We start from the raw sequence: 115,343 nt of genomic DNA, 5'->3' as shown, positions 1-115,343 counted from the left end.
CTCTGGAGTCGCAAAAAAAAGCACTTCGCTCCTTTGAGCTTTATCTCAGCATTCAGCGAGTCACACTGCCCATGACAGACGCCCTTTGACCCACCTTTAGCCGGTTTGCAAGCCTCCACCGGCACCCATAGCCGGTGCGCTTTGCCCACGGTTTGCGAACGAGCTTGACCTCGAACATCAGAAATTGACCGCCCCATCTTAGCAGGCGGTAATAGCTGTGGTCTGGTACTTGCCCCTTGCTCTTCCGTCAGGCGTACTCGGCGCATGGGGATATGGTAGCTCACCTCGTGTGGAGTGCAGAAGTTAACGACTCCATAATAAATAAAGATAATCGCTGGTGCTTATCCACGCAAGCTCGCCACAGCACAAAAGTCCCGGAACCGCTCTTGCTGTAGCCCCAGATTGCAAAATCTCGCACTGGGTTGCTGAATCTTAAATTAATCCTAAGGAAAGTCTTAAATTCCTTTTTCTCTATATAGAAATATTAAACTTTTATTGAAGCGATTGATAAGCGAGTTTTCTAAAAAGTATTTACGCTTATGCCAGTAGATTCGGTAAGCGAGCCAGACTCCAAAACTGGCACAAGCTTAGTCAAAATTGCCACCTACTAGACATAAAAAATCCTTAAATGCAATTAAACTCATTGTCAGAAAAAAGACATATTCTGCGCGTTTCTGTCTTGTTAATGATAATGGCGACCGGCTCTAGAAGAATGCCTGTGTGAGCTGGCTTGCCGGCAACCCCAAAAACAGACATTTGATGAATTGCCCTCGCGGCTGCAAATCAAAAGCAATCGAATAATTCAGATGCGCCAATGGACAAACCCGATCCCAGTAAAAATATTATGAACGAACTAGCCTTGACAGAATCGGAATTAAAAGCCTTTTTTAACCTGTCATCAGATGTATTTTGTACGATTGGGGCGGACGGGTATTTCCAGACAGTCAACTGGGCGTGGGAAAGAATTTTAGGGTGGACAGGGGCAGACTGGCGCGAACAGCCTTGGATCGAGTTCGTACATCCGGATGATATAGCAGCGACCTTAAGTGCGTTAGAAACCTGTAGCACCGGCAGCATTTGCCACTTTGAAAATCGCTATCGCAACAAAACCGGCCTGTATTTGTGGTTGTCTTGGAGCGTCATAAGAGATGAAAATCAAATTCTTTACGCCAACGCCAGCGACATCACCGGCAACAAACGATTAAAGCGGCAATTATCCGGAGTCCAAGAACGCCTCAACGCATTTTTTGCCGCTGCCCCTGTCGGCTTAGCGATTTTAGACAAACAGCTGCGCTTCGTTCAAATTAATCAAACCTTGGCACAGCTTAATGGGATGCCGGTGGGCAAACATCTGGGCAAAACCTACCGGCAAGTCACCCCCCAACTCGCGCCGGCTGTTGAGCCACTGCTGAACAAAATACTCACCAGCAATACCAACCTGATCAAAAGTGAACTCACCAGTGAATCCCTCAGTGATCTCCAGCAAAAGCGTCACTGGCAAACCTCTATCTTTTCCATCGAAGACGGCGAAGGCGAACTCAGTGGCATTGGCACCATTGTCATGGAAATTACGGAAGTCAAGCAGGTCGAAGAACAACTGCGCCATCGGCTTGCCATTGAAGAAATGATCGCCCGGATTTCCAAATTGTTCGTCTCGCCTCAAGTTGAACTCAATCAAGTTCTCCAGCTGCTGGGAGAAGTCATCTGCGCCTCCCGCGCTCACATCTATCAAATTTCCGAAGACGGCAGCAGAATGGACAGAACCTTTGACTGGCGTGCTGCCACAGCTCAACGGCAAATTGAGCCGCTTCGCACGCTCAACACTGCCGAGTTTCCTTGGTGGATGCGGCAACTTAAGAGCCGGCAAATCATCATCATTCCAGATACCCTCACCATGCCGGCAGAAGCGGCTGCCGAACAAGAAATGTTGCGAACGCAACATATCCGCTCCCTGTTAGCAGTTCCCATCTATTCCACCACCGGCACACTCATCGGCTTCATGGGATTTGATGACACCCAAAAAAGTCGCACATGGTTAGCCGAAGATGTGCGAGCGCTACAAATTGCAAGTGAGATGATAGCCTGCGACTGGGCGCGAAAGCAGGCAGAAACAGAACTGCACCAAGTTAACCGCACACTGAGAGTCTTAAGCGCCTGCAACCAGGCAGTCGTTCGCGCCACCGAGGAAACCGAGTTACTGGACGATATCTGCCGGCTGATCGTAGAAGTGGGCGGTTATACTTCGGCTTGGGTAAGTGAGAAAGAAAAACTCTCGCCGGCTTCAGACAAGCCAAGCAGTTCGGCCATCTCCACCGGCCAACCTGTGATTGTCAAAAATAACCCAAACAGCCTTGATGACACTGCCTGGAACTGGGAAGGGCATGATCGCAACGATAGCGCACTCATTTCGCTGCCATTGATTGCCGGTGAGCGCACGTTGGGATCACTCAACATTTACGCAGATCGAGCCGATGCCTTCGATGATGAAGAGTTACAACTGCTAACAGAACTTGCCAGAGACTTAGCCTATGGCATCGTGTCGCTGCGAACGCAAATTGAACACCGGCAAACCGAGGAAGCGCTTCGCAAAAGTGAAGCAGTGAATCGAGCCATTCTCACCGCCATCCCGGATGCCATGTTCCGCACGACCAAAGATGGCACTTATATCGACTTCATCCCAGCGCAAGACTTCGAGATGTTAGCCCCTCCCCAGGCGTTTTTGGGCAAAAAACTATCGCAAGTGTTGCCGGCTCAACTCGCAGAACAAATTACCCATAGCATCGAGCGAGTTCTGCAAACCGGCGAGACAGATATCTTGGAATACCAGCTCATGCAAAATGGCCTGATGCGGCATTACGAAGCACGAAGTGTCGTGAGCGGATATGATGAAATTCTGTCAATGGTGCGCGACATTACCGAGAGCAAGCATACCCAAGCAGCGCTGCAAGAGTCAGAAGAACTTCATCGCATCACACTTAGCAACATTTCCGATGCCATCTTCATCACCGATGACGCCGGCACGTTGATCTATGTGGGTTCCAGTATTGCTCACACATTCAACTATTCTGTGTCCGAAGCTTATGCGTTAGGCAACGTTGCTAAGCTGTTGGGCAAGAATTTGTTCGATATCAATCAGCTTGATAGCTTAGGAGAAATCCGCAATATCGAGCGCAAGATTAAAGATAAGTTCGGCAATTCCCATTTTATGCTTGTCAGTGTCAAGCGCGTTTCCATTAAACAAGGAACCGTACTCTACACCTGCCGTGACATCACCGAGCGCAAACAGACAAAGCAAGCGCTTTTGCGCGTCAGAGCAGCCGTGGAAAGTGCCGGCGATGCGATTGCAATCTTTGATATTGCCGACACGCCGGTTTACCTTAATCCAGCCTTTGCCGAGCTGTTTGAATACAGTTGCGAACAGCTAAAAGCAGCAGGAGGGCCGGCAGTCGCTTTTGCTGAACCCTCCCTGGCAATTCAAGTATTTGATAGCGTCAGAAAAGGTAATTCTTGGCGGGGTGAGGTGCAGATGCACAGCCGCACCGGCACTCGTCATCCGGTTTTGCTTCGCGCTGACGCCATTAAGGATGAAACCGGCCAAATCGCCGGACTGTTAGGGATTTTTAGCGATATTTCTCACCGAGTGCGAGCAGAAGCAGCCTTGCGGCAAAGTGAGCGGCGCTTGAGTGCGGTGCTGGAAAATATGCCGGTGATGATGGATGCCTTTGACACAGCAGGGAATATTACCGTTTGGAACCGCGAATGCGAACGAGTCACCGGCTACCCAGCTTCTGAGATCGTTGGCAACCCGCAATGGCTAGAAATCTTGTGTCCAGATCCCGCCTATCGCGCCGTCATGATGGCCCAATGGCAACAGCGAGGCAACAATTATCGAGACTGGGAGTGGAAATTTACCTGTAAAGATGGCAGTGTAAAGACGGTAACGTGGTCAAACGTCTCTGAACACGTCCCCCTTCCGGGATGGGCAGCTTGGGCCATTGGAGTGGACGTTACGGAGCGTCAACAAGCGGAAGCAGAAATTCGCCGGCTCAATGATGAACTCGAACATCGGGTCATTGAACGCACGCGAGCACTGCAAGCCACCAACCAAGAGTTAGAAGCCTTTAGCTACTCAGTCTCTCACGATTTGCGAGCACCTCTGCGGAGTATTAACGGCTTCAGTCAGGCGCTTTTAGAAGACTATGGCGAAACCCTAGACGCCACCGGCAAAGATTACCTCAGTCGCGTCTGTGCTGCCACTGCACGAATGGGCCAGCTAATCGATGATTTACTAAGCTTGTCCCGTGTGACGCGTCGGGAAGTTCATTTTTCACCTGTAAATTTAACAACGATTGCCCAGAATGTGGCAGCAGAACTACAGAGAACGCAACCAAAACGTTTAGTCAAGTTTAAAATCGCAGAAGATTTAGTGACCAGTGGGGATACGCAACTGCTGCGGCTGATGTTAGAAAACTTGCTGGGCAATGCTTGGAAGTTTACCAGCAAGCACCCCCGCGCTCGCATCGAATTTGGGGTTTGTCCGCTTTCTTGCGTTCCGCTTCCCGCCTCCATTGCCAATGAAAACGAAGAAATGAACCACTGCCAATCGGTGTATTTTGTGCGCGACGATGGTGCCGGTTTTGATATGGCTTATGCAGATAAACTTTTTGGCCCTTTCCAGCGGCTTCATGCAATGGCTGATTTTGAAGGCACCGGCATTGGACTAGCAACGGTTCAGCGCGTTATTCATCTCCACGGTGGTTTTGTCTGGGCTGAATCTGTTGTGGAGCAAGGCACGACGTTTTATTTTACCCTGCAATGTAAGGTGTAAAGTCTGTGGAGATTACCGCGATTGAAGGGAGATAAAATTTTCTGCCGGCAATCAATGAGTTGCTCTTACTACAGCAAAGACACGCTAAGGAGTGAAGTTATCATCCGTCAAGCAAAGCAGTTTTTTGATTATGCCTGACGCTCAACTCCACTCGCTAACAGCCTTTATTTGTGTGGAGTTTCTATTCAATGTTGACGCCCTCAGGCAGACGCGCACTTTCTAAATTGGCAGTTTCCAGTGTTTGACTGGCAACATCAGCTTGTCGTAAATCGGCACTGAGCAAGTTGGCGTTATCGAGATTGGCATTGATCAGGTTCGCACCGATCAGGTTAGCAAATGACAGGTTGGCTTTCGAGAAGTCAACTTGTCTGAGATTTGCTTGATTCAATGACGCACTATTTAAATAGCTCTTGCTGAAATTCGCGCCTTCTAAATTTGCGTTGGTTAAATCCGCACCTTCTAAATTAGCCGATTCGAGCGTTGCACCCTTAAGATTTGCCCCTCTTAAATCTGCGCCAATTAAGTGAGCACCTTTTAAATTAGCCCCGCTCAGATCGCACTGCTGACACAAATTTGTTTCCCGCAACTGTTTGACATGGGCAGGATTTTCCGCTTGCGCCGGCATTGCTACACATAGTGTGAATAAAAATGCTGTGGCATTTAAAATTTTAGATTTCATTTGCCGAACCTCTCAGTGTTTGATAAATTTACTATGAGGCAATGCTAGTAAGTACAATGTAATCGAAGTCTCAGGTAACTTGTGATAAAACTGGGCGGGCTGAGTGAGCGAAGTCAGGAAGGGCTAGTGATTTAAATCAACTTTCTTAGTGATCGCGCTCTTTTTATATTCAGATGGTTTAGTTTCACCCAATCTTTTAGCCGCAAACCAAGCTTTCTTCACTTCGGATTCTGAGTTTTTCCGGCGCTTGCAAGAAGTTGTCTCTACAGTAGCCGGTGGCGTATTCTCGACTCCACCGTCTGCACCCTTTTTAAAGAATTACCTCAAATCCATTCGTTAAGCATCAAGAGCGCTCTAGGCCGTAAAAACTGCGAGGAGTGCTTGTATGCCTTGCGTTTGGATTACTTCTACTATATTCAATTTGTTAAGTGTTCAGCCTTGACCCTTAGGTAGATTTAAGACTGAACTAAAGTTAAAGTTGATAACGTTTCGATCCCCGACTCTGTTTTAATCCCTGATCCCTGCGATATCCGCCACAGAAGCCAGCCCCAAACAAGGAAAATTAGTAAAGATCAGTAAAAAATAGGAAGGATTGAAACCTTTTTACGGTAAAATGATCTTGAGTAACCGTGCGATTTGTGAAAGAAGTTAAGGACTTAATTGCTTAACAAAAAATGCGCTAACTCACAAAAACCCTCGGCTTCTACGCCGGCAGTAATATAAGCCGGCAGATAGGTGAGCTGCGAGACATACTCCAATACATTCGCTACACCCACAGAATGGGGAAACGTCGCGCAATCGAATAAACTCGCATCATTCGGACTGTCGCCCACCGTCACCACTTGCGCCGGCAGATATTGGGGAAAGTCATTTTGCAACACTTGCAGCACAGCCGCCGCCTTATCTTGTTCCAGGGGCTTAATGTGGCACTGCACAGAACTATAGGTAAAACCCCAACCCATCTGCCGGCATAACCCCGCAATCTGCTGTAAATCTGCCGGCGTTAATCCTGCCACATCAAACGTCCAATCGGTAATCCGGAAGCGATTGTCAACTGACTCCTGAATTCTGGGAAACCTAAGCTTAAGTGAGTTAAACACCTGAGCCAACCTGTGCCGGTGTTCGGCAAGATCGGGAATCAGGGTTAAAGCCACCGGCACATCACAGCCGGCGCGATAAAATAACCCACCATTTTCCGCAATCGCACCGGCAACCGGCATCAAGCTACTCAACCCACTCACCCAACCCGCAGAACGTCCCGTAACAATTAATACAGGAATGCCGGCAGCCGCTAAATTCTCTAACGCTTGTAGCAACTTTGGGGTAAACTTACCCCGCCAAGTCAGCGTGCCATCCATATCAGTTGCAACAAAACGAATATTTTTAAACAAACCAGCAGCTACAGCCTGAGATAAAGTGACAAAAGGCATGGCTATCCTCGCTCATCGCACGCTTGTTTATGGCTCAACTTTCACCAGATCAGCGCAATTATCTGTATCTCCAAGAAGCTGCAAGGGCCGGCATCCACAAGCCGATCTTGGCAGCACTTTACGCAGCGCACAACCAACCCACCCTGGCGGATGACGAAACCGGCTTAGGTGTCTCGCCGGCTAATCGGATTGCGCTGGAACAAGTCAGAACCCTAGGTGAACAAATTTACTATGCCGCCAATACGATCCGCAGTCTGAGTGAAAGTTTAGTTACCCAGGGGTGGGCAGCCTCAGACTTGTGGCACGCTGAAAAAGGTCGCTACACAGATCGCTTTATTCAAACCCTTGCCGCCGGCTACGCAGCCCCCGCCACCGATTCTACCGCTGCGCGGTTAGAAGCCTGTGACAAACAAAAATTGTTGCAAGCTTATCTGGAAGATTTCAAAATAGATTGTGAGACTGAAGACTTCCCGGAAAATCAAGCTTATTTAGATCAAGCGCTGCTGACGTTGGTGAGTGAACTTTCCCGATATTACAACGGCTTGCCGGCTCAGCGCGATGCTTTGCTGGAAACAGCCCGGATCTGGAGCCGGTTGGACACGCGCGAAGCCGTTATTGCCAAGCTTCCTGAAGTGATTGCCTCTCTTAATCTCCCAAACCCGACTGATACCTACGCTGAAAACTCCGATGAGTCCTATTTAGACCGGCCATTGCTACAATTTGTCGAACAACTCTCTCCCAATTACACCGGCTACCCCCATCAGCGAGAAGCACTGCTGCGACTGGTTCAAGTGTGGCGTCAACTCGATTCCCGCGAAGAAGCCATTGTTTCCCTGAAAAAAAATACCTCCCCCGAACCTTTCCTCAAAATCCTCGATCCCGCCTTAATTGCCTTTGCCGGGCGTATTCCCCAGTATTATCGAGGTCAAGCCCATCAACGCAACGCCGTTACCGAAGCCGTCCGTATTTGGCGACAACTCGATTCGCGCACCGCAGCACTGGTGAGTTTGGGAATTAAGGCGGAAAATTTAGAAGCCGGTAAAAGTGATCCGGCAGTTTTGGTGAAAGCCGCCGCCCAACTGGATCGAGAATTGCTGGCATTTGCCCGCCGGCTGCCGATTGAGTATAAGGAAGCCGATCACCAGCGAGAAGCCTTGATTGTCCTCGTTCAACGCTGGCGGCAGACGAGTACCAAAACTGGAGCGATTACATCATTATTTGATGACTTAAAACAAATGAATTTGGCACGTCGCGGCAGCCTGGAAGCCGCACCCACGCCCTTAGTCATTGTGCCTAAGCCTCCTGAACGGTGGACGCCCAAAAACATTCAAATGTATGCCCCGATTATCCCAGATGGTTACTTTACCTGGGCAGAAGCCACCCACGGCGGCACGCGAATGCCTCCCGACCAAGCTACAGTAGATGCCATGATCCGCATCGCCAAACTCGCTCAGCGGGCGCGGGATCGCATTGGCCGGCCTTTGCGGATTACCAGCTGGTATCGTCCTGCGGAAATTAATCGCCGTGTGGGTGGGGTTTCTAACAGCCGGCATATCGTTGGCGATGCCATTGATTTTTATTGCGAAGGTCTCACCGGCAATCAACTTTACTGGTTTCTAGACCCTTGGTGGCCGGGAGGGTTAGGCCGGTATTCCCGTTTCCCCTACCTTAGTCATATTGACGCTCGTAACTACCGCTCACGGTGGCTGAATTAGGATAGTGCTATGTAAGCTAGTTCTAATGTGGCAAAGCTATCGGTTTCCCAATCGATTCTAGATAAAAATAACCCTTAAATATTAACGGTGAACGCTTATGTCAGTCTCAATCATCCTTGTCGATCCCTTATTAGCGCAAGCCCCTGTTAAGCCGCCGGCTAAGGTGCAAAAACAATCTGCCTCTGTTAAACCGCCGGCTAAGGTGGAAAAACAATCTGCCGACCAAATGTGGATGGGAGCGTCTGGAGGACTTTTGTTACTGCTGCTGGCTTTAGCAGTCTTTACTAAGCTGCAAATCGGCAACCTGAACAAAAAGCTCAGGATGGAAGATTTTAAAAATCGAGAGATGCAAAAGAAATACAAGCTGGCTCTCGCAACGCTCACAAAAATGGAAAAAAATCCAGACTTGGTTCACTCACGTGAGTTTAACTTAGATTATCTCAGAATGCGGATGGCAGATGAAACGTTCCACTTTGCCATTGTTAATCAAATTAAAATGAAGGTTAAAGATAAAATTTCTTTAGCCTTGCGTCCCACTCAGGAAGTACGCGGCATGGGACGTCAAGTTGATGAATTGTTTGATGTGGAATATGAAGTTGGCGAAGGCGCAAAAATCACCAAGCGCGTTCTGTTCCGCATTGAAATTAAATTAACAAAATTACCCACCCAACCGACCTCGGTAACCATTGGTCAAATTATTGACTGTATTGAAACCTACCTCAGCACATCCGAGGATCATGATACTTGGCAGCCAACGATTCAAGGTCGGGTTGCTTATATCCACTGGGATCAAAAGGCAAAACCCACGCCTCTGCTGGTGCTAGAACAATCGAATGAAGGCGTAAACGTCACCTTCCGCACCCAACGGCGCACAACTCCAAGCGCTACCTCTGATCAATCAGATGATGAGCAAATGCCAACCACAGGGCCGCAAACTTCCCTCTCAACAGGGCGTCGTTCGACTTCTATAACCGGCGCACAGAAAACCTCTGGAAAGCCGGGTAAAACCGGCACCAACCCTCCCAAAAGCGACCAAACTTCCGGAAAAACCACAGGAAAAAATGCCAAAACCGGCAAGCGTTAAGCCTTAAATGTTAAAAACGAGATTTTTTTCTGCGGGTTTAGTTGTTTTTAAATAACGCGCTTTCGACAACTTGAGCGATACTTTCCTCCTGCTGCCATTTTTCTCTTTTTAGAAAGGATAAAATCTCCGGCTTGTTTGGTTACTGAAACGGGCCGGCGATGATACTATTTTCGGCATAATCGTTTTATGAGAGAGGTCAAGGGATCTACTACTTGCGATATATTGAGCGGTTAATCACTTCTCTACTTGCGCTAGTGGTGCAATGCCTAAAGAATATGGTTTTATAAACTAAATTAAATTAGCCAATCTGGTTTTTTCTTGAGCTTGGCTTGCTTGTTCAGCCGGGTTCATCATCAGATTCACTCTTATTCCCGGCTACCCGAAGCGAGTTAGGTGAAATCTATCAGTTCTAAAATGAATTTCAGGGCATCTTCTATGCAACCGAAAAGCAACGAACACAAACGCGAAACCCTTGTTTCTTTAGAGTTGATGAACCTCAACATTCACTTGCCAGAATTCCAGCTAGGCTATCGAGATGGCTACACTCACCAATCCCAGCAATCGGATAATGTAGACTACAAAGCCGGCTATCTTCACGGTTCGAGAGATCGAGTCTTCTATCGTGACTGTTAATCTAAAGCCGGCACATTAAATGGCTGAGAGACTGGGAAAGCAACAAATTTAAAATAACAGTCAATCAGCCACACTTAAACGTTGCCGGCTGTTTATCTTTTTAAAATTATGATCACTCATAAAAATTATGCCTTAGATTTATGCTTTGCCCGCAATGTCGGGAATTAGCTCACCCTAGTTTTTCGGCTTCCTTGAGAACGATTTCATAGTCAGCTTCGACTTCAGCCCAATGAGTCTTAATGTAGGAAAAAGCCGCGTTGATTTGCTTCTCACTCCAGTCAAACAGAGAACCCATAAACTTCGGGCGTGCTAGGCTATCACGTTGGCATGATCATCAGGCAATTTGAAGCGTACTCGGATCGCATAGCTTTATTTCTGTTTTCGTGCCGAGTCAAATAAGATTGCAAATTTTACACAGCAGCCGGCATCGCTGCAACGACAAGTAATAACCAGTCGCTAACCTATCAGCAAGTAATTTGACGATATGCTGTAAGCAATCTCAAGGGGGATAGAGCAGATGTCGGGTGAGTTGACACTGATTGTCGAAATGGTGACAGTCTTAGGCGCTGCGGCAACTGGAGGGTATTTGGCAAGCCGGTTGCAGCAGCCGGCATTGCTGGGATATCTACTCGGTGGTATCGTTGTCGGGCCGGCAGGATTGAAACTGATCTCTGCTGAAGGCGATATCCAGGTGCTATCTGAAGTTGGGGTAGCCCTGCTGCTATTTGCTTTGGGCGTTGAATTTTCGCTAAAAGAGCTGTTACGCGTTCGGAAAATAGCCCTAGGCGGTGGTTCCCTCCAAATCATTCTCACCATTCTTTTAGGCGGGGGACTGGCTTATCTAACGGGTTGGGTTGATACAGTTCCGACAGCAATTTTCCTCGGTGCAGTTCTTTCCCTATCCTCTACCGCCGTTGTCCTCAAAAGTTTGATTGAGCGCAATGAAGTTCAGACGGCTCATGGTCAAGTGATGCTGGCGATTCTGATTGTACAAGATTTGGGTTTAGGGCTGATGCTTGCAGTCCTTCCCGCCTTGACTCAACCAACCGAGGCGATTGGGATTGCGATTGCTGGTGCTTTGTTGAAAGCAGTCTTTTTTATTGCTGGAGCAATTCTTGCGGGACGCTGGATTATCCCGTTCTTAATTCGGCTACTCGCTCAAACCGGCTCTCAAGAACTCTTCCTGCTGGGTATTTTAGTGCTTTGTTTGGGAATTGCCCTGTTCACCTCTGCCATTGGTTTAGGGATTGCGATGGGTGCATTTGTCGCAGGATTAATGATTTCTAATATTGAGTATGCCGATCATGCCCTGGATCGCATTCTGCCGATGCGAGATGTGTTTGCAACCCTGTTTTTTGCATCGATTGGAATATTAATTGATCCGGGTTTCTTGTTGGCAAATATCTGGATCTTAACCGGATTAGTTGCGATTACGATGATTGGCAAAGCAACCATTGTGGCGATGATTGTTAACTTGTTTGGCTATCCCCTCAAAACAGCGTTAACAGTCGGGCTTGGCATCAATCAAATTGGAGAATTTTCCTTTGTCTTAGCCGGTGTGGCTCAGAGTCAAGGACTTTTTTCAGAGAGACTTTATGGGCTGACTGTGGGAACAACCGCTGCGACTTTATTGATTACTCCGTTTTTACTGAAGGCAACGCCCTCTTGGCTACAGTGGTTGGAACAATTTCCGAGGTTTGCTTCTCTCCTGCAATCGAACAATTCGCTTCACTTGGTTGAGTTTGAAGAAGAATTGACGAATCATGTCGTAGTGGCTGGGTATGGCAGAGTCGGGCAACCGCTGGTGCGACTGCTTTATTTTCAGGGACATCAAATCCTGGTAATTGATAATAATGAGGCATCTCTGCAAACGCTGCGAGAGCGAAAAATTCCTTACCTATTTGGAGATGCTTCGAGTCAGATGGTACTGGAAAAAGCGAATCTCAAAAAAGCTAAAGCAATGGCGATTGCTTTGCCAGATCCGATGGCAACCCGATTAACGTTAAAACGTGCTTTGAGTCTTGCCCCAGACTTAGATATTACGGTTCGTGCTCATATTAATGACGAAATTGATTCACTCTACCAATTAGGTGCTCAAGAGGTTGTACAGCCTGAGTTTGAAGCTTCTTTGGAAATGGGGGCACATCTGCTATTGAATCTTGGGGATTCGACGTATGATGTGCAGCAAGTTGTCAATCGTTATCGCAGTGGACGGTATCGGGATATATTGCCAGAAAGAGCAGAATACTGGGGTGCGGCTAATTTGGAGGCGGCAATTGAAGGATTACAACGAAATTGGTATGTGGTTCATGCAGACTCGCCTTTGCAGGGACTTTCCCTTGCTCAATCGAAAGTGCGCCGGTTAACGGGTGCGACAATTATGGCAATTGAACGCAATAAGCAGCTTTATCGCTATCCCACAGGTGAAGTGATGCTGGAAGCCGGTGATCGATTATTGGTTGTGGCTAACCCTAAAGAGCATATTACATTTGCAAACCTGCTGAAAGGGGAAAGTTAGGTGTTTTTTGGCCGACATTGAATCCAGCGCAGTTTATCCCTGTATAAATTTCAAAGTTGCTAAGCATTGCCTTAATCTGAGTAAAAATGCGGTTTCCTTCCTCTTTCCTAGAAGGTTCTTCATCCGAAATTGAATAGACTCGTTAAACTTAAATAAATACCAGTGATCAGCTTTTTCTAGCTGAATTGTGAATCAGTAACGAGGGCTTGTTGAGAGTTGCAACCATTTCTACACTTGTTACACTGTTACCCTAAGACAGTTAACGCTCATACAACAAAATTGTCGCTTTCCTTTAAATAGTGTAGTAAATGCCTCACTGTATAATCGTCTTGAGCAATTACAATAGCAGATTGAGAGATATCTCTCTTTAGAAAGCGTCTAGAACCAACTCATCGTTGTAATACCTAAAAGCAGTTAGCTCACCCGCCGTTAGAGTAGAGTGAGGAACAAAGGGACGGAACTGGTCAGGTATAGAGTTTTGTTCTACCTTTATTTTACGATTTGATTTTCATTTTTTTGCCATATATACTTACATCACTACAGTGTTTACAAGTGTATTCATATTGTTTCTCTCCACCAAAAACGTAGGTTTTTAAATCAAAATCAGTGGTACTATGGCAAACTTTGCACGTTATGTAATCCTTGTCGAAACTGTCATTCCATTGATTAACATGAAAAATCATAAGCTGTATGCATACATCCATAACACGAAAAAAGTATGAACACCATTTTTGAAATTCATCATTCTTAAATTCATGCCCTATCCATTTGCCAACAAAAACATCGCGGTGGATTAGATGCCTTTCTCCACTATGAACATATCCGTTAAAATCTTCATAAAGGTTGCATATTTCATTCCCTAGTGCATTAGGAATTAATCCAATACCTAGCAACCGATGAATTAAACCCCCATTTCCTCTTAAACGAGGGGTTCTGTAGTTATTTTTTTTCCATTGTTCAAATTCACTTCGATTAACAGCGAAGTATGTTTGTAAAACAGTGCTTTCTAACAGTCCACGTAATACTTGGACAGAGTGACGATAGTAAAATCTGCTCATTAGCAAAAAAGAAGCTTCAATATCATCTTGGGATTCCAAGACGTGTGGAAGAGAGACAAATGCTCCTTCTGACAGTAACTCAGAAATGATACCATCCCAAGCAACCATATACTTTCCAGCTTTGCCGAATAACTGATCCTGATAAAAATCGGGAACGAAGATTATATGAGGATTTTTACTGTCAACTTTTCTAGTTACACCTGATTGATGGTTAAGTATTTCGATCCATTTTGATATTTTGCTTTTCCCACGCGAATATATAACTTCCCCATAAGATTGGTAGTTGCCTTCCTTCTTACTACCATCTTCTGCAATCAAAACATATTCTTTATCAAACACGCAATACAACAATTGTTGTATATCTGAATTATTTTTCCATGATGAGAAGGCTTCGGCAGACAGAGGCAAATAATTTAAACAATCGGTTGGAAGCACTTCAGTCATAAAATTCTCCAGAAACGTCTTGCTCTATGAAATGTTTTATGAGCCGCTCTTGGCATATGTAAAAATCACATTTACATAAACCAAACTTGCCAACGCGGGTGTTTAAATGTTTCTACATTCATTGACTTTCCCCCGCCACTGTTCAGTCTATGCCCAGCCATTTCTCCGTAGGTTGGGTAACAGAGCGTTACTAATCCAAACTACTTGTAACACAGAGAAGCCGGGTTTTGCAAAAAAACCTTTGCCATTTCTCTCTAGGTTGGATTGAGCGAAGCAAAACCCAACGATTTTTTTGGGGTTTACCAACCCAAGCTACTTTTAACACTGCCAATGTCCAGTATATGCCCAGCAATTTCACCGTAGGTTGGGTTGAGCGAAGCAAACCCTCCGTTTCACTCCGCCCAACAAAATCTTCGGCCAACAACCAATCGATATGAGTTGGGTTTCCTAACGTCAACCCAACCTACTTTTAGCACTTATAATAAAATAGTATATTTAACAAATGAATCAAATGATTGCAAACCAAGAAAGTTTTTATATCTCCCACCAAAACTATTTAAATGGAGAAGAAATCAGTCCCATTCGACACGAGTATATCCGGGGGGAAATTTGGGCAATGGCGGGAGGAACCCAAGCGCACAATACCATTGCTCTCAACTTAGCAAGCTTGCTGAGAAACCAGGTTCGGGGAACCGGCTGCCGTGCCTTCGTAGAGAATATGAAAGTATTTGTTGAAACTGCCGATGTCTATTACTACCCCGACGTGACAGTGACTTGTGACGAACGGGATCGAAATGCTTCAGACTCCTTCATTCGCTACCCTACTTTAGTTGTGGAGGTTTTATCCGAGAAAACAGAAGCATTTGATCGCGGTGATAAGTTTGCTGACTATCGCCAAATTGAAACCTTACAAGAATATGTTTTGATCAACCAAAACAGGCAACGAGTAGAGCGTTTCCGCCGCAATGCCGAGGGAAGATGGGAACTGTACATTTATGAGAAAGGCGAAGAAGTTTATTTAGCGAGTGTGGATTTTTCTATGCCGGTTGCTGCCTTCTATGAAGATGTGCCGGTGTAGAGGGAAAATGATTTTCTATTTTCAAAGCCGCTCGCTGGATTTGAACCGACTCCCGCGTCCAGAACCAACTCACCGTTATAATACCGAAAAGCAGCTAGAGCTACCCCACAACTTAAATCAGCATCAGTAGCTCTCGATCATCCCCTGCATTTGAATTGTTAAGCTGGTTAAGCTGTAACCATTTCAGCTTTTGTATTAGGCGATGCCGGCTCAAAACGTAGAACCATAATTTGCTCTAGACGCAACCCTAAAGACTCATAGGTGCGCCCGTTGCGATCACTGAATTCAACTTCAAATGCTGCACCATTTGCTAATAATTCAACCACCGTACCAACTTGTCCCCGCCACAGATTGTATTGGGGAAGATCAACGATCAAGGCGACAACGTCTAGCAATTTGACGGTGCTGTTTATCATGCTTATCACCTCTACTGACTACAGAGGATAGCAGGTCGTCAACTTTGGAATCTCTGAACCATACTCAATGATCCAGCCACTCCGAAGGGTTGCACTTCTATTCTGCCATTCGAGCGTAAAATCTAGAATATAGCGTTGCCCAAACTCATCTTGCCGGCCTAATCGGGCTTCATGGGTTTTAACAACTGTAAGCAAAATTTGGCGTAACTCCTCGGCGCAGTCAGCCGTCATACAAAGACTTGATGAAAACTGCCGAGCTTTGTGCTTTCCATCGTCGTGATCTGGATTTAGGCAGTAGTCACGCAATTTGCGAATATCAACAACTGCATTTTGTGCATTTGGAATCAGCATAAAACAGTTGAGTTTTGAGAAAGAGTTCAGGCTACCGCGCAACTCCCCAGTCGATTAGAATTACACCCTTAACACCATCACGAGAACGACTGAAGAATCTGCGGATCTGCGCGAAGGCTATCGCAATGCCCCAGTCTGTTTTGATGCCGGCATTGAATCCAGCGCAGTTTATTCCTATCCAAAATTTAAAGCCGATGGCCGGATTTGAACCGGCGACCGTTCGATTACGAATCGAATGCTCTACCCCTGAGCTACACCGGCACGCACAATATTTGAGTATAGCATGATTGCTGGAATTTGTATCCAGCAATCAGCCAACAAATTTAAGTCGTTAGGGCTGCCTCTGTTTGGCCTGCGCTCATTGCTCCTGAACCAATTGCCCCGGAATAGACCAAGCCTCGCTGCATATCCAGGGTCAGAATTGCCCCATCCCGAATCACCCGCGTGGCATTCTTCACGCCCACAATCACCGGCAAGCCCAGCCGCAAACCAATGACTGCCGCGTGAGAAGTCATGCTCTCATCCTCAGTAATCACCGCCGCTGCCTTACGCATCGCCTCGACAAAATCAGCACTGGTGCGGGGGACAACCAAAATTTCCCCCTGGTTAAACGTGCCAATTTCCCCAGAACTGTGAGCCACCCGCGCCCGACCGCTGACAGCCCCATGCCCGATGCCGGTGCCCCGTCCTAGCACAGCAGTCACCACCTCAACTTTAACCAAATCCGTTGAGCCAGAAACCCCCTGCAGCGTGCCGGCGGTCATCACCACCAAATCCCCATCCGAGAGCAATTGCTTCTCCTGAGCCACATTCAGCGCCGCTTGGAACGTCTGAGCCGTTGACGGCAAATCGAGCACCAACAACGGCTTCACACCCCACACGAGCTGCAACTGCCGCGCCACATCCACATGAGGCGTCACGGCTAAGATCGGCGTTGTGGGCCGGAACTTGGAGACATTACGGGCAGTTGAGCCGCTTTTCGTGAGGGTCATAATTGCCGCAGCCGTTAACTGCTCAGCGATTTGCCCGACCGCCTGACTGATAGCATTGGGAATCGACCGGCCTGTCGATTCTATCTTGCCCATATTGCAGGTAATTTGCTCTCGCTCAATCCGCATCGCAATTCGGGCCATCGTCTCCACAGCGGCAATCGGATATTTGCCCACCGCTGTTTCATTGGACAGCATCACCGCATCCGTGCCATCAAGAATTGCATTCGCCACATCGGAAATTTCAGCCCGCGTCGGTCGAGGACTGTTAACCATGCTATCTAACATCTGGGTAGCGGTAATCACCGGAATGCCCAAACGGTTAGAGGTGGCGATCAACCGCTTCTGTAAAATTGGCACATCCTCCGCCGGCAGTTCCACCCCCAAGTCACCTCTGGCAACCATGACGCCATTACTCAGGGACAGAATTGCTTCCATCTGTTCAATGGCTTCGTGCTTTTCAATCTTGACAATCACCGGCACCTGCTTGCCGGCATTGGAAATAATTTCTTTGATTTCCAGCACATCTTCCGGGTTACGCACAAAACTCAGCGCCACCCAGTCCACACCTTGATCCAAACCGAACAGCAAATCCTGCCGGTCTTTATCGGTTAACGCCTTAATCGATAAGTAAACGCCCGGAAAATTGACGCCTTTGTTATTAGAAAGCGGCCCACCAACCACCACACGACAGTGCAGTTCACGGGCAGCGCGGTCAACTTTTTCCACCCGCATTTCGACTCTGCCATCATCCAGCATAATCACCGCACCAGCCGGCACTTCATCAGCCAGTGGCTCATAAGTCACCGAAGAAATCTGCTGAGTGCCAGGGACTTGGCGACTGGTCAAAATGAAGGGATCGCCTTTTTCCAGCACGATCGGGCCGGTTTCAAAGCGCCCTAAACGAATTTTCGGGCCTTGCAAGTCTTGCAAAATGCCCACCGGCTGGTTGAGTTCAAACGACAGCTGCCGGATTAAGCGAATACTGCGCTGATGATCGTCGTGACTACCGTGGGAAAAATTAAGTCTTAAGGTTGTAGCACCGGCTTCTATTAACGCCCGCAGCACCTCTGGGCTACTCGTGGCAGGGCCAATGGTGGCGACAATTTTAGTCCGACGCAGGGAGTTTCGCAATTGCATGAATTCAAGTCCAGGGGGGGTAGATAGAGAGTCGAAAGGTTCCCCTAATATTTGGCTAGTTTCTCATTATCAACCACACAGTTGATGCACTGGCAACAATTTATGCGGTTCTTGAGGGCAACAGCCTGCCGGTGGTTCCTCTCGATAAGCTGGGAAATCGAATTGGCTTACTTAACTGACAATCCTTGAGTTCTGACTCTCTTGGCAGCAGTGTTAAAATTTGTTAGGTAAATAGATGTACCAAATTTTTGGTCATCAACTCCACACATAAGCAACTTAGGGTTTACCCGTAAGCTCAAAGAATGCTCAACTTAAACTGGGTTGGCTGAGTTAGTGCAAATTACATTTTTAGGAACGAGTTCCGGTGTCCCGACACGCTCTCGCAACGTTTCGAGCGTCGCCTTGCGTTTGCCCCAACGGGCTGAAGTTTGGCTATTTGACTGCGGGGAAGGCACCCAGCACCAAATTCTTCGCAGTGATATCAAAATCAGCCAACTGACCCGCATTTTTATCACCCATATGCACGGTGACCACATCTTCGGTTTGATGGGGCTACTGGCTAGTGTAGGACTTGCCGGCAATCCTAACCGAATTGATATTTATGGGCCAGCCGGCTTAGAAGATTATCTCAGAGCTTGTCAGCGTTACTCTCACACTCATTTTTCTTACCCGATTAAAGTCCATAAGTCTCAGCCGGGATTACTCTATGAAGATGAAGAGTACACGGTTAGCTGCGGGCGCTTGGAACACCGTGTCACTGCCTATGGCTACCGGGTGACAGAAAAAGACCGGCCTGGACATTTTAATGTCGAACAAGCCAAGGTGCTGGGTATTCCCTCTGGCCCGCTCTACGGCCAACTAAAACGAGGCGAAACTGTGACGCTGCCGGATGGGCGAAAAATTAATGGCGCTGAACTTTGTGGGCCAGAACAAGTGGGTCGCAAAATTGCCTACTGTACTGACACGGTTTATTGTGAGGGTGCCGTCGAACTGGCACGGGATGCGGACGTTTTAATTCACGAAGCCACGTTTTCCCATCAAGATGCTCAGATGGCGATTGATCGCTTGCACTCGACTTCCACAATGGCGGCGCAAGTGGCTTTGGGGGCGCAGGCTAAGCAACTGTTGATGACTCATTTCAGCCCCCGTTATGCCCCAGGCAATAATATTGTGCTGGACGATTTGCTGCAAGAAGCCCGCGCTATTTTTCCGAATACGGCAATGGCTTCTGATTTCTTCACCTATGAGGTGCCGCGCCGGCAGTCTCTAGAATTCGCGGCAACGAAAAACTCGCTGTAAAATCATTGCCTCAAATTATTACCCGATGTGTTTACCGGCACATTCATTTGACATTGTCAGTGTTTAATTGATCCGCTCTTCTGAAATAAAACTTAACAAATCTGCCTACAGGGAGATCCAATAACCCGACCCTGTGGATTATTAGGTAGAGATGCTTAAAAAAATACGTTCAGAGCGAGTCAGAGGAAACACCATGCGATTACTGCTCGGCGGACTGATTGTAAGCTTGGGATTGTGGGCAATGCCGGCACAAGCCCAAGTCTCAGATGCCCAAGTTGGGGCACTCGTAGAAGCCTTGCGGCAGGCAGCGCCCGATACCGGCACCGCAAATGATGGACTTTACAGCGACTGGCAAATCAAACCAGAGAATATCCCCCGGTGGTCGAGACTTTGCATCGGCAGGGAACTCACACCGACACAGTTTGAAACGAGTCCAGTTACAGCGCGCGGCATTTTGGTCTGTGTCATGCGCGATGTATTAACAGAAGAGTACCAAGCCGGCGGCCAGAATGAGTCAACGGCAGTGCTTCGCGCCGCTTCGTGGTGGATGACCGGCGACCCTGCTCAGTACAGCAGCGCCACAATTTCCCCATACACCCAAAGAGTTCTGCAATTCTACCAGCAGCAACGCGCTCAAACACCGGCCAATTCAAATCCAACAGCGCCGGCAAACGCAAATCCCACAGCAGCGCCGACTAACTCAAATCCCACAGCAGCGCCGGCTAATTCAAATCCCACAGCGCCGGCTAACGCGAATCCCACAGCGCCAGCAAACTCAAATCCCACAGCGCCAGCTAACGCGAATCCTACAGCACCGGCAAACGCGAACCCAACTGCGCCGGCTAACGCGAATCCCACAGCGCCGGCTAACTCAAATCCCACAGCGCCGGCTAACTCAAATCCCACAGCGCCGGCTAACGCGAATCCCACAGCGCCGGCTAACTCAAATCCCACAGCGCCGGCTAACGCGAATCCCACAGCGCCGGCTAACGCAAACCCAACAGCGCCGGCTAACCAACTACGCTAAAACATTGGAGGCGATCACATCGGCGATCGCCTCTCAACCTAGTTATCTACAACTGCCCTAATTACCATTACCGCGCAGGAAGTAACGCAAACGCCACTGCCCTCGTGAGCGCACAAAGCTCACCCGGTAATCATTTTCCTCATCATAGACGTACTGGTTCAAAATCCAGCCCTGCTGACCGTCCCGCAGTCTCACCGGCGTCCAACCGCCGAGTGGATCGGCTTGCATTTTTTCCGCCGCACCTGCCGGCAAAGTGTTATAACGTCCAGAGTCAAACGCAACATAATCGTTAGACACAGAACCGATAATTCGGCCCCCCATTCCCGGCTCAGCTCGGACGTTAACATTTTGCCCGATAACCGCCAAGTGGCCGAAATTAGGCCGATCAGGTCGGATAGACTGCTTCACCGGCATGATATCGGGGCACACCCACACACTCGCTCCCGGTTCTTTGTCAGGAACCTGCGCTTGGGAGTCAATGCCACAACCCTGATTCACCGCCTTGGTCATGTAACTCCAGAATTTAGACTGGTTGTTGTTAATGTTGTAGCTGTCCAGATTCACCGTCCCGCCGTAACTCCATTGGGTTTGCGGCATGACAATTGCCTGAACAAATTCTGTATCTGCTCTCTGGACAGCACCTACCAGGCGCTGGCGGAACTGGGAGAATTCACTTGCTTGAGTGCGCTGGGAAGAATTCTGGACAACTTCTATAAACGGTTCAGGGATTGGCTCTTCTGCCTTCGATACGGGTTTCAAGGTTTGAGCCTTCGGTGTCAGTTCTGTGGTATTGCGGTAGGCAACACTTGCCATCGTGCTTGCAGCCATCGTTACCGCAGCAACCAGTGCGAGCATCAAAATATGGTAGCGTTTCATCTTAGTTTTTCATGTAAGTAAATTGGTAGAAGTGCAGCCATCTCGCCCCCTGCAATTGACTTTGGAATTCCTGAACGCTTGGAGCCGGCTGCTTCCCTCTTCATTAAAAGTAGGCAATTTGTTTAAGAAATGACTTCACCCATATTTATCATCCAATCGGGTGATTTTTTAATTTTGAAAATATGCTTGGCTAACTAAAAATGTTCTTATGGCATTAGCTTCACTATCTAGACGAATAAAAGTTCCTGCGATTGTCAAAACTTTTATTAACCCGCTAGATATAAATACTCTAACTTTCCCACCAAGGTACTCGTATTTACACGGGAAAAGGATGTGAAGGTAATCTTTATAGCAGTGTTTGTTCGGTTTACTGCCGGCTAAAATTTGCACTCGGCGCTAAACCGATTTAGGTGACTGATCTTACTTTCTTGACAAAAATTAAGATATTTTAATTTTTTTGTAAAATCAACCGGATTTCAATATTAATCTTTATTAAAAAGTTAAATTAGTTTAAAATAAAATGTCATTCTGTATTCAGAATGCAATGTTCAATCACTATATTCTTAGAAACTAGCAGAGGGGGCAGGTGACTGAAGCATCGGGTCTGATTTAAGAGTTTGATAGTATAAGCTGTCTCATCTGGAGAAAAACCTGCTTGCAAACAACTTTTTTCAAGCCGGCTCTAAGTTCAGCGAACGGGTCATCCGCCCTTGAAACCGCTTTTAAACGCTCAAAACCTTTTTGTAATCTTTAACAAAATACACTTAGCAACAACGAACAGCATCCAAAGGTCGCCTGGGTAAAACTTGGAACAGACTCTATATCTAATCATCTATAATAAAACTAATACGAGCGGAATATCACCCAAGGTTGATAAAAAATGCCATCGCAAGTTTTATCAAAGAAAGATGCACAAAAAGAGTGATCATTCCTTAAAATAAGCGAGTTTCAATATTAATTAACAAAGCTTTGAAATGACAAAGAATGACGAAGTATTAAAATTGCATCAGCGGATAGCCGAGCTAGAGCAGACATTACTTGATCGCCGGCAGGTGGAGAAGGAACTTCATCAACGTGTGGAAATATACGAACAGATTCTGGATGCTCTGCCTAATTTGGTAACGTGCAAAGACGCGGAATCTCGCCTAATCTATGCCAACAAAGCATTTTGCGATTTTTATGGATTGACAAAGGAACAGCTTCGCAGTCGTGAGCTAACAGCCGATCTCCTCAATCATGGTGACTTTACCAGAGAGTCGATTGTAGATGACACCTATATACTAGAAACCGGCCAAACAATTCACATCCCGGAAGAAGCTGTCACCCGTTACGATGGGCAAGTCCATTTGTTTAACACGATTAAAGTTCCTATTTTTAATCATGAAGGAAAAGTTATCAAAATTGTTGACGCTTCTCACAAAATTTTAGCAACAAAACGCATAGAGACAGCGCTGACAGAGAGCAGTATAGATCCAGGAATTGACGAGAGCGATCAGACAGATCAATTAACAAATACAATCACTTATTTAAGTAACCAGATTATTGAGCGCAAGCAGACGGAGGAATCGCTTCAATCTCTGATCGCAGCAACTGCCTCAGTAACGAGCAAAGAATTTTATCCTGTATTTGCACAGTATCTCGCAAAAGCGCTTGGGGTTCGCTACGTTATGGTGGCAGAAGCATCAGCCTGGGAGGGGGAGACGCCGGTTAGAGCCAAAGTCATTTCATTTTGGGCGGCTGACAAGCTAGGGGAGAACTTTGAGTATGACTTAGTGAATACTCCCTGCGAAAGCATCTTTACAAAAGAAACTCTGCAGGAAAACCAAGGGATTAGTTGCTACCCGCAAAATGTGCAATCATTCTTCCCGAAAGGTGAAGCACTGGCTGCTTTAGGCGGGGAGTCTTTTTTAGGAGTTGCCCTGATAGATCCAACATCCGGTAAGCCAATTGGTCATATTTGCTTTATCGATAATAAGCCGCTTGCGAAAGAGCAATGGGCTAAAGCAATTATGGGTATTTTTGCCACACGGGTGACAGCAGAAATGGAGCGTCAACGGGCTGAAGAAGCCTTACAGCAATCACAAATGCAATTGCAAATTTCCCACCAAACATTAGGGGATTATAACCGAACCTTAGAAGAGAAAGTTGCAGAGAGAACGCAACAGTTGCAGGAGCAAAATGCGCTTTTGCAACAAGAGATTTGCGAACGGCAAAAAGCAGAAGAAGCCGCTCAATCTGCCAACCAAGCGAAAAGCCGATTCCTTGCTAGCATGAGTCACGAACTGCGAACCCCGCTTAACGGCATCTTGGGTTACGCCCAAATTCTCAAACGAGATCAAACATTAAACGAGCAGCAAAAACATGGTTTGGGCATTATTCATCAGTGTGGCGAACACTTATTAACTCTGATTAACGATATCCTAGATATCTCTAAAATTGAAGCTCAGAAAATGGAACTTCATGCCAGTAATTTTCATTTTATAGAATTTTTAGAAGGAATTGTAGAAATTTTTCGAGTTCGTGCTGAACAAAAAGGAATTTCCTTAATCTACGAGCAACACGAATCACTGCCGGCAGGCGTCCAGGGAGATGAAAAACGGTTGCGGCAAATATTAATGAACTTACTCGGTAATGCCATAAAGTTTACTGAAGCCGGCGAAGTTGTATTTCAAGTTACTTATCAGGAAGACAAAATTCGATTTCAGGTAAAAGACACCGGCATTGGGATGGCACCGGAACAATTAGAAGAGATATTTTTACCGTTTTACCAAGTCGGACATTCTCATCGTCAACTAGAAGGAACGGGCTTAGGCTTGGCAATTACCCATCAATTAGTCGAAATGATGGGCAGCGAACTTAAAGTCAATAGTGTTTTAGGTCAAGGCAGCGTATTTTACTTTGATGTTGATTTGCCTGAAGTTTTGGATTGGGTGTATTTCTCCAAAGGAGATGAAGGGAAAATAATTGCTTATAAAGGCTCTAAACAAAAAATTTTGGTAGCCGATGACAATGAAGAAATTCGAGCGCTTATGGTGAATATGCTAGCGCATTTGGGATTTGAAATTTCGGAAGCGACCGATGGTCAAGACTGCTTAAACAAAGCGCTTGAAATTAAGCCGAATCTCATTTTAATGGATTTGATCATGCCGGTTATGAGTGGTTTAGAAGCCACCCGCCAGTTACGAAACTTACCAGAGATGGCTGGCACAATTATCATTGCGACATCTGCCAGTGTTTTTGATTTCAACCGGCAAAAAAGTTTAGAGTCCGGCTGCAATGATTTTCTACCTAAACCTATCCTCATTCAGGAGCTTTTAGAAAAATTACGGTTTCACTTGGCACTAGAATGGGTCTATGAAGAGGGAAGTGCTGAATCTGAGGTGAAATCCCATTCCCCAAACATCGCGCCGGCAGAGGATATCATTGCTCCCTCAGCCGAAGAATTGGCTGTCCTATTCGATCTCGCAATGATGGGCGATCTGAGAGGCATTATGGAACGAGCCACCCAGTTAGAGGAAATGAATCAGGATTGGGTGCCATTTGCGGCAAATTTGCGTCAATTAGCCAAAGGCTTTAAAGAGAAAAAAATTCTTTATCTGATTGAACAGTATATGAATCAGTAAAAAAGTGTGAGAACTCTCATTTAGTTTATCCTCTTATGAGGGCCGGCTTAAGATTATTTAGGTTTAGACAGACTGTGCGTCTCTAGACTTCTAGCAGCCGTTCTTAAAGAATTCACATTCCTAGCCCTTCTCTACAGGATGAAAAGGCAGAAAGCTATCAAGGGATAAACGCGAATGTTTAGTTTTATTTAGGTTTAGAGAATTTATCTCTGACGTGGGAATTCTAAAAAAATAGCCCATTACACAACGCGTTGGTTGCACTTGAGTTTGCTTACAAAAATAGTCCCATATCCGCACCGGCACAAACCGGGTGCATCGAACAACAAAACACACTTCCGTTTAAGCCTTGAACTGATTTGTGTAACCGATGCTAACTGAAAATGCAGCTAACTTTACCGTTTGCCAAGAAAAATCGAAAATCAAAAATTGTTCGCCATTAATAGGATTCGACAGCTCCAGAGGAGGAGAGCTTGTGAGTGATGAAGAATTGCCGGCAAAACCGAAAAACTGCCTGACAAAGGGCAAACAAATGGGGTTGGTTGCGGATTTGCCTCAAAGCTGGCTTAGCACAGTTTTTATCCTCTTCGCCTCTCGCGTGCCGGTGCTAATTTACTGGGGTTTAGCGCTAGTCGAGTTTTATCAAACTTCTATTCGTTCAGACCGGCTGAGTGAAGTGTATCAGTTTAAACCCGATATAATTTTTATAAACTTGGTGATGCGAGTCATCAACAGATTTACAGTTACCCAAGAGCTGAGGTTGTTGCTGGAATTCAAAGGAGTCACCATTATTGCCCTTTCGGCTAGCATTTTTGATTTCGAGCAGCAGCAGCGCCGGCACGCCGGTGATCACGGTTTTCTTTCCAAACCGTTGGGAAGAACCGATCTTTTAGAAAAATTGCGGTGGCACTTAAAGTTGGAATGGGTTGATCAGAAGCGAGAAAGCTCTAGAGTTTTTTCTTTTCTGGACTCAAGATTAAACAAGAAGCACTCAAGCGTTGCTTCGCCGGCACAGAAAGTCTCTTTGGCGATTGTAGCCGCCGCCAGAGGCATTGTAGAGGGAAGTGCCTGACGAGAGGCAATGGATTATCAGCAAAGGCTGCCGACAGCTAACCATTTTTGGCAACTCGTCAAAGGCTTTAAAGAGCAAGAAATTTTAGAGTTTGTGACATAATATTCGAGGCATGAATGAGTACAGACAGTTCCCGTAAAAACGTCATTTTAATTGTCGATGACACGCCGACAAATTTAGAGATGCTATTCGATTTTTTAGTCGATGCTGGCTTTAAAGTCTTAGTTGCTTGTGATGGTGAAAGTGCGATTGAAAAAGCACAATATGCTTTGCCGGATCTAATTTTGTTGGATGTCGTCATGCCAGACATTGATGGATTTGAAGCTTGCCGACAGCTAAAAATAAATCCCTCTACACAAGATATTCCCGTAATTTTTATGACCGCACTTTCTGAGCCGGTGCAGAGAGTAGAAGGTTTAAACTTGGGGGCAGTTGACTATATCACCAAACCGCTTCAACATGAAGAAGTTTTAGCGCGGATTAAGATTCATTTGAGCCTCCGCAATCTCAATAAAACCCTTCAAATGCAAAATCTGCGTCTAGAACAAGAAATCCAAGAACGGTTGCGCTCAGAAGAAAAAATTCGCGAACAAGCTGCCTTACTGGATGTCACTACCGATGCGATTTCTGTGCAAGATTTAAATCACAAAATTCTCTATTGGAATCAAGGCGCAGAACGTCTTTATAAATGGAAAGCAGAAGAAGCGGTGGGCAAAAATGCCAAAGAACTTTTGTACCGATCCGGTGTATCTCAACCCCAGGATAACCTTAAAGTTTTAGCTGAAAAAGGAGAGTGGCAGAGTGAGTTGTATCAAGTCACGAAAGAGAGTAAAGATATCATTGTCGCTAGCCGCTGGACTTTAGTGCGCGATGAAGCTGGCCAGCCTAAATCTATTTTGACAGTTAACACGGATATTACAGAAAAAAAACAACTCGAAGCGCAGTTTCTCCGGGCGCAGCGGATGGAAAGTATCGGCACCCTGGCAAGCGGCATTGCTCATGATCTCAACAATGCTTTAACGCCTATTTTGGGCGCTGTTCAACTCTTGGCACACAAACTTCCGGACGAGCAAAGCCAGCGGTTGCTGACAATTTTAGAGAAAAATACCAAGCGCAGTGCTGAATTTGTTAAACAAGTGCTGTCTTTTGCACGCGGAGTTGAAGGCGAACGCACCACGCTACAAGTGGGGTACTTAATTTTAGAAATTGAACAGATTGCTAAACAGACATTTTCGAGAGCAATTGAGATTTTTACAGATATTCCACTGTTGGATTTGTGGACGATATCGGGCGATGCCACTCAACTTCATCAGGTGTTACTGAACCTTTGCGTTAACGCTCGTGATGCCATGCCTAGAGGCGGAACTTTAGAAATTTCTGCGAGAAATATTTGGATTGATGAAAATTTTGCTCGCCTGAATATCGAGGCTAAAGTTGGGCCTTATGTTGTGATTACTGTGTCTGATACGGGAATGGGAATTCCTAAAGAAATTATTGATAGAATTTATGAGCCATTTTTTACAACAAAAAAAATCGGAAAAGGCACGGGATTAGGTCTTTCAACCGTAATAGGAATTGTTAAAAGTCACGGCGGTTTTATCAACCTGGTTAGTGAGTTGGGGATTGGCACAGAGTTTAAGGTGTACTTACCGGCAACCGATACAGCAGCAACGGAATCTACACAAGATAATCCCCATGAAATTCCCTCTGGGCACGGAGAATTAATTCTTGTTGTTGATGATGAAGATTCAATTCGCGATATTACTAAAATTTCCCTGGAAGCCTATGATTACAAAGTAATTGTGGCAAGTGATGGCGTTGAAGCAGTAGCGCTGTATGCCCAACACCAGGAAGAAATTAGTGTGGTATTAGTCGATATTATGATGCCGGTGATGGATGGGACAGCTACGATCCGCACGTTGCAAAAAATGAATCCCCAGATCAAAATTATTGCGGTTAGCGGGCTGATGTCAAGCACTAAAAAAACTGAAGTCAGCGGCAAAAGCGTCAAAAGCATTTTGCCAAAGCCTTATAGCTCTGAGGAATTGCTATTAAAATTACATAGCGTTATTAATGATTAAACATTATAAAAATATATATAGATTTACAAATTAATTTGAAGAGGATCGTACAATGAAAGAATTATGAAGAGAAACAGGATAAATGACTTTGCAACTGAGCCGAGTCAGCCAAAAGCTTAGAACAGAACAGAATTTTTATTTTGAATAAATGTGGTGTCATAAATGAAGACTGAAAATGCCAAAAAAGGCGTCATCTTACTTGTAGATGACACGCCGACAAATTTAGGGGTACTGTTCGATTTTTTAGCGGATTCTGGCTTTAAAGTCTTAGTTGCTTGTGATGGAGAAAGCGCGATAGAGAAAGCAGAGTATGCATTGCCAGACCTGATTTTGCTGGATGTCGTGATGCCGGGGATAGATGGATTTGAAACTTGCCGCCGGCTCAAAGCGAATGAAGCAACGAAAGATATCCCAATTATTTTTATGACGGCGCTTTCTGACCCGACGGATAAGGTCAGAGGCTTAAATATTGGGGCGGTGGATTACATCACTAAGCCATTTCAGCAAGAAGAGGTTTTAGCTCGTGTGACAATTCAGATGAGCCTGTGCAACTTAGCGAAAAAACTTCAGGCTCAAAATGAGTGTTTGCAGCATGAAATAAAAGAGCGGGCGGCTGCAGAACGAGCACTTTTAAATCTCACATTGGAATTAGAACAAAGGGTAGAGCAAAGGACATCTGCGCTTTCTGAAGCGAATCGGCTGCTAACCCAATCGAATGAGCGGTTGCAACAGGAAATTCAAGAGCGTCTCAGTGCAGAGGCGGCTTTGCTGCAATCAGAAGCGCAATTGCGAACCCAAGCTCACGATATAGAAAGAGCTTTACTCGAACTTCAGCAGGCACAATCCCAACTGATTCAAAGCGAAAAAATGTCAAGTTTGGGGCAGTTGGTTGCTGGCGTTGCTCATGAAATTAATAACCCCGTTAGCTTCATTTACGGAAATCTCGATCACGCGAATCTCTATAGCTCAAGCCTGCTTGAGCTTTTGCATCTTTACCAAGCACACTATCCAGAGCCGGCTCTTGTAATTCAAGATAAGATATCAGAAATTGATCTAGATTTTTTAATTGAAGATTTGCCGAAGCTTCTGGCTTCCATGAAAATAGGGGCGGAACGCATCCGCGAGATTGTTTTGTCTCTGCGGAAGTTTTCTAGACTGGATGAATCGGATATGAAGCCAGTTGATATTCATGAAGGACTTGAAAATACCCTGCTAATTTTGCAAAATCGCATTCGAGATAAGGTGGGGCATTCAGGTCTTTTAATTGTCAAAGATTATGGAAATTTACCGGAAGTTGAGTGTTATGCCGGCCAGTTGAACCAAGTATTTATGAATATCTTGAGTAACGCTCTTGATGCGCTAGATGAGTATGATCGCAAGCGCCCAGTAGAAGAGATTGTACATAATCTCAGCACTATTCGGATTCATACGGCAGTTATCAATTCAGATCGAGTGACGATTCAGATTTCTGATAATGGGCCTGGAATGACTGAAGACGTGTGCCGCCGGTTATTTGATCCTTTCTTTACGACGAAACCTGTTGGTTCTGGTACAGGTTTGGGGTTATCCATTAGCTATCAAATTGTCGTTAAAAAACATGGGGGCACCTTAAAGTGCGTTTCCACACCGGGTGAAGGATCGCTGTTCATCATTGAGATCCCGATTCACCAGCAAGCAGGGCGAACCGCACTCAGCCAAAGCAAAACCACCCAAAATCAACAACCTCTGGTTTCTAGCCCCAGAGAGTGACAAAATAATAGTTCTAACGATTGCTTGAGCTGGAAAAAGAGCTATGACCATCCATTCCCTACAACGTGCGTTCGACCAAGGCAGGGCGCTTAAAATTATCAGTGGTTTAACCAATTTTGACGCTGATCGCGTGGCTGCCACGGTTCGGGCTGCAGAGTTGGGCGGCGCGACGTTTGTGGATATTGCCGCCGATGCAAATTTGGTGCGGTTGGCGCGTCAGTTGACAAGTTTGCCGATTTGTGTGTCCGCAGTGGAACCGGCAAAATTTGTGCCGGCAGTAGAAGCCGGTGCCGATTTGATTGAAATTGGCAACTTTGATGCGTTCTACGCCCAAGGACGCCGGTTTGAGGCAGCAGAAGTGTTGCAACTAACTCACGAAACCCGTTCCTTGCTACCTCACATTACCCTATCTGTAACCGTGCCCCATATTCTGGCGCTAGACGAGCAAGTGAAACTGGCAGAAGAACTCGTCAAAGCCGGCGCTGATATTATCCAAACCGAAGGCGGCACCAGCAGCGCCCCCACCCACGCCGGCACCTTGGGATTGATTGAAAAAGCCGCCCCCACCCTGGCAGCTGCTTATGAGATTTCTCGTGCCGTCTCCGTGCCGGTGTTATGCGCCTCCGGCATTTCCAACGTCACAGCACCCTTAGCCGTTGCTGCCGGTGCTGCCGGTGTTGGCGTCGGTTCCGCGATCAATCGCCTCGACAGCGAAGTTGCCATGATTGCAGCAGTTCGCAGCTTAGTTGAAGCACTGGCAACCGTGAGCCGGTCGTCAATCTACGCTTAATCTAACTTCTGAAGTTGTAGAGGCAAACTTAATATTGTCTCTACAACTTCAGAATTTGTTCTTTATTAACATTAGCCATCACATCTTTTATTCATCTGTGTATGCCGGCATCCTGCATCATCATCTGTGTTTATCTGTGTTTATCTGTGGTTAAAAAAATCTTCCCTCTTCATTAAAATTCTCCCACCGGCAGCACTTCAGGACGCCACAAATACTCCCGCAAATTAACTTTTCCTTCAGCGCTAAATTTTATCCCTTCTTCTTCCAACAACGCTTGCTGTAAGCAGTCCGTGCCATATCGTAAAGGCGACTGAGATATCTCCCCCTTAGCATTAATTACCCGATGCCAGGGAATATCTGATGAACGCATATCAACCCGATAAAGCGCATATCCCACCAAACGCGCTTTCCCGTAAAGTTGTGCCAAATCTGCCACTTGTCCGTAAGTTGCCACTCGACCATGCGGGATTTTGCGGACAATGTCATAGATATGATCGTAAGTTGACATTGGCTTTTCCTTTCCTATTCTCTGCCGCGATTTTGCATTTCCTGCCGGCGCATTGGCATCGCATCAATTTCATTAAAAATCACTTCAGGCTCAACCGGCTTCTGATCGCGACGCTTTGCAGTGCCATCTTTACCAATCAGGATAACCCGGAATTCTTCAGGAGCAACGTTAAATTCAGATCGCAAACTGGCAGCATCCGCTTCATTAAGCGTTTGCGTTTTTGCCTGACTTGTGCCTTCTGCCAATAGTTCAATGGCGATTAAATCTCGCTCTTGGAAACCGGCAACTGTTTTTTCAATAAGCTGCATCTGCCGTTGGTAGTCGGGATTGTCTTTTGAAGGTGCAAAGATGAGTAAGAGCCGATTTTTCCACTGGTAGGTGTTGAGATTGAATGCCATATTGCTGTCTTTTGTCTTTGCCACTAAATTTGTTGCCGGCGGCATCGAGATGGAGGTTTGCGGCATTAATGTGCCGGCTGCCGGTATCAGCAACAGTCCCAGAATAAACCAACGAGTCAACATAATCAGCTATCTAGACTTTAACAATTCGCTTCAGCTTCTAGCCTAACGCACTTCTTTTATGATGATAATCATTAACTGAACTGGTAATGCACAGAAGTCTTATTCTTTCGTGTCGGCTCCCTCTCTCCTGAGAAATAGTTATTTCAGCAAAGAACGATTACAATTGCAATATTGGCCTAAACGTGCATGAAGTTGACTCAAAAAATATTTTAATAGGACAGACTTAATCATGAGTGCTTTAACTCTACAATTACCGCCGGTTCTTAAACTGACTGACGAACAATTTGAACAACTTGCTGCGGCTAACCAAGACTTGCAGCTAGAACTCACAGCTAAAGGAGAATTAATGATTATGCCGCCGACGGGAGGAGAAACGGGAAACCGGAATTTTGAAATTTACATTGATTTAGGCGTTTGGAACCGGCAAACACGTCTGGGAAAAGCCTTTGATTCTTCTACAGGGTTTCGGTTGCCGAAAGGTGGCACTCGTTCTCCTGATGCTTCTTGGGTGAGTATAAAGCGATGGGAAGCTTTGACGCAAGAGGAACGAAAAAAATTCCTACCGTTGTGTCCCGACTTTGCAATCGAATTGGTTTCGGAAACGGATGATGTGGAAGAAACCCGGAAAAAAATGCAGGAGTATATTAGTAATGGTTTACGTTTGGGGTGGTTAATTAATCCTAAAATTCGGCAAGTAGAAATTTATCGCCCGAATCGAGAAGTTAAGATTTTAGATTCTCCCGCTACGTTATCGGGCGAAGATGTTTTGCCGGCATTTATTTTAGATTTACAAGCAATTTTTGAATAAATGAATGATTGAGCAATATGTGCTACAGCCAGATGCTCAGATGCCGACAAATCAGACTAAATTCTATGCGCTTTTGACCCAATAAGTATTTTAATAGGACGGACTGAATCATGAGTAATTTGACTCTACAATTACCGCCGGTTCTTAAATTGACTGACGAGCAGTTTGAACAACTTGCTGCGGCTAACCAAGATTTGCAACTAGAACTCACCGCTAAAGGAGAATTAATTATCATGCCGCCGACGGGAGGAGAAACGGGAAACCGGAATCTGGATATAGAAGGACAGCTTTGGCTTTGGAACCGGCAAACACGTCTGGGAAAAGCCTTTGATTCTTCTACAGGGTTTCGGTTGCCGAAAGGTGGCACTCGTTCTCCTGATGCTTCTTGGGTGAGTATAAAGCGATGGGAAGCTTTGACGCAAGAGGAAAGAAAGAAATTCCTACCCTTGTGTCCCGACTTTGCAATCGAATTGGTTTCGGAAACAGATGATGTGGAAGAAACCCGGAAAAAAATGCAGGAGTATATTAGTAATGGGCTGCGTTTGGGGTGGTTGATTAATCCTAAAATTCGGCAAGTAGAAATTTATCGCCCGAATCAAGAAGTTGAGGTTTTAGAATCTCCCGCTACGTTATCGGGTGAAGATGTTCTGCCGGCATTTATTTTAGATTTACAAGCAGTTTTTGAATAGCTGGATTACTGATTTAACGGCAAAGTGCGAATATAATAACCATAGATGAATACACTGCTAGGGGGTAAATTATGGCAATCCTCACCATCGATAACCTACCCGATGACTTATTGGAGCAAATTCAGAAACTTGCCAACCAAAACCATCAACCTATTAACGAACAAGTCATCAACTTATTAAAACAAGCTCTACAAAAGCCCCAACCTCCCCTCAAATTCCTTGTTTCCCCTGAAACAGATCCCACTTGGGAAGAACGCTGTAAAGCCACCCCACAACTACTCGCTGAAATTGAGCAGCGGCTAGAACAGCGTCGTGTTGACAATGCTAATGTTGAATGGCCAGATAGCACGGCTTTACTTAGAGAGGATCGGGATAGATGACAACTCCTTTGCGATGCGTCGTTGATGCGAGTGTGGGAATTAAGCAATTTGTTCCCGATCCCTTATCCTCAAAAGTTAAGCAACTGTTCGCCCACCTCGCCATTCCTGGAACAGAATTCTTTATCCCAGACTTGTTTTATATCGAAACAGCTAACATCCTTTGGAAATATGTTCGTGCAAGACTGTACGCTGCTGCGGATGTTCCGGCAGACTTAGCCACTCTCAAAGGTATGTCTTTGCGCGTCACTTCCACGGCTGAGTTAATGGAAGAAGCGGTTAATATTGCCATAAATTACGGAATTTCTGCCTACGATGCCTCTTATGTAGCTCTTTCGCAGCGAGTTAAAGCACCACTGCTAACTTTAGATCAAAAGCTAGTGAATTCCTTAGCAACTGCACCTTATGATGTGCGGTTGTTTACTGACTTCTCTATCCCATCCTTGCCCTAATTCATGCCTCAGCAATGCCAAAGGTAAAGGCGATTTTTTGTGCCGGCACCCACAACAGAAAAATAAATTGGGTAGCTGATCACCCGTTAGACAAAATGCCACGATCATCAGCTACCCAAAGATTAGTCAAGCCGGCATTATCTGGGAGTACCCTCGGCGATTTTGACAACCGGCACAACGTCCGACTGTGCAACCTTCGGAATTAAAAATCTCTTCGCATAAATCTGGGGATTTGCTTCTGCGATTTGGATATAAGATTGGCGAACCTGGGTATTCACTGCAACCGTTTTGACATCGTACATTTGCATTCCCATATTTGGGTAGATGCCAAGGCCGATAATTAACACGAGAAAACAAGCTGCAATAAATACTTCACGAGGTCTGGCATCGGTAAATTCTGAATCGATAGGCAAGCTACAATTTGTACCAAAGCAAACCGGCGCTTGATTTCCCTGATTCTTCAAATCTACATCACTGAGATCGCAGATTGGTGCAATGTCGCAGGTGGGTATTTCACCGGAATTGTAAAAGACTTGTCGCAGCATCGAAAGCAGATAAACCGGCGTCAGAATGACTCCCACGGCAGCGAGTAAAACCGTTACGGTGCGGAAGGTTGAGCTGTAGATGTCGCTGGTTGTGATTCCCACAAAAACGGAGAGTTCACCGACAAAACCGCTCATTCCCGGTAATGCCAAGGATGCCATTACACCCATTGTAAATAGGGCAAAAACTGTGGGCATTGCTTGAGCAATTCCGCCCATTTCTTTCATTGCCATTGTGTGGGTGCGATCGTACGTCACGCCGGCTAAAAAGAAGAGTAAGGAAGCAATCAAACCGTGGGAAATCATTTGCAGCATTGCGCCGTTGATTCCCAAGTCGGTAAAGGAGGCAATTCCCAACAGGACAAATCCCATGTGAGAAACCGACGAATAGGCGAGGCGTCGCTTCATATTCGTCTGGGCAAACGAGTTTAGCGCCCCGTAGACAATATTGATCACGCCTAGAATTGCTAAAACCGGCGCAAAGTAAACGTGTGCGTCAGAAAGCAGTCCTAAGTTGAGGCGAATTAAACCGTATCCGCCCATTTTTAGCAGGACGCCGGCTAATACCATTGAGACGGGAGAAGAGGCTTCGCCGTGTGCATCCGGTAGCCAGGTGTGCAGGGGGAAAACAGCTAGCTTGACGCCAAAGGCAATCAGCAAGCCGGCATAAAGCAGCAATTCTAAACCAAGTGGGTAATCCTTTAAGCCGAGTTCGACCATATCGAAGGTGAAATGATCGCCGGTGAATGCCATTCCCAAGCCGGCAACCAAAATAAAAATAGAAGCAGCAGCGGTATAAATTAAGAACTTCATCGCAGCGTACTGACGCTTTTGCCCTCCCCAAATCGAGACGAGGAGATACACGGGAATCAGTTCGACTTCCCACATAATGAATAGCAGCATTACGTCTTGCGCGACGAATACCCCGATCTGTGCCGAATACAGCACCAGCATCAGGAAATAGAACAGGCGGGGTTTAAGATCGACTTGCCACGCTGCAAAAATCGAGAGTGTGGTGACTAATCCTGCCAGAAGCACTAGCGGGGCGGAAACGCCATCGACGGAAACTGACCAGTTTATGCCTAACTGAGGCACCCAGGCATATTGCTCGACGAGTTGAAATGCAGCGCTGCTGGGATTGTAATGATTCCAGAAGACGAAGCACATTAAGGCAAAATCTGCAACAGCTACGCCCAGTGCATACCACCGCACACGCTTACCGTCTTTATCGGGGAGAAAGGGGATTAGCAGTGCCGCAACGAGTGGCAGCAAGACTATTGCAGTCAGCCAGGGAAATTGATCCGCTATCATGTGAGTCGCAAAAAATTAAGAATTTCTCAATGTCATCTATCTTAGGCAATTTTGTAACATTTATTTATAAATATTTTCCCTAGTTAAGTATAAGTGGATCTACAGAGATAGCCGGCAGTCTAGATGCTTCGTTTCTCTTCAGAATGGCTACAACGTTGCCGGTTGTTTATTTCCACCATCAATCCTTTGCGTGTTGAGACAGTTTTACGATCCAGCACTCAATAGGAATGAGAGCCGGTTCGTAGGTTTACGACAGACCCAGTTGTTGTTTGAGAGCTTCTGGAACGTTTTGGGCTGTTTCTAAGCCTTGGACATTGTCCCAGTTTGTATTTTCATCCCAGCGAACGTTTTCGAGGTCGGCACCCATGAGGTTGACGCCTCTGAGGTTGGCACCACTGAGGTCGGCACCCATGAGGTTGGCACCTCTGAGGTTGGCAGTGTTGAGATGGGCATTGCTGAGGTTGGCACCTCTGAGGTTGGCACTGCTGAGATGAGCGTGGCTGAGGTTGGCAGTGTTGAGATGGGCATTGCTGAGGTTGGCATTTTCGAGGTTGGCACTGCTGAGGTTGGCATTGATGAGGTTAGCACTGCTGAGGTTGGTATTATTGATGAAGCTGGCATTGATGAGGTTAGCACTGCTGAGGTTGGCATCGCTGAGGTTGGTATCGCTGAGATAAGCACCGCTGAGGTTGGCATCGATGAGGTTAGCACTGCTGAGATAAGCACCGCTGAGGTTAGCACTGCTGAGATAAGCACCGCTGAGGTTGGCACCGATGAGGTTGGCAGCGATGAGGTAAGCACTGTTAAGATAGGCACCAATGAGCTTGGCACTGCTGAGGTTGGCATTTTCGAGGTTGGCATCGTCAAGGTTGGCATGGCTGAGGTTGGCATTGCTGAGGTTGGCACTGCTGAGGCTGACAGAGCCGAGGTTGGCACTTTTTAGGTTGGCATCGTTGAGGTTGGTATTGCTGAGAAATGAACCAATTACTCTGGTAAAAGCACCGGCATCGATACAATGGCAGTAACCAATGAGGCGACCCAGTCTAAATTGATCAAAATTTTCTGTATCTGGTTGACCACAAGGATAAAAAACAACTTGATCTTTTAACTCATCCTGTGACTGAGCATAACGGTTTAATTCCAATAGCAAAATCATCACATTCAGCCCTGTATAGATATCCACCTGTCGCTGTCCAAGGTTACTATTTTCCACTTGCGTTCTCAGCAACCGCATTTTATGTTGCGGTAAATTTCCTTCTTGTGGAAAATTAATAAAGAATAACTTTTTTGGAGGTGCATCAATTAATTCTCCATCACACCAGCGTAGATAAAAATCTTCTAAGCGCTGGAATAATTCCACCTGGCGAAATTCACCATCTTTTTTCAGCAATGCGGTTAAATATTCAACAATTTCTGGGGTTAATCCTCCATATCCCAGTAAATCGTAAATTTCCCAATCAAACTGCTCGTCAAGAATATCAAATTTCTGCCGTTGACTTCCTGGTTTAGTCCAGTTAATCAAACTTTCTTTGATACGTTTTGCACAGAGGAATTCCCCAAAACTCTTGTGACAAAACTCAACCGAACCGTCCTTCGATCCGGTTTGTAAATAAAATGTAGCCAAGGCATTTTTTAGCGCGCTTTCTCCTAAATCCTTTTCGGCTTTTTCAAGCAACGCTTTTGCACTCGCATCACTTTGCAGTCGTTCCTCTATCATCGAAATGGCCGCACATTCACCCCCCGACTGCACTACACATAAGCCGGCTTCCGTGAGAATTCTTTGTAAATCTTTGGTTTCTTGCCCTGTTAATTTTTGATTGAGCAATGGTTTACGTTGTTTGGTTAAAACCCAATCTAAGGCTTTTTCATAAATTACAATCTTTGCACTGATTACTTCGGCAAAATCTTCGACCTTAATTCTTTCATCCCGGTGCATGGCTGCCAGCAGATAAAGTAACAGAGGTTCTTTGGCTAATTCTTGTACCCGACCAGGACAATCTTTATCTTTTAATAACGCTTGAAATGCTTGATTTTTTGTTGCCCCGACTATCGCTTCCCATTTAACAAACCACTGCTGCTGAAGTTCATCATCCATTGGCAAGATTTCCACGCGTTCAATATTATCTGGCAGCCAGGTTTCAATGCTATGTAATGCCAGAGAGCGTCCGGTGATTAAAACCCGATGCCCTACCCCAGGAATATCGCTATAATCTTTTTGAAATTGCCCCACTTCAGTCAGAAAATCTTGCAGTGTTTTAATGTTTCTCCTTTCCAACACCAATTCATCAAAGCCATCAAGTAAAAATAAATAGCGGGTATTTTTATTGGTTAACCATCCATCATCATTTTTAACAAAATCCTCCTTAATAACTGCTTTTAAAGTATTTTCTAAGCTATTTTCAAAAGTTATAATATCGCGCAACCGAATTAAAATAGGTGTCCAGATTGGATGCAGTTCTCGCCTAACTTGATCTGCAAACATCCGGCAAAATACACTTTTTCCACGTCCCGGCCCTGCTTGGATAAACAGGACTTGATCTTGTTTAGTTTGATCTAGTAATAAACGCTTTGCCCACGCTTCTAAATTATCGGCGTATTCCCCATCTTTTTTGTTACCTGGCTTCACTTCCAGCGAAACATAAATCTGTTGAAATGTAATTAGCTCATCAGAATTAATTCGTTCTTGCGGTTTTGTGGCAATTTTTTTCTCTAAATATTTATCCAAATCGTGGTATTTTTCACTTTCTTTTCGCCATCCATCTCGGTAAAGCTGCACGAAGGCCGGCACCTTATCAGTTACACTGGCAAGCGCTTCATTTAAGTAGCGATGCGTTCCGCAAGCCACCCGTTTTGTGAGAATTTCGGCTTCATTGACACTCAGGCCGGCTTGTTTTACTAAAGTGGATAAAATTCCATTAAATTCTTCAGCTAACTCAGATTCATGAAAGCAGCGAAGTACATCTTTTGCTTGTGCTTCTGTCAGCTCAAAATCTCCTGATTTTTTTAGATAATATAAGAAATTTAAAACAATATTTTTGATTTTTTCATTAACGAAATCTGTATTTCCTAGCGTTTTAAAACTCTCAATATAGGCAAATAAAGCTGCTAAAAGCACCCATTCTGGCAAAAGCAGTTTTGCTTTAGTTTTCTCTCCAAAAAACTTAATAGATTTCGCTGCAAAACCAATCGCAAAAAGGCCGACAGATACACCTTGAGTTAAAAGAGTAGCGCTTGACACCAAAGGAATCACACAATCCCAAAAAGTTTTGCCAATCTCAGCACTCCCGCTCACCAACTCAGTTGAGTCCCATAAATCTTTAACTTTAGTATTCAGTAATTGCTTTAAATTTCTGCTCATATCCTACCTGCTCAAATTCAACTCTTAATTTACAGTCTACAAAAGCAACTCACTCAATTCCGGAAATCCCCATGTTCACTATCCCAAAATCCTTCCCTAGGCAAGCTGATCACCAAATGGATTCATTTTTTATAACTTAATTCTGTTGTTACCGCTGAAACCATGCCGTTAAAGCCAAGGCTAACCCATCTGCGGCATCATCAGGTTTCGGTAAAGTTTCTAAATTTAATTCCCTGGCAACTGCTTCTTGCACTTCCAGTTTATCCGCATTGCCATAGCCGGTGAGTGCTTGCTTAACCTGTGCCGGCGTATATTCAACTAAAGGCACTTCACACTGCGCGATCACTAACATCACCACACCCCGCGCCTGTGCAACTAGAATTGTATTTGCCATGCGATAAAAAAAGAACTTTTCTATCGCAATTAAATCGGGTTGCAATTGTTTGATGACGGTGTGCAAGTCTTCATAAATGGTACAGAGTCGCCGCCCAATTTCCTCGCCGGCAGGCGTCTGAATGACTCCAAAATCTAATGCAGAAACGGTGCCGGCAAAGTTTCCGCCGGCTGCCGGTTCACAGCAAATTGCCCCAAATCCTAATTTGGCTAACCCTGGATCTATGCCGAGGATTCGCTTTTGCATGGGTTGTTATGGTTGAGTTTTTTAACCGCAGATGAACGCAGATGAACGCAGATAAATGCAGATGAATGCGTGATCTGCGGTTGTTTTTCTAGCGTTTGCCGGCTCCGTTTGCTTGTGCAACTTTTTCGTCTGCCGGTTCTGCTAATCCAAATACGCGGCAGAAAACTTTTTGCACTTTGTAACCTGAATCAATCGATTCTAAAGGATCTTTCCGCAGCCGGTGACGCAGGCAAAGTGTAACGACTTGGCGGATATCATCAACCGTGACTTCTGTGCGTCCTTCAAAAGCTGCTAATGCTTTGGCTGCGCGATTTGTGACTAAATCTCCGCGCAATCCGTCCACATCTAATTCTGAGCAAACTTGGGAAATTTGCACCCGAAAGTCATAGTCAATTTGCACCGATTTTAGCAATTCTTGGGCATCTGCAAGCCGTTGTTGCAGAGCTTCTTGTTCATGCCGGTGCTTTTCTAAAAACTCTTGAGGATTTTGGTCAAAACCTGAGCGTTCCTCGACAATTTGCACGCGCAAAGTGGGATCTTTTACGGTGCGAATTTCTGCGTGCATCCCAAAGCGATCCAGCAATTGGGGACGTAATTCTCCTTCCTCTGGGTTGCCAGAACCCACAAGCACAAAACGCGCGGGGTGACGAATCGAAATGCCTTCCCGTTCTACGGTATTCCAACCAGAGGCGGCTGAATCTAAGAGCACATCAACTAAGTGATCGTCCAGCAAGTTGACTTCATCCACATAGAGGATGCCGCGATTCGCTTTAGCCAGCAATCCCGGTTCAAAGGCTTTCACACCTTCAGAGAGGGCTTTTTCAATATCAATCGTGCCGCAAACGCGGTCTTCTGTTGCGCCCAATGGTAAATCGACCATTTGCACTTTGCGGTTCGCCACCGGCACGTTTTCTTCACGCCCCAGCCGTTCTCGCACGGCATCGCTCATCAAATCTGGATCGCTGGGATGGCTGTTGAACGGATCGTCTGCCACAACTTCAATTTCTGGCAGCAAGTCAGCAAGCGCCCGGATAGTGGTCGATTTGCCGGTGCCGCGATCTCCCATAATCATCACCCCACCGATTTTGGGGTCAATTACATTCAACAACAGTGCAAGCTTCATCTCTTCTTGGCCAACAATGGCGGTGAAGGGAAAAACGGCACGACGAGCAGTTAAGTTCGGGACAGGGCTGGCTTGTGCGGTCAGAGTCATAACGATTTTAGATTTTGAATGCGCGAATTTTTGATCTTATCTAAATTTGGCAGAACCTATAATAGGAAATAGTTTCAGCCGGCAGCAACGAGCCTCAAAAATAATAGTTATTAACCAAATTTGAGATCACGAGATTTCCGAGACGTTCAGCACTTTCAGATTGCCGTCTCTCATTTTACAGCCCAGCGTCAGGCCATTATCATGTCCCCGCAAGATTAACCAACTTTCTCCAAAGTCGGCAGCCCCAAAAGCCGGTTAATGCCGGCAATCCTTTTGCAGCCACACCCAACTGCCCTAAAATTCGCTAGGTGGCAACCGCGATATCTTTAGATGAAGACCCTCATCCTAGGCTGCCGCCCCCTAACCCCCAACCGCATTTCCAGATAAATTTATGAGCAGTAATTCCCCCATCCCTGTTGTTGTCAATGGTGCCGCCGGCAAAATGGGCCGCGAAGTGATCAAGGCAGTTGCTGAAGCGCCAGATATGACGTTGCTGGGCGCAATTGACCGAAATCCAGAATTCTTCGGTCAAGATGCCGGTGAATTGGCCGGTATTGAACCCTTAGAAGTTCCCATCACCAACGAACTCGAATCGATGCTAGCCTTTGCCGCCCAGCAAAAAGAGATTGGCGTCATGGTGGATTTCACCCACCCGAAAACGGTGTATGATAACGTCCGCTCTGCGATCGCTTATGGCGTGAAGCCGGTTGTGGGCACCACCGGCCTAAGTCCAGAAAAACTGCAAGACCTCGCTGATTTTGCTGATAAAGCCAGCACCGGCTGTCTAATTATTCCTAATTTCTCCATCGGCATGGTACTGCTGCAACAAGCTGCCGTTCAGGCATCCCAGTATTTTGACCATGTAGAAATTATCGAACTGCACCACAACCAAAAAGCCGACGCCCCCAGTGGTACAGCTATTCAAACCGCCCAATTACTCGCAGAATTAGGTAAAACGTTCAACCCGCCCCAAGTAGAGGAAAGCGAAAAACTTGCCGGTGCCAGAGGCAGTACCGCAGACGAAGGCATCCGCATCCACAGCATCCGCCTCCCTGGTTTAATTGCCCACCAAGAAGTGATTTTCGGGGCTGCCGGTCAAGTTTACACCCTGCGTCACGACACCAGCGATCGCGCTTGCTATATGCCCGGTGTCTTGCTAGCCATTCGCAAAGTCCTGCAGCTCAAATCCCTCGTTTATGGTTTAGAAAAGATCCTTTAACAGGATGTTTGAAACGTGATCATTGCAACCCGAACCGCCCCCTAAATCCCCAATTCTGGGGGACTCTGAAGCGTAAGTCCTCAATCACCGACACCTACAATGTACACACATCTGGTGATCAACCTCAAAACCCCCGATTTCGACGCACTCGCCCCCCAATTCTGGGGGGAACCGGCATTCCAAGTCCCCCAAAGTTGGGGAGCCAGTGCGGTCTTGGGGTCTCCCCAAGTGGAGCAACTGGCGTGGATTTAGGGGGCAAATCAACCTCAAACGTCAGCAGAGAAGACTTGTGTGTACACCGTAGATCACCGACACAGGACACAGAACCAGGGACACCGGACAGAAGACACAACCCATGCTCATCCCAATAACTCGCAAAACCTTTGAACAGCTCATCCCCGCCGTTGCCACCGGCGCTCAATATGCTTACTATTCCGGCAAGTTTCCAGCTTTCTTAAAGCGGCTGTTAATCTCTGTGGTTGCCGTGGTGGTGATTTGGCTGCTGGGACTGGCACTCGGCAACAACGGCGGCGGCGGCCTGGTATTTTTATTGGGGATAACCGCAAGCCTTTATTGGCTATGGGGTCCCGTTGCTTTAGCTAGTTTCCGCAATGTTGAATGCCGGCGTTATCAGTATGCTGGATTTTGGCAAGGACGAGTTCTGGATGTTTATTTCACAGATGATTTAATCGGTCAAGAGGAAACCGTCAATACCAGAGGAGACCTCGTGATCGTAGAAAATCGAGAGCGCCGGTTGAATTTAGAAGTCGGAGATAAAACCGGCTTTTCCACCCAAATGCAAGTGCCCCTGCGTAAAGAGCACGAAAAGATCGTTAAAGGTCAAGTGGCGCTGATGCTGGTGATGTCCAATCAACCGGATTTAAGCCGAATTTCCAAATACTCAGACATTTACATTCCCAATAAGAATATTTGGGTAAGTGACTATCCTTACCTGCGACGGGATGAGTTTATCGATATCAGCCGGCAATTACGCGAAGCCAAACGCAAGCGGCAATCAGGGACTAGGGATAGGGGCTAGGTAGGGACTAGGGACTAGGGGGAGAAATGCCCAATTCCCAATCCCCAATGCCCCATGCCCAATCCCCCATGCCCAATGCCCCATGCCCCATGCCCAATCCCCATTCCCCATTACATCGCCGTATTCGTCTCTTGACCGTATGCCTGCCATGCCAGGTCTACCAGTCCGTTAACAATGGCGACTGCAACCACCGCACTGCCTTTACGTCCCTCAATGCGAATGTGAGGAACAAGTGAGTCATTCAGACGCCCTTTTGCAACATCCACATCCACGAATCCAGAGGGCGTGCCAATAACCAGCGCCGGCCTAATTTCCTCGGCTTCAATTAATTCCACAAGCGTAGTCAAAGCCGTTTGCGCCTGTCCCACCACAAAAATTCCCTCTGGATAGCGTCTGGCTAGGGTTTCAATGCCCCAAGCCGCACGCGTTCTTTCTTTTTGAGGCCGCGTAATCGCTTCCATGCTGCAATACACAGGATTGGCAAAGGTCGTCTGAATCAGGGGTGCAATGCCAACCTGCACCATTGGCACATCCACCACAATGGTTGTGCGGGCCGCTAATGCTGCGGCACCGGCTTGCAGGGCTTGCTCAGAAAAGCCGATCAAAGACTTGTATTCAAAATCGGCGGTTGCGTAAATCACCCGACGCACAATTTCGTACTCTGCCGGTGAAAAAACGTGATCGCCAATTTCTCGGTCAATAATTCCCAGACTTTGGGCGTCGCTTATATGCCATTCCATCTTGAATCGCGGCATGAAAATCGCGTTAAACCCTGCCGGGTTATAACGGCAGAGGGATGCCGTACCTCCAAACTAAAGTTTACGCGATTCCTTCGCAAAAGCTACACGATAAACCTAACTGATCCGTTTTCAGCTAATCTGGTAATTCGGGACGCTCGGCTCTACAGAAAGAGAAATCCTTTGCCGGTCTTGTGCGCCCCACTGCCTCTAGGTTTCAGAATTTGCAGAAGATTGTTTGAGCATCGGCGTCAGATAAGCCACCAAGGCACCCAGAACAAACCCAATAATATTGCGGAATAAAGGCAGCCACTCCGAGGTGCGGGTGATCACCGGCCCGATTCCGAAGGCGATGAACAAGATGCCCCACAGCGGCGAGAAAATTAACGCCCACTGCCATGCAAATACTTTTCCATCACGGGGTTGAGCCGCAAATCCGCAGATAATTCCACCCAGCACGGAAGTAATCAGGGTGAGAATCCATTGCTCTCTAGGCAGTCCCGGCACAACCCGACAGCCACCCTGACGCAAACAAGTTTTTACAGACTCTAAAGATTGAAGGATCGCTTGATCTTCCCCTTCCTCCCTGACAAAGAACTGATTGCCGAAACGCGTTTGCAACTCGATCCAGAAAGTGCGCGGCAGCAGGGGGTATAGCTCATCGCCAACGTTAAAATTCAGCAAATTGCCGCCACGCGGATCGGCAACAAGCAGAACGCTTTTATTATCTAGATTCCAAAACTTTTTCACCGCACGGCCAGGTGTGCGGTCATATTGAGTTAAAACTCTCAGTTTCCAGCCGGTTTCGGCTTCAAATTGCTCTAAGTCTTTATCCAGTGTTGCTTCCTGATTGTCGGTGAGAGATTTGGCCAAATCAATCACGGCGGTCTGAGTGTCGGGCAGCAAGTCGGGATTTTCGTAAGCATAAGCAGCCGGTGCAAATGCCCAAACCGATAGAGCCAGGATGAATGCAGTGACAGATATTAAAAGTCTTTGAGGAAAACGTATTTGCATGGGAAGTTCTAAAGGAATCTCTAAGGTGGACGCTAATGCTTTGTTTTAAAGGTTAATAGAAAGATAACATTTCTTTACACTATTTTAATTTAGTCTCAAACACAGAACCCCGGCAAAGTGCCGAAGCGCCCTAGATGCGGCAGAATTAAGAGCATTCCCATGCCCCACGCCCTATGTCCGACGCCCATAGATTTCGCACCTATCGCACCGTGATCCTTATCCTCTCGCTCCTGATGGTTCCTTTGGGATTGGCGACGAAGGTGTATCAAGGGCCATTCAGCGGATGGGCTTATGATTATGCCGGCGATGTTGTTTACGAAACCTTCTGGATCTTGCTGGGAGTTTTCATTTGGCCCAAAGTGCAGCCGGTGAAGATCGCATCCGCAGTTTTCATCATCACCTCAGTGATCGAGTTCCTGCAGTTGTGGCAGCCGGCCTTTTTGCAAGCCATCCGCGCAACAACTTTGGGCAAACTCCTGCTGGGTACAACTTTTGTTTGGTGGGATTTCCCGCACTATTTTATCGGGTGTGTTCTCACTTGGTTGGTCGTGCGATATCTCAAATCAAAGCTGGTGCCGGCCTTCAAGTAGGGTTGGGTTGAGTGCCGGTGAACCCTGGGTTTCACTTCGCCCAACCAACGCCCCTGCAAAAAAAACAAGCCCCCTTTTAATTAAGGAGGCTTGTAGGACTCTTAAAAGGAAGATTTCGAGAAAACTTCCTATCGGTAATCTTGCCTTTGAATATCTCGCAAACGAGCTTCAGGACGCTTAAACCGATCCATTTGAGCTTCAAAAAACGCCCGATTTGCCTGTAGGTGTTCTGGATCTGGATCGTCTAAAGGATGAAGTGTTGCAGTGCGTAATGCTTGAATCACCGCCGAGGTGACGCAATACATGGAACGCTGAAAAGTAATCCCTAATTGGATTAACATATCTTCTTCACCGCGACAGTGCTGGCGATAGTAATCCACAAGGTAGGGGGGGAGGAAATGCAGCATATCCTGCATTAAAAGTGTGGGGGGAATGCCGGCAGTACCCACGGGAAACACATCAGCATAAAGAATTCCATAATGGAAATCTTTCTGATCTTCGGGTACTTGGTTAGCTTGAGCGTTGTAAGACTTTGTACCTCGGAAAGGAGCAGTCCGGTAAAACACCGCTTCTACATAAGGTAATGCAGCTTCGTACAGCCAGACAAACCCTTTAGATTTGGGGATAATTTCGTACATCTCACCCCGAATATAAACGTGGTGGTAAATCGGACGACCGGCAACGGCAAAAATTCCATTAACCAGAAAATTCATGGCTTCTGGAACGCTGGTAATTTTCCCTTCATCATAAAGGTCAGACATTTCAAAGAAAACCGGAGCCATCACTTCCCAGAACAAGCCTAAATTGCTGTAATAAGACAGTTGCCGCACTTGTTCAATAAACATTTCTGGGAATAACTTATACAGTCCCAGCATCACCGGATTGCCTTTGAAATAAGCTTTAATTGCCCGATCTGCATTAGCTTTATATTCATCGGTATCGAGATAGGGATCGAATTTACCCCCCATATCTCTGTGCCAAAACATGGCTCGCATACAAGCTTCGGCAAATTCCATATTCACCCGATCATGTAACAGGTGGCGAAATAACCGAGGCATTTTCGTCTTTATTTCCCCTTTTTCCATGAACTCCAAGAGTTCAGGATGAGCCGTGGCTTCTCCGCGCCAAACTCGCAAATCTGCATCGTCACCGGCATAGTGGTTATGCAGTTCTAAATACTCTTTTGGTAGAAAGTATTTAAAGAAGGGAAGTGGGTCTAAAAATACGCGTTCTGCAATATAAAGTAGATCCCTCCAGTAGAAATCCATCGGCACGGCATAAGCTTTATAAATGCCGATAATTTGCATGAGGTTTTCTGGGGTGTCTGGTAGCATTGCCCCACCTGCTTCTAGGCGATGAATGATGTTGGCAAATTCATGCTGGGAGGGGGGGAGTTTGGTGGTTTGTTGGGGAGGAGTTTGTACCATTGTTCTTTTCTCTTAAGTATAAGTTTGAATTTTTTAACCGCAGATGGACGCTGATAAACGCAGATGATGAGGGAAGATTTTTTTTGTTTTGGAGGGTTGGGATAGATTAGTTTTCTGTGGTTGCAGTTTGGGTGTTTAGCTGCCGGCGCAAGTTAATGGCGTGGTAGATACTTAGAACGTCATGCTTCCAGATGGGTAAAATTAGGGTCATGGCTATTTCTTCTAGGGTGTGAAGAATGCCTACGATGATGGCAAGCCAAAGGGCAATTCCTGCACGATCAAGGCTGAACCAAGCAATTGTTGCAATGAAAAGGGTGATTCCCCAAATTTTGGCTGAGTAGCTGTGGTAACTGGCGGGTTTGCCATATTTCAGCAAGTTAACGATCCACCACATTAACTGTGCGAAAACGACGGTTAGCAATGGGATGCGGAAGGCAATGACTAAGTCTTTGTTGACTAACCATGCGCTACTGAATACACAGATATAAAGGCAACGGTCGGCCCAACTATCAGCTTGACGTAAGCCGGCTGTGCTGATTTTGAGGCGTCTAGCAATGATGCCATCAAAGATATCTGAGAGAAAGGCTGCCACGAAGCCGGCAATAAACCAAATGCTTGTTTGACCATCAAGTGCATCCCAAAGCAGAAATGGGCCAATGAGAAAGCGGAAAACAACGAGTGCGGCAGGAATGGAATTGATCACAGAGGTGGGTTTTTTAATGGGTAATAATAATTCTGACTATTACCCATTACTGGACGGTTTTCCGAGACTGTAACATTGCTAAAAGTAGGGGTGCCGGCAGATAGCTTTGCACGTTGAAAAACCTGTTTTGTAATTACTCTGTTTCTGCCAGAATTACTTTTGTGAGTGATAGTTGATGGCGACTTCTTGAGTGCTATTATTTGAAATCGCGGCAACCATTGCTGTGGTTGTGGGTTCACTCCAGCGCACTAACCAATTGGGTTGAATTCCTAGTAAGAAAATGGTAACAGCTAAAACTAAGGCTGGAATGCGTTCTGGCCATTTTATTTTGGGATAGTAAGCCAAGTTGTTATCCAGTTTGCCAAAGCAAGTGCGGTTCAGCAAAATGACAAAGTAGACGGCTGTTAAACCGGAGGCAATGACACACAAAAGTGTGGGTACTGGAAAGACTGGGAAACTGCCTTGAAAGACGAGAAATTCTGCGATAAACCCGACTAAACCTGGAATGCCGGCACTCGCCATTCCGCCTAAAATTAACAATCCACTGACTAGGGGTAAACCGCGAATGGGATTCATCAAGCCGTTGAGCAAATCTAATTCGCGGGTGCCGACTTTTTCCTCAATAATCCCCACCAAATAAAAGAGAATTGCCAGAATTAAACCGTGGGCAACCATTTGGGAAACACATCCGAGAAGGCTAAGCGGGGTGCCGGCAGCCGCAGCGACTAAAATATAGCCCATGTGACCGATAGAACTGTAAGCCACCATGCGTTTGATGTCTTTTTGAGCAATCGCGCTGAGTGCGCCATAAAGCACACTGACTACCCCAATAATTGATAGCCCTGGTGCTACAATCGTCCAAGTTTCAGGAAACAGTTGCAATCCAAACCGAACTAATCCATAAGCGCCTAACTTGGCGAGAATTCCACCGAGAAGAATTGCTATGGGCGGCGAAGCTTCAACATAAGCATCAGGCAACCAGGTATGCAGGGGAACCAGTGGAATTTTGATGCCAAAACCGATTAGCAGAAGGGTCAGCAGAATCAGTTGTGTAGTTAAGGGTAATCCTTGGGTGAGAATTGCATCAAAATCAAAGCTGGTAGAGTCACTCAGCCAAGTCATCCCTAAAAATGCTGCGAGAATTAAAATTCCCGATACGGCTGTGTAGATGAGAAATTTCATGCCGGCATAGCCGCGTTTGGAACCGCCCCAAATCGCAATCAAAAGATATAGGGGGATTAATTCCAATTCGTAAAATAAAACAAACAGCAGCAAATTCTGAGCGGCAAAAGCCCCAGCAATGCCGGCATTGACGAGCAGAATCAAAGAATAGTAAAGCCGGGGACGTTCCACGCCTTCACCGTTGCCGTAAATGGCAATCCATGTCAGCAAGCCGCTTAAAGCTAGCAATGGAAAAGATAAGCCATCTACCCCTAAGTTGTAGGTCAAACCTAATTGAGGAATCCAGGGTAAATATTCCTGAAATTGCAACCCGGAAACGGTTAAACTAAACTGGCTTCCCAACCAGAAAGTCCACAATAGGATAGCAGAAGCGATTGCTACTGCGATAAAACGCACCCGATTTGCATTGAGGTTTCCCGGTAACAATCCCACAAGAGCAGCACCCACTACGGGCAGCCAGATCAGCGTGCTAAGCATAAAGTGTCCTTTGTTCTTTGTCTGCTTGTCCTTTGTTAATAATTAATGACTAATTGTTAATTTTTATTTTAATAATTAGCCATTAATCAACGAATCCAGGTTCTAACTCACCATAGTTACAGTCCCGGTATCTAAATCGTAATAAGCGCCTACGATTTTCAGTTTATTTTCTTGAATTAACTGAGAGAGAACTGGAGATAATTTCAGTCGCTCAACTTGCAGGCTCACATTGGCTTTACTTGCATTTTCTAGCCGATCACCAGATTTTCCTTCAGTGTTTTCAACCGCTGGTCTAATCGCATCGAGCAAGCTAGATATTTGACCGGGAACCTGAGCGCCTTTAATCGTTGCTTCTACCGCCCCACATCTTTTATGACCGACAACAACAATCACTTTTGTGCCTAAGACTAAGCTGCCAAATTCTAGGCTGCCAATTTCTTCGGGTGTGGCGACATTACCTGCCACGCGGCAGACAAATAAATCACCTAATCCTTGGTCAAAGATAATTTCAGAAGGGAACCGGGAATCTGCACAGCCGAGAATTGAGGCAAACGGCTTTTGACCTTTTGCAACTTCTGCAAGACGTGCAAAGTCTTGGTTAGGGCTTAGGCGTTTTTTATCAATAAACCGTCGGTTCCCCTCCATTAACTTTTGTAGAGATTCATCGGGAGTTAAGTCAGTTTTTTGTGCGACTGCCGGCTCTGGAAAAGTCAATTTGGAACCAAGTTGAGAGGCTAATACCCCGGTTCCGACGGCACCGGCACCCAACTTAATCAAACTTCTTCTTGAGAAACTGTTCATTTTTAGACTCTTCCTTTGAAATGTTGAAAAATTACCTACACAAATTTTGAAAGGTGTTCATAAAATCATTCTGCTGATTCAGCATAATTTAGTTTTTAGAAACACCTTCAAAGAATCCCTAATTCCATCCAATGAGCGATTTTTTGATTAACCGGCAATCATGAATGAAAAATGAGACATCAATAACGGCCAGCTCATGAGAACTCCTAAAACAGCGACTCCCACAAGAATGGTTAGAGCGTAAAACTGCGTCTGGCCTGAAACATTGTACCTTAAACCTTGACCGCTGAAAACTGTAGCTAACCCCACAAAATTTACAAATCCATCAACGATATAGCGGTCAATCCAGAAAATAGTCTTGGAGACTAAATCAACCACAAATACAATAGTCAGACGATACAGTTTTGCAGTGTAAAGGTCGTAGGCAAAAAAGTCTTGCAGTGCTTTTGAAGGCAATTGTACCGGCTTTTGCCAACTGTTATTCAGATAAATGAGTGACCCAGCACCGCAACCGAGGACGGTAGATAAAATTAGCAAGCCGGCAGCTAATTGATTCACAATTGCCCAATCTGGTAACAGTGACCAATTCAGCAGCAACAAGGGAACGTGTAAGGTGAAGCCCGTCAAAATCACCATCGGCAACATCATTGGCCAGTGAACTTCGGGCGATCGCACCGTCATTTGTTTGGGTTGGCCGGCAAAAAGTAAACCAAACTCGCGGGTAACACTGAAGGCAGTTAAAGCATTGACTGTAAGCAAAACCCCGACTAACCAAGGTGCACTGTCCCACAAGTGATCAACCATTTGCAGCAGCGCCCAGAAACCCCCTAAAGGCGGCATTGCCACCAAACCGGCAGCGCCAACTATATAGCACAGTGCAGTAATAGGCCGGCGCGACCAAAGACCGCCATATTGTGTGAGATCCTGAGTGATGCTGTTCCAAACAACAGTGCCGGTGCTCATCACCAACAAAGCCATTGCCACCGCATAGGTGAACAGCAAAATTAGGGCGGTTTGGTCTTGCTGAGTTCCCACAGCGATAAACACCAAGCCCATGTAGGCGCTAACCGAGTAGGAAAGCGATCGCTTAATATCAATCTGGGCGATTGCAATCAAAGAAGCCCCCACCGCAGTCACCGAACCAATGAAGATGATTGCATCGGATGCCACCGGCGACAGCGCTAAAACCGGCTGCAATTTAATGAGCACCCAAGCGCCGGTTGATACCACCACAGAATTCCGCAAAATTGTGCTGGGCAACGGCCCTTCCATCGCTTCATCTAGCCACAAATGCAACGGAAATTGAGCGCATTTACCCAGAGGGCCGGCAATTAAAGCCAAACTTAATAAGGTGGCAGTTGTGGGTTCTAATGTTGCTGTTTTGGCCCATTCAGCCAGTTCGGTAAAGTTCCAAGTTCCGGCGATGGGCAACAAAGCCACCACTCCCATCAGTAGAATTAAATCGCCCACCCGCTTGGTTAAGAAAGCATCGCGAGCACCTGTTACCACGAGAGACTGGTTAAACCACAACCCAACGAGTAAATAAGTTCCGAGGGTGAGGACTTCCAAAATTACATAGCTAAAGAATAAGGAGTTGCATAGGGCTAAACCGCACATCCCGGCTTCAAACAGTCCTAGCAACGCGTAGAACCGCGCCCAACCCCAGTCCATCTCCATGTAACCGACGGCGTAGATTTGGGCTAACAAATTTAACCCAGTTACCAACGCCATTGCCCCAATACTGACCACTGAGATTTCCAGGTCAATTGAGAGATTTAAACCGGCAGCACTTAGCCAGCTAAAAGATATCTCTTGTGGCCCATAACTCCAGGCTGCCGGCAGTGAAATTACACTGTGAGCGAATGCTGAGAATGTCATTAAAGCATTGAGATAGCCTGCCGGTCGCGGGCCGGTGCGGCGGATAATTCCCGGCGACCAAAGCGCACCGATTACCGCACCTATTAAGGCATAACAAGGGACAAACCAAACCGTCTGGAGGAGGAAATTACTCATCCACATTGCCTCTGAAATTTGAACAACAATTCTACCCAAAGCACAGCCGGCCTGAAGTTCCACAGTTAACCCAGACGTGTTGGCGAGTGCAAATTAATGTTTCTTTAATATTTCTATAATAGATTAACTTCAGATCGCTATCACTTGATCTTTTAGATCTCAAGGAATAAGCAATGGTAACAGTAACTTCTATTTATGATCGGGAATAAATACTTACGCTGGAGAGAGGCTCAAATGCGCCCGCTCAGCAGATCATTAACTTGAATAATTGCTTACATCGATTTTTATTAATAGAACCGACACACTTTTATTCAACTCAACTTTCGCGCTCAACTTGGGCGTGAAGTCAAGAGGTAGATTAAAAAAATTACAATAAATTTACATAAAGCCTCAAATAAATAATCTAAAACTTAATTGAACCCCGCAACTGTCACCGGCACAGGCACGTCAGAGAATAAACCAGGGTGCCGCAGCTCTATTCAAGTGCTGAGTCCTGATTTCTGAGTTCTGATTGAATGAGAGAGTGTTTTTAGTGGTGAAGAAAGAGAGATTAAGACGACTTGTATCAATTCAAGTGCTGAGTTCTCAGTTCTGAGTTCTCAGTCAACGAAAGAGTGGTTTTTTCCATCACCGGCTGCAACCCAAAATCTCCGAATCCCGGCGCTGCCGGCTCATACTTACACACAATAGACCAACGCGCCGGCACCGGCAGTCTCAATCTCCGCATAACCTATAGCACCACTAAAACCCGGACAGTGCCTCTATATATAGAAAGACTGAATAAAGAAACGCGCCACACCACCGCAATTCCCCCGCCTATTGCTGCGGCGCAGTAGCCGGGGGAATGGTCCCAACGTCGGATTTTTCAAAGGGTGTATCGATCTCAAACCTCACCACAGTTGGGTGTCGGGTGCTCCAGTTGTCAACCTTAGTGAGTGATTCATGCCAGACTTAATTCCTGAACAGCAATCTCAGCTTAACGGTCATTACCCGCAAGCGGCATCGTCTGATCCGCAACGAACCCAAGTACCAACCCCTGATGAAAATCCAGTTATTGAACACACAGACACAAACCCAGATTATTTAGAACCGCATGGTATGAATGGGTTAGAGAAATTCGTTTTAGTGATTGCGGTAATTTTGCTATTCCTTGCCACAGTCAACGCCGGCATTGCGATTTATCGCATTGAACATCAAAACCAGCAGGAACTCCAGCAATAAAATTCCCCAGATTAAATGATGATTTACCAAGGACTGCCAACGATTGTAAAAGCCGCCCAGTAATAAGGATGAGATAAATTCACATCACCCAACTTAGACAGTTCAGCCGGCAGGGGCACCCCTGAAGCCAAACCGGGAACGCGTAACTGAGCATTTTCTAAACGAATCTCACCGTTCAGCATGGCAATTTGTGCCTGTCTCAGCGCCTCAGCTTTCAGCGGGACTTGATCCAGTTGTAGGTAAAACTCAAGCATCAACGCCAAGCTGCCAAGATCACTGACGTACCACAAACTCGCCACAGCCGTTTTCACCCCACTTTGCACGGCTAAGCCGGCAAAACCCAACTCTGCCTGCTCATCTCCTAACGCAGTCCGACAAGCACTCAGCACCAGTAAATCCACTTGCGGACTATTTAGCTTCAACTGCCGCAGTTCGAGCAAATTTAATTGAGAGTTCCATAACTGGATGTAAGATTGACTCGGATCTCCTGGTAAAAATTCGCTGTGGGTTGCCAAGTGAATAATTTTAAAATTTTCTTGAGCGTGTTCAGACTGCAAATTTTCTAGGGTGAAATCGGAATTGAGAAAAGATTTTCCCGGCCACAATTGTGTCGTAATGGTTGCCAGTTCCACCGGCACTGCCGGCAGGGGACCCAAGGTTTCAAATTGCGAAGCCCCCATTGCTAAAACTTGTGTGGCTTCGAGTAAACCTGGGCGGGTATCAGTTAAATTCAGGCTGGGAACCAAACTGAGACGGTATTTTTCCATCAAGAACCGGCTGCCATCATGCAAAGCAGCCACCGGAAGCGATCTTAAACCGGGTTCCGTTGAAAACAGCAATGTATCAATATTTTGCGCGGTTAAAGTCTCTTCCAGCGGTGCAATCAACCACTGATAAAGTTGCTGGCTTGAGGGCAAATAACTCTTCGTTTTCTGTTTGCGCGGGTTAACAATTTCATTGCGAAACTGAGTGGCGAATTGCAGCAGTGCCTCTTGCTGTGCTTGCGGGACAATCTTGTGAACGAGTTCGCCGCTAGGTGTAAGCAATACTAATTCCAACTGTTCGGGCCGGCTAAATACATACACCACAGCTGGCTGGGTTCCCGTTTGCTCTGCCACAGTCAGCAACTTGTTTTTGAGATTGCTAATGCTATTATCCGCAGCTAGGCCGGTGGAGAAATTCTCCCCAAAATATTGCTGAAATTCTTGATGGCGAAGTTCTTCAATTTTCAGCACCGCATCTTCTAATAACCCCTGATCGAGGGCATTGGCGATTTCAATGCGGAGAATACTTGCCCTCAAAACTCCCTGATCTTCAAGATCGGCTAAACCGGACGCGATACTATCTAAAAAAGGCCGATCAATACTGTCATAAAGTTCAATAGCATTCCCTTGAATATCTCTAGACAGCCGGTTTTGATCTTCCTCGCCTAGATTTGAGTTTTGATCGTCTGTGGGTGGGATTTCTGGTTCTATCGGTGGTAAAGATGGCGGTGTTGGTTGATCGGGGGTTGCTGTAATGATTTGAATATTGCCTTGGGTATAGGTGCCGGCAAACGATTGCTGGGGCAAAATGCTATTGTCTGACGCCGTAGAAATTGCGCCAGATGTGCCGTTTACTGAAGCGTTTCCGACGATAAACGGCGCAAGGGGAAGACAATTTGGATCGCTCGAACAACCTCCCCCGTGAGTAATAGTAACTGCCCCTCCACCGGCACCGCCAGCCGTGGAAATACTAGCGTCAGTCCCGTTGCGATCAATAAAAGTGGCGGTTGAGCGCACAAAAGAAGCCGTTGTCAGTGATACTGCGCCTCCGATGCTGGCGCTGCCACCTTGGGCGTTAATAAAGCCGGCAGCAATATCAGCCGGCGAATTGATGGTAACGTTGCCACCATTTCCTGTACTTCCACTGGTATCGAGGTTGCCGGTTGTCACGGAAGCGCCGGCAGCAATTGTTAGGTTGCCCCCACCGACACCACTTGTGGAAAGATTTCCCCCTGTCAAACTTCCGGCAGCGGTTAATGCGATCGCCCCTCCGGTGCCGGTTTCGGAACCCGTGTTAATATCAGCCGTTGTTAAATTTCCCGCCGCATTGAGTGCGATCACGCCGCCTGTGCCGGCAGATGAAGACGCATCTACAATGCCGGCTGTTGTATCAATATTGCCGGCGCTACTTGAAAGGGAAATATTCCCCCCATTTGTAACAATGTTATTCGTCGTTAAATTTCCCGGCGCATTCAGTGTGATCGCCCCTCCTGTGCCGGCAGATGAAGACGCATCTAAAATGCCGACTGTTGTATCAATATTGCCGGCGCTGCTCGTAATTGTAATATCCCCACCCACTGCCGGCTGCCCGTTTTCTGAAACAATTTGAGGGGTTGCTTCAGAACGAGCAGTAATATCACTGGTAAGGATATTTCCAGATGCGTTCAGAGTAATTGCCCCGCCATTTCCGTTGGCACTGCTGCTATTTAATAAACCAGCCGTTGCGATTGTACTGTTAGAACTCGTAATATTAATGATTCCGCCTTGCGTATTAATTGAGCCTACTGTAATCGCACCGGAACCTGATAAAATAGCTGGCCCTCCGGCAGTTAAAATATTGTTAACCGTAATTCCATTTGTAATCGGTTCATCTGTTAAATTAAAAATTGTTTCTTCTTGGATGATTTCTCCAACAGTATTTGCAGAATTTGCTAAATTTGTTAAATCAGAGCGTAAAATTAAAGCCGCGCTGTTATTTAAAGTTGCAATATCCGGATCGGTGCCAGAAATATCCGTATCCGGCCCAGTAATTGTAATATCGCCCCCCGTAATACTGCCTTTTGCTTCAATTTTAAGAGCTACGCCGGTGTAATCTCCAAAAACTACATCTCCATTGGCACTAATAATTGGATCGAAAAAACTAATAAATTTGCCGGCATCTCCCGCTTCATTAAGAATTGAAAAATTCCCCTGACTAGCAAACCGAGCATCCCCAGAAAAAACGCCGTTTGTTACAAAGGTCATATTTCCTCCGCTTTGAAACGGCGTTCCTAGATGATTCAGCGCCAAAATATCAATGTCCTGGGTTCCGCGAACATCAAGATTCCTTCCAGCCACCGCACTAAATGGATTGGCCAAACTATCGCGCACTTGCAACGTATTGCCGGCAATTAAATTTAAATCACCTGTTGTGCGTAACTGACTTTCGACTAAACTTAAATTATTGTCGGCTGCTAGTAAGGCATTTCCCGAATTAATCGCTAATTGTTGATTGTTATTAAATGAATTATTAGAAATTACAACATCCCCAGGTTCCACTCGAATTCCCGAACCAATTAATTCAAGTTGCCCATCCTTATTCAATGCAATTTGGTTTGCATGACTTCCGCCTCCTGTCAAGAGTTCAGGCAAAGAAACCGGATTAACAGTGCTTTCATCTCCGAGTCCCTGAATGCCGGCAGCCACATCTAAACTTAATATCATTCCTGGTTGCGAGAGACGCATCACATTCTCACCGGGAACAGCCGCAATCGTAATTTGGCCTCCAGGTGCACTTAAACTGCCGGCACTGATAACAGTTCCAGCTAAAAGATTTAAATTTTGCCCTTGAGCAACCGCCAAGTTTCCTAAGTTATAAATTGCACCGGGTTGAGCCGTTGTAAATGCAAAAGAATTAGGAGATCCATTCAGAGGCGCATAATTATTTGCTCCAACAGAACGGAACCAAAGAGAATTAAAACCAATTCCGTTTGCCGTCGTTGCGGTAAAAGAAGCCGGTACGTTTAAAGAAGCGTTAGAACCAAAAACAAAACCCGCTGGGTTCATTAAAAATAAATTAGAATTGCCGCCAGTAATAGAAATTAGCCCATTAATATAAGACGCATCGCCGCCATTAATCCGAGCTAAAATATTGCGAATGGCTGGATTAGAAAGAAACTGAGCCACTTGACCGGCATCAAGGTTAAATTGATCAAAACTGTGAAAAAGATTGGCCCGATCACGCGATAACTGTCCGCCGGTAATATTAAACTGATTTCCCTTGGGGATAACCGTAGTGCCGGTGCCATCGGATGCTGGCACAATGGGTTGGGCCAATGCCGGCACAGAGCAATTTAAACCGCTGAAAAGAAATAGTAAAAAAGCAGATTTCCCTAAAGTATCCTTGTGCCTTGGCATCCGTAACTCCCCAGTTCTGGTCGCCGCTTCAACTTTGACAGTGGCGGGTGTCACCCAGCACCGAATATAACAGAATTAGTGAACATTCACCGGCCTCATCAATTAGGGATACAAGGAATAGATGGCAGTTATCACCGGCACACCAAATTTTGACAGCTTAGCCGCCAGCCAAGAACGAGACGTTGTTTACTGCAAAGAAGGCAGCGACAGCATCACAGGGGATAGCGGGGATGATGTGCTTTATGGCGATAGCGGCAACGACTTGCTTTACGGCGGTTTAGATAACGACATCTTACTGGGCAACTTTGGCGATGACACCCTAGACGGCGGAAAAGGCGAAGATATCCTTTATGGAGATAACGGAAATGATAGCCTGCGGGGCGGCAACGGTGCAGATCGCTTGTTTGGCGGTGCCGGCAGTGATACTTTAATCAGCGATAGCGGTGCTGATCTCCTCAATGGTGGACAGGGATCAGACACATTTGTGTTTGGCAAAACTACAGGTGGAGTTAATCTCGTTGATGCTGCCACCGTTACAGATTTTAAAGCCGGCGAAGACATCATTTCCTTAATTGACGATTTAACCTTCGACGACATCAAAATATTTCAAGGCAGTGATGGGTTTGCCAAGGATACAGTCATTCAGGAGATCGCGACGGGACGGTATTTTGCAGTGTTGCGGAATGTAGACAGTCGCACTCTCACCGGCAACAATTTCCCGGCAACTCCATCCCCCACACCGACAGGTGAGACGCCTACCCCACAACCCACACCGATACCCACTCCCACACCCACGCCAGATGCCGGCAGCTTAGAGTTTAGCGCAGCCAACTTCTCTGTTAACGAAGATGGGACGCCGGTGATCGCCGTGAGTGTGCGCCGCATAGGAGACAGTGTGGGGGCAGTCAGTGCGACAGTAACGCTAACAAATGGCAGTGCGGTTACCCCAGATGACTACAGTAATACATCCATTACCGTTAACTTTGCCGATAACGACATAACCACTAAAACACTTAGCATTCCCATCGTGGATGACGCCTTGATAGAAGGGAATGAAACCGTTAATTTAACCTTGGCAAGTCCCACCGGCGGCGCAACAATTGGGGCGCAAAGTACCGCCACTTTGGAAATTTTAGATAATGAAGTGCCCAATCCGGGGACTTTACAGTTTAGTACAGCCGACTTTTCTTTTAATGAAGATGGGACGCCGGTTGTACAAATCACAGTTACGCGAGGCGGTGGTAATGCCGGGGCAGTCAGCGCTCAAATCTTCCTGAATGATGACACAGCCATTTGCCCCGATGACTATAACAACACACCCCTAACCGTTAACTTTGCCGACGGAGATAATTCTCCAAAAACCTTTAATATTTCCATCGTGGATGATGCCCTATTAGAAGGTAATGAAAACATTAACTTAGTGCTGGGAAACCCCACCGGCGGCGCAACAATTGGGGCGCAAAGTACCGCTATTTTGGAAATTTTAGATAATGAAGTGCCGCAACCAGGCACCTTAGAATTTAGTGCTGCCACCTTTAAAGTTAATGAAGATGGAGTGCCGGTTGCCACCGTAACAGTGACGCGCACAAATGGCAGTGATGGCGCAGTGGGGGCGCAGGTGACGCTAACCAATGGCACGGCAATTTCCCCAAATGACTATAACAGTGCGCCGATCTCAGTCAGCTTTGCTAATGGTGAGGATACCCCCAAAACTCTAACCATTCCCATTGTGGAAGACACCCTTTTAGAAGCAACCGAGACAGTTAACTTAGCCTTGGCTAGTCCCACCGGCGGCGCAACGATTGGGGCGCAGAGTACCGCCACTTTAGAGATTTTAGACAATGAAGTGCCCAATCCCGGCACCTTGCAATTCAGTGCGGCCAACTTCTCTGTTAATGAAAATGGGACGCCGGTGATTCAAGTAACCGTCTCTCGTGGCGGCGGCAGTGATGGGGCAGTGAGTGCCACAGTAAATTTGAGTAATGGCACCGCAGTTGCTCCAGATGATTACACAAATACGCCAATTACTGTTAATTTTGCCAATGGAGAGAATACGCCCAAAACAGTCTTGATTCCCCTCGTGGATGATAGCTTAGGGGAAGCGGACGAAACGGTTAATTTAACCTTAAGCGCACCTGCCGGCGGTGCCACATTAGGTGCCCAAAGTACGGCAATTTTAACGATTGAAGATAATGAACCGGGGCAGTTGCAATTCACGACGGCGGCTTTTAGCGGCAATGAGGGCGACACCGGCACTCCTATACTTGGCATTGCGAAAATCAGCCGCACAGGAGGCAGTTACGGGGCTGTGAGTGTGGGAGTGCAATTAGACACCCCTGCCGGCAGTGCCACCACCCCAAATGATTACACGAATAATTTGCCCCTGACGATTAACTTTGCAGATGGGGAAACCAGCAAAGATGTGCTGATTCCAATGGTGGGAGATACCACTTATGAGCCGGATGAATCAATTAATTTAAGATTAGTTAATCCTGCCGGCGGGGTAACGTTAGGTTCTCAACAAACAGCGACTTACACGATTGTTAATGATGACCCTGATATTACTCCTCCCACCGCAGCGATCCAAGTTTTAGATATCACCCAAGGCGGCAGTACGACTTACACGTTTACGGTGGATTATACAGATAACGCCGCGATTAATGTCAGTAGCTTGGATAACAATGATATCCAAGTAACGGGGCCAAATAACTTTAATCAGTTGGCAACATTTGTTAGCGTTAACCCTGCCGGCACCGGCACACCGCTTACTGCCACCTATCAAATTAACGCCCCCGGCGGCAGTTGGGATCTTGCTGATAATGGCAGCTACACAGTAAATCTGCTCACAAATCAGGTTTTGGATACGACAGGTAACACTGCCGCCGCGACTCAAAGCAGCTTCAACGTCAACGCGCCCTTGCCGGCAGATTCAGCGGTGAGTGTGGCGACAACGACAGCGAGTGTTTATGAAGACAGTGGCAGCGGCTTGGTGTACACGTTTACTCGCACCGATAGCATTAATACACCGCTGAGTAGCACTCTTACGGTGAATTACACCGTGGCCGGCAGCGCTACTTCGGCAGAGAATGATTACTCGGCGGTTGGTGGCATAGTTACTTTCGCTGCTGGTTCTGACACGGCTACCGTTTCAATTATTCCAACGGTTGATTCTGCGATTGAACCAGATGAGACGGTGGATCTAACTCTTTCAGCGGGTGCCGGTTACACGGTTGGCACTCCAAATGCGGCAACCGGCAAGATTCTAGATGATGACGGGCGGGTGCTCAATGCCAACGATGCCGGTTCTGGTTCTTTGCGACAAGCGCTGATTAATGCTAACAACGCCCCTGCCGGCACCTATACCATCTCTTTAAGTGGCATCACCGGCACAATTAATCTGCTCTCAGCGTTGCCGGCAATTAATAATAATGTCATCTTAAACGGCCCAGGTGCTAATTTTCTGACCGTGAAGCCATCTGCCTCTGCTTTTAACATTTTCACGGTTAACAGTGGCAAGAGTGCCACCTTCAATGGCTTGACCATTGCAAATGGTTTTGCATCTCAGGGCGGGGGCATTTTGAACAATGGTGGCACCGTGAGTGTGATTAACAGTGCCATCTCTAATAACAGGGCAAGAGATGCCGGCGGGGGCATCTATAACAGCGGCGGCACAGTCAACATTACGAACAGCACGATATCGGGCAACAACGCTTACAACGGTAGTGTTGAGGTTACCTCAAGCGACGGCGGGGGTATTTATAACGCAAACGGCATCATTAATCTCACCAATAGCACCGTTTCCGGCAACCAGGCGATAGGCTCCGGCGGGGGTACTACCTACGGCGGTGGCATCTTGAATACCGGCGGTATAGTGAGCATGATCAACAGCACCATTGCCAGTAACTCAGCAGATTTTGGCGGCGGTATTTCTAATGGTGGTACGGTGAATGCTAAAAACACGATCATTGCCGGCAACACTGCTAATTCCCCGGATTTCGGTGGCAGTCTAACTTCACAAGGCTACAACTTGATTGGCAACACCGCCGGCACAACCATTGCCGGCACAACCACGGGTAATAAACTCAATGTTTCTGCTAATCTTAGCCCCCTCCAAGACAACGGCAGCACCACGTTAACGCACGCTTTGCTCTCTGGCAGTCCAGCTATTAATGCCGGCGATCCGGGCGCAACTGCACCCGATCAACGCGGGGTAATTCGCGCCGGCACACCTGATATCGGGGCGTTTGAAAGCAATGGTATCGTGCGTTTAGGCACATCAGGTAATGACGTTCTCACCGGCACAGTTATCACCAATCCTTTTTATTTACAGTTCCCCGATATCTTTTTAGCCGGTCTTGGTAATGACACTTTAACCGGCAATGGTAACAATGATACGTTTATGTACACTAGCATCGGCGAAGGTGTTGATACCATTACTGACTTTAACAGCGGCGATAAATTCCAATTCACCTCGGCTAACTTTGGAAACTTAAATGCTGCCGGCTTTTCAGAAATTACAGTTGCTTCTGCTGCTGATAATATTAGCTCTCACGAGTTAATTGTAATTAATACACCGGGCGTTAATAGCGCAGACTTGGTGAATACTGCTTTATCTACTCAAAGCGGCGCAGGAGGTGCCGGCGGTGCCGGTGGTGCTGTTTTCTTTATCTACACTAATGCTTCTGCTGAGCGTGTTCTGGGTTACGATCCGGATGTTGACACGACAGCCGGTGGCGTGTTTGACATTGCCAAGCTAGGTAGTTACACGCTGAATGCGGCAGAGATTACTTTTGTGTGAGTTTGAGGTTTTTTAGATTTTTTAACCACAGATACTAGCGCAGCGTGCCCTTAGGCATAGACAGATGAAGTTTGCTGTTTGATGCGTTTGGTTGTAGAACTTTTGGATTTTTGCTAGAGTTCTAGCGTTAAAATTTCTGAGTGATTGGGATGGCGGCTGTGTTTGCCGGCAGTCGCCCATCTTTTTTAAAATTGAGGTGATTTTATTCATAATTTTTGCTGATAAGTTTGTCTGTGGACAATAAAAACTTAGTAAAAATTTAATTTTTGAATTAGCTTGCTTTACCCTATACTAAACGTTAAATCAACGGATTTTAATCGGCTAATGCGAGATTGTACTTCTAATCTGTAGCGTTGAAGTTTAGGTTTAGCAAAAAATATTAGGAAAGTACCCCAATTAGCACACTAAACCCATGCGTGAACAGATGACGTATCTCAGGATTGTAAATATACGTGGAGATTTAATTAAAAGATCCGGATAGTAATAACTTGTGTTAGAAGGGACTGAGAGTTTTTGAGAGGTTATTAAACAATGGTCAGGGATGTACGGTCTTACGATATTATCGGTTATGGTGATGAAGTTCCAGGGGTTCTCGCTCTTGTCGCGGCTGCCAGGGAATACCGTCGCAGAACGAATCGCTATCCGCGAGTTCTGTTAATGTCAAAAGGCAGCTTACAAGAAGGAATTGGGGGCCATTTAGTCAGAGGCGGTCTTGCTTATTTAGATAGAAGTCAGGTGAGCCGAGATCTGCAAAAATCTTTAGGTCTAGATACCTTTGGTTCACCGTCGGCACTCTATAGAGAATTCTTGCAAAAATCAGGTGTAATAGCGATTGGGCTTGACCCCCGTAAAGCGAATGCAGCACTGAAAGAAATGCTGTTGCAAGCCGGAGTGGATCTGCTCAGTAAAGTAGAAATTCAGGCAGTCACTAAAGAAGGCCAAAAGATAGCAAGTATAACGACCTCTAGAGGAGTGATCTATTCCGCAAAACAATTCATTGATGCAACCGTTAATGCGGAATTAGCTCAAGTTGCCGGCGTAAAAAAACTGAAAGGATTTCAAACATTTGGGTTACCTGAATCTGAACTTCCAGTTAGCCTAGTTTTTGAAACGCAAGGACTTAGTGTTAGAAGGCTAAAAGAACTCGAGTATACCTATCTCAACCGCTTCACCAATCGTAGCGATACCCAGGCTCAAAAATATCTCCTACACGCTGCCGGCATGAATGCCAAGCTAGCAGAACAACTCAGGTTGGAAATGATCGAACCTAGGGGTAATCTTAGAACACTTTGGGGGGGTCATGATTATATCGATGTTCGTTCGCCGGCGCTCTCTGTAGCCTATCATTCATTCAGAGGAACGAAGTTATCTTTTAGTGACACAGGGATTATTTTAGACGAGGGAAATATAGCCATCCTTCCCGGTGAAAGACTGTCTTGGAATGCGCTTTTATTTGCCGTCACCGGCAGTGAAGCAGAAAGCTTAGCCAGAAGTGGCGGCAAACCTACGCCTAAAATGCTAGAAGAAATGTCTTTTGTCGCAACTTGGCTGAAGAGTTTGGGCGCGACTTCTGTTACTCCTGCATCAGAACTTTACATCAGACACGCTGGCAATGTCACAGGAGTTGTAGAACCCTTAACCGGCGCAAAAATGCTCATGGGTGGCGTTCCAGAAAGTGAAGCTTTGGCCTCCTTTGCTTATCACTTTGATGTGCGCGGCGGCATTAAAGGAATGGGTGAAAAAGCAAAATCTCAAGGATGGGCGAACAGCTTGATTTTTAAACCTCCCGTCTTTAATATTGGCATCCGACACGCATTAATTAAAAATGTTCCTAACCTTGCAGTTGTCAGTCCCGGTTCGGGGTTTGAAGGGTTTTCTTCTTCTGCCGGCAGAATAGTTGAATTTAATGCAGCCGTCGGTCAAGGAGTGGGAATTGCGGCAATTCAGGCCCTTCTCACGGGTAAAAATATGGCAGATGTCTCTAACCGAGAAGTCAGGCAAGTATTGGCTGAAACAGGTCAACTTCCTCGAATTTATGGCAGAGCAAATCCTCAGGATGGATTTTTATTAGCGCAATTTGAATCGCTAGTGACCGGCGGCGCTGTTGTTGCCTAATTTAGTGCCGATTTCTCGTTATCTCTAGGGGCGTTTTTTATATCGCCCCTAGGAGACGAGAGAAACTAAAAATTCAAAACTCAGACTGCCGGTTTGTCACTTCCGACCATACTAGGACGTGGCACCGGCGTTCGGAACAACCGTTTAAAAGCCGCCTCACGTTGAGCCGGTTTTTCTTTTGCCCAACTAGACAAACTTTCATAGAAAAAGAACGAAACTCCAGCTAACCCGCGTTCGCGAACAGCCTTCACTTGAGCTTGAATTTGTTCAAGGGGAATTGCGCGGCCTTTAAGACCTGTTAAAATGCCAATTCCTACGGGTACATGACTATTCGCAAGCTGAATTTCTTCGCGATCTAATTCAGCAATAAATCGGTCGAGGTCGTTTCGATAGACTTGCACAACAATTTCTTCGACGAATCCCTTTCTTTCCCAAGTAAACCAGTCTTGTAAATGAGCCGGTAAAGCGTAATGCAAAGGATTGGGAGACACAGAAACAATACAATTTTGTTTCCGAGCTTTTACAGCTTGAAAAACCCGCCCCATAAAATCATTGATTTTATCAGCACGCCAGCGTACCCAGAAAGTTTCTTTAGGGTCAGTCGAAGGATCTTGACCAATTTCTTTTTTGTACATCTCAACTGTATAAGCATCGTAGCCAAATTCATTGGGCAATCCAAAATGGTCGTCAAATTGAATTCCGTCTACATCGTAATTGGTGACAATTTCCGTAACTAAATCGATGATAAATTTCTGAACTTCTGGGTGAAAAGGATTCAACCAAACCCGCTGATGTATGCCTTCTTTCCAAGTCTTAGAACCGTCCTGCCGGCTCGTTAACCAATCAGGATGGCGTTTAGCTAATTCAGAATCTGCCGGTGCCATAAACCCAAATTCAAACCAAGGCATAACGGTTAATTTTTTTTGATGCCCTAGTTCGATAACTTCCTTGAGCATATCTCGTTTTTTCACCTCCCAACTTGGGTCAAGAGATGCCTCTAACGGCGTCACTAACCTCATGGAGCTTCCGGTGGCTTTTTCTGCAACCTTGCTAGGGTAAAGCGTATAACCCCAATTCCAAACTACAGGATAAATTGTGTTAAAATTTAGCTGAGCAAGACGTTGCACCGCTTTAGAAAGGTTGGCGCGAGAAAATAGAACTTCACTGTCAATATTCGTCAGCCAAACCCCTCGAATTTCTCCATTTCTATTAATTGAACTGCCTCCAGCAGGAGTGGCTGGAATTGGCCTACCGGCCTGCGCGATATACTGCGAAGGAACTCCTCCTGAAATTCCCATTGCTTGACATAAAAAGCTTGCCACATCAGCTCGGCTTACTAGCTGATTAGGGTTAAGTTTTTTAACATCAGGATAGTTGACAACAATCTGTTTTTCTGTTGCAGAAGCAAGGGCGGTTTTGGCATAGTCAGGAATTGCCGCAGCATCAGAAAACGCTGCCTGCAAAGTATCAGATGTAGACCGAGCCGGCGCATATTTTAAGCCACTTGCTAGAGCGACTAAAGCTTGAACACGGGAAATATTTTCAGCCGGCTTAAAAATCTGACCTGGATAACCGGAAAGAAAGCCGGTTTTGTAAGCGCTGCGAATCGCACCGGCAGCCCAATGATTGGCCGGCACATCCACAAATTCAGAGCCGGTTCTGATAGCCGTTGCATTATGAAAAACCGTGTCAACCATTGCTGCAAACTCAGCCCTGTTTACAGGTGCATCTGGCTTAAAACTGCCATCGGGATAACCATTAATCACCCGCTTTTGTGACAATTGTTCAATACACGGTTGTGCCCAATGCCCTTGAACATCTTTTAACTTTGATTGAGCGAATGCAGGAATTTGCTGTCCCGCAACTGTGACAAACAAAGCCAGCAAAAATGCAAATCCAAACCACCATTTCCGAAAGTTAAACATCGTGTTAATTGCAAACTCCTCTCGTTAATATCCCAAATTTCTGGTTAAGCTCACCACTTGTTCAACAAAGAACGTAGGTTGGGTAGAGCAAAGCGACACCCAACCAATAAGCTTAGGGCTTAAACTAAAGATTCATCGCCCGAATGCTATCGCCCCTAACGCCAAACTTGAACGCCTTTACCTGACAATGTATTGACAAAAACCTCACCGTTCGGGCTAAATGCAAATGGCCCTCCACCCGGTTCAATCGTTTGTAGAACTCGCCCTGTTGCCAAACTCCACAGAATCGCCTGATTTCTGCCGGCACCCCCAGGCGGGTGAAGATAAACATAACCGGCGAGGATCTGCCCATCTGGACTCAACTGGGAAATCCAAGCGCGTTGGTAAGCCGGCTCGTTACTCAAAGGAATAACCCGACCGGCCTTTAAATCCCACATTCTTAACGCTTGAACACTCTTTGGATCGTCAGCTTGGGCGAGACAGTCATAACCGCAAGTGCTGGCGAGGGTTTGGCCACCGGCAACGAAGGCAAGCGTTCCCACCGCCCCTCCATTATCTAACGTGCGAAGCGCTTGGCCGGTTCCGAGATCCCATACTTTAATGGTTTTATCTTGACTGCCACTAGCAACGGTTTTACCATCTGGCGATATCTTCACCGCTATCACTGTGCCTGAATGCCCCGTCAAGGTGCGGATAAGTTGGCCGGTTTGCACGTTCCATAGTTTGACGGTTTTATCGGAACTGCCGCTAGCAAGGGTTTTGCCATCCGCACTAAAAGCGATCGTCCGAACTGCGTAGGTGTGTCCGGTGAGGGTAGACACTTCTGCGCCGGTTTGCACGTTCCAAATTTTAATTGTTTTATTAGACAAGCCGGCAGCGACGGTTTTGCCATCCGGACTGAAGGCAATTGACCAAAGAATATCGCCAGTCAAGCCCGCTTCAGGCTCTTGAGAAGACGGGCCAAATGATTCGCCGGCTCCCCCTTTAAACAAAGTACGCACCAGTTGGCCGGTTTGCAAATCCCACAGGGAAAGCGTACTCTCATCTCCACCACCAGCTCGTTCATGGTTGTGGCTGCCAATGGCCAAAATTTGGTTGTCCGGACTAATAGCCAGTGAGGTTATTGCCGTGTACAGATTGTTGGAGATCGTGCTATCCACCGGCAGCGTATATGCCAGCTTTGCTTGATCCCACGCTTTCCCCGCCTCGGTTGTGGCTGCCTGGGCAATATACTGTGCCGGCACTGTAGACGGGGAGTTGCCGGCTAAAGCTTGACACAAAAACGTTGCCACATCTGCGCGAGTGGCTTGCTGGTTTGGCTTCAGTGAGCGCACACTGGGATAATTCACTGCAAGACGCTTCTCAGTGGCAGCAGCAACAGCATTGAAAGCATAGCTGGGGATATCTGCGCTATCTTCAAACGTTGCATTTAAGGTGAGAGGCGCAAACCGGCTTGGCTGATATTTCAATCCATTTGCCAGTGCGACTAACACTTGCACGCGAGGAATGTTTTGGTTGGGATTGAATACTTGATTGGGATAACCAGAAAGAAAGCCGGTTCGATACGCTTGGCGAATTGCAGAGTAAGCCCAGTTACTCGCACTAACATCATTAAAAGAACTGGCATCGCGCACCGGCGCAGTATTTGAGTATGCCTTATTAATTAGAGCAGCAAACTCGGCTCTCGTCACCGGCTCGTTAGGGCGAAAGCTGCCATCGGGGTAGCCGGCAATGATCTGCTGAGTTGTTAGCTGTTCAATACAAGGTTTTGCCCAGTGAGTTTGGATATCTGCAAATTTGGTTTGAGCGGATGTGGGGACACTGATCAGTGCCGGTGTGACGCTCAAGGTTAGGAGAAAAGCCGATTTACTCAACTTCATAAATAGTGTTGTGCGAAATCGAATGCAACGGTTTTGTATCATCACTAATGGCTTGTTTTTAAAGCCGGCTGTTACGAAATCGTTATGATACGAACTATTTCCAACAGCTTTTACCCCATACCCGGTAATAAATGCAGGTATGTCTTCACCACAAACAATCAAAACGATTCCTTGGTTATGGCTCACAGGAGTGTTCCTAATTTACGCCCTGATAGGCCGGTTTACAGCTTCGGTGTGGCCTGCCGCTTTGGCTTTAGCTTGGACTTACGAATGCTATTTGTTGGCTATTGATTATTTTGACTCTGAAAGTTTGGATTTTTTTAACCGCAGATAAACGCAGATAAACGCAGATGTTAGCGAATATCTGCTGTTGGGTAGCAGATGACCGCAGATAGTTTATCTGTGGTTAATAGAATTATCTTGGATGGGATTTTGCAAGAGTTTCTGTGATGCCGGTTTAAAATTCACACAATTCTGCAAATTGTGGGAATTCTTTCCCTCTTACCCAGCCAATGGTCACTGGAAGATGTCCAATGGGTGGATTTTTAAAGTTTGGTTGCATTCCCTTTTTGTATTCCAGTTTTCGGCTTTGCCAGTTGAGTTCTTTATCAACCAAGCTTGTAAATTTTTGATTTTTTAAGTTTCCCCATCCAACTTGGCTATACATCTTTTGCCAATCTTGTCTCTGCTTTTTATAAATAATTTGCTGGGCGCTAAACCCTAGTTTTCCCTCGCTGGATTCTCGCCAAACCTTATCAATATTTCTTAATTCATTACAGGGTAAGTTTTCGATTTCTGTATAGTCTATATACCCTCGTGATTGTGATTTCTCTCCGGCTAGCTTCAAAACCAATTCATAAGTTTCTCGATCCGCTGCTTGCAAATTCTTTTGCTTTAAAAAGTTTTTAAGGTTTGTTAGGTTTAAAATTGGCTTTATCGGCTTCGGTTTCGGAACCTCTGGCATATTGACAGACATCGAATCTGCGGCAGCAACAACTCTCATAGGTTTTTCACTTAAAGATTTGAGAGCCGGCGATAAAAAGATGGTAAAAATTAAACATCCTAAGATGGTTGCTAAGCCGAACCGTTTCCATTTATAATTGCCTAGCCTCAACTTTTTAATTGGTGATTTCCGAGGAACAAATTCAGGTTTATAAAAATTCCTTTGTTCTTGAGCAAGCGTTTCTGAATTCACCTGTTTTGGAATTACCGGCTCGAAAGAATTAGGGTTTAATTCGGTAACGCTGCCGGTTAAATCTGCGTCTGTGCTGCTTTCTGAAAAACTTTCTACAGGTGGGAGGGTTGCAGGAATGGCTGCCGGCACTTCAGCAGATAATTCTGGAGGATTGGACTCTAATTGCTTGAGTTTTTCAGCTTTGATTTGATTTTCTAAAAGGGATTGTTTTCTAACTTCATCCTGGATTAACTTCTTAAAAAATATTCTGACATAGTTAAACCCAACGGTTCCCACCATTAAACCGAGAAGAGTAATAACTAAGTAAATAAAGATAGCATTCCCTGAAAAATCCATAATTCCCACCTTAAATAGGTTTGACAAACACGACGATTGCTATTCCCTTTCAATTAAAGCAAAAAAGGATACTCTAAAATTTTTTAGCCGGCAACTTAACTCAACACTTCACATTGCAACTGACGCCAGGATTCTAAACGCCACTTGGCAAAGCGTTTCCATCTTTCCATCAAGGCTTCATGAGCTAAATCAACCCATTCGTCTTCGTTAATGACTAGCAAGTTTGCTTCAATCAAACGATCAAGTAGATCGCTGATGATTTGCCGGCTGGCGGAATTGTTATCGGCAAGTTCTAATAACTGAGATTTAGGGAGACGTTGCCGTATATCCTTAACATTTGTCCCAAAAGACACTAACTTCAAGAAAATTCGCTTGAGCCAATCTTGCTCCTGCTGTGTCAAGCTTTGATAGAATTGCTCAGCATATTGGTCAATTGCTCCTAAAATACCTCCTAACTGTCGGTACTTGTTTAAAGTTAGCTGATGAGTTTGTTGATCTCGCTCTTTCCAAAGTTGGGTAAGGGTGAACTGCAATAGCGATAAATAGCTTTTCTCTTTCGTAATATCTTGCAGTATTGTTTCTAGTAAACCTGGTTCTAACTCATAACCTTGAAGGGTTGCCGGTGCTGCAATCGCTTGCTCTAAATCTTTTCCAACTAACGGCGGGATATAAACAGCCCAATCTTGTATAAGCTGAATTAGGGAGGGTTCGTGCAAGCAAAGTGCGATAAAATCAGCCTGCACCGTAATCACAATTGCAAGCTGTCTGGAGGAAATTTCAGCAACTTGAGTTAACAGTTGAATGAAGCGATTGCGGGTTGCCGGCTCAGAACAAACTGTAAACACTTCTTCAAATCGATCTATGACTAATAAAACCCGTTCTGAAACCGGCAGATGTTTCATTAACCAATCTAAATCGGGCGCTTTGTCAACTAGAGAATCAACTTTTTCGGCATCGCTTGCCGGCAGCCATTGGCAAAAGGTGCGTTTTAATTCCGCTACCGGCTCATTTCCCGGCAGCATTTCTAATACTCGCCAGCTACTTGCTTCTAATAAAGGAATCAAGCCGGCTTGAATCACCGAAGATTTGCCACTTCCGGCAGCTCCAATCACCGGCACAAAATTAGCAAACTCCAGCTTTTGCCGAATCATTTGAACCACCTGCCGGCGTCCGAAAAAGAAGTCGGCACTTGTGCGATCAAACGGCAGCAATCCTTGATACGGACAGGTTTCACCGGCAGCCGGTGGTGTCTGCTTGGGTGGGTAGCTAACTAAACTCAATAAGCGTCCCGAACCCATGCGGATTGGTTGTTGATACTCACCGTCTTCCCGATGCAGGTTGATATCTTCCAGCTTGCGCGAAATCAAAGTCAACAGCTCATCAATACTGACTTGTCCATCACTGCCGGCATTCTCTGGCAGCAATCCTTCCAGCAAAGCAGTGGTAAAAGCGCTATATCCCTTGCCGTAGCTTCTCCCAACATCGACATTTGCAAAGCTACGGCAAGCAGCAATTAAATGACAATCTGGCTTATAAGTAAAAACACTCAGGGTTTTTCTAATCGAATCGCCTTCTAAAAAGTAATCGGCATGGCAGCAATCGAGCAGAACCACTAAACTACTCAGATCGGCTTGAGAAATTACATAATTAAGGCTGTCAAGGGCAACGCCATGTTGCTGTGCGACAATTTGCTTGCCTTCCATTTTGATCGTGCAGTCGGAGGCAGCGAGATAGCCTTTCTGCCGGTCAAGTTCGTCAAAAACCGTGATGCCATGACCGCTAAAGTAAATCAGCGCATCACTGCCTGCAGCTTGCTTTTGCAGAAATTCTAGCAGGCCGCGCCCCAACTGTTTGCCGGTGACTCGCTCATGTGCGACTTCATAGCATTCTTTTTCCGGATTCCAGCGCTTTGGCAAGCGTTCGACTTGGAAATCCCCATGCTTTTCCAATCGTTGTGCAACCGCTTCTGCATCCCGGATCGGCTTTGTCAGGCTGGGTAAGCCGTCATAATCAGTAATCCCAACGACCAACGCATACCGCGTCATAACTACCCCTCATTGGTTGTTCGCGAGCAATAAGCACGACTTTCATTTTCCCGATATGCAGATGCGACTCCCAAGTGCATTTTAACGGCACTGAGCAAATTTGAAGCATTCCAGATATTTTGCCTCCACTGCAAAGGGTTACTCAGTTTTAAATTTGATCCCAAATCTTCTGGAAATTTCTAATAACTGTAAACTTGTGTAAAGTTTAGCGTTCAGTTTTGACTATGATCTCCCGCCGCACGTTCTTGAGCGTTTTGTTTGCCAGTTGCCTGACTTTATTAAGTTGGCTCAATTTTGCCCCCGCTGCCACTGCCCTTGGAGGTAAGTTGCCTGCTATGAATCAACCGGCACCTGAATTCACCCTGCCGACGAACACAGGCGATGGTGAGGTTTCTCTGTCTGATTATCGCGGTCAGTGGGTCGTGCTTTATTTCTATCCCAAGGATTTTACCTCTGGCTGCACGTTGGAGGCACGCCGGTTTCAGCAAGATTTACCCAAATATGTCGATAAAAACGCTCAAATCTTGGGAGTGAGTGCGGATTCTGTCGATTCTCACGCGGAATTTTGCGATTCTGAAGGGCTGAAATTTCCGCTGTTAGCGGATGCCGGCGGCACTGTCAGCAAAGCCTATGGCTCTTGGAACACCTTTGTCTCGATGCGTCATTCGTTTATTATTGACCCAGAGGGCATCCTGCGCGAAACCTTTGTTGATGTCAGACCGGCCATTCACAGCACCGAGGTTTTAGCTCGCCTCGACGAATTGCAAGGCGCTGCTTCATAATAACGGGCATAGGGCATAGGGCATTGGGCATTGGGCATTGGGCATTGACCAACGGTTAATGTTTTGACTTTAGCTTTATGACCCTTGCCAATTCGTTATTAGCAAGTTCGCAATTAGCTATGGATTTTGAACTTCAACCCCAGCCGCCGGTAGCGCCAGAGATGCCGGAATTTGCTGAACCCCCCATTCCTGAGTCTTTGGAGTTGCGGCTGCCAGATTCCGATGAAGTCCTATCACTGACAGCAGTTGAGGGATTGGAACTCGCCGTTAGACCCGTGCCGGTGAGCGTAACTTTAGAGAGAAACTCGACAGCGGCAAAAGCGTTTCTCTCTGAACTGGCCCAAATTGACCGCAAAAGCATTTCTGATCAGGAACTGCAGCCGGCTCGCATTCAAATAGGCTTGACTTTTGTTGGGTTTAGTGCATTGGCGATGGTTTTGTTGCTGTTGCATATCAGCAGCCTGCATCCAGGTTACAGCCTGGTAGAGCGGATTGAGGCGTACTGGTATCAATACATTTGGTTTGTTTGCATGGGGGTTGCCGGCATGATGATATTGGGAAGGGAGTCACTTCGGCAGCCGGTGAGCGAGCGCCACGATTCAGATAATCCAAAACCTGAGTAATTTTAGCGCTGTTTAGCCGGCATATTGATACATGGAAATCTTAATTGTTGAGGATGAACTTGAAATTGCACGGCTAATACAGCATTCTCTAGAAGCAGAAGGTTTTTCCTGCCGCAGTTGTCGAGATGGCCTCACTGCATTGCAGACGTTCCGAGAGCAACCGCCCGATTTAATTGTTTTAGACTTAATGATTCCTGGCTTGGACGGCTTGGAAGTATGCGCTCGAATTCGCCAAAAACCCGGCGAGAAAGACCCTTATATTTTGATGCTGACAGCTAAAGGTGAGGAAATTGACCGCGTCATTGGCTTATCCACCGGCGCTGATGATTATTTAGTGAAACCTTTTAGTCCAAGGGAATTGGTGGCTAGGGTTAGAGCACTATTGCGGCGCAGTATGCGGCAAACCGGCCAGATGCAAATTTACCGCACCCAACATTTCACAGTTGATGTAGATCGACATACAGCCAGCCGGCATCTGACTGCTAATGAATCTGAAACCTTAGATTTAACGACGTTAGAATTTAATTTGCTCGCTACGTTTATCAGCTATCCGGGTCGCGTTTGGAACCGATCTCAGCTCATTGAGAAATTGTGGGGCGATGACTTTTTTGGAGATGAGCGAGTCGTGGATACTCATGTGGCGAGATTGCGTAAAAAAATTGAACCTGACCCAGCCAATCCGACTTTTGTTAAAACGGTAACTGGTGTCGGTTATAAGTTTGAAGATTTAGCCTAAAAATATAAATTGGGTAAAAGTATCTGACAAATAAAAGGATTCACTTATTGGTAGTCAGAATAAATAATTGTGTCTAAAGTTAGTCTGCACTCACGCTTATTTTTATCTCACCTCCTGGTAATGATGGTGGGGGTAGGTAGCTTTGTTGCGATTGCTAAAGTGTCTTCTCCGCGTTTTTTTGTTAGGCAACTTGAACAATTAGAAGGGCCGGGATTTACTTTACGCTACGCTCGAACTCAACTCATTCAAGGGTTTGATGTTGCCTGGAACCGGGGGACTTTTTGGGCGGTGCTGGTAGGTGCTACGGCTGCCGGCGGCTTGAGTTATTGGGTGGCTAAACGGATTACCCAGCCTTTAACCCAAATCGAACAAATTACTCAAAAGTTTGCTGCCGGCAATTTGGATGAACGAATGCCGGCTAGTGAAATTCCAGAACTGAACCAATTGGGTGCTAGTTTTAACCGCATGGCGTCGAGTTTAGAAGGGGTTGAACAGCGACGCCGGCAACTCATTGGAGACTTAAGTCATGAGTTGCGGACTCCGCTAACCGTCATGCGGGGTTATTTAGAAGAGTTAGCCGATGGCAGAATTGAAGCGTCTCCTGAAATTTACTTGCGACTGGTAACAGAAACGCGGCGTTTGGAGCGTTTAGTTAACGATTTGCAAGAACTTTCTAAGGCTGAAGCTGGGTATTTGGCGATTAATCTTCAGCCGGTAAATTTGTATCCGTTATTAAAATCACTGGTAGAAAAATTTGCCGATCAACTGCTCGAAGATGGGCCGGTTTTACAATTAGATTGTGCCGTGCAAGTGTTGCCGGCGCTGGCAGATATTGACCGCACTGAGCAAATTATGGTCAACTTGTTGGGTAACGCACTACGTCATACCACAGCCGGTTCTATTACTGTTCGTGCTTGGAGTGAAGCCGGCAAAGTTTGGGTGGAAGTAATTGACACCGGCACCGGCATCGCACCCGAAGATTTGCCTCATGTCTTTGAGCGCTTCTGGCGAGCTGATCGGTCGCGTTCTCGTAATTCTGGAGGCACCGGCATCGGTTTGGCGATTTCCCGCCGGCTGGTTGAGTTGCAAGGTGGCCAGATTCAGGTGGAAAGCCGGTTGGGAAAAGGAAGCGTTTTCCGATTTTTCCTCCCCCAACCTTAAATAGGCTGTGCTAAAAACAAATCTTAAAGAGTGCTTTGTAAATTTATCCCTACAACAGATTGACACAAAGTTTTCATACACCTGTCATATTAGACTGTTAATTTACAAGAGTTCATTCCCAGGTTAAGCATTGAAATCTATAAATTTTTAACCAAATTGTAATTTTGGAAGATTTTAAAATAAATTTTCAATTCATAATATTAGCCTATTAATTGGTTTAGCTTTTATTTGACTTGGTGACGATTTCATGAAATGAGAATCAAAATAGTTAAAAAATATTATCATTATGTCATCTGTATTTTTAGCAATTATTCTCGTTGCTTTGCTTAATCTTTCGGGTGTGGCAGTGATCACTTACCTTTTTCCCAAACACGACTCCCACGATTAAATTTGCATGAATGATGAACCGGCACTAAATAAAACAAGGTGCGAGAAATGAGTGTTCGTTTCACATAAAAAAAAGGATGGGCGAGCGACCCATCCTAAACAGTCAATCAGGAAATCTATTTAAAAACTTTGAAGCGCTAACCAGTTATTGTTCTTGAGCCGGCAGCGGTGCCGGTTGCACAGCTAACGTCAGGCTTTGGCCATTGCGACGCAATTCTACTTGCATATCCGTCCCGATTTTGCCTTTTTCAACTTCTTGTTGAATGCTGCCGGCATCGTTTACTGGTGAGCCATTCAGCTTTTGAATAACATCACCGACACGTACTCCCGCTTTGGCTGCCGGTGAATCTGGCAAGACTTTCATCACTAACACGCCTTGATCTTCATTAACAGTCACAGGGGCGTTAGGATTTTTATTGATATTTTCCTTAATTTCTGGGGTTAGCGTTACCATTTGGATGCCTAAATAAGGATGTTGCGCCCTGCCGGTGGTTGCGAGTTGATCAGCAATTTGTTGCGCTTTATTAATCGGAATCGCGAAACCTAAACCTTGCGCCCCACTAATGATAGCCGTATTCATCCCAATTACCTCACCGGCTTGATTCAGCAGTGGCCCCCCTGAATTACCGGGATTAATTGCCGCATCGGTTTGAATAAAGCTGACTCGCTTATCAGGCACTCCAACTTGAGAACTTGTGCGCCCTGTGGCACTAATAATTCCCACAGTTACCGTATTATCTAATCCCAAAGGATTGCCGATGGCAATTGCCCATTCACCGGGTTGTAGCTGCTCAGAATCACCCAATTTTACACTCGGCAAATTATTAGCTTCAATTTTAACAACAGCAACATCTGTAACGGGATCGACACCCAAAACTTTGCCCTTAAACTCACGTCCATCTTTCAGCGTTACAGTTACCGTGTCGGCACCATCAACCACATGAGCATTGGTCAGAATATTACCGTCGGAGTTAATAATAAAACCTGAACCTGAACCTCTTTGAACCTGCGTTTGAGGTGGAATTGGAACCTTAGAGCCAAAGAATTGACGGAAGAAAGGGTCATTCAAAGCATCGGGTATCCGGGAAGTCACGGTGCGAGAGGCATCGATCCGCACAACAGCCGGCCCAACATTCTGAACCACTGAGGTAATAAAATTAGACTCGGTCGAGATTGGCAATCGAGATTGAACGATTGGACGAGCCGGCACCTGAGCCACTACAGATGTTGCCGGCTGCAGCGAGAGGGCTTTCTGAGACGCTAAGTAAGCTCCTGATAGAGCCATGCCGGCACCCAGCAAAAGTACCGACAGATAGCTAGCTGGCTTTTGCCAACCAGAGCGTGAAGCATTGAAGTCGATGCTGTTCGGTTGGCTAGAGTTATTTAAATCGCGGGGTTGTGTTTGCATTGATATCACCTGCTGCAAAGACGTCAGAATCAAGCGCTCTTGGCTTTAGCGAAAGCAGCCTTCAAGAGTTGACTCTTTTTAATTTAGATAGTTGATATGACGCTTTTGTGACAAACTTGTCTCAAAAGCGTGATAATTTATCTTCTTGCTCTTTGCAGCTCAAACAGGTTGGTTTTTAGATGGGAATGGGGAATGGGGAATGGGGCATGGGGCATGGGTCAAGGCTTCGCCAACCTAAAGGTAGGGGCATGGGGCATTTCTCCCACTCTCCCCCTCTCCCACTCAGGACTCAGCACTCAGGACTCAGGACTCAGCACTTTCATTGCATTCCCCGCAACACTTGCCGAATTAAATCTGCCGGCACTTGATCTGTTACGGTTGCTGCACCGATTTTTTCTGGTAGTACAAACCGAACTTTTCCTGCCTTGACTTTTTTATCGCTTTGCAAACTTTCCAGAATTTCTTCAATATCCAAAGGTGCCGGCAATTGAGTGGGTAAACCGGCTTTTTCAATTAATGCCAACTGCCGACGATCGCACTCTTTATCCCACATTTGCAACTCAACGGCTAGCTGACTGGCTGCCACCATGCCGATGCCAACCGCTTCCCCATGATTGACGACTTTATAGCCGGTGAGGCTTTCTACAGCATGACCAATCGTGTGACCATAATTTAAAATTGCCCGTAAGCCCGATTCTTTTTCATCTTTGCTCACTACATCTGCCTTACTTTGGCAAGACCGGCTTAAAATTTCTAGCAATAAATCAGCACTCACATAGCGCATTTGATCCAAGCGCTTGCACTCTTCCAGCTTGACAAATAACTCGGCATCCCAGATAACACCGTACTTAATCACTTCCGCCATGCCGGCTCGAAATTCCCTTGCCGGCAGCGTTTTCAGCACATCGGGATCAATGAAAACCAACCGAGGTTGATGAAATGCACCGATCAAATTTTTTCCTTGGGGGTGGTTAACGCCGGTTTTGCCGCCAATGGAAGCATCCACCATTGCCAAAAGCGTTGTCGGCACTTGCACAACATTAATCCCGCGCAGCCAAGTTGCCGCCGCAAAGCCGGTCATATCGCCAACGACGCCACCGCCTAACGCAACCATTGTTGAGGAACGTTCTAAGCGGTTTTTCAAGGCAGCATCGTAAATTTTTTGCAGCGAGTTGAGGGTTTTGTACTGTTCACCGGCAGGCAAAATGCAGCTAGCCACCTCAAACCCAGCGGTTTTTAAGGATGCCTGTACCTGTTCTCCGTAATGCCGGTATAACACCGGATTCGATACCAATAAAACTTTCTTACCGAGTTGCAGCGGTTGCATCTGTGCGCCCAGTTCACCTAAACTGCCACAGGCGATTGCAATCTCATAAGACTGCTGCGGTAGATTCACGCGGACGACAGAAGCCATAATTCAATCTCTAATCAATCTTTAAGGTTACTGCACTTAGTAAGTTTCTACCGCAGTCTTAGCCAAAAGTCGAGTGTGCCGGTAGCAACCCGCTTGAGTATGCTGTATTCTAGCCCGCGCCATGTTTCAATAGTTCTTATTAGATTTTGATGGAGAAATGTAAATGAGCGTAGATGCAGCCTTGTCTTATTTTCTGCTTTTAGGCGGTGCGTTTGGAACTGCTGTGGTGCTGCTGTTTGGCTTAAGAGCTGTCAAACTGATTTAAAAGCTAGGTTCTCGTTCCCAGGCAAGCGCTTGGGAACGAGGAGAATCGCTGAGTTAACTTGCTAGTTTCGCCGGCACCTCGGCTTCGTTAAGTTTGTGTTCTGCCTCATTTGCCAGAAACTCAGCCACCTGCGCTTCAATTTCATCGCGCACAATCTGCCGGTATTCTAAGAAATGCTCATTGTGAGCGCACACCGTCAGGTAATGCTCCCAAACCGCCGGATTGCGCTTAATAATGCTAAATAAGTGATGCCAGAAGATCCAGCGAGTATTGCGTTTGAAACCCTGACGCCAGCAGACAATCAAGAAAGCGCGTACATCCACCCAACTGGGCCATTTAAACGGAAGTTTGCATACCGGCGCACCCATCATCAGGAAACAGCGATAGGTACGATCCAGAAATAGCTTCGGATCGTACAGTTGCCAGAAAGCCTCCACATATTCCCTGGCAATCTCTTCTAAAGGCCGAGTGGGAATAAAATTCATCAATGTAGTTTGATTGATGTTGCCGTCTTTGTTCCGCATCCGTCCTTCTTTTTCTAGCCGGTTCCACAGTGCGGTATGCGGCAACGCTTGCAACATAGCAAACGTTGTGCTAGGAATTGCTGCCAGCTCTGCAAATCGGACAATCCGATCACCGGCACCCGATTTTTCCCCATCAAAGCCAATAATAAACCCAGCCATTGGCCGCAGCCCAGCACGCATAATCGTCTGCACCGCATCAATCAGCGAACTGCGCGTGTTTTGAAATTTCTTGGTTAGTTGTAAACTTTCTTCATCCGGCGTTTCAATCCCTACAAACACCGCATCAAAATAGCACTCTAACATCAGCTGCATCAGTTCCGGATCTTCTGCCAGGTCAATGGATGCTTCTGTATTAAATCGGAACGGATATTTATGTTCAGCTTGCCAAACTTTTAACTCTTTCAGCAACAACTTAACATTGCGTTTGTTGCCAATAAAGTTGTCATCTACCATAAACACACTGCGCCGCCAGCCTAATTCATAGAGATAATCCAACTCGGCTAGCAACTGTGCCGGTGTTTTGGTGCGGGGTTTGCGACCATAGAGTACAATGATGTCGCAGAATTCGCACTGGAACGGACAGCCGCGAGAGAACTGAACCGACATGGAATCATAGGCGTCGAATTCCAGCAAATCGAAACGCGGAACGGGGGTGCTTGTCACATCCGGCTTCTCACCGCCAGATCGGAAAATTCCTTGCGTTTCACCTTTTTGAATTGCCTCGACAAACATCGGCAGCGTGATTTCCCCTTCATCCAAAATTAGATAATCCGCACCGGCTTCTGTAGCTTCACAGGGAACCGAAGTTGGATAAGGGCCACCGACTGCGACTCGCTTGCCGCGCCGCTTGGCTTCGCGAATTTGTTCGAGCAAATCTACTTTCTGGACAATCATCGCAGAAAGAATGACCAGATCCGCCCATGCCCAATCTTCCTCAGTGACAAAGCGAATGTTGCGATCAACCAGCTTAAATTCCCACTCCTGAGGCAAGATTGCTGCCACTGTCACTAAACCTAAAGGCGGCAGCAAAACCTTGCGATTCACAAGTTCTAGGATTTTCTCGTAAGACCAGAACGTTTTGGGAAATAGAGGATAGACTAGCAAAACCCGCATTGATAAGCTCCTCACACTGTGAAATTAACATCTGAGTCTAAATGACTTAAGCTTAACGCGACTTGACTGCTTTCCCGGTTTGTACAACCGGCAGCTAAGTAAGTGGAAAGTGCAAAATTGTCGCTTGTAAAGTTTTGTAACAATCCAGAAAATTCCACGGGGTCAACCTATATAAGCCCTTTAAGCAATTTCATTCCTCATGAAATATAGCGTTCACCGGGAAGCTAGAGTTATGAACCCGCAGCAAAGCCAACTTTATCAACAAATCCAAGCATTTTCCCTTGACGATCCCGATGCGAGATGGTGTTTTAGCCGGCGACTGGCAAAAGAAAAGGGCTGGAGTGATGGCTATACTCAGCGCGTGATTGCGGAATACAAAAAGTTTGCGTTTCTGGCAGTCGCGGCGGGACATCCGGTTTCACCATCTGAGCCGGTTGATCAAGTCTGGCATTTGCATTTAACTTACACGCGATCTTACTGGCAAGAATTTTGTCCTCAGATTTTACAAATGCCTCTGCATCATGAACCTTCTCGCGGAGGTAGCAGTGAACGCGATAAATATAACGATTGGTACAACAAAACACTTGCCAGTTATGAGCATTTTTTTGGGTATGCACCCCCTAATGATATCTGGCTTCCCTTGCACATTCATATCAATCACAGCAATCAATTCGTGCCAGTCAACCGGCAACAGAATTGGATTGTGCCGAAGCCAAGTTTGGATTTCTTGCCCAAAATTGACTGGAATCAGCCGGCAATAATGGCAGTGCTATTTGTTTTAACCCTTGCTGTAAGCGGCTGTGCTTCTTCCCTACAATCGGGCACTTTCCCCAATCCGCTTAACCTAACGGGGCCAACATTTTTGGCACTATATGTATTTTTAGGGCTTGTCAGCATCATCTTGGGAGTCCTTCAGGGCCATTATCTGCGACTGCCGGGTGGCAACTCTACTGTTGAACTGGATTTGTATGAAACTGCCTACCTCAGCGCCGGACAACACCACACCGTGGATACGGCAATTGCCAGCCTTGTACAGCGAGAACAAGTGGAAGTGCATACAGGAAGCCAGCTCGTTCTTACAACAACTTTAGAGCAGATTAAGCACCCACTGGAACAAGCCGTTGCCGCAGCAATTGAAAGCTATGGAAATATTTATCAGGTAAGAACAGCGATTGCGGTTACTGCTGCGGTTGAGCAAATTCGTGAACGCTTACAGCAATTGCAACTGCTGCTGAATCAAAAGCAAGCTGATTTTGTTCGGATCTTTTCAGCAATTCCTATTTTCGCTTTGTTGGCACTCGGCGTTACCAAAATTTTCGTGGGACTCTATCACGACAAGCCAATAGGGTTTCTGCTGTTTCTGTGCATTCTCACCGCCTTCATTGGGTCAATTTTTCTATCTTCATTGCCGTTTCGTAGCCGGTTAGGCGATCACGTACTCGTGAATATTCAAAGTCATTTGGGACGTCCAACAGTTGCTAGCACCACTGATCCGCAACTTCCAAGGGCATTTGCTGTACTGGGCGCTGGCGTCTTAGCCGGCACCACACTTGCCGGTTTAAAAGAAGTTTTCATTCCTCCTGTGGCTGCTAGTAGTAGTGCCGGTGGCGGTGATGGTGGCGGCGGTGGCGGTGATGGTGGTGGCTGTGGTGGTGGCTGCGGTGGCTGCGGCGGCTGCGGCGGCTGCGGCGGCTGAGACATGAGTAAGTTTTAGCGATTTGCCAGATGAAATGCAGTTCCTTGTGTTGAAGGGTTGCCGGCTCATGTAAAGTTTCGTAACCATCCAGATAAATGTATGAAAGCAATGCCAATAAGCAGATTGCGGATGAGGTGAAGATATGATTAGTTCGTTCTCCGACACGCCTGAATTTTTCGTTTTGCTTGCTCCCCAAACCGAAGATTTTTTATGTTTGGTAGAGGATACGGATGGGGCGAAACTGTGGGAATGGACTCCCTTCATCATGAGGGCAATACAGTTCAAAACCTTTCAGGAAGCGCGGGAGAAAGCCGAAGAGTTAGTTAGGGATCGCCAAGAAGGTTACGAGCTAGCCGTGTGTCATGTTTTAGTATTCGACGACGGGACACATTTCATGTGGGGAAAGCAAGAAATCATCAGAAAGGGAAAGGGCTTTTCAACAATTGAGATAAACGCAGTCAATAAACCCTTATAAGCAAATAATGATGAGGTGAGGATATGATTGGGCAGGTTTTAGGCGAGCGTTACCAAATTCAACAGCAACTCAGCAAAAAACCCGGACGAGAAACCTTTCTGGCGTGTGATCTCGTAACGCAGGAACTCGTGGTTGTCAAAATTCTGAAATTTGGCGGGGACTTTGAATGGGATCACCTGAAATTATTTGAGCGAGAAGCTCAAATCTTACAAACCCTATCGCTGCCGGCAATTCCTAAATATCTCAATGGATTTGACCTCGATTTACCCAATTGCAAAGGATTTGTTTTAGTTCAAACTTACATCAAAGCCATATCCTTAGAAGCCCATTTAAAAGCTGGGCGTACCTTCAGCGAGGCAGAGGTGAAACAAATTGCTGAAAATCTTTTAGAAATCCTGATTTACTTACACGAACAAAAGCCACCGATTATTCACCGAGATATCAAACCCAGCAATATTCTGTTGAATAACCGCTCAGGTAATTATGTGGGAAACGTGTATTTGGTTGATTTTGGTTCTGTGCAGAATTTGGCAGCGGTGGAAGGAGGAACTTTTACAATTGTGGGCACCTACGGTTATATGCCGGTGGAACAATTTGGCGGACGGGCAGTACCGGCTTCCGATCTCTATAGTTTGGGGGCAACGTTAATTTATTTAATCACAAGAGTGCATCCCTCTGATTTGCCGCAAAAGGATTTTCGCATTCAATTTGAACAAGTAACTGAGTTAAGTTTTGAATTCAGTCGCTGGTTGAGAAAGATAGTAGAACCGAGTTTGGATAAACGGTTTACTTCGGCTCAGAGAGCTTTGCAAGCGTTGAAACAACCCGATTTCATCGATTCTGCGCCGTTAATTCCTAGAAAGCCGGCAGGTAGCAATCTATTACTTACCAAGAGTGCAGCCGAACTGCAAATTATTATTCCATCATTTTTTCAAGTAGAATTATCTAATTTATCTAAATTTAATTGGTCATTATCAATTATTATAAAAAGAATGTTTAATGGTTTACAGATTATAATCGAGAAAATAGTTTCATTCGCGGTTCTTATTCTTATTTTTGGTTGGATGTTTATCGGTGCTTTAGCGGCTAGCTTTCAATTTTTTCCTTGGGTGCCGTGGGTAATACTAGGTTACTTGTTGCTTCTTGCTATTTATAAATTATTTTACAGCGTTCGGCTACACATAGATCGAGACAAAATTTACTTTATTCAAAAAGCTTTTGGATTTCAAACAATTACTTTATCCTTGAGAAAAGATATTCTCAAAATTGAGCGAATTTGTCCTTATATAAAAATTGTAGAAAGCGTAGACAGTTATTCATCTAATCTTGTTCGCAGCTCAATTGCCATTTGGGCAGGCACCCAGCAATATGAACTAACAAATTTGACGGAGCCAGAACTAGATTGGTTGGCGTATGAGCTGAGTGAATGGTTAGAGTTACCTATCGAAATCCGCCAAGTACATACAGTAAAATCTACTAGCTAATTGATGTTTTTGTTTGAAATCTGCTTCCTAATTTACCTTACTTTATGTGTGAATTAAATGAACTCGTGTTAGAAACCCGTTGCTATCCGCAGGGCAGCTTTGAGCGTCAAAAAAGGCTGAATTTAATTATTGCAAAAATGCAGCGCTCCACCCAAATTTGGAAAGCGCCAAATGTGCCAAGAGATGATTATCAGGAGGCACTTCAGCAAACTTGGTTATGGTTTTGTGAAAATCTAGATCGTTACGATCCTAGTAAAGCCGGGGTCATGACTTGGTTCAATAATAATTTAAGATTTAAAATTCTTAATCGCTGGCAAGAAATCCAAAGAGAAAGAGCGAACTTTATCGATTTGGAAACCCCCTTGAATAAAGATGAAGCACCCTCCATGTGGAATATTCCAGACAGCCGGCCTGAACCTTCAACGATTATGGAAGACCTCCTAGAATGGTTGGAGAAAAACAAAAAAGAACTCAAACGAATTCATGTAAGGAACTGCCCAGATGTGAACTGTTATATTTTAATCCGCTGTCGGTTGCCGCCAGAACCTATTCCTTGGGAAACGCTTTCTAAAGAACTGAAGGCTGCTGTTCCGACATTGAGCGGTTTCTATCAACGCGAGTGTATTACTCAGCTCCAAAGATTTGCCAGAGAAGGCGGCTACCATTCCTGACGTAACAATTAATCATGAAAGACTTAACTTCTTTTAGTACCTTTAGCATTCCCCTAGCTCCCAAAGATCGCTACGCTGCCGAACAATTTGCGCGGGAGCAACCAACTGCCGAAAAAGCAACTCAAGTTTATTGCAATACCCTGGCCGTTTTGGTTGTCCATTATTACTTGCGAATGCTTGCGATTTCTACGCATTTAAAAACGGGTTATAGTTGGAACGCCGGCTGTCGTCTTGGGGCAGATATTGCTGATTTATATTTACCAGGAAAAGGGCGGTTAGAATGTCGCCCCATTCCTCTAGGAGAAGCAACCTGTGCCATTCCCCCAGAAGTTTGGGCAGATCGACTCGGTTACATCGTTGTCGAGATCGATAAAACTTGTGAAGTCGGAACGATCTTAGGATTTGTTCAAATTGCCGCACCCACTATTTCCCGCTCACAATTGCAACCGCTTGACGCCTTACTAGAAATATTGCACTCTACACCGGCACTCGTTCCTTCAGTCGGATTTGTCCGTTTAAATCTATGGTTACATCAAGTATTTGATCCAGGTTGGCAGGCTTTTGAGGAATTAATTTCTCAGCAACAATCCTGGGCATTCCGCACGCGACAGGCTGAGTCTGTGAGTGTTTGGCAACCGATTGAACAGTTGTATTCTAGTCAAGAGACCGCTATTCTGCAAGATGAACATTTCTCCCCCAGCGACGCCCTCAGTTATTTAATTCAGATAACTGAAGACGAAGAAGTGCGCTGGAAAGCGGCTGAACTGTTGTGGGATCTCGCCCCGGAAAACCCCCATGCCGGCATTCGACGCCTCACTGATTTGAGAAGCCAATTAGCCGGTTATGCCGGCGCTTTAATGGTGGCAATTTTGCCAAAGGCTGATCAAACTTTCGCGCTATTATTGCGAGTTTATCCGCTGCGCTATCAATCCTATTTGCCAGCCGGTTTACAACTGGAAGTGAGCGGACAAGATGAATTGGGTAATCTTGTGAAAGAAAATGTGATTGCCAGAGAAAGCGATGACTACATTCAGCTAAAGTTAATTGCAGAACCGGGAGATCGGTTCAGTGTTGCCCTCAAGTTGGACAATGCCCGCTTTGAAGAACACTTTATGGTCTAATGCCAAGCGCAAATGAGTTATGGGAAAGCAGATTATCTTCACAATTGGTGATGGCAGCTTTGAGCAGGGATTTCCCGTAGAGTTTCAGATTCGAGACGCTGGACAAACTGCTTTTACGATTACGGGACAGCTACCTCCCGCAGTGGAAATTCTGCAATATTATAACCATTGGCAACAGGCTTATTGCTCTTTAGACAAAGTGCGGCATAAATTGCGGCGCATCAAGATTCCCTCTAACCAAACAAAAAACGTTTCCAATTCAAAGGAATGTAGTAAATTGGCAGAGGATCTTGAAACCAGTTTAAAGCAGTGGTTTGATTGCTTACCTCTGCAACAGTTTTCCGAACCGGCTCAGATTATTCTGCAAACTCAAGATCCAGCATTGCGCCGGCTTCCCTGGCATTTGTGGAATTTAGTTGAGCATCGCCCTGATATCGAACTATGCGTTAATTTCCAGCATCTTCCTAGCACTCAGCCGGCGTGGAAGCGACTACCAAACCCGGTGCGAATTTTGGCAGTTTTGGGCAGTGATGAAGGCATTGATACTCAAGCAGATTTGCAAGTTTTGCAGCAACTACCGACTGCCAAAGTAACGCAATTACAAATGCCGCACCGTAGCCAACTGATTGAGACACTGCTTAAACAGCATTGGGATATCCTGTTTTTTGCCGGCCATAGTTTTAGCCATAGTGAGGGGAAAGGGGGACAGATTTATCTCAATGAAACAGAATGTTTGTCCCTGAATGACTTGCGACTCGCCTTACACTCAGCCGTTCAAAAAGGCTTAACGCTGGCAATTTTTAATTCCTGCGATGGCTTAGGACTCGCGCAAAGTGCCTCAGATTTACAAATTCCCCATGTCATCGTCATGCGGGAACCTGTTTCAGATCCGGTGGCTCATGCCTTTTTGCGCTACTTTTTTGAAGCATTTGCTCAAGGGCAATCTTTGTATCGTTCAGTATGGCAAGCGCGGGCAAAACTTCAGGGGATGGAAGATAAGTTTCCGGGGGCTTCTTGGCTGCCGGTGTTATGTCCAAATCCGACGAAACCGCTGCCCATTTGGTGTAAGCCGCGATCTCCCTATCGTCAACTCGCTTTGCTAGCCGGCATTTTAACAATTCCCCTCGCCTTGTTTGCCGGTTGGAAAGTTTATGAATGGAACGCTTTGCAACGTCGCATCAGTTTAGGCGAAGAAATTTTAATCGAATCCGTCAAAACACCTGAGAAGGAAGCCGGTGTCAAAGCTTTTGCAGCTAAAGATTTCCCTAGTGCAATTTCCCACTTTCAAACCTCCTTACAAATCCATCAAAATGATCCGGAAACGCGGATTTATCTGAATAACGCCAAAGCCGGCTTGCATCCTGCCATAACAATTGGTGCGGCTGTTCCCATCGGCACAAATTCCAATGTTGCCCAGGAAATTCTGCGTGGTATGGCACAGGTACAGGAAGCGGTGAATCGTGCCGGCGGCATCAACGGGAAGTTTTTAAAAGTCAAAATTGCCGATGACGATAATAATCCCAGACTTGCCAAACGCCTTGCTGAAGTGTTTGTAGAAGACAGCAATATCCTAGCCGTTATTGGACATAACGCCAGCGATGCTTCTGCTGCCGGTGGTGCCGTTTATCAGGGCAAGTTGGTGATGATTACACCCACCAGTTTTTCTAAAGGCTTGGTTGAGCTAGGAGGGCGGGCTAACGATAACTTTTTATTTCGTACAGTTCCCAGCTTAAGTTCAGCAGCCAATAAGCTGGCTCGCTACGCTATCAAAACGGCAAACAAAACCCGTATTGCCATGTGTTTTGATATTGATTCTGTCGATAATCAATCCTTCCGCTATGAATTTGCGGCGGTAATGGATAGCGCTATCCGAGAAGATGGGGGAACGCTGATCGATATTCGCTGCAATTTTGGTGCACCGGGCTTTAATGCTGAGGTTGCGATCTCCCGCGCTAAAAATCATGGGGCTGATGCCATGCTGTTGTCTCCCCATGTTGATCGCCTCTCCAACGCGTTGGACATTGCTAAGGCGAATCGGGGACAGTTGGCTTTATTTAGTAGCCCAACATTGCACACGGCAAAAACACTTGAAGGACAAGCCGATGTTAACAATTTGGTGATTCCTGTTTTCTCGCATCCAGCAGCGATGTCTGCCAATCATCCATTTATCGCAGGTGCTAAAAACTTGTGGGGCAGTTTAGAAACACTCACTTGGCGAACTCCCAGCGCTTACGACGCCACGCAAGCCGTTGTGGCGGCAGTCAAACAAAGCGATGGTTCTCGACAACAGTTACAGCGAATATTATCAAGTCCGGGGTTTTCAGTTCCGGGTGCTTTCGATGAAGTGCAGTTTCACCAGTGGGGCGATCGCGTTGGTGGAAATCCCGTCTTGGTTCAAGTTCAACCCAGCGGTTCTGCCGGCAACTATGAATTCAAATTAATTGAAGGCGTTGAACAATCTGTTAGTTTAAAGAAAACGAAGTTAATTCCTTAGAAGGCAAAAGTTTTCTTAGCTATCGGTGGGACTGTAGGGTGCGTAACTCACGAACCCTACTAGCACTGTTCTCGATTAATAAAGCAAAAAATTATCTGCCGGCGTAAGCTTTCATCGGTTCCTTAATAAACCGAATATACAAATGCCTGAAGGTCGATTTAATCACGCGGGGCATTCCAAAATCGATAGGAACGAGGGAAGCCGGTAGTTTCCAATCTGAAATTTGCAAATCTGCCGGTTGTTGCAGCGGAAAGTGAATGTCTGCGAGTTCTGGACACAATCCCAATCTCATTGATGCGGCAACTGTCGGCACAATGCTTGGCTCAACATCCAGAATTTCTAAGAGCGCCCGATCCAGAGCAAAAACATCTTGAGAAGCGCCTAAAATCCCCAGATTCCGGGGTTCTCCACCGCTAGGGCCGTTACCTTCATGGCCAATTATACCATCTAAAATCGTTAAATTTGGGTTAACTGCTCGTGCGGTTTCAACTAACATTTGACCAAACCGGCTCGCATCTTTGCCGGCTTCCATGTGCCACCAGGCTTTCATTTTTCCCGGCACACAGCCAAATAAGTTTTTAACGCCCATCGTCATGGTTAGCTGAACGTGGGATTTTACCTTTGGTAAATTAATCACCACATCCGCTTCCATTGTTTCTTTACTCAGCAGCAAATGGTTAAATTCTTTGCTCACGGTTTCATAGCGTTTGCCATGAAATTCCACAACCGGCAAATTTAATTCTTCTAGAATCGGCTGATATCCATTTGCCACAGCCACACCTCTTGCGCTGCCAAATGCGGGGCCATCTCCCATAAACGGTTTACCCCCAACTTCCCGCACCATTTTGGCGACGCAATAAACGATTTCTGGGCGCGTTACGCATTCTTTAGTGGGACGTGATCCGGTGAGCAAATTGGGTTTGAGCAGTACCCGATCTCCGGGTTTAACAATCGCCGCCATTCCTCCCAAAGGTTCTAGCAACGTTTCCAAAGATTCCCGCAAAATTTGGCGCTCATAGGAGCCGGCGCGAATTAAACTAACGGTAGACATGATGGTGATTTTTATCCTAATTTAGCTGATCTTATTTGGAACTATCCCTAACTGTGCGGATGGTTTTAGTAAATTTTATTTGAAAATAACAAAAATATCTAAGTTTTGCCATTAATGGATGATTTTTGTTAAAATAAATCAGTTTTTGGTTTAAATTGTGCTTTGTCATTTGCCGCCGGCACTCCAACAAATGACAAAGACAAAGAACCTTTTAAAATTGTTACCGGGCCGCACCACGAGCCAGAGCAGTTACCCGCTTAGCATCTGGGAAAATGCCATCTCCTGCCATCTCAGGGAAGGGAGGTTTCACTTCCACTTTTGCCACCTTATCAAGTCTGATAACAACGCTTTGATCAGACAGATGCAACGTTATCCAATTTTGCTCGGATGCGATTTGCAATTGCTGATAAAATTCTTGGGGCGTTTTCGTGATACTAAATGATTCGCTCTGACCGTGCACGTAATGAAAGGTCACTTGGGTTGTGCTATCTTGACTTGGCATTGACAATCATCTCCTGATTTAAAATTCGGCCTTTGAAATTAGGAGGGCGCACACACTTTTGCGGGCGCACACGCCGGTACGCCCCTACAAGCCCCTAGCCCCTAGCCCTCTTCACGTGGCAGTGCGCTCATTGTTTCCAAGTCTATAACGTTTGCCAGTTCTTCAGCACTCATTAGCCCCCGTTCCAAAACGATCTGCCGCAGAGATTTGCCGGTTTCTAGGGATTCTTTGGCAACGGCAGCGGCGTTGAGATAGCCGATGTGAGGGTTAAGGGCGGTAACGAGGGCTAAGCTTCCTTCAGCATAAGCGAGGCAGCGATCACGGTTGGCGCTAATGTTTTCTAAGCATTGGTTAGTCAATGCTGCCAAAGTGTTGCCCAAAATTTCAATACTGTGAATCAGGTTATAGGCAATCAGCGGCATCATCACGTTTAATTCTAGTTGGCCGGCTTGGGCGGCGAGGGCGATGGCACTGTCATAACCCATGACTTGAAAGCAAACCATTGAGGTCATTTCTGCCATGACGGGGTTATATTTTCCGGGCATAATTGACGATCCAGGCTGCACCGGCGGCAATTGAATTTCTTTGAAACCTGTTTTTGGCCCAGAATCCATCAGCCGCAAGTCATGGGAAATTTTAACGCAATCCTGGGCAAGGTTCCGTAATGCACCGGACACGCTGACAAACGGTGCCATACTCTGCATTGCTGCCATCAAGTGAGGGGCCGGTCGCAATGGCTGATCGATCAGTTCTGATAAAATTTGGGCAACACGATGGCGATATTGCGGGTGCGTATTCAAGCCGGTGCCGGCAGCACTCCCGCCCAACCCCAGTGTCATCAAATCCTCTGATGCTTTCTCAACTCGAATCAGGTGTTCGGTGAGAATTTGCGCCCAAGCACGAAAGCTTTCCCCTAAGCGCACCGGCACCGCATCCTGCAAGTGAGTTCTGCCAGATTTAACAATATCTTTGAATTCTTCAGCTTTGTTATCTAAAGCGGCGATCGCCCCTGACAGCGCGGGGTAAAAGGTTCTCTCCAACGCCAACAGCCCCCCGATCCGAATGGCTGTGGGGATTACGTCGTTTGTAGACTGACCGTAATTAACGTGATCATTGGGGCTAACGCGCTTGTAATTGCCTTTTTCATCACCCAAAATTTCTAGCGCCCGATTTGCCAGCACTTCATTAATATTCATGTGGTGGGAGGTGCCGGCACCGGCTTGATAGATATCCACCACAAACTGATCGCGGAACTGGCCGGCGAGAACTTCGTCAGTTACCTCTACAAGCACTTGACTAATCTCTTTTGGTATGCATCCAAGTTCGCCATTAACCAGCGCCGTAGCTTTTTTAATCAGCACACAGGCATCGATATACGTGGGCAACGGTTTTATCCCACTAATCGGGAAATTTTCAATGGCCCGTAGGGTTTGGATGCCGTAGTAGGCACCGGCAGGGATTTGCCGTTCCCCCATAGAATCTCGCTCTGTCCGGTAATTTGCGCCTGATTGTAGATTCATGGTGTCGGTCTGGGTACTTTAAATAAAATCATCCTAAAGTAAGATGCCAGATTATTGGTGCTAATGGCAGTCAAGTTGTTGAGTTCATGGCTGATTTTGGGTATTTTAGATAAAATCATCCTAAAGTTAGATGTCAAACCTTATGAGTAATGCAGTCACGGTAGAACTGGAAGTCGAGTTTTTTTTCCAGAAGGGTTTACACCTCAACCGATCTGAGCAATATGCCCACGCAATTGCCAGCTACGATAAAGCCTTAGAACTGCAACCGGACTACCACGATGTCTGGTACAGCCGGGGCAATGCGCTGTATCACCTGCGCCAGTTTGAAGAAGCAATTGCCAGCTATGATAAAGCGATTGAGTTTAAACCGGCCTTTCATGAAGCGTGGAACAATCGCGGCAATGCCCTAGATGACATGGGCCAGTATGAAGAAGCAATTGCCAGCTATGATAAAGCGATTAAATTTAAAACTGACTATTACTGGGCTTGGAACAATCGCGGGATTGCCCTCAAAAATCTGGGCCGCTACGAAGAAGCACTCACGAGCTATGATAAAGCCATTGAATTTCAACCGAATTACTACTGGGCTTGGTATCACCGGGGAATTGCCCTCAGACACTTAGGCCGGTTAGAAAAAGTGATTGCTTCCTACGACAAAGCCATTGAGATCAAACCGGACTTCCACGAAGCTTGGCACAATCGGGGAAATGCCCTATATGACTTACAACGCTACGAAGCGGCAATTATTAACTATGACAAAGCTTTAGAGGAAAAACCTGACTATCACTGGGCTTGGTATAACCGTGGGATGGCGCTGCTGAATTTGGGTTACTATGCAAAAGCGGTTGTCAGCTTAGATCGTGCCTTAGTGCTTCAACCTGATAACGCCGATACTTGGTACTTTCGGGGTCAGGCGTTGGATAACCTAGAGTGCCATTATGGGGCAATCGCCAGCTACGATAAAGCGATAGAGTTGCAACCCGATAAACACAAAGCCTGGTACAACAAAGCCTGCTGTTATGCCGGTTCTGGTCATATTGATTTAGCAATTGAACACTTACAGCAAGCGATTAATCTCAATCCCGACGAATACGTGGAAATGGCAAAAACTGACTCGGATTTTGACGAAATTCGGGAAGATGGACGATTTCAGGCGTTAATTCAACAAAAGTCCTTGTCCACCGCTTCTACAACAGGAGTGCTGTGGAATTAAGGATGGGCGCGATAGTGAGGCAGCCTCCGTCCCGCCGGCATCCAATCACTCAGCAAATCTTTCCGATTTAGGGCAAGATTTAGCAGAAATTGTGCGGGATTTGCAGTAAAAGAGGTGACGCTAAAGCAAAAACAACTGCTTTGCGCCACCTCTTGCCGTTATCGCAACACTTTTGAGTTGTGGGAAAATTTATACAGAAAAGATGAGTACGCTATCTAAAGTTACTAGACTTTGCCGCAGTGCTTGCTCAGTGAGATGACGCTATCCGGTTAAAACTTTAGTGTCCAGACATCTCGACTTTCTCAAAGCCGGCCCTAGGACAGTAGAAAGATCGGACAGCAGGGCTTGTGAACTTTTATGTCAAAACTACCTGCATTCTTAGTCCTGTCGCTTGTTTCCGGGAGAATTGGGGAACTCTAACCCTTTTATGAGACTCTTGATGGTTGTAACGTGTTTCCGCAAAATCCGGGGAACCACAGTTCAAGCATTTCCTGCCTCGTAGAGTTTATAGTGTTCTCATGCTCCAGCAATTACTGCTCAAACACCTAGCAGATGCAATTCAGAAGGCTGCCGCCTCACTCTCTAGGCCACAAAAGCACGGGCTGCTCATCGCCATTGATATCGTACTATTTTTGGCAGCCATTTACGGCGCGTTTGGCTTGCGCTTCAACACTCTAGATCCCGTTGCAGAAATTCTGCCCTACACTTGGTTAATCTTCTTACTGATTTTCATTAAACTTTTCGTGTTTTTAGCACTGGGCATTTACCGCCCAGTTCTGCGCTACACCGGCTTAGAATTTTTATTTAGCGCTGCTAGAGCAGTTTTGTTCAGCTCTGGTGCATTTGTTGTTCTTGCCTATTTACTAGAATTTTTACAACTGCCGCGTTCGGTTCTGCTCAACGATGCTTTGCTGACTTTGCTTTTGGTTGTTGGGGTACGGGTGTCTATGCGCTGGATTGTTTACCATCTAACCTACCAGCCCAATTACAGCAACCCGCCAGAACGGGTAGTGATTTACGGTGCCGGTGAAGCCGGTTCTCAACTCGCCCAAGCCTTAACTTACCATAATGGCTACCACCTCGTAGCCTTCGTGGATGATGATGTATCTCTTCACAAGCAGATTATTCAGGGACTTACCGTTTACTCCCCAAAAGACCTTGCCAAACTTTTAGCCCAAAAAAGCTTTGACACTATCTTACTAGCCATGCCCTCTGTGGATCGGGCGGCCAAACGTCAAATCATAGAAAGGTTGCAGTGTTTGTCAGTGCCGGTGAAGACTGTACCCGGTATTGGGGAGATATTATGCGGCAAAGTTTCTCTCAGTGAAATCAGAGATATAGATATTGCTGATCTTCTAGGACGAGAAGAAGTAGTGCCAGATCCAGAGTTGCTGCGGATGAATATCACAGGAAAAGCGGTTCTGGTGACGGGTGCCGGTGGTTCAATTGGCTCTGAGTTATGCCGGCAGATCGCACAGCAAGCACCTAAATGCCTGATCTTGTATGAGCAGAGTGAGTTTGCCCTCTACAGCATTGACATGGAATTAACTGAAGCTTATCCCAAGCTTCATAAGGTCGCCTGCTTGGGCAGTGTAACCGAGCAAATGCAGCTAAGTGCTATTTTGTATAAATATAAAATAGAGACTATTTATCATGCTGCTGCGTACAAACACGTTCCGCTGGTAGAAGCCAATCCTGCTCAGGGAGTCATTAATAATGTTTTAGGAACACTGACAGTCGCTCGTTGTGCCATTGAGTGTGGGATCAGTAACTTTGTTTTAATTTCCACCGATAAAGCGGTGCGCCCTACGAATGTTATGGGAGCAACAAAACGGGTGGCGGAGCTGATTTTACAAGCACTGGCAGCTCAACCAGAAATGACAACCTGTTTCACCATCGTGCGATTTGGCAATGTGTTAGATAGCAGCGGTTCAGTTGTGCCGCGTTTCCGCAAACAAATTGCCGAGGGCCAGCCCATTACACTAACCCATCCGGATATCACTCGTTATTTCATGTCTATTCCCGAAGCCGCTCGTTTAGTTATCCAAGCGGGAGCTTTAGGAAAGGGAGGTGAAATTTTTCTATTGGATATGGGTCAACCTGTGCGGATTTACGATCTGGCGTTACAGATGATTCAACTCAGCGGCTTAGTACCGGGCCAAGATATAGATATCAAAATTACCGGATTGAGACCCGGAGAAAAGCTGCATGAGGAATTACTCATTGATTGTGCAAATGTCAGTCAGACCAGACATCCGAAAATTTTCTGTGCGAATGAAGCTAAAATGCTTTGGGAATTTTTGCACCCACGCATAGAGGCGCTGCTTGCAAAAGCGCGAAGAGATGACCATACGGGTGTCATTGCCCAATTGCAGAGTCTCGTACCAGAATATAAGCTGACAGCATACCAGCTAGCGCGGTCTGTCAAAGTCCCAGTTTCTGTAGACTAGGCTATAAGTACAGATAGCGGAAAGCCAATCTGATAGAGAATGCTAGGCTGTCTCCAAGAGATGAACACTAAAGCTGTAGAATCTCCCCAAAGGCTCAGTAACCATTGATGAACCGGATCAAACCTTTGAACGTTAGAAAACGACTTCACTTTGACCGTTTAGGTCTTGTCCCTGCTAAGGTATTGTAAAAATTTTAGAAGCCCTATGGTTCGTGCAGATTTTAGGTATCCGACATCACTACATTCTCCGCTCGCAACTCGTCACTGGCCGAGCAAACCTTTCATTGGTTTAACAGTTTCGGCTCTGATAATACTGACCCACTCCTTGCCCAGCTTGGCTCAGGGGCGAGTTTTCGGCGATACCACACCCAGTCAACTCGTTGCTCCAAGTCAACTGCAAGAGGCTTACATTTTAGGGCCGGCTGATATCATTCAGATCGATATCTTTAATGTGCCAGAATATAGCGGACCCAATGGTCGATACCAAGTTTTGGTGGATGGCTCACTCAACTTGCCCCTGATTGGCCGTGTAGATGTCCAAGGTCTGACCTTGCAAGTGGCGGCTCAAAAATTTTCTCAGCTATATGCTGAATACCTCACACGTCCTATCGTTACGGTAAGTTTGCTGCAAGCGCGTCCCCTGAGCATTGGGTTGGCAGGAGAAGTGAACCGTCCAGGCTCCTACGTCCTTAATGCTCTGGGAGCCGGTAACACCGAGGCTGGCGCTCAAGTTCCAACAGTGACACGGGCTATTCAAAGTGCCGGTGGGATTACGCAATCTGCTGATCTGCGGCGAGTTCAGTTACGTCGCCCTCAACCCTCTGGTGGGGAGCAAATTATCAATCTCGATCTTAAAGAATTATTGCAGACAGGTGACTTGCGTCAAGATTTAAGTCTACGGGATGGAGACACAATTTTTATCCCGACTCAAACAAATGTAAATCTGGCAGAAGCCTCTCAATTATCAACAACTACACTTTCTGGAGATTCGACTCGACCACTTAATATAGCTGTTGTCGGAGAAGTCAATCGTCCCGGTTCCTACACAATGCAAAGAGTTGATGATCAAGGCGGACAACTTGGGTTGGTAACTGTTACCAGAGCGCTTCAAACAGCAGGGGGGATTACGCAATTAGCGGATATTCGGCGGGTCGAAGTGCGCCGAAATACTAAAATCGGCACCGAACAAGTGATTGATGTAGATCTTTGGCAACTTTTGCAAGCGGGCGATCTGACCCAAGATGTAATCCTCGATCAGGGAGACACCATTGTTGTGCCCACCGCAGAAAATATAGACCTAACGGAAGCTCCCCAAGTCGCCTCGGCCAGTTTTTCTCCGGCAACAATTACAGTCAATGTTGTAGGGGAAGTAGTGAAGTCGGGTGCGGTAGCACTGCCTCCCAACACTTCCTTAAACCAAGCATTACTGGCAGCAGGAGGTTTTAATAACATACGAGCCCGCAGACAAGAAGTAGAACTGGTTCGCCTGAACCCGAATGGTACTGTTTCTCGCCGGACTGTGCCAGTGGACTTTTCTCAAGAGCTGAATGAGGAAACTAATCCCGCTCTACGCCCCAATGATGTGATCGTTGTAGGCCGGTCTAGCATTACTAAAACCGCAGATACAATCACCACAATTCTCAGCCCGTTTGTTAACCTATTCGGGGCGTTCAGAATTTTCGACGTCTTGTTCTAGTTTGGGCGAGATCAACCAGCATCTTTGCTTTAGAAACAGCCGGACTCGGTTGAGTTCTAAAAACATAAATGCAGACTTTCGTCTAGGATACGAATTAATAAAACATACAGAGGGGTCAAGATGGAGACCGCACACAATTATCAGCCATCATCGCCGCACAGTCATACTAGCCAATTTCAGCAACTACAGCCGTTTTACCCCGCTGACTTACAAGAGCCTGACGACGATGAGCTGGATCTAGAACAGATATGGACGATTGTCCGTCGTAGAGCCGTTTTAATTGCCGGAATCACCACCGTAGTGGCGGCGGGTGCCTTGGCTTGGACTCTCAATCAGACTCCTAAGTATCAAGGGGCATTTCATCTGTTAGTTGAGCCGGTTATTAGCGATCAATCTCAAATTTCTGGAGTTTCTTCGGCACTTCAAACCATTGGGATGGGGTCAGTCCTTCCTAAACAAGGCTTGGATTATGATAGCCAAGTGGAGGTTTTGCAAAGCCCCAAACAAATGGCTCCTATTATTCAGCAGTTGCAATCCCGATATCCTAAAATTGATTACCGTTCTCTGTTTGGTGGGATGGGTCAAAAAGGAAGCTTATCGATTGAGCGATTAAAAAAAACCAAGGTTTTAAAAGTCAATTACCTAGATTCCGATCCAGAAAAAATTCAGTTTGTTTTAGAGCAATTGGCTCAAGGTTATCTTAGGTACAGCCTGGAAGACCGCAAGAGCGACAGCCGACAAGGGATTCAATTTATTGAAGACCAACTGCCGCAACTGCGCCAGCGAGTAGATACGCTACAACAGCAACTTCAGCAGTTTCGCCAGCAGTACAACTTGATTGACCCTCAAGTTCAAGGCGAACAACTGGCTGAGCAAATTACGACGCTCCAAGAAGATAGCTTAGAAACCCAAACCTCACTGGCTCAGCAGCAATTGCTTTTCGCGAATTTGCAGCAGCGGCTTGGGCTAGACCCGGAGAGTGCGCTAAAAGCATCTGCGCTAACGCAATCACCGCGCTATCAGCAGTTACTCAATCAGCTGAGAGACATAGAAACAAAGATTGCGACAGAGAAAGCTCGGTTTACAGACAATAGCCCTAGCATTCAAGCGTTACGAGATCAACAGCAAAACTTACTCCCTCTGATCCGTCAAGAAGCCCAAGAAGTTTTGGGTGAAAACATTTCGCAGAGCAATACCGAAGTATTACGAGCGCCGTTCCAAGATTCGATTCGGTTAGGTTTAGCTAGCCAATTGATCGATACTGCCAACAAAATTGAGCTTTTAAAAGTACGCAATCAAGCGATTGGCGAAGCTCAAGGTTTTTTCAATCAACAAGTTCAGCAGTTTCCAGTCATGATCCGTCAGTATACGGATCTACAGCGGGAATTGGGAGTGGCCACTGCTACGCTTAACCAACTTTTAGGACAACGAGAAATGTTGCGGGTGGAGGCAGCGAAGCAGGATGTACCTTGGGAATTGATTTCCGAACCTAAACTCGTACGCAACAAGAAAGGCAAACCAATACCGGCTGAACCCAGTGTCTCAAAGACCTTCGGTATAGGAATCATCGGAGGCTTGCTGTTGGGACTGGGCGCGGCTTTGCTTGCAGAGCGGCTCAACAATGTGTTCCACACGCCCCAGGAATTGAAAGATACTACCCGATTGGCTCTGTTAGGAGTTATTCCTTATAGCGATCAAGCGATGGAAGTTCCACGATCTCGTGTACTGGCTGATTCAGCTACCAAAGCTGACTTCTACTATGCCGGCGCTTCGCCGTTGATTGAGGCTTTTCGCTCTCTCAACGCCAATTTGCGCCTCCTCAATTCGGGCAATCCCATTCGCTCTGTGGTTATTAGCTCTGCTGCACCGGCAGATGGTAAATCGACGGTGGCTGTCAATCTAGCGCAGGCGGCGGCGGCAATGGGACAGCGAGTATTACTGGTGGATACAGACCTGCGCTGGCCTCAGGTTAGTAGCAAAATGGGCCTGAAAAACACCCCAGGATTAACCGAAGCGATCACGACTAACGCAGCACCGGCAGATGTGATGCAGCAGTCGCCAACGGAAGAAAACCTGTTTGTCCTGACAGCCGGCTCGATTCCCCCAGACCCGCTGAGGCTCCTTTCCTCTAAGAAAATGCAGAGTTTTATGGAGCAATGGCAAGCTGCGTTTGACTTGATTATCTATGACGCACCGCCTTTGCTGGGTTTGGCAGATGCTAGTTTGCTAGCCGGCCATACAGATGGAATTTTGCTTGTTGTAGGTATTGGCCAGACAGAACGCTCTGAGGTGACTCAAGCGTTAGACGGATTGCACACATCTGGCACCCCAGTTTTAGGTGTGGTGGCAAATAAGGCTAGTGGCTATCCGATGAACGCGTACTATGACCACCGGCGCTATCCCACAGCCTATCAGGATCAGCGCAGCGCCGATCCGGATGCTGTTCCCCTTTAATCGCTCAATCCGTAATTAAATTCAAATCAAAGGCAAAAGGTCAAAAGAGATCAAAATCTTTACTTTTGCCTTTTTACGTTTAAAACTGACCCGAAAATAGTAGCCGACACTACTTTATTGAGTTAGGTTTAAAATATCTAAATTTGAGAGAAAACAGACCGATTCCAAGCTTAATTTAAGAATAAGTGCTTCGGGTGGCTGTGCCGATGTTTGTTTTGCAGCCGGCTACCCCAGTTCATGTTTGAAAAGGAGATCGGGCAATGGCCATCGCAACAACCAACCCTGCAACCGGGGAAATACTTAAAACATTTGAGCCGCTGACGGATAGCGAAATCGAGGCGAAACTCGCTCGCTCTCAACAGGCTTACCAAGCATACCGGCACGTAGCAATGGCGCAAAGAGCCGACTGGCTGAAGGCTGCTGCCGATATTTTAGAACACCGGCGCGAAGAGTTTGGCAAAATCATGACCCTAGAAATGGGGAAAACTCTCAAATCTGCGATCGCAGAAGTGGAAAAATGCGCCCTCGTCTGCCGATATTATGCCGACAATGCTGCTGAATTTTTGGCAGATGCGCCGGCAGCAACCGATGCCAGCCGAAGTTTTGTTCGCTATCAGCCAATCGGCCCCGTTTTGGCCGTGATGCCCTGGAATTTTCCCTTTTGGCAGGTGTTTCGCTTCGCTGCACCGGCATTAATGGCCGGCAATGTTGGCTTGCTTAAACACGCTTCCAATGTCCCCCAGTGCGCCTTAGCCATTGAGGAAATTTTTCTGCAAGCCGGGTTTCCCGAAGGCGTCTTTCAAACCCTACTGATTGGCTCAGACAAAGTGGCCAACTTAATGGCTGATGACCGCGTCAAAGCAGCCACCTTAACCGGCAGCGAATACGCCGGTGCGAGTCTAGCGGCTGCTGCCGGCAAACAAATTAAAAAAACTGTCTTGGAATTAGGCGGCAGCGACCCATTTATTGTCCTGCAAAGCGCCGATCTCGAAGCGGCTGTAGCCACTGCGGTAACAGCAAGATTGCTGAATAATGGCCAATCTTGTATTGCCGGCAAACGCTTTATTGTTGCTAACAGCATCGCAGATGAATTTGAGCAACGATTCGTAGAGAAATTTAAAGCATTGCGAATCGGCGATCCAATGGATGCTACAACAGATATTGGACCCTTGGCTACCCCTGACATTCTTAAAGATTTGGACAGCCAAGTACAAAACTCCATTGCCAAAGGGGCAAAAGTATTAACTGGGGGACATCCCTTGTCAGATCGTCCGGGCAATTTCTATCCCCCCACAATTTTGACGGACTTCTCACCAGGCTCACCGGCATACCAAGAGGAATTTTTTGGGCCGGTGGCGTTACTGTTTAGGGTTGCCGGTATTGATGAAGCCATTGAGCTAGCTAACAGCACGTCTTTTGGCCTGGGTGCGAGTGCCTGGACATCGGATGAAGCCGAACGCGAGCGCTTAATTGAGGAATTAGAAGCCGGTGCCGTATTTATCAACGGTTTGGTGAAATCCGATCCTCGGCTGCCTTTTGGGGGCATCAAGCGTTCTGGATATGGTCGGGAATTAAGCGTCCAAGGCATTCACGAATTTGTGAATATCAAAACAGTTTGGGTGAAGTAATGAGGATTTATCCTTCACAGTGATCAGGAGAATGGGTGAAACCGATTCGGTGGACAGCTCACGCCCTTTAAAACCTTGCAGATCGCTAGATTAGCCATCAAAAGGCCGATCTGGTGCTCTGCAAGCACCTGAAGTTACAGTTCCAGCAGAGCCGGGGCGACAAATATTTATGCTGCGCTACTTCGATACAAGTTTACAGCAGGAAATGCTCCTGCGAATTGTAGTAGAAGAAACTGGCAACGTGTGGTGGTTACTTCGTACAAAACTTCACAAATCACCAAATATTTGAGAGGACTCTAGCCATGAAAGTAGCCTATAACTAAGAAACTAATTCAATGACAATCCCCCTGGGAGAAGCTGCTATTAAAGAAAGCGATGAAGTCTATCCTGGCGTGATTTTAGATATTGGTTATGATTGTGGCATCGTCCGCTTTGAGATTTTATCAGCATCAAAGGTAGTCTCAAAATTACCGGAAATACAGGCTGTTGTAGGGGAATAAAACCCTATTCACACAAAGATCGACATCATCATTGAGGTAAGGTTACATGACCGAGATGAACACCGCCCAATTGCTAGTGCGCTGCTTGGAAAACGAAGGAGTGCGCTATATTTTCGGGTTGCCTGGGGAAGAAAATATACACGTTTTAGAAGCGCTGAGAGATTCTTCCATTCAATTTATTACCACACGCCACGAGCAAGGCGCAGCCTTCATGGCCGATGTCTACGGTCGCTTAACCGGCCAAGCCGGCGTTTGTCTTTCCACCCTTGGCCCAGGTGCGACCAACCTGATGACCGGCGTTGCGGATGCCAACCTCGACGGTGCTCCCTTAGTGGCAATTACCGGCCAAGTGGGAACGGATCGAATGCACATTGAATCCCACCAGTATCTCGATCTCGTGGCAATGTTTGCACCCGTTACGAAATGGAACGCCCAGATCGTTCGCCCCAGCATCACCCCCGAACTTGTGCGACGGGCATTTAAGCGAGCACAATCAGAAAAACCCGGTGCTGTTCATATCGATGTGCCGGAAAATATTGCCGCTATGCCGGCCCTTGGCGAACCCCTGAGTAAGGGCAACTTAGAAAAAACTTACGCTTCATTTAACAGTATTGAGCAGGCAGCCGAGCTGATTTCTCAAGCGACTAATCCTTTAATTTTAGTCGGTAATGGAGCTATCCGAGCCAACGCCAGTGAAGCGCTTACAGAATTTGCGACCAAACTAAATATTCCTGTCGTGAATACTTTTATGGGTAAAGGAATGATTCCTTATACTCATCCTTTGGCGCTGTGGTCGGTGGGCTTGCAATTGCGAGATTACATCAGTTGTGGCTTTGATAATACCGATTTAGTGATTGCCATTGGTTACGATTTGATTGAATATTCCCCGAAAAAATGGAATCGTGAAGGCAAAATTCCCATTATCCATATTGGGGCTATTCATGCTGAGGTTGATAGCAGCTACATTCCCAAAGTTGAAGTTGTGGGAGATATTTCGGATTCGCTGAAAGAAGTTATGGCACGGGCAAACCGGCAAGGCAAACCTGAGCCTTATGCTTTGGAATTGCGAGAAGAAATTCGGGCGGATTACGAACAATATGCCAACGATGATAGCTTTCCCATTAAACCACAAAAACTGATTTATGACCTGCGGCAAGTAATGGGTCCAGAGGATATTGTCATCTGTGATGTGGGTGCTCACAAGATGTGGATGGCGCGGCATTATCATTGCGAACGCCCCAATACTTGCTTGATTTCTAATGGTTTCGCGGCGATGGGAATCGCAATTCCGGGCGCAATTGCTGCTAAATTAGTTGCTCCCAAACAGCAAGTTGTTGCTGTGACAGGGGACGGGGGATTTATGATGAATTGCCAAGAATTGGAAACCGCTTTGCGCGTCGGCACGGCTTTTGTTACGATCATTTTTAATGATGGTGGCTATGGCTTAATTGAGTGGAAGCAACACAATCAATTAGGTCATTCAGATTTTGTTAAATTTGGCAATCCTGATTTTGTTAAATTCGCTGAAAGCATGGGGTTAAAAGGCTACCGAATTGAATCAACTGCTGACTTTATTCCAACGCTGAAAGAAGCTTTGGCTCAATCTGTGCCGTCGGTGATTGACTGCCGTGTTGATTATCGGGAAAATTTGCGCTTTACTCAAAAAGCTGGAGAGCTAACTTGCACGATTTAAATACGTTTGAACGCGAGTAGTCCCTAAAACTTACACATCGGAATAGCCACTTTTATGGTATATTCTATAAAACCCTCACTTCAAGTGAGGGTTTTGTTTAAATGTATAGATTTTAAAAACCGAAGTTTGGCAAATAGTATTTTGTCTTAAGTGGATAATAAAAATACATTAGAAAATTTATAAATAAGCAGCAAGCTTAATGAAAATTGCAACTTGGAATGTTAACTCGATTCGCAGCCGATTAGAGCAAGTAATTGCCTGGTTACAGGTGAGTAACGTAGATGTTTTGTGTCTGCAAGAAACTAAAGTTGTCGATGCAGATTTTCCTCGTTCAGACTTTGAAAATATAGGGTACCACCTCTACATTTACGGGCAGAAATCCTACAATGGAGTCGCGATTTTCAGCCGGCAGCCGATGTCAGAAGTCAGCATGGGGTTTGTGCCGGTGTTAGGCACAGAAGTTGAGGCGTTTGATGAGCAAAAGCGCTTGATTGCCGGCACTCTTAATGGTGTCCGCATTGTTAATGTTTATGTCCCCAATGGTTCTGAAGTTGGCAGTGATAAATATCTCTACAAGCTCGGCTGGCTAAAGCTGCTGCGGGAATATTTAAAAAGAGCAATTGACAGCAACAATCAGTTGTGTATTTGTGGAGATTTTAATATTGCTTTAGAGGATCGAGATATTCACAACCCCAAAGCTTTTAAGAATCAAATTATGGCTTCTGATTTGGAGCGCCAAGCATTACGGGCTGTTTTAGAATTGGGCTTAGGGGATGCCTTTCGTAAGTTTACGGAAGAAGCCGGCCACTTTAGCTGGTGGGATTATCGTGGCGGTGGGTTTGCTCGTAATAGAGGTTGGCGGATCGATCATCTTTATTTGACGCCGGCTCTCTATGAGCAGTCAGTGAGCTGTACGATTGACACATCTCCTAGAAAGTTAGTTAAACCCAGTGACCATACGCCGGTGATTGTTGAAATTTAAGTTTTAAATGGATAATTTAGAACCGCAGATAGACGCAATTACACACAGATCAATTGGATGATGCTCTGTGTAGATTTGCCACAGGCTGCTGTTCAAAATCTTAAATTAAAGCAGGAATTAACGCTATGTTTTTAGTCACGGGAGCAACCGGCGGATTAGGCCGGCGAATTGTGCGAGTGTTGCGTGAGCAGCAGAAGCAAGTGAGAGCGTTTGTGCGTCTCACATCTCGCTACGGGGAACTAGAACAGCGCGGCGCAGATATTTTCATTGGAGATTTGCAGCGAGAACGGGATATTCAGAAGGCGTGCCAGGGCGTACAATACGTGATCACCGCTCACGGCGCGAATGAAAGTAGCGGCAGTGCTCAGGCGATAGAATACCGGGCGAATATTGACTTGATTGACTCTGCCAAGGAGGCAGGAGTTGAGCATTTTGTCTTCACTTCGGTGTTGGGGGTTGATCGCGGATATGAAGATGCGCCGGTGTTTAAGGCAAAGCGGGAAGTGGAAAAATATTTGCAGGCGAGTGGCTTAAATTACACAATTTTGCGTCCGTCTGGGTTTTCCTCGAATCTGCTGCCATTGGCGGAACGGTTTCGGCAAACCGGCATTTATTTGCTAATTGGCGATCCGAGAAATCGTACTTCGATTGTAAGTACGGATGATTTGGCAAAGATTGCAGCAGATTCCGTAACAGTTGAGGGGGCAAGAAATCAAATTTTATCGGTTGGCGGGCCAGAAATTCTGACGCGAGAGGATGTGCCGCGCATTTTTGGCCGTGTTTTTAATCGAGAACCAATTATTCTCAATCCGCCGCTACTCGCGTTTGATGGGTTGCGGAATGCGTTAGGGTTCCTGAATCCTCAGTTGCAAAAGTCTTTGGGAACGCTGCGGGTTTTATTGGCAAATGAGTATTTCTGCAAACCGGAAGAAATTGCGCGGCTGGAGTCAATGTTTGATATGAAGATGGAGTCTTTAGAGCGTTTTATCCGGCGTTACATGGGGGTGTAATTTGAGATGGGGTGGCAAGATGTTCACCCCACACAAAAGCCGGCATTCGTGATTTTTTTAGTTTTACGCCGGCACTGTTTCCTCTGATTCATCTTGTAATTTCAAGTACCAAAAGAGGTTAGCAACAACTAAGTCTGATACTTCTTGCAAGTTAGTTGGAACTAAGCTTTTATAACCAACAGCTTGGGATTGCCGGCTAATATAAAGTTCAGCTTCTCGACGCAGTGTCGGGTTCATCATAAATCGTAACCGACACTTCAATTCCTAAACGAACACCGGCAGCCAATAATTCCATGCCAAAGCTAGCAAAATCGCCACACCGGCACCAATCAACGTATTAATAATATTCACCACTTCATTCGTCAGCCAATCAAACTTTGATTGCAACGTTGCCCCAATCACACTTTCTAAATTGGTTGCAATAAACGCTGCAATTACACACAAGATAACCCCTGTGAAATTAATCATCCCAACGCCCCAAGCAACCAAGGCGATCAGCGCCGATGCCACGATGCCGGCAAGCGTTCCTTCCAAACTTACTGCGCCTTCTGTCCCTCGTTCCACCGGCTGCAACGTCGTAATCAAAAACGTCCGCTTTCCATATACTTTGCCAACCTCACTTGCACTCGTATCCGATAACTTTGTGCTAAAACTCGCTACATAGCCTAAGAGCAAAAGTGAGACGAGAGGAATAGAAGAAGGGACGGAAACCGGCAGAAGAGTTGCCAAGGCGCAGAGAGTGCCGGTAAGCGCCGAACCCCAAACATTTTCTGGCCCTCTGGCACCCGATCGCTTCTCAGCTATACCGGCAGCCTCTTTCTCTGCCATGCCAATGCGCGTAACCGCAGAACCGACTAGAAAGTAGAACATCACCACCGCATAGCCTCGCCACCCCAATGTCCCCCAAATGATCACCCCCAACACCCAGGCGTGCAACAACCCTGCCGGTGTGAGTAACTTCTTCGGCGCAAAATAGGCGATCGTCAGCAGAACCGTATTCAATGCAACTGCAACCAACCAAGGATTCAGAGAATAAACTGTAGATAACATTTAACTAACCTCTGACAATACCCAAATTATGAACCAAGTTTTATTTCATCTTGCCTTTCCCGTCACCGATATTGCCCAAACAAAAGAATTTTACGGCAATGGCTTGGGGTGCGAAATTGGGCGAGAATCCCCGAATTCTATCATTCTCAATCTTTGCGGCCATCAAATTGTCGCCCACGTCACCCGCGAACCTCTAACGCCCCAAAGAACGATTTACCCGCGCCATTTTGGGCTGGTTTTCACCGCAGAAGCCGACTGGGAAGCCTTGCTAGAGCGAGCGCAACAAAAACAGCTACTCTTTAGAGAGCAGCCAAAGCGCCGGTTTACTGGCTTACCCACAGAACATCGCACCTTCTTTTTAGAAGATCCGTTTCATAATTTGCTGGAATTTAAATATTATTGCCATCCAGAGGCAATTTTTGGGGTTCAGGAATACGCACAAGTTGGTGATGCGGTTTAACCGGCTCTTTTAAAGCCTCAGCAACCGCCTGTAAACTTTTAACACTAATCACCATGCCGGCGTGGGCAAATACCTGCACTTTCACTTCTTTGCCCACCGGCATTCTCGAACTGTGTGCCGGCAAAATAATAAAATCCCAAGGCGTCCAAATCGAAGTAAAAGTTACCCGTTCCAACATCGCCGCATCCTCATTCAAAGCGTCAATAAAAGCACTGCCAGGACGCATTTGAATGCAAGTCGGTTGAGGTAAAAGGTAAGCCATTGATGTGCCGTTATGGGGAGTAGAAATCGTAACAAAGCGCTGCACTCGCTCAATTCCTCCCAACCGCTGCAAATAATACCGGCTCACCAAACCTCCCATACTCAAACCCACTAAATCGATTGGCTGTTTCGGGCCAAACGTTTTATCAATATAGGCTGCCACTTCTTCAGCTAGGTGATCAAGTCCCAGATTTGCATCACTCAGGGTCATATTCAGCGCATAAACCGACCAACCCAGCTTACTTAAATAAGCAGACATTCTGTTAAAAACGCCTGCTTGTCTGAAGATTCCATGAACTAATAAGACTGGGTTCCGGTCGTTCGCACTGCTCATAAGTCATACCGATTTAAAAAAATTCTATTACCTAGTAGGGTAGGGAACTCGCGTACCCTACTTCTAGCATTAATCGGCACCTACAATTTTTATTTTTTGCTCCGTCGTTTCATTTGATGTGTTAACTTTAATCGGTGACATCAAAGCTTCCGCAACAACCTTCAAACTCCGGGGATCTGTCACCATTTGGGCATGAAGGGGAACCGGCACCACCACCTCTTTCCCTACCGGCATTTTTGAACTGTGTGCCGGCACAATCATCAAATCAAAAGGTGTCCAAATCGACGTGAAATTTACCTGATCTAGCATCTTCACATCTCGATCTAAATCTCGCAAAAATTCACTTCTCGGACACATTTGTAAGTATCCCGGACGCCTGCTGCTGTGCGCTAGCCAAGTTCCCTGATGCGGCGAAGAAATCGTAATAAATCGCTGCACTCGGTTGATGCCTCCCAACCGCTGCACGTAGTACCGGCTTACAATTCCACCCATGCTAAACCCAATCAAATCAAACGGTTGTGCCGGCTCAAATATATTGGCTGCGTAATCTGCAACTTGCCTAGCCAATTCATCAAGACCAATATCACAATTATTTGGAATTAGATCCAAGCTATACACCGGCCAACCTAGCTTCGTTAAGTAGGCTGTCATTGTGTTAAAAAGGGCGCTGGTGTCCCAAATGCCGTGAATCAGTAAGACTGGGTTGCGAGTGTTTGAACTGTTCATCTTGCCTTCATTCTCTTACCTATCTATTTCAAGCTTAGATCGCTCCGTTAGCTATCCGAGTACAGGATATGACAGCTCATCATCTGGAACGCAGGAGTTTAAAATTGAAATGAAGCCGGGATTAGGAAAGGATGAATAAAACTGTTGAGAACGATTTAAAATCTCTCAGAAGGTGATGAGATTCCAGGTGAGCCGGTGCGCTCATCTAGGCTGAGTGCACCCGATCCAAATGCCACGACCATCAGTAAACCACCCATCAACCCCAAATTTTTTAGAAACTGAATTTGTTGCATAGGTTCAGCAAAGTTTGTGTGAAAAATTAAGGTAGTGGGAATTAAGAAGCCGATCAATCCTAATGCTCCATAACGAGCTTTAAAGCCGAGTAATACTGAAAGTCCGCCTGCAATTAAAAGGATGATGGTGGGAATGATGAGCACTCCGGGTAAGGGAATTCCTTTTGATGCCATCTGTTGGACGGTGCTGCCTGGATCAAACAGTTTATCGATGCCGGCTTTAATAAAGATAATTGAGAGAAGTATCCGTGCTAACAAAGGAACGTATTTTTGCATTTTGCCTCTTTGGATATTGTTGTATTGGGAAATTCGGTTAATTGGGCCGATATTCAGAAATTGAGAAATCTTTATCCTGTTAGAAAAAATTTTACAGGAATAAAGATTTAAATTATTATAAGAATTTTAAGAGATTAAATGGATTTTTGCCACTGAATGGTTTTTTCAGCTCGCATTTGTAGACAGGCGGTTTAGTGCCATGAGTCAAAGTCCGAGTCAGATTTGTATTCTTGGTGGGGGGTTTGGTGGTCTTTACACAGCTTTGTATCTGAGTCGTTACCGCTGGCAGACAAGACCTCAAATTACTTTGGTTGAGCGCAGAGATCATTTTTTATTCACGCCGTTGCTTTATGAGTTGGTGACTGGGGAATTGCAAACGTGGCAGATCGCGCCCCGTTTTGCCAAACTTTTAGCCGGCACTGATATTCATTATGAACAAGGAACCGTTGAAAGTGTCGATCTGGATATGCGCCAGGTGATGCTCTCTGGTGGGAAAGTTTTGAGTTATGACCGGCTGGTGATTGGAATTGGCAAGGAAACGCTGTTGGATGTGGTTCCGGGTGCTGCCGGCAATGCTCTACCTTTCCGTAGTTTAGCGGATGTTAACCGACTTAAGGAACAGTTGCGATTGTTAGAATCGAGTGATTTGTCACAAATTCGGGTGGCAGTTGTGGGTGCCGGCCCAAATGGGGTGGAATTAGCCTGCAAAATCGCGGATCGCTTAAAAGAACGAGGGCGGTTGCTGCTAATTAACCGAGGCGATAAAATTCTGAAATATTTTGCCGATTCTAGTCGAAAAGCTGCGCTCAAAGCTTTGAAAAGGCGAGGTGTACAGTTGGAGCTTTCAACAACAGTTGAATCTGTTGAGCCTAATTTTATCACCCTCGTTCATCAAGATCAGCAGCGCACTTATCCTGTCGATTTGGTACTTTGGACTATTGGCACGCGAGTGGGAGATTGGGTGCCAAACATTACAAACGTTCAAAATAAGCAAGGCGAACTTCTGGTTCTTCCCACACTGCAATTGATTGAACACCCCGAAGTTTTTGCATTAGGAGACATTGCCGCCTCTAACGACAGCGAACACTGGGCACCGGCAACGGCTCAAGCAGCTTTTCAACAAGCTAAAATTGCGGCGCGGAATATCCGATCTTCTCTAACCGGCAGAACTCTGCTAGCATTCCGCTACTGGCACATTGGCGAGATGATTACTTTAGGAATAAATGCCTCTGCAGTTTCTAGTTTTGGCATTAATCTTTCAGGGCCGGTAGCCGGTGTCATCAGACAGTGGGTTTACCTGCTGCGAATGCCAACGTTTCGCCATCGCTTTCAGGTTGCCCGTGATTGGTTATCACGATTGTTCTGGGGAGTCATCAAAAAGTTAGTCAATGCCAGGTAACACTTTTTATCAAAAATCTATGACATTTGCCGAGATAAGCTTACATTCTTCTGCTTAATTTCTTCTATGAAAAAATTTAAACTTTCTTATCTATTTTGTGATCGTGCTTGCAGACACCCAACAGAGCCACTAAATTTCGTCACAGGAGCAAGAATACCTAACCCAGTTAGGTGAACCTGATAGCATAAGGTCATCTTTGGGATTTAGCCGAAAAAATAGAATCAGATAAACTATTGTAACAAAAGTTCATGTCTAAAAAATGAGAAAAGACTTAGAATGCATTTTCAGAAGTTTAAGGAAGGTTTGACAGGTTTTTGAAAGCAAAAACCGGCAGCCTTTCAAAGCCGCAAATCTTCCTAGATAAAAGGAAAGGGCGTTGATCCGCGCTGAAGTTGGAAAAAAAGGGTTTTCGTTAACAGGTTCACAACGAATGCAAAACTGCCAAATAATGGGTTGCATTTTGCCATTAATAACTTCAAGTTCAGAATCTTTGTCTTAACTGGGCACTTAATTTGCTACATAGCAATCCTCAGTAATTGGTTAATGAGTCCCCCCTGTAAAGCTGGGTCTGCGTGCATCTTGCCCCCTTGAAGTCTTACAACCTATTTAGGATTGCCAGGGCAAAAACGTCTACTAACTACAATAAACACGATCAGAACCAATTCTAGCTTCTTTGTTACTAATTATGATGCAAAAACCCTTGAGCATTGTTTGCTGTACACCTTTTTATGGTGAAAACTGGAAATGGTTTGTGCCAGAGCTTGGTGAAGGATCAATCAACTGGCACTTTCTTGATGATCGGCCACGCCTCCCGTGGGAAAAATATATTGTGCGCCCTTATGTAGCAATGATTCGCATCTGCCTACAGGCAGTGCTTTTCATGAAGCTAAAACCTGTTGATTTGCTAATCACACATGATTCGCGAGTTTCTTTCTGGTGCGCCTATTTTGCGGCCAAGCTTGGCGTGAAAACAAAGCATATTGCTTATTCCTTTAACTTTGCTGATATGCCGCAGGGAAAAAAGCGGCAGCTCATGACAGAAGCTTTCTCTAATATCAATCAGTTTTTCGTTTATTCCAAATTAGAGAAACAACTATACCACGACTATTTTGGCATACCAAAAGAGCGCATTGAAGTCGTGTTTTGGTGTATGCGGGTGCCAGAAGTTAGACCGGAAAACCCGTTGATAGTCGGCGATTATATTTGTGCGATTGGTGGTAACGCACGGGATTACAAAACCTTAATGGCGGCAATGGAAAAACTGCCGGATATTCAACTGATTCTTGTTACCCGGCCCAAGAATCTTCATCAACTAAAAATTCCGCCTAATGTGAAATTTATGGTCAATATTCCTCAGGAGGAAGCCATGAATATCATCAAGTATTCTCGCTTTATGGTACTACCGCTTTTAGGTTCGGAGATTCCTTGTGGTCATGTCACTTTGGTGGCGGCGATGCATCTGAGCAAAGCATTCATTATCACAAATTCGCGGGGAATTAGCGACTATGTGATAAATGATTATAATGCTGTTACTTGCGAGGCTTTTCAACCGGCTGCTTTAGCTGATTCAATTCAGACTTTGTGGGACGATCCTGATAGATGTGAATATTTGGGTGAAAATGGCCGGCAGTTCGCACAAACCTACTGCTCAGAGAAGCCGGGTGTGAAGTATATGCAGCACTTGATCTGGGGAGAAAACACCTAGAGGTTTAGCCTCCGCTTCTATTGCCCAAAACCGCCTTAAGACGGGCTTATACAATTTAGCCGAAATTCAGCTACATATTATGTCGTGGCTGGTTTTGAAGCCGGCTGAACTGTATAAGCTCCGTTCTACAACTTCTCTTCCCCATCTCTAAAAAAATTGACTGGTAGCAACCGACTTCTGCAATTTCTAGTTCGAGGCGGGCTTTCGCCCTATCTCTGCTTTGCTCGCCTAAAACCAATTCTTACAATTTATGTAGATTACTGAAAAGCAAAATCCCTTGCATCTTGCTGCCGGCTACGAGAAATAGGGGCTTGCGCTCACTGAGTCGTTAAATTTTATTAAAAAATCTCGCTAAATCTTGTAAAGGGGCTTATCAGAACTTCATAATTAAGCCTGCATCCATTTATATTTCACCGGCATTTCACAGCGTCAGCGGGTCTTGATACCAGTCCGGCTAGATATTGCATGAGCTGTCTGGGCTTCAGTTGCGTTCATTAGCATCAACTTTAGGAGTCATTACCATGTTCGGTTTTATCAAAAACTTGTTCGGCGGCATTTTCGGCTTCATTGGTAAAGTTTTGGGCTTGAAAAAGTCTGGATACGCCTTAGAATTTGAACCGGCTGAGGGCGGAAAATCAGCGCCAGCCAAACAAGACGCCTCCGCGCAGAAAAAAATAGTCGCAACCGCAACCGGCAAACTGAAGGAGCCGGCGAAAGCCAGCGCCTCAGCAGCGAAAGCAGAGCCGGCTAAAAAAGCAGAGCCGACTAAAAAAGCAGAGCCGGCTAAATCTAAAAAGCAAGCCCCAGCCCAAGAGTCCAAACCGGCAGCCAAAGCCCCAGCCCCCACAGCAGAGCCGGCTAAAGCTCCTGAGCCGGTTGGTGGTTTTGCCACTCGCTACTTGACACCGACTGCAACCTCAACCCGCCGCCGTCCCGGTGCGAACATGAGTTCCTTCCTCGACATGGCACGTCAAGTCAACACAGCCCGGTAGAATCTTCAAGAATCAGAGATTTCAACCCTGAATGAAATTGAGGGGGAGAAACCTTTCTAAGTGTTCTTCGATATAAAATCGATGCCTGGATTTTAGATTTTGGATTTTGGATTGGCAACCAATTTAAAATTTAAAATCTAAAATCTGCTTAGCCTTTATTCTTGAGGAAAACTAAGCAACTATACAAATGGAAAGCCGCATCCCAATTACTCGGCTCTCTGCGAAACAAATCGATGTAAGGCTTGATTCGTCCCAACATTTCGGGATAATCTTGAGCCGTTTCTCCAAAAAAGTTGAAATTAGCCCACACCGGCGCTTGAGATAGATTGCGATTGAATAAATCGAGCAAAGCATTCCAGTTGAAGCGATTCGTCACTTGGCCGGCTTGAGGGACATTTTTCTGAGTTTGAGCTAACTCAACCCCCTGCTGGAAGTCATAACTAAAATCGCAAAATCGGAGAATGCAGCGTCTGCCTGGTAAATGCAGATCGCAAAATAGCGCATAATCCTGAGTCGCTTCTTTCCGCTCCACTTCGTTGCGGCTCACGTTATACTCCACAATTTGTTCAAAAATCGGCAACAGTCCTTCCGCACGCTGACTTATTTCCGACCATTGAAAAGTTAAGGCACCGAGCCGATCATTTTCATCTTTGCAGACAACAATCGGTTGAGGGGAAACTGATTGGAAATGACTAACGCGAAAGACATGAATTTTCTCAATATCCGCTAAGGATGCCCAAAAGTTGGGAATGCCGCCGCCAAGCAGTTCTTGAGAGTAAACTTTCAATTCTCCAATCGTGCCGGTGCGGTAAGCTCTCCAACCCCGACTCGGCAAGTGCAACCGCGCCGTATAGGGATCAAGCTTCATAATTCGGGCAAAATTCTGAGCCGCTTTTGTTTTTGCTTCCGCACTAATTGGTTCTAAGACTAATAACCCCGGTTCGGCATTTTGAGGGTCAGCTTTCGCTTGAGCAATCGCTTGAGCGTGCTGGTCTTTTTCCATTTCTTCAAGACGCTGCAACCCCTGACGCGCTTGTACTAAAACCTTGGGAATCGTTGTGCCGCGTAATAATTGCCGGTAAACTTTTTCTGCCATTTGTGGTTTGCCGGTGCCTTCATGCAAGCGCCCAACATAAAACTGCACCCAAGGATCATTCGGCGACTCGTTGAGTAGCTGTTTAAGTAAACCTGCTGCCGTTCGGTAGTCTTTGCGCTCAAGAGCGTCGGCAACTCGATCAATATCGCTCATAAAAGTTTGCCCGGTTCGGGTGGAGAATTAAATGCTTAAAACAAAAGTGAAACAGAGGTATTCTTAATTTTTCGCGGCTAATTATTAATTGTTATACCAATTTAACTTAATCGTGAAAGAGGTAGTTAAGTTTTCTCCCTTTTTTAACAGTGCTTCATCAAAAAAAATAAAGATAACTCGTCTGTGTATCCTTTCGGCAAGCTGCGCCTAGACCTAACGGCACGCTACGCCATCATCTGTGTTTATCTGTGGTTAAAAAACTTCCCCCACTCTACACAAAAGAAACCAATTAATTCTTTAATTCCCCAGCCGCTGCCACAAGCGACAAAGCAACAACCGGCGCAGTCACAGCTCTAAGAATACGACGCCCTAAAGACACAGGTTGAAAACCGGCTGCAATCGCTACTTCTACCTCTGCCGGCGTCCAGCCGCCTTCAGGGCCGGTGGCAATCGCAATTTTAGATTTTAAATTAGAACTTTGAGGTTTTTCCTCTAACAGACAATCTAGTAAATGGGGAGACTCACCACGAGCCACACAGATATATTGCCGATCTGTTTCTTTTAAAAAAGAACCATTGACAAACGACAAAGCTGTGGTAAATTTTTCTATTTCTTGAATAGCCGGAATAATTTGACGTTCTGATTGCTCAGCCGCCTCTTGAGCAATGCGCCGCCAGCGTTCGAGCTTCTGCGAACTGGGGTTAAGCAGGGTGCGCTCACTCAACACCGGCATCATGCAACTCACCCCGATCTCTGTACAGTGACGCACAATATCGTCAAAGCCATTGCCTTTCGGCAGCGCCACCATCAGCGTCACCTCCACCGGCAACTCAGTTTGTGCCGGCGGCATCGGCTCTAAAATTTGCGCTGACTGGGGCGAGATGAGTTCAGCAAGCCACCATTGTCCCTGCGGTTCCATCGCCACAAAGCGATCACCCCCCCGCAACCGTAAGACACGCCCCAAGTAATGCTGTTGTTCAGCACTTAGGAGAATTTGCCGGTTGTGGAGTTGAGAGGGAGTGATCGCTAGCCGTTGTAGTTGAGCCAATTAAAAATTGAGGACACAGGAAACAGAATAAAGGATACAAGATGGAATCAGGGATGAAGAAAAGTGGGCAAAACTGCGCCAACCTAAAGCTAGGGGAACGGGGAATGGAACATTTCTCCCCTTCTGCCCTAGCCTCTAATCCCTAGTTCCTAGCTCCTCTTACCCCTCTCCCTTGGCAGTTTTCAGGTAAGATTCGATGATCTCAGTAGCCAGTTGAACGAGGGGCTTACCCTGGCGCTTTGCCTCAGCTTTTAGCTCTGTGTAAACCTCATGGCGAAGGCTAACGCGATGCCGGATGTTCGCATCTGCGGGGGCATCTGCGGAA

General features: G+C 46.2%; 91 protein-coding genes and 1 tRNA gene (2 of these 92 running past the window's edge). 49 read left to right on the top strand and 43 right to left on the bottom strand.

What is annotated here, in order from left to right:
- On the bottom strand, positions 1-284 hold the 5' portion of the coding sequence (locus tag H6F73_RS00915) for a hypothetical protein (protein WP_190756950.1). 136 nt of this gene lie to the left of the window's left edge; only the first 284 of its 420 coding nucleotides appear in the window; its start codon is at positions 282-284; its stop codon lies beyond the left edge, outside the window.
- A gap of 530 nt (positions 285-814) precedes the next feature.
- Between H6F73_RS00915 and H6F73_RS00910 the strand changes: the two genes are divergently transcribed.
- Positions 815-4,828, top strand: a complete 4,014-nt coding sequence (locus H6F73_RS00910; protein WP_190756949.1) for a PAS domain S-box protein — start codon at positions 815-817, stop codon at positions 4,826-4,828.
- A 181-nt stretch (positions 4,829-5,009) separates the two neighbouring features.
- Here the strand turns inward: H6F73_RS00910 and H6F73_RS00905 are convergent, their stop codons facing one another.
- Both H6F73_RS00905 and H6F73_RS00900 read right to left on the bottom strand, forming a co-directional pair.
- Positions 5,010-5,507, bottom strand: a complete 498-nt coding sequence (locus tag H6F73_RS00905; RefSeq protein WP_190756948.1) for a pentapeptide repeat-containing protein — start codon at positions 5,505-5,507, stop codon at positions 5,010-5,012.
- Positions 5,508-6,163: 656 nt separating this feature from the next.
- On the bottom strand, positions 6,164-6,937 hold the full coding sequence (locus H6F73_RS00900) for an HAD family hydrolase (protein ID WP_190756947.1): 774 nt from the start codon (positions 6,935-6,937) through the stop codon (positions 6,164-6,166).
- A 29-nt stretch (positions 6,938-6,966) separates the two neighbouring features.
- Between H6F73_RS00900 and H6F73_RS00895 the strand changes: the two genes are divergently transcribed.
- The 3 genes from H6F73_RS00895 to H6F73_RS00885 all read left to right on the top strand — a co-directional run bounded on the left by H6F73_RS00895 (position 6,967) and on the right by H6F73_RS00885 (position 10,369).
- Positions 6,967-8,652, top strand: coding sequence for a D-Ala-D-Ala carboxypeptidase family metallohydrolase (locus tag H6F73_RS00895; protein WP_190756946.1), 1,686 nt, complete (start codon positions 6,967-6,969; stop codon positions 8,650-8,652).
- A gap of 97 nt (positions 8,653-8,749) precedes the next feature.
- Positions 8,750-9,736 (top strand): hypothetical protein, encoded by a 987-nt coding sequence (locus tag H6F73_RS00890; protein WP_190756945.1) that lies wholly within the window; start codon positions 8,750-8,752, stop codon positions 9,734-9,736.
- Between the two features lie 435 nt (positions 9,737-10,171).
- Entirely contained in the window at positions 10,172-10,369 is a 198-nt protein-coding gene (locus tag H6F73_RS00885; RefSeq protein WP_190756944.1) for a hypothetical protein, read from the top strand.
- A 169-nt stretch (positions 10,370-10,538) separates the two neighbouring features.
- Here H6F73_RS00885 and H6F73_RS26840 read toward each other — a convergent pair whose 3' ends face one another.
- Entirely contained in the window at positions 10,539-10,664 is a 126-nt protein-coding gene (locus H6F73_RS26840) for a hypothetical protein (protein WP_277882570.1), read from the bottom strand.
- Positions 10,665-10,886: 222 nt separating this feature from the next.
- Between H6F73_RS26840 and H6F73_RS00880 the strand changes: the two genes are divergently transcribed.
- On the top strand, positions 10,887-12,887 hold the full coding sequence (locus H6F73_RS00880; protein WP_190756943.1) for a cation:proton antiporter: 2,001 nt from the start codon (positions 10,887-10,889) through the stop codon (positions 12,885-12,887).
- 494 nt (positions 12,888-13,381) lie between these two features.
- Here H6F73_RS00880 and H6F73_RS00875 read toward each other — a convergent pair whose 3' ends face one another.
- The gene (locus tag H6F73_RS00875) at positions 13,382-14,389 is read right to left on the bottom strand and encodes a hypothetical protein (RefSeq protein WP_190756942.1); all 1,008 of its coding nucleotides are present in this window, start codon (positions 14,387-14,389) and stop codon (positions 13,382-13,384) included.
- A 511-nt stretch (positions 14,390-14,900) separates the two neighbouring features.
- Here H6F73_RS00875 and H6F73_RS00870 point away from each other — a divergent pair.
- The gene (locus H6F73_RS00870; protein ID WP_190756941.1) at positions 14,901-15,467 is read left to right on the top strand and encodes a Uma2 family endonuclease; all 567 of its coding nucleotides are present in this window, start codon (positions 14,901-14,903) and stop codon (positions 15,465-15,467) included.
- Positions 15,468-15,634: 167 nt separating this feature from the next.
- Here the strand turns inward: H6F73_RS00870 and H6F73_RS00865 are convergent, their stop codons facing one another.
- The 4 genes from H6F73_RS00865 to pyk all read right to left on the bottom strand — a co-directional run bounded on the left by H6F73_RS00865 (position 15,635) and on the right by pyk (position 18,363).
- Complete coding sequence (locus H6F73_RS00865) at positions 15,635-15,883, bottom strand: DUF4926 domain-containing protein (RefSeq protein WP_190756940.1); 249 nt, start codon at positions 15,881-15,883, stop codon at positions 15,635-15,637.
- 18 nt (positions 15,884-15,901) lie between these two features.
- Positions 15,902-16,234 carry a DUF6883 domain-containing protein gene (locus H6F73_RS00860; protein WP_190756939.1) on the bottom strand — a complete coding sequence of 111 codons (333 nt, stop codon included), beginning with the start codon at positions 16,232-16,234 and terminating at the stop codon, positions 15,902-15,904.
- A 189-nt stretch (positions 16,235-16,423) separates the two neighbouring features.
- Positions 16,424-16,495, bottom strand: a tRNA-Thr gene (locus H6F73_RS00855).
- A gap of 62 nt (positions 16,496-16,557) precedes the next feature.
- A complete protein-coding gene (gene pyk / locus H6F73_RS00850; RefSeq protein WP_190756938.1) occupies positions 16,558-18,363 on the bottom strand; it encodes a pyruvate kinase in 1,806 nt (601 codons plus the stop codon).
- A 333-nt stretch (positions 18,364-18,696) separates the two neighbouring features.
- Here pyk and H6F73_RS00845 point away from each other — a divergent pair, with 333 nt between their 5' ends.
- Positions 18,697-19,662, top strand: coding sequence for a ribonuclease Z (locus H6F73_RS00845; protein ID WP_190756937.1), 966 nt, complete (start codon positions 18,697-18,699; stop codon positions 19,660-19,662).
- Positions 19,663-19,855: 193 nt separating this feature from the next.
- A complete protein-coding gene (locus H6F73_RS26290; RefSeq protein ID WP_242072291.1) occupies positions 19,856-20,689 on the top strand; it encodes a hypothetical protein in 834 nt (277 codons plus the stop codon).
- 57 nt (positions 20,690-20,746) lie between these two features.
- Here H6F73_RS26290 and H6F73_RS00835 read toward each other — a convergent pair whose 3' ends face one another.
- The gene (locus H6F73_RS00835; protein WP_190756936.1) at positions 20,747-21,565 is read right to left on the bottom strand and encodes an SH3 domain-containing protein; all 819 of its coding nucleotides are present in this window, start codon (positions 21,563-21,565) and stop codon (positions 20,747-20,749) included.
- Between the two features lie 974 nt (positions 21,566-22,539).
- Here H6F73_RS00835 and H6F73_RS00830 point away from each other — a divergent pair.
- The 5 genes from H6F73_RS00830 (at position 22,540) to H6F73_RS00810 (ending at position 30,877) form a co-directional block, all read left to right on the top strand.
- On the top strand, positions 22,540-25,188 hold the full coding sequence (locus tag H6F73_RS00830; RefSeq protein ID WP_190756935.1) for a PAS domain-containing sensor histidine kinase: 2,649 nt from the start codon (positions 22,540-22,542) through the stop codon (positions 25,186-25,188).
- 472 nt (positions 25,189-25,660) lie between these two features.
- Complete coding sequence (locus tag H6F73_RS00825; RefSeq protein WP_190756934.1) at positions 25,661-26,257, top strand: hypothetical protein; 597 nt, start codon at positions 25,661-25,663, stop codon at positions 26,255-26,257.
- 116 nt (positions 26,258-26,373) lie between these two features.
- Positions 26,374-28,338 (top strand): response regulator, encoded by a 1,965-nt coding sequence (locus tag H6F73_RS00820; protein ID WP_190756933.1) that lies wholly within the window; start codon positions 26,374-26,376, stop codon positions 28,336-28,338.
- Between the two features lie 162 nt (positions 28,339-28,500).
- Positions 28,501-30,087 (top strand): response regulator, encoded by a 1,587-nt coding sequence (locus tag H6F73_RS00815; RefSeq protein ID WP_190756932.1) that lies wholly within the window; start codon positions 28,501-28,503, stop codon positions 30,085-30,087.
- 43 nt (positions 30,088-30,130) lie between these two features.
- Entirely contained in the window at positions 30,131-30,877 is a 747-nt protein-coding gene (locus H6F73_RS00810; protein WP_190756931.1) for a DUF561 domain-containing protein, read from the top strand.
- A gap of 172 nt (positions 30,878-31,049) precedes the next feature.
- Here the strand turns inward: H6F73_RS00810 and H6F73_RS00805 are convergent, their stop codons facing one another.
- Together H6F73_RS00805 and H6F73_RS00800 are read right to left on the bottom strand one after the other, a co-directional pair.
- Positions 31,050-31,385: an MGMT family protein gene (locus H6F73_RS00805; RefSeq protein WP_190756930.1), complete on the bottom strand. Its 336-nt coding sequence runs from the start codon at positions 31,383-31,385 to the stop codon at positions 31,050-31,052.
- Between the two features lie 14 nt (positions 31,386-31,399).
- The gene (locus tag H6F73_RS00800; RefSeq protein ID WP_190756929.1) at positions 31,400-31,906 is read right to left on the bottom strand and encodes a DUF4174 domain-containing protein; all 507 of its coding nucleotides are present in this window, start codon (positions 31,904-31,906) and stop codon (positions 31,400-31,402) included.
- 229 nt (positions 31,907-32,135) lie between these two features.
- Here H6F73_RS00800 and H6F73_RS00795 point away from each other — a divergent pair, with 229 nt between their 5' ends.
- The 4 genes from H6F73_RS00795 to H6F73_RS00780 all read left to right on the top strand — a co-directional run bounded on the left by H6F73_RS00795 (position 32,136) and on the right by H6F73_RS00780 (position 34,232).
- The gene (locus H6F73_RS00795) at positions 32,136-32,714 is read left to right on the top strand and encodes a Uma2 family endonuclease (protein ID WP_190756928.1); all 579 of its coding nucleotides are present in this window, start codon (positions 32,136-32,138) and stop codon (positions 32,712-32,714) included.
- 110 nt (positions 32,715-32,824) lie between these two features.
- Entirely contained in the window at positions 32,825-33,403 is a 579-nt protein-coding gene (locus H6F73_RS00790; RefSeq protein ID WP_190756927.1) for a Uma2 family endonuclease, read from the top strand.
- Between the two features lie 71 nt (positions 33,404-33,474).
- On the top strand, positions 33,475-33,783 hold the full coding sequence (locus tag H6F73_RS00785) for an Arc family DNA-binding protein (protein WP_190756926.1): 309 nt from the start codon (positions 33,475-33,477) through the stop codon (positions 33,781-33,783).
- The gene (locus tag H6F73_RS00780; RefSeq protein WP_190756925.1) at positions 33,780-34,232 is read left to right on the top strand and encodes a type II toxin-antitoxin system VapC family toxin; all 453 of its coding nucleotides are present in this window, start codon (positions 33,780-33,782) and stop codon (positions 34,230-34,232) included. Before H6F73_RS00785 ends, H6F73_RS00780 begins: the two co-directional genes overlap by 4 nt.
- A 137-nt stretch (positions 34,233-34,369) precedes the next feature.
- Here the strand turns inward: H6F73_RS00780 and H6F73_RS00775 are convergent, their stop codons facing one another.
- From H6F73_RS00775 to bchI, 4 genes are all read right to left on the bottom strand, one after another.
- Positions 34,370-36,085 carry an NAD(P)H-quinone oxidoreductase subunit 4 gene (locus H6F73_RS00775; RefSeq protein ID WP_190756924.1) on the bottom strand — a complete coding sequence of 572 codons (1,716 nt, stop codon included), beginning with the start codon at positions 36,083-36,085 and terminating at the stop codon, positions 34,370-34,372.
- A gap of 247 nt (positions 36,086-36,332) precedes the next feature.
- Positions 36,333-39,443: a pentapeptide repeat-containing protein gene (locus H6F73_RS00770; RefSeq protein ID WP_190756923.1), complete on the bottom strand. Its 3,111-nt coding sequence runs from the start codon at positions 39,441-39,443 to the stop codon at positions 36,333-36,335.
- A 148-nt stretch (positions 39,444-39,591) separates the two neighbouring features.
- On the bottom strand, positions 39,592-40,083 hold the full coding sequence (gene ruvC, locus H6F73_RS00765; RefSeq protein ID WP_190756922.1) for a crossover junction endodeoxyribonuclease RuvC: 492 nt from the start codon (positions 40,081-40,083) through the stop codon (positions 39,592-39,594).
- An 88-nt stretch (positions 40,084-40,171) separates the two neighbouring features.
- A complete protein-coding gene (bchI, locus tag H6F73_RS00760; RefSeq protein WP_190756921.1) occupies positions 40,172-41,296 on the bottom strand; it encodes a magnesium chelatase ATPase subunit I in 1,125 nt (374 codons plus the stop codon).
- Positions 41,297-41,687: 391 nt separating this feature from the next.
- Between bchI and dapB the strand changes: the two genes are divergently transcribed.
- The 3 genes from dapB (at position 41,688) to H6F73_RS00745 (ending at position 43,554) form a co-directional block, all read left to right on the top strand.
- Positions 41,688-42,515 (top strand): 4-hydroxy-tetrahydrodipicolinate reductase, encoded by an 828-nt coding sequence (dapB, locus tag H6F73_RS00755; RefSeq protein WP_190756920.1) that lies wholly within the window; start codon positions 41,688-41,690, stop codon positions 42,513-42,515.
- A 99-nt stretch (positions 42,516-42,614) separates the two neighbouring features.
- Positions 42,615-42,767 (top strand): hypothetical protein, encoded by a 153-nt coding sequence (locus H6F73_RS00750; RefSeq protein WP_190756919.1) that lies wholly within the window; start codon positions 42,615-42,617, stop codon positions 42,765-42,767.
- A gap of 103 nt (positions 42,768-42,870) precedes the next feature.
- A complete protein-coding gene (locus tag H6F73_RS00745) occupies positions 42,871-43,554 on the top strand; it encodes a phosphate ABC transporter permease (protein WP_190756918.1) in 684 nt (227 codons plus the stop codon).
- Here H6F73_RS00745 and H6F73_RS26835 read toward each other — a convergent pair.
- The 3 genes from H6F73_RS26835 to H6F73_RS00735 form a co-directional block, all read right to left on the bottom strand.
- The gene (locus H6F73_RS26835) at positions 43,531-43,665 is read right to left on the bottom strand and encodes a hypothetical protein (RefSeq protein WP_277882569.1); all 135 of its coding nucleotides are present in this window, start codon (positions 43,663-43,665) and stop codon (positions 43,531-43,533) included. The two genes, H6F73_RS00745 and H6F73_RS26835, sit on opposite strands and share 24 nt — an antisense overlap.
- Positions 43,665-44,294, bottom strand: coding sequence for a precorrin-8X methylmutase (locus H6F73_RS00740; protein WP_190757077.1), 630 nt, complete (start codon positions 44,292-44,294; stop codon positions 43,665-43,667). The genes H6F73_RS26835 and H6F73_RS00740 overlap by 1 nt, the downstream gene beginning before the upstream one ends.
- Before the next feature lie 207 nt (positions 44,295-44,501).
- Complete coding sequence (locus tag H6F73_RS00735; protein ID WP_190756917.1) at positions 44,502-45,305, bottom strand: TPM domain-containing protein; 804 nt, start codon at positions 45,303-45,305, stop codon at positions 44,502-44,504.
- 173 nt (positions 45,306-45,478) lie between these two features.
- On the opposite strand from H6F73_RS00735, the gene H6F73_RS00730 reads away from it, so the two are divergent.
- The gene (locus tag H6F73_RS00730) at positions 45,479-45,895 is read left to right on the top strand and encodes a DUF2809 domain-containing protein (protein ID WP_190756916.1); all 417 of its coding nucleotides are present in this window, start codon (positions 45,479-45,481) and stop codon (positions 45,893-45,895) included.
- A 128-nt stretch (positions 45,896-46,023) separates the two neighbouring features.
- On the opposite strand, the gene H6F73_RS00725 is transcribed toward H6F73_RS00730, so the two are convergent.
- The 5 genes from H6F73_RS00725 to H6F73_RS00705 form a co-directional block, all read right to left on the bottom strand.
- Positions 46,024-47,322, bottom strand: coding sequence for a CO2 hydration protein (locus tag H6F73_RS00725; protein ID WP_190756915.1), 1,299 nt, complete (start codon positions 47,320-47,322; stop codon positions 46,024-46,026).
- A 106-nt stretch (positions 47,323-47,428) separates the two neighbouring features.
- Positions 47,429-48,025, bottom strand: coding sequence for a CDP-alcohol phosphatidyltransferase family protein (locus H6F73_RS00720; protein WP_190756914.1), 597 nt, complete (start codon positions 48,023-48,025; stop codon positions 47,429-47,431).
- A gap of 153 nt (positions 48,026-48,178) precedes the next feature.
- Complete coding sequence (locus tag H6F73_RS00715) at positions 48,179-49,684, bottom strand: NADH-quinone oxidoreductase subunit M (RefSeq protein ID WP_190756913.1); 1,506 nt, start codon at positions 49,682-49,684, stop codon at positions 48,179-48,181.
- A gap of 102 nt (positions 49,685-49,786) precedes the next feature.
- A complete protein-coding gene (locus H6F73_RS00710; RefSeq protein WP_190756912.1) occupies positions 49,787-50,485 on the bottom strand; it encodes a carbonic anhydrase in 699 nt (232 codons plus the stop codon).
- A gap of 147 nt (positions 50,486-50,632) precedes the next feature.
- On the bottom strand, positions 50,633-52,498 hold the full coding sequence (locus tag H6F73_RS00705; RefSeq protein WP_190756911.1) for an NAD(P)H-quinone oxidoreductase subunit F: 1,866 nt from the start codon (positions 52,496-52,498) through the stop codon (positions 50,633-50,635).
- A gap of 614 nt (positions 52,499-53,112) precedes the next feature.
- On the opposite strand from H6F73_RS00705, the gene H6F73_RS00700 reads away from it, so the two are divergent.
- Both H6F73_RS00700 and H6F73_RS00695 read left to right on the top strand, forming a co-directional pair.
- Positions 53,113-53,334 carry a hypothetical protein gene (locus H6F73_RS00700; protein WP_190756910.1) on the top strand — a complete coding sequence of 74 codons (222 nt, stop codon included), beginning with the start codon at positions 53,113-53,115 and terminating at the stop codon, positions 53,332-53,334.
- Positions 53,335-53,440: 106 nt separating this feature from the next.
- On the top strand, positions 53,441-53,719 hold the full coding sequence (locus H6F73_RS00695; RefSeq protein WP_190756909.1) for a hypothetical protein: 279 nt from the start codon (positions 53,441-53,443) through the stop codon (positions 53,717-53,719).
- A 23-nt stretch (positions 53,720-53,742) separates the two neighbouring features.
- Here H6F73_RS00695 and H6F73_RS00690 read toward each other — a convergent pair whose 3' ends face one another.
- Positions 53,743-57,879, bottom strand: coding sequence for a CHAT domain-containing protein (locus H6F73_RS00690; RefSeq protein ID WP_190756908.1), 4,137 nt, complete (start codon positions 57,877-57,879; stop codon positions 53,743-53,745).
- A 121-nt stretch (positions 57,880-58,000) separates the two neighbouring features.
- On the opposite strand from H6F73_RS00690, the gene H6F73_RS00685 reads away from it, so the two are divergent.
- Positions 58,001-62,677: a Calx-beta domain-containing protein gene (locus H6F73_RS00685; protein ID WP_190756907.1), complete on the top strand. Its 4,677-nt coding sequence runs from the start codon at positions 58,001-58,003 to the stop codon at positions 62,675-62,677.
- Positions 62,678-63,208: 531 nt separating this feature from the next.
- Complete coding sequence (locus H6F73_RS00680; protein ID WP_190756906.1) at positions 63,209-64,792, top strand: FAD-dependent oxidoreductase; 1,584 nt, start codon at positions 63,209-63,211, stop codon at positions 64,790-64,792.
- Positions 64,793-64,872: 80 nt separating this feature from the next.
- Here H6F73_RS00680 and H6F73_RS00675 read toward each other — a convergent pair whose 3' ends face one another.
- The 4 genes from H6F73_RS00675 to H6F73_RS00660 all read right to left on the bottom strand — a co-directional run bounded on the left by H6F73_RS00675 (position 64,873) and on the right by H6F73_RS00660 (position 72,173).
- Complete coding sequence (locus H6F73_RS00675) at positions 64,873-66,717, bottom strand: family 10 glycosylhydrolase (protein WP_190756905.1); 1,845 nt, start codon at positions 66,715-66,717, stop codon at positions 64,873-64,875.
- Positions 66,718-66,872: 155 nt separating this feature from the next.
- Positions 66,873-68,783 carry an S-layer homology domain-containing protein gene (locus tag H6F73_RS00670; protein ID WP_190756904.1) on the bottom strand — a complete coding sequence of 637 codons (1,911 nt, stop codon included), beginning with the start codon at positions 68,781-68,783 and terminating at the stop codon, positions 66,873-66,875.
- 271 nt (positions 68,784-69,054) lie between these two features.
- The gene (locus H6F73_RS00665) at positions 69,055-70,155 is read right to left on the bottom strand and encodes a GUN4 domain-containing protein (protein ID WP_190756903.1); all 1,101 of its coding nucleotides are present in this window, start codon (positions 70,153-70,155) and stop codon (positions 69,055-69,057) included.
- Positions 70,156-70,223: 68 nt separating this feature from the next.
- Positions 70,224-72,173, bottom strand: coding sequence for a caspase family protein (locus tag H6F73_RS00660; RefSeq protein WP_190756902.1), 1,950 nt, complete (start codon positions 72,171-72,173; stop codon positions 70,224-70,226).
- A 224-nt stretch (positions 72,174-72,397) separates the two neighbouring features.
- Between H6F73_RS00660 and H6F73_RS00655 the strand changes: the two genes are divergently transcribed.
- From H6F73_RS00655 to H6F73_RS00640, 4 genes are all read left to right on the top strand, one after another.
- Positions 72,398-72,955, top strand: coding sequence for a peroxiredoxin (locus H6F73_RS00655; protein WP_190756901.1), 558 nt, complete (start codon positions 72,398-72,400; stop codon positions 72,953-72,955).
- Positions 72,956-73,074: 119 nt separating this feature from the next.
- Positions 73,075-73,578 carry a hypothetical protein gene (locus H6F73_RS00650; RefSeq protein WP_190756900.1) on the top strand — a complete coding sequence of 168 codons (504 nt, stop codon included), beginning with the start codon at positions 73,075-73,077 and terminating at the stop codon, positions 73,576-73,578.
- A 31-nt stretch (positions 73,579-73,609) separates the two neighbouring features.
- On the top strand, positions 73,610-74,314 hold the full coding sequence (locus H6F73_RS00645) for a response regulator transcription factor (protein ID WP_190756899.1): 705 nt from the start codon (positions 73,610-73,612) through the stop codon (positions 74,312-74,314).
- 69 nt (positions 74,315-74,383) lie between these two features.
- Entirely contained in the window at positions 74,384-75,475 is a 1,092-nt protein-coding gene (locus H6F73_RS00640; RefSeq protein ID WP_347239441.1) for a HAMP domain-containing sensor histidine kinase, read from the top strand.
- A 532-nt stretch (positions 75,476-76,007) separates the two neighbouring features.
- Here H6F73_RS00640 and H6F73_RS00635 read toward each other — a convergent pair.
- Both H6F73_RS00635 and aroB read right to left on the bottom strand, forming a co-directional pair.
- The gene (locus H6F73_RS00635; RefSeq protein WP_190756898.1) at positions 76,008-77,270 is read right to left on the bottom strand and encodes an HhoA/HhoB/HtrA family serine endopeptidase; all 1,263 of its coding nucleotides are present in this window, start codon (positions 77,268-77,270) and stop codon (positions 76,008-76,010) included.
- A gap of 319 nt (positions 77,271-77,589) precedes the next feature.
- Positions 77,590-78,684, bottom strand: coding sequence for a 3-dehydroquinate synthase (gene aroB / locus H6F73_RS00630; RefSeq protein WP_190756897.1), 1,095 nt, complete (start codon positions 78,682-78,684; stop codon positions 77,590-77,592).
- Positions 78,685-78,847: 163 nt separating this feature from the next.
- On the opposite strand from aroB, the gene H6F73_RS00625 reads away from it, so the two are divergent.
- Positions 78,848-78,949 (top strand): cytochrome b6-f complex subunit PetL, encoded by a 102-nt coding sequence (locus tag H6F73_RS00625; protein WP_190756896.1) that lies wholly within the window; start codon positions 78,848-78,850, stop codon positions 78,947-78,949.
- A gap of 53 nt (positions 78,950-79,002) precedes the next feature.
- Here the strand turns inward: H6F73_RS00625 and H6F73_RS00620 are convergent, their stop codons facing one another.
- Positions 79,003-80,586, bottom strand: coding sequence for a B12-binding domain-containing radical SAM protein (locus tag H6F73_RS00620; RefSeq protein WP_190756895.1), 1,584 nt, complete (start codon positions 80,584-80,586; stop codon positions 79,003-79,005).
- Positions 80,587-80,785: 199 nt separating this feature from the next.
- On the opposite strand from H6F73_RS00620, the gene H6F73_RS00615 reads away from it, so the two are divergent.
- The 6 genes from H6F73_RS00615 to H6F73_RS00590 all read left to right on the top strand — a co-directional run bounded on the left by H6F73_RS00615 (position 80,786) and on the right by H6F73_RS00590 (position 88,527).
- Entirely contained in the window at positions 80,786-82,282 is a 1,497-nt protein-coding gene (locus H6F73_RS00615; protein WP_242072290.1) for a TIGR04222 domain-containing membrane protein, read from the top strand.
- 142 nt (positions 82,283-82,424) lie between these two features.
- Positions 82,425-82,757: a hypothetical protein gene (locus tag H6F73_RS00610; protein WP_190756894.1), complete on the top strand. Its 333-nt coding sequence runs from the start codon at positions 82,425-82,427 to the stop codon at positions 82,755-82,757.
- Between the two features lie 23 nt (positions 82,758-82,780).
- Complete coding sequence (locus H6F73_RS00605; protein ID WP_190756893.1) at positions 82,781-84,241, top strand: serine/threonine-protein kinase; 1,461 nt, start codon at positions 82,781-82,783, stop codon at positions 84,239-84,241.
- A gap of 65 nt (positions 84,242-84,306) precedes the next feature.
- Positions 84,307-84,912 (top strand): sigma-70 family RNA polymerase sigma factor, encoded by a 606-nt coding sequence (locus H6F73_RS00600; protein WP_190756892.1) that lies wholly within the window; start codon positions 84,307-84,309, stop codon positions 84,910-84,912.
- A gap of 14 nt (positions 84,913-84,926) precedes the next feature.
- Positions 84,927-86,033 carry a DUF1822 family protein gene (locus H6F73_RS00595; protein WP_190756891.1) on the top strand — a complete coding sequence of 369 codons (1,107 nt, stop codon included), beginning with the start codon at positions 84,927-84,929 and terminating at the stop codon, positions 86,031-86,033.
- Between the two features lie 19 nt (positions 86,034-86,052).
- On the top strand, positions 86,053-88,527 hold the full coding sequence (locus H6F73_RS00590; RefSeq protein WP_190756890.1) for an ABC transporter substrate-binding protein: 2,475 nt from the start codon (positions 86,053-86,055) through the stop codon (positions 88,525-88,527).
- 91 nt (positions 88,528-88,618) lie between these two features.
- Here the strand turns inward: H6F73_RS00590 and H6F73_RS00585 are convergent, their stop codons facing one another.
- From H6F73_RS00585 to H6F73_RS00575, 3 genes are all read right to left on the bottom strand, one after another.
- Positions 88,619-89,578 (bottom strand): DUF362 domain-containing protein, encoded by a 960-nt coding sequence (locus H6F73_RS00585; protein WP_190756889.1) that lies wholly within the window; start codon positions 89,576-89,578, stop codon positions 88,619-88,621.
- Between the two features lie 220 nt (positions 89,579-89,798).
- Positions 89,799-90,080 carry a hypothetical protein gene (locus H6F73_RS00580; protein ID WP_190756888.1) on the bottom strand — a complete coding sequence of 94 codons (282 nt, stop codon included), beginning with the start codon at positions 90,078-90,080 and terminating at the stop codon, positions 89,799-89,801.
- 101 nt (positions 90,081-90,181) lie between these two features.
- Positions 90,182-91,600, bottom strand: a complete 1,419-nt coding sequence (locus H6F73_RS00575; RefSeq protein WP_190756887.1) for an aspartate ammonia-lyase — start codon at positions 91,598-91,600, stop codon at positions 90,182-90,184.
- 142 nt (positions 91,601-91,742) lie between these two features.
- Between H6F73_RS00575 and H6F73_RS00570 the strand changes: the two genes are divergently transcribed.
- The 9 genes from H6F73_RS00570 to H6F73_RS00530 all read left to right on the top strand — a co-directional run bounded on the left by H6F73_RS00570 (position 91,743) and on the right by H6F73_RS00530 (position 105,225).
- A complete protein-coding gene (locus H6F73_RS00570; protein WP_190756886.1) occupies positions 91,743-92,813 on the top strand; it encodes a tetratricopeptide repeat protein in 1,071 nt (356 codons plus the stop codon).
- Positions 92,814-93,331: 518 nt separating this feature from the next.
- On the top strand, positions 93,332-95,263 hold the full coding sequence (locus tag H6F73_RS00565) for a nucleoside-diphosphate sugar epimerase/dehydratase (protein ID WP_190756885.1): 1,932 nt from the start codon (positions 93,332-93,334) through the stop codon (positions 95,261-95,263).
- A gap of 324 nt (positions 95,264-95,587) precedes the next feature.
- The gene (locus tag H6F73_RS00560) at positions 95,588-96,958 is read left to right on the top strand and encodes an SLBB domain-containing protein (RefSeq protein WP_242072289.1); all 1,371 of its coding nucleotides are present in this window, start codon (positions 95,588-95,590) and stop codon (positions 96,956-96,958) included.
- A 120-nt stretch (positions 96,959-97,078) separates the two neighbouring features.
- Complete coding sequence (locus H6F73_RS00555; protein WP_190756883.1) at positions 97,079-99,412, top strand: polysaccharide biosynthesis tyrosine autokinase; 2,334 nt, start codon at positions 97,079-97,081, stop codon at positions 99,410-99,412.
- A 260-nt stretch (positions 99,413-99,672) separates the two neighbouring features.
- Positions 99,673-101,040 carry an NAD-dependent succinate-semialdehyde dehydrogenase gene (locus H6F73_RS00550; protein WP_190756882.1) on the top strand — a complete coding sequence of 456 codons (1,368 nt, stop codon included), beginning with the start codon at positions 99,673-99,675 and terminating at the stop codon, positions 101,038-101,040.
- A gap of 335 nt (positions 101,041-101,375) precedes the next feature.
- Positions 101,376-101,540, top strand: a complete 165-nt coding sequence (locus H6F73_RS00545) for a hypothetical protein (RefSeq protein ID WP_206211331.1) — start codon at positions 101,376-101,378, stop codon at positions 101,538-101,540.
- A 55-nt stretch (positions 101,541-101,595) separates the two neighbouring features.
- Positions 101,596-103,233: an acetolactate synthase large subunit gene (locus H6F73_RS00540; RefSeq protein ID WP_190757074.1), complete on the top strand. Its 1,638-nt coding sequence runs from the start codon at positions 101,596-101,598 to the stop codon at positions 103,231-103,233.
- 199 nt (positions 103,234-103,432) lie between these two features.
- Positions 103,433-104,215, top strand: a complete 783-nt coding sequence (gene xth, locus H6F73_RS00535; protein WP_190756881.1) for an exodeoxyribonuclease III — start codon at positions 103,433-103,435, stop codon at positions 104,213-104,215.
- A gap of 125 nt (positions 104,216-104,340) precedes the next feature.
- Positions 104,341-105,225, top strand: a complete 885-nt coding sequence (locus tag H6F73_RS00530; protein WP_190756880.1) for an SDR family oxidoreductase — start codon at positions 104,341-104,343, stop codon at positions 105,223-105,225.
- 63 nt (positions 105,226-105,288) lie between these two features.
- Here H6F73_RS00530 and H6F73_RS00525 read toward each other — a convergent pair whose 3' ends face one another.
- Both H6F73_RS00525 and H6F73_RS00520 read right to left on the bottom strand, forming a co-directional pair.
- On the bottom strand, positions 105,289-105,465 hold the full coding sequence (locus H6F73_RS00525; protein ID WP_190756879.1) for a hypothetical protein: 177 nt from the start codon (positions 105,463-105,465) through the stop codon (positions 105,289-105,291).
- A 24-nt stretch (positions 105,466-105,489) separates the two neighbouring features.
- Entirely contained in the window at positions 105,490-106,275 is a 786-nt protein-coding gene (locus tag H6F73_RS00520; protein ID WP_190756878.1) for a TIGR00297 family protein, read from the bottom strand.
- A 28-nt stretch (positions 106,276-106,303) separates the two neighbouring features.
- On the opposite strand from H6F73_RS00520, the gene H6F73_RS00515 reads away from it, so the two are divergent.
- The gene (locus H6F73_RS00515) at positions 106,304-106,735 is read left to right on the top strand and encodes a VOC family protein (protein WP_190756877.1); all 432 of its coding nucleotides are present in this window, start codon (positions 106,304-106,306) and stop codon (positions 106,733-106,735) included.
- Here the strand turns inward: H6F73_RS00515 and H6F73_RS00510 are convergent.
- The 3 genes from H6F73_RS00510 to H6F73_RS00500 all read right to left on the bottom strand — a co-directional run bounded on the left by H6F73_RS00510 (position 106,665) and on the right by H6F73_RS00500 (position 108,625).
- The gene (locus H6F73_RS00510) at positions 106,665-107,330 is read right to left on the bottom strand and encodes a triacylglycerol lipase (protein WP_190756876.1); all 666 of its coding nucleotides are present in this window, start codon (positions 107,328-107,330) and stop codon (positions 106,665-106,667) included. The genes H6F73_RS00515 and H6F73_RS00510 overlap by 71 nt on opposite strands.
- A gap of 69 nt (positions 107,331-107,399) precedes the next feature.
- Positions 107,400-108,056 (bottom strand): alpha/beta fold hydrolase, encoded by a 657-nt coding sequence (locus tag H6F73_RS00505; protein WP_190756875.1) that lies wholly within the window; start codon positions 108,054-108,056, stop codon positions 107,400-107,402.
- A gap of 155 nt (positions 108,057-108,211) precedes the next feature.
- A complete protein-coding gene (locus H6F73_RS00500; protein ID WP_190756874.1) occupies positions 108,212-108,625 on the bottom strand; it encodes a DoxX family protein in 414 nt (137 codons plus the stop codon).
- 199 nt (positions 108,626-108,824) lie between these two features.
- On the opposite strand from H6F73_RS00500, the gene H6F73_RS00495 reads away from it, so the two are divergent.
- The 3 genes from H6F73_RS00495 (at position 108,825) to H6F73_RS00485 (ending at position 112,721) form a co-directional block, all read left to right on the top strand.
- A complete protein-coding gene (locus tag H6F73_RS00495; RefSeq protein WP_190756873.1) occupies positions 108,825-110,024 on the top strand; it encodes an NAD(P)/FAD-dependent oxidoreductase in 1,200 nt (399 codons plus the stop codon).
- 685 nt (positions 110,025-110,709) lie between these two features.
- Positions 110,710-111,729 (top strand): glycosyltransferase family 4 protein, encoded by a 1,020-nt coding sequence (locus tag H6F73_RS00490; RefSeq protein ID WP_190756872.1) that lies wholly within the window; start codon positions 110,710-110,712, stop codon positions 111,727-111,729.
- Between the two features lie 521 nt (positions 111,730-112,250).
- Positions 112,251-112,721 carry a hypothetical protein gene (locus H6F73_RS00485; protein WP_190756871.1) on the top strand — a complete coding sequence of 157 codons (471 nt, stop codon included), beginning with the start codon at positions 112,251-112,253 and terminating at the stop codon, positions 112,719-112,721.
- A 148-nt stretch (positions 112,722-112,869) separates the two neighbouring features.
- On the opposite strand, the gene H6F73_RS00480 is transcribed toward H6F73_RS00485, so the two are convergent.
- The 3 genes from H6F73_RS00480 to sir form a co-directional block, all read right to left on the bottom strand.
- Positions 112,870-113,970, bottom strand: coding sequence for a tetratricopeptide repeat protein (locus H6F73_RS00480; RefSeq protein ID WP_190756870.1), 1,101 nt, complete (start codon positions 113,968-113,970; stop codon positions 112,870-112,872).
- Positions 113,971-114,259: 289 nt separating this feature from the next.
- Positions 114,260-115,018 carry a 16S rRNA (uracil(1498)-N(3))-methyltransferase gene (locus tag H6F73_RS00475; protein WP_190756869.1) on the bottom strand — a complete coding sequence of 253 codons (759 nt, stop codon included), beginning with the start codon at positions 115,016-115,018 and terminating at the stop codon, positions 114,260-114,262.
- A gap of 159 nt (positions 115,019-115,177) precedes the next feature.
- A protein-coding gene (sir, locus tag H6F73_RS00470; protein ID WP_190756868.1) for a sulfite reductase, ferredoxin dependent crosses the window boundary here: on the bottom strand, positions 115,178-115,343 show its 3' portion. The gene runs 1,844 nt beyond the window's last position; only the last 166 of its 2,010 coding nucleotides appear in the window; its start codon lies beyond the right edge, outside the window; its stop codon occupies positions 115,178-115,180.

Origin of the sequence: Microcoleus sp. FACHB-68, from assembly GCF_014695715.1 — a bacterium.
Taxonomy (GTDB): domain Bacteria; phylum Cyanobacteriota; class Cyanobacteriia; order Cyanobacteriales; family Oscillatoriaceae; genus FACHB-68.
This window is presented reverse-complemented; position numbering and strand designations above follow the sequence as displayed.

Coding starts and splice junctions, on each gene's coding strand:
- H6F73_RS00910 (WP_190756949.1), top strand. CDS start 815: ATGGACAAACCCGATCCCAGTAAAAATATTATGAACGAACTAGCCTTG.
- H6F73_RS00620 (WP_190756895.1), bottom strand. CDS start 80,586: ATGCGGGTTTTGCTAGTCTATCCTCTATTTCCCAAAACGTTCTGGTCT.
- H6F73_RS00820 (WP_190756933.1), top strand. CDS start 26,374: ATGAGTACAGACAGTTCCCGTAAAAACGTCATTTTAATTGTCGATGAC.
- H6F73_RS00495 (WP_190756873.1), top strand. CDS start 108,825: ATGAGTCAAAGTCCGAGTCAGATTTGTATTCTTGGTGGGGGGTTTGGT.
- H6F73_RS00490 (WP_190756872.1), top strand. CDS start 110,710: ATGATGCAAAAACCCTTGAGCATTGTTTGCTGTACACCTTTTTATGGT.
- H6F73_RS00580 (WP_190756888.1), bottom strand. CDS start 90,080: ATGCCAAGTCAAGATAGCACAACCCAAGTGACCTTTCATTACGTGCAC.
- H6F73_RS00885 (WP_190756944.1), top strand. CDS start 10,172: ATGCAACCGAAAAGCAACGAACACAAACGCGAAACCCTTGTTTCTTTA.
- H6F73_RS00725 (WP_190756915.1), bottom strand. CDS start 47,322: ATGGTACAAACTCCTCCCCAACAAACCACCAAACTCCCCCCCTCCCAG.
- H6F73_RS00575 (WP_190756887.1), bottom strand. CDS start 91,600: ATGAATCTACAATCAGGCGCAAATTACCGGACAGAGCGAGATTCTATG.
- H6F73_RS00550 (WP_190756882.1), top strand. CDS start 99,673: ATGGCCATCGCAACAACCAACCCTGCAACCGGGGAAATACTTAAAACA.
- H6F73_RS00690 (WP_190756908.1), bottom strand. CDS start 57,879: ATGCCAAGGCACAAGGATACTTTAGGGAAATCTGCTTTTTTACTATTT.
- dapB (WP_190756920.1), top strand. CDS start 41,688: ATGAGCAGTAATTCCCCCATCCCTGTTGTTGTCAATGGTGCCGCCGGC.
- H6F73_RS00645 (WP_190756899.1), top strand. CDS start 73,610: ATGGAAATCTTAATTGTTGAGGATGAACTTGAAATTGCACGGCTAATA.
- H6F73_RS26290 (WP_242072291.1), top strand. CDS start 19,856: ATGCGATTACTGCTCGGCGGACTGATTGTAAGCTTGGGATTGTGGGCA.
- H6F73_RS00505 (WP_190756875.1), bottom strand. CDS start 108,056: ATGAACAGTTCAAACACTCGCAACCCAGTCTTACTGATTCACGGCATT.
- H6F73_RS00770 (WP_190756923.1), bottom strand. CDS start 39,443: ATGAGCAGAAATTTAAAGCAATTACTGAATACTAAAGTTAAAGATTTA.
- pyk (WP_190756938.1), bottom strand. CDS start 18,363: ATGCAATTGCGAAACTCCCTGCGTCGGACTAAAATTGTCGCCACCATT.
- H6F73_RS00890 (WP_190756945.1), top strand. CDS start 8,750: ATGTCAGTCTCAATCATCCTTGTCGATCCCTTATTAGCGCAAGCCCCT.
- H6F73_RS00895 (WP_190756946.1), top strand. CDS start 6,967: ATGGCTCAACTTTCACCAGATCAGCGCAATTATCTGTATCTCCAAGAA.
- H6F73_RS00745 (WP_190756918.1), top strand. CDS start 42,871: ATGCTCATCCCAATAACTCGCAAAACCTTTGAACAGCTCATCCCCGCC.
- H6F73_RS00605 (WP_190756893.1), top strand. CDS start 82,781: ATGATTGGGCAGGTTTTAGGCGAGCGTTACCAAATTCAACAGCAACTC.
- H6F73_RS00780 (WP_190756925.1), top strand. CDS start 33,780: ATGACAACTCCTTTGCGATGCGTCGTTGATGCGAGTGTGGGAATTAAG.
- H6F73_RS00900 (WP_190756947.1), bottom strand. CDS start 6,937: ATGCCTTTTGTCACTTTATCTCAGGCTGTAGCTGCTGGTTTGTTTAAA.
- H6F73_RS00480 (WP_190756870.1), bottom strand. CDS start 113,970: ATGAGCGATATTGATCGAGTTGCCGACGCTCTTGAGCGCAAAGACTAC.
- H6F73_RS00675 (WP_190756905.1), bottom strand. CDS start 66,717: ATGTTTAACTTTCGGAAATGGTGGTTTGGATTTGCATTTTTGCTGGCT.
- H6F73_RS00865 (WP_190756940.1), bottom strand. CDS start 15,883: ATGATAAACAGCACCGTCAAATTGCTAGACGTTGTCGCCTTGATCGTT.
- H6F73_RS00905 (WP_190756948.1), bottom strand. CDS start 5,507: ATGAAATCTAAAATTTTAAATGCCACAGCATTTTTATTCACACTATGT.
- H6F73_RS26835 (WP_277882569.1), bottom strand. CDS start 43,665: ATGGGGAATGGGGATTGGGCATGGGGCATGGGGCATTGGGCATGGGGG.
- H6F73_RS00680 (WP_190756906.1), top strand. CDS start 63,209: ATGGTCAGGGATGTACGGTCTTACGATATTATCGGTTATGGTGATGAA.
- H6F73_RS00805 (WP_190756930.1), bottom strand. CDS start 31,385: ATGTCAACTTACGATCATATCTATGACATTGTCCGCAAAATCCCGCAT.
- H6F73_RS00870 (WP_190756941.1), top strand. CDS start 14,901: ATGATTGCAAACCAAGAAAGTTTTTATATCTCCCACCAAAACTATTTA.
- H6F73_RS00530 (WP_190756880.1), top strand. CDS start 104,341: ATGTTTTTAGTCACGGGAGCAACCGGCGGATTAGGCCGGCGAATTGTG.
- H6F73_RS00835 (WP_190756936.1), bottom strand. CDS start 21,565: ATGAAACGCTACCATATTTTGATGCTCGCACTGGTTGCTGCGGTAACG.
- H6F73_RS00585 (WP_190756889.1), bottom strand. CDS start 89,578: ATGTCTACCGTTAGTTTAATTCGCGCCGGCTCCTATGAGCGCCAAATT.
- H6F73_RS00710 (WP_190756912.1), bottom strand. CDS start 50,485: ATGAACAGTTTCTCAAGAAGAAGTTTGATTAAGTTGGGTGCCGGTGCC.
- H6F73_RS00655 (WP_190756901.1), top strand. CDS start 72,398: ATGATCTCCCGCCGCACGTTCTTGAGCGTTTTGTTTGCCAGTTGCCTG.
- H6F73_RS00735 (WP_190756917.1), bottom strand. CDS start 45,305: ATGCAAATACGTTTTCCTCAAAGACTTTTAATATCTGTCACTGCATTC.
- H6F73_RS00590 (WP_190756890.1), top strand. CDS start 86,053: ATGGGAAAGCAGATTATCTTCACAATTGGTGATGGCAGCTTTGAGCAG.
- H6F73_RS00810 (WP_190756931.1), top strand. CDS start 30,131: ATGACCATCCATTCCCTACAACGTGCGTTCGACCAAGGCAGGGCGCTT.
- H6F73_RS00660 (WP_190756902.1), bottom strand. CDS start 72,173: ATGACGCGGTATGCGTTGGTCGTTGGGATTACTGATTATGACGGCTTA.
- H6F73_RS00715 (WP_190756913.1), bottom strand. CDS start 49,684: ATGCTTAGCACGCTGATCTGGCTGCCCGTAGTGGGTGCTGCTCTTGTG.
- H6F73_RS00570 (WP_190756886.1), top strand. CDS start 91,743: ATGAGTAATGCAGTCACGGTAGAACTGGAAGTCGAGTTTTTTTTCCAG.
- H6F73_RS00695 (WP_190756909.1), top strand. CDS start 53,441: ATGCCAGACTTAATTCCTGAACAGCAATCTCAGCTTAACGGTCATTAC.
- H6F73_RS00785 (WP_190756926.1), top strand. CDS start 33,475: ATGGCAATCCTCACCATCGATAACCTACCCGATGACTTATTGGAGCAA.
- H6F73_RS00625 (WP_190756896.1), top strand. CDS start 78,848: ATGAGCGTAGATGCAGCCTTGTCTTATTTTCTGCTTTTAGGCGGTGCG.
- H6F73_RS00510 (WP_190756876.1), bottom strand. CDS start 107,330: ATGAGCAGTGCGAACGACCGGAACCCAGTCTTATTAGTTCATGGAATC.
- H6F73_RS00610 (WP_190756894.1), top strand. CDS start 82,425: ATGATTAGTTCGTTCTCCGACACGCCTGAATTTTTCGTTTTGCTTGCT.
- H6F73_RS00730 (WP_190756916.1), top strand. CDS start 45,479: ATGTCCGACGCCCATAGATTTCGCACCTATCGCACCGTGATCCTTATC.
- H6F73_RS00565 (WP_190756885.1), top strand. CDS start 93,332: ATGCTCCAGCAATTACTGCTCAAACACCTAGCAGATGCAATTCAGAAG.
- H6F73_RS00595 (WP_190756891.1), top strand. CDS start 84,927: ATGAAAGACTTAACTTCTTTTAGTACCTTTAGCATTCCCCTAGCTCCC.
- H6F73_RS00500 (WP_190756874.1), bottom strand. CDS start 108,625: ATGCAAAAATACGTTCCTTTGTTAGCACGGATACTTCTCTCAATTATC.
- H6F73_RS00515 (WP_190756877.1), top strand. CDS start 106,304: ATGAACCAAGTTTTATTTCATCTTGCCTTTCCCGTCACCGATATTGCC.
- H6F73_RS00545 (WP_206211331.1), top strand. CDS start 101,376: ATGACAATCCCCCTGGGAGAAGCTGCTATTAAAGAAAGCGATGAAGTC.
- H6F73_RS00815 (WP_190756932.1), top strand. CDS start 28,501: ATGAAGACTGAAAATGCCAAAAAAGGCGTCATCTTACTTGTAGATGAC.
- H6F73_RS00795 (WP_190756928.1), top strand. CDS start 32,136: ATGAGTGCTTTAACTCTACAATTACCGCCGGTTCTTAAACTGACTGAC.
- H6F73_RS00485 (WP_190756871.1), top strand. CDS start 112,251: ATGTTCGGTTTTATCAAAAACTTGTTCGGCGGCATTTTCGGCTTCATT.
- H6F73_RS00520 (WP_190756878.1), bottom strand. CDS start 106,275: ATGTTATCTACAGTTTATTCTCTGAATCCTTGGTTGGTTGCAGTTGCA.
- H6F73_RS00750 (WP_190756919.1), top strand. CDS start 42,615: ATGTACACACATCTGGTGATCAACCTCAAAACCCCCGATTTCGACGCA.
- H6F73_RS00555 (WP_190756883.1), top strand. CDS start 97,079: ATGGAGACCGCACACAATTATCAGCCATCATCGCCGCACAGTCATACT.
- H6F73_RS00540 (WP_190757074.1), top strand. CDS start 101,596: ATGAACACCGCCCAATTGCTAGTGCGCTGCTTGGAAAACGAAGGAGTG.
- xth (WP_190756881.1), top strand. CDS start 103,433: ATGAAAATTGCAACTTGGAATGTTAACTCGATTCGCAGCCGATTAGAG.
- H6F73_RS00635 (WP_190756898.1), bottom strand. CDS start 77,270: ATGCAAACACAACCCCGCGATTTAAATAACTCTAGCCAACCGAACAGC.
- H6F73_RS00830 (WP_190756935.1), top strand. CDS start 22,540: ATGACAAAGAATGACGAAGTATTAAAATTGCATCAGCGGATAGCCGAG.
- H6F73_RS00875 (WP_190756942.1), bottom strand. CDS start 14,389: ATGACTGAAGTGCTTCCAACCGATTGTTTAAATTATTTGCCTCTGTCT.
- H6F73_RS00790 (WP_190756927.1), top strand. CDS start 32,825: ATGAGTAATTTGACTCTACAATTACCGCCGGTTCTTAAATTGACTGAC.
- H6F73_RS00685 (WP_190756907.1), top strand. CDS start 58,001: ATGGCAGTTATCACCGGCACACCAAATTTTGACAGCTTAGCCGCCAGC.
- H6F73_RS00775 (WP_190756924.1), bottom strand. CDS start 36,085: ATGATAGCGGATCAATTTCCCTGGCTGACTGCAATAGTCTTGCTGCCA.
- aroB (WP_190756897.1), bottom strand. CDS start 78,684: ATGGCTTCTGTCGTCCGCGTGAATCTACCGCAGCAGTCTTATGAGATT.
- H6F73_RS00880 (WP_190756943.1), top strand. CDS start 10,887: ATGTCGGGTGAGTTGACACTGATTGTCGAAATGGTGACAGTCTTAGGC.
- H6F73_RS00525 (WP_190756879.1), bottom strand. CDS start 105,465: ATGATGAACCCGACACTGCGTCGAGAAGCTGAACTTTATATTAGCCGG.
- bchI (WP_190756921.1), bottom strand. CDS start 41,296: ATGACTCTGACCGCACAAGCCAGCCCTGTCCCGAACTTAACTGCTCGT.
- H6F73_RS00705 (WP_190756911.1), bottom strand. CDS start 52,498: ATGAGTAATTTCCTCCTCCAGACGGTTTGGTTTGTCCCTTGTTATGCC.
- H6F73_RS00615 (WP_242072290.1), top strand. CDS start 80,786: ATGAAATATAGCGTTCACCGGGAAGCTAGAGTTATGAACCCGCAGCAA.
- H6F73_RS00860 (WP_190756939.1), bottom strand. CDS start 16,234: ATGCTGATTCCAAATGCACAAAATGCAGTTGTTGATATTCGCAAATTG.
- ruvC (WP_190756922.1), bottom strand. CDS start 40,083: ATGCAAAAGCGAATCCTCGGCATAGATCCAGGGTTAGCCAAATTAGGA.
- H6F73_RS00650 (WP_190756900.1), top strand. CDS start 73,075: ATGGATTTTGAACTTCAACCCCAGCCGCCGGTAGCGCCAGAGATGCCG.
- H6F73_RS00800 (WP_190756929.1), bottom strand. CDS start 31,906: ATGTTGACTCGTTGGTTTATTCTGGGACTGTTGCTGATACCGGCAGCC.
- H6F73_RS26840 (WP_277882570.1), bottom strand. CDS start 10,664: ATGGGTTCTCTGTTTGACTGGAGTGAGAAGCAAATCAACGCGGCTTTT.
- H6F73_RS00740 (WP_190757077.1), bottom strand. CDS start 44,294: ATGGAATGGCATATAAGCGACGCCCAAAGTCTGGGAATTATTGACCGA.